General features: G+C 73.0%; 100 protein-coding genes and 1 pseudogene (2 of these 101 running past the window's edge). 43 read left to right on the top strand and 58 right to left on the bottom strand.

Translation table 11 applies throughout. From position 1 onward, the window contains the following. The 4 genes from FHX81_RS03195 to FHX81_RS03180 all read right to left on the bottom strand — a co-directional run. Positions 1-863 carry the 5' portion of a DJ-1/PfpI family protein gene (locus FHX81_RS03195; protein ID WP_246107601.1) on the bottom strand. Its footprint begins 322 nt before the window's first position, so 863 of the gene's 1,185 nt are visible here — the first part of the coding sequence; its start codon is at positions 861-863; the stop codon falls past the left edge of the window. A gap of 179 nt (positions 864-1,042) precedes the next feature. Then, a complete protein-coding gene (locus FHX81_RS03190) occupies positions 1,043-1,444 on the bottom strand; it encodes a hypothetical protein (protein WP_141975125.1) in 402 nt (133 codons plus the stop codon). Positions 1,445-1,544: 100 nt separating this feature from the next. Further along, positions 1,545-2,201 (bottom strand): response regulator, encoded by a 657-nt coding sequence (locus tag FHX81_RS03185; RefSeq protein ID WP_246107600.1) that lies wholly within the window; start codon positions 2,199-2,201, stop codon positions 1,545-1,547. After that, positions 2,198-3,295 (bottom strand): sensor histidine kinase, encoded by a 1,098-nt coding sequence (locus FHX81_RS03180; RefSeq protein ID WP_246107599.1) that lies wholly within the window; start codon positions 3,293-3,295, stop codon positions 2,198-2,200. Before FHX81_RS03180 ends, FHX81_RS03185 begins: the two co-directional genes overlap by 4 nt. A 212-nt stretch (positions 3,296-3,507) precedes the next feature. On the opposite strand from FHX81_RS03180, the gene FHX81_RS03175 reads away from it, so the two are divergent. From FHX81_RS03175 to FHX81_RS03160, 4 genes are all read left to right on the top strand, one after another. Next, entirely contained in the window at positions 3,508-3,939 is a 432-nt protein-coding gene (locus FHX81_RS03175; protein ID WP_141975123.1) for a DUF6292 family protein, read from the top strand. 50 nt (positions 3,940-3,989) lie between these two features. Beyond that, entirely contained in the window at positions 3,990-4,283 is a 294-nt protein-coding gene (locus FHX81_RS03170; RefSeq protein WP_141975122.1) for a hypothetical protein, read from the top strand. Positions 4,284-4,349: 66 nt separating this feature from the next. Next, the gene (locus tag FHX81_RS03165; RefSeq protein WP_246107598.1) at positions 4,350-4,892 is read left to right on the top strand and encodes a GNAT family N-acetyltransferase; all 543 of its coding nucleotides are present in this window, start codon (positions 4,350-4,352) and stop codon (positions 4,890-4,892) included. 48 nt (positions 4,893-4,940) lie between these two features. Further along, positions 4,941-7,334, top strand: coding sequence for an Orn/Lys/Arg family decarboxylase (locus tag FHX81_RS03160; protein WP_246107597.1), 2,394 nt, complete (start codon positions 4,941-4,943; stop codon positions 7,332-7,334). Between the two features lie 187 nt (positions 7,335-7,521). Here the strand turns inward: FHX81_RS03160 and FHX81_RS03155 are convergent, their stop codons facing one another. The 8 genes from FHX81_RS03155 to FHX81_RS03125 all read right to left on the bottom strand — a co-directional run bounded on the left by FHX81_RS03155 (position 7,522) and on the right by FHX81_RS03125 (position 14,033). Then, positions 7,522-8,457: a sensor histidine kinase gene (locus tag FHX81_RS03155; protein ID WP_170231910.1), complete on the bottom strand. Its 936-nt coding sequence runs from the start codon at positions 8,455-8,457 to the stop codon at positions 7,522-7,524. Further along, entirely contained in the window at positions 8,454-9,293 is an 840-nt protein-coding gene (locus tag FHX81_RS03150) for an MEDS domain-containing protein (protein ID WP_141975121.1), read from the bottom strand. The genes FHX81_RS03155 and FHX81_RS03150 overlap by 4 nt, the downstream gene beginning before the upstream one ends. Positions 9,294-9,474: 181 nt before the next feature. Beyond that, positions 9,475-9,963, bottom strand: coding sequence for a GreA/GreB family elongation factor (locus tag FHX81_RS03145; RefSeq protein ID WP_141975120.1), 489 nt, complete (start codon positions 9,961-9,963; stop codon positions 9,475-9,477). A gap of 135 nt (positions 9,964-10,098) precedes the next feature. Then, on the bottom strand, positions 10,099-10,263 hold the full coding sequence (locus tag FHX81_RS40275) for a hypothetical protein (protein ID WP_170231846.1): 165 nt from the start codon (positions 10,261-10,263) through the stop codon (positions 10,099-10,101). Between the two features lie 6 nt (positions 10,264-10,269). Then, the gene (locus FHX81_RS03140) at positions 10,270-11,529 is read right to left on the bottom strand and encodes an NAD(P)/FAD-dependent oxidoreductase (protein ID WP_141975119.1); all 1,260 of its coding nucleotides are present in this window, start codon (positions 11,527-11,529) and stop codon (positions 10,270-10,272) included. 115 nt (positions 11,530-11,644) lie between these two features. Then, positions 11,645-13,168, bottom strand: coding sequence for a PucR family transcriptional regulator (locus FHX81_RS03135; RefSeq protein ID WP_141975118.1), 1,524 nt, complete (start codon positions 13,166-13,168; stop codon positions 11,645-11,647). Beyond that, on the bottom strand, positions 13,165-13,593 hold the full coding sequence (locus tag FHX81_RS03130; RefSeq protein ID WP_141975117.1) for a group III truncated hemoglobin: 429 nt from the start codon (positions 13,591-13,593) through the stop codon (positions 13,165-13,167). Before FHX81_RS03130 ends, FHX81_RS03135 begins: the two co-directional genes overlap by 4 nt. Next, the gene (locus FHX81_RS03125) at positions 13,590-14,033 is read right to left on the bottom strand and encodes an RrF2 family transcriptional regulator (protein WP_141975116.1); all 444 of its coding nucleotides are present in this window, start codon (positions 14,031-14,033) and stop codon (positions 13,590-13,592) included. The genes FHX81_RS03130 and FHX81_RS03125 overlap by 4 nt, the downstream gene beginning before the upstream one ends. Positions 14,034-14,588: 555 nt before the next feature. Here FHX81_RS03125 and FHX81_RS03120 point away from each other — a divergent pair. From FHX81_RS03120 to FHX81_RS03110, 3 genes are all read left to right on the top strand, one after another. After that, on the top strand, positions 14,589-15,914 hold the full coding sequence (locus tag FHX81_RS03120) for a pectate lyase (protein ID WP_141975115.1): 1,326 nt from the start codon (positions 14,589-14,591) through the stop codon (positions 15,912-15,914). Between the two features lie 235 nt (positions 15,915-16,149). Further along, positions 16,150-20,418 carry a hypothetical protein gene (locus FHX81_RS03115; protein WP_141975114.1) on the top strand — a complete coding sequence of 1,423 codons (4,269 nt, stop codon included), beginning with the start codon at positions 16,150-16,152 and terminating at the stop codon, positions 20,416-20,418. Positions 20,419-20,504: 86 nt separating this feature from the next. Next, a complete protein-coding gene (locus tag FHX81_RS03110; RefSeq protein WP_141975113.1) occupies positions 20,505-20,897 on the top strand; it encodes a hypothetical protein in 393 nt (130 codons plus the stop codon). Between the two features lie 134 nt (positions 20,898-21,031). Here FHX81_RS03110 and FHX81_RS03105 read toward each other — a convergent pair whose 3' ends face one another. Then, positions 21,032-21,436, bottom strand: a complete 405-nt coding sequence (locus tag FHX81_RS03105) for an ATP-binding protein (RefSeq protein WP_141975112.1) — start codon at positions 21,434-21,436, stop codon at positions 21,032-21,034. Between the two features lie 157 nt (positions 21,437-21,593). Here FHX81_RS03105 and FHX81_RS03100 point away from each other — a divergent pair, with 157 nt between their 5' ends. Next, positions 21,594-21,941: a hypothetical protein gene (locus FHX81_RS03100; protein WP_141975111.1), complete on the top strand. Its 348-nt coding sequence runs from the start codon at positions 21,594-21,596 to the stop codon at positions 21,939-21,941. Here the strand turns inward: FHX81_RS03100 and FHX81_RS03095 are convergent, their stop codons facing one another. After that, a complete protein-coding gene (locus tag FHX81_RS03095; protein WP_141975110.1) occupies positions 21,942-23,084 on the bottom strand; it encodes a carboxylate-amine ligase in 1,143 nt (380 codons plus the stop codon). Between the two features lie 131 nt (positions 23,085-23,215). Between FHX81_RS03095 and FHX81_RS03090 the strand changes: the two genes are divergently transcribed. Then, positions 23,216-23,743, top strand: coding sequence for an endo-1,4-beta-xylanase (locus tag FHX81_RS03090; protein ID WP_246107596.1), 528 nt, complete (start codon positions 23,216-23,218; stop codon positions 23,741-23,743). An 86-nt stretch (positions 23,744-23,829) separates the two neighbouring features. Here FHX81_RS03090 and FHX81_RS03085 read toward each other — a convergent pair whose 3' ends face one another. After that, positions 23,830-24,093, bottom strand: coding sequence for a hypothetical protein (locus tag FHX81_RS03085; protein WP_141975109.1), 264 nt, complete (start codon positions 24,091-24,093; stop codon positions 23,830-23,832). Between the two features lie 38 nt (positions 24,094-24,131). Then, positions 24,132-25,184 (bottom strand): magnesium and cobalt transport protein CorA, encoded by a 1,053-nt coding sequence (locus tag FHX81_RS03080; RefSeq protein WP_141975108.1) that lies wholly within the window; start codon positions 25,182-25,184, stop codon positions 24,132-24,134. An 857-nt stretch (positions 25,185-26,041) separates the two neighbouring features. On the opposite strand from FHX81_RS03080, the gene FHX81_RS03075 reads away from it, so the two are divergent. Continuing rightward, positions 26,042-26,860 (top strand): hypothetical protein, encoded by an 819-nt coding sequence (locus tag FHX81_RS03075; protein ID WP_246108220.1) that lies wholly within the window; start codon positions 26,042-26,044, stop codon positions 26,858-26,860. Here FHX81_RS03075 and FHX81_RS03070 read toward each other — a convergent pair. The 4 genes from FHX81_RS03070 to FHX81_RS03060 all read right to left on the bottom strand — a co-directional run bounded on the left by FHX81_RS03070 (position 26,857) and on the right by FHX81_RS03060 (position 30,405). Continuing rightward, a complete protein-coding gene (locus FHX81_RS03070) occupies positions 26,857-27,204 on the bottom strand; it encodes an HIT family protein (protein ID WP_141975106.1) in 348 nt (115 codons plus the stop codon). The genes FHX81_RS03075 and FHX81_RS03070 overlap by 4 nt on opposite strands. 125 nt (positions 27,205-27,329) lie before the next feature. Then, complete coding sequence (locus FHX81_RS03065; protein WP_141975105.1) at positions 27,330-29,171, bottom strand: ABC transporter ATP-binding protein; 1,842 nt, start codon at positions 29,169-29,171, stop codon at positions 27,330-27,332. Positions 29,172-29,319: 148 nt separating this feature from the next. Next, on the bottom strand, positions 29,320-29,442 hold the full coding sequence (locus FHX81_RS42565) for a hypothetical protein (protein WP_281291713.1): 123 nt from the start codon (positions 29,440-29,442) through the stop codon (positions 29,320-29,322). A gap of 102 nt (positions 29,443-29,544) precedes the next feature. Then, positions 29,545-30,405, bottom strand: coding sequence for a LysR family transcriptional regulator (locus tag FHX81_RS03060; RefSeq protein WP_141975104.1), 861 nt, complete (start codon positions 30,403-30,405; stop codon positions 29,545-29,547). A gap of 70 nt (positions 30,406-30,475) precedes the next feature. Between FHX81_RS03060 and FHX81_RS03055 the strand changes: the two genes are divergently transcribed. From FHX81_RS03055 to FHX81_RS03045, 3 genes are all read left to right on the top strand, one after another. After that, positions 30,476-31,072: a short chain dehydrogenase gene (locus FHX81_RS03055; RefSeq protein ID WP_141975103.1), complete on the top strand. Its 597-nt coding sequence runs from the start codon at positions 30,476-30,478 to the stop codon at positions 31,070-31,072. 64 nt (positions 31,073-31,136) lie between these two features. After that, complete coding sequence (locus tag FHX81_RS03050) at positions 31,137-31,577, top strand: SRPBCC domain-containing protein (RefSeq protein ID WP_141975102.1); 441 nt, start codon at positions 31,137-31,139, stop codon at positions 31,575-31,577. Between the two features lie 21 nt (positions 31,578-31,598). After that, positions 31,599-31,952, top strand: a complete 354-nt coding sequence (locus FHX81_RS03045; protein WP_141975101.1) for an ArsR/SmtB family transcription factor — start codon at positions 31,599-31,601, stop codon at positions 31,950-31,952. Here the strand turns inward: FHX81_RS03045 and FHX81_RS40270 are convergent. From FHX81_RS40270 to FHX81_RS03030, 3 genes are all read right to left on the bottom strand, one after another. Next, complete coding sequence (locus FHX81_RS40270; RefSeq protein WP_170231909.1) at positions 31,949-32,098, bottom strand: hypothetical protein; 150 nt, start codon at positions 32,096-32,098, stop codon at positions 31,949-31,951. The genes FHX81_RS03045 and FHX81_RS40270 overlap by 4 nt on opposite strands. Before the next feature lie 339 nt (positions 32,099-32,437). Continuing rightward, on the bottom strand, positions 32,438-33,025 hold the full coding sequence (locus FHX81_RS03035; RefSeq protein WP_141975100.1) for an LURP-one-related family protein: 588 nt from the start codon (positions 33,023-33,025) through the stop codon (positions 32,438-32,440). Positions 33,026-33,131: 106 nt separating this feature from the next. Beyond that, positions 33,132-34,025, bottom strand: a complete 894-nt coding sequence (locus tag FHX81_RS03030) for a trypsin-like serine peptidase (RefSeq protein WP_141975099.1) — start codon at positions 34,023-34,025, stop codon at positions 33,132-33,134. Positions 34,026-34,263: 238 nt separating this feature from the next. On the opposite strand from FHX81_RS03030, the gene FHX81_RS03025 reads away from it, so the two are divergent. From FHX81_RS03025 to FHX81_RS03005, 5 genes are all read left to right on the top strand, one after another. Continuing rightward, positions 34,264-35,115: a DnaJ C-terminal domain-containing protein gene (locus tag FHX81_RS03025; protein WP_141975098.1), complete on the top strand. Its 852-nt coding sequence runs from the start codon at positions 34,264-34,266 to the stop codon at positions 35,113-35,115. 33 nt (positions 35,116-35,148) lie between these two features. Next, a complete protein-coding gene (locus FHX81_RS03020) occupies positions 35,149-35,589 on the top strand; it encodes a DUF5946 family protein (protein ID WP_141975097.1) in 441 nt (146 codons plus the stop codon). 181 nt (positions 35,590-35,770) lie between these two features. Further along, entirely contained in the window at positions 35,771-36,787 is a 1,017-nt protein-coding gene (locus FHX81_RS03015; protein ID WP_141975096.1) for a trypsin-like serine peptidase, read from the top strand. A 71-nt stretch (positions 36,788-36,858) separates the two neighbouring features. Beyond that, the gene (locus FHX81_RS03010; protein WP_246107595.1) at positions 36,859-37,986 is read left to right on the top strand and encodes a serine/threonine-protein kinase; all 1,128 of its coding nucleotides are present in this window, start codon (positions 36,859-36,861) and stop codon (positions 37,984-37,986) included. A gap of 90 nt (positions 37,987-38,076) precedes the next feature. After that, positions 38,077-39,810, top strand: a complete 1,734-nt coding sequence (locus FHX81_RS03005; RefSeq protein ID WP_141983691.1) for a serine/threonine-protein kinase — start codon at positions 38,077-38,079, stop codon at positions 39,808-39,810. Here the strand turns inward: FHX81_RS03005 and FHX81_RS03000 are convergent. Together FHX81_RS03000 and FHX81_RS02995 are read right to left on the bottom strand one after the other, a co-directional pair. Beyond that, the gene (locus tag FHX81_RS03000) at positions 39,794-41,092 is read right to left on the bottom strand and encodes an RNA polymerase sigma factor (protein ID WP_211363741.1); all 1,299 of its coding nucleotides are present in this window, start codon (positions 41,090-41,092) and stop codon (positions 39,794-39,796) included. The genes FHX81_RS03005 and FHX81_RS03000 overlap by 17 nt on opposite strands. Continuing rightward, complete coding sequence (locus tag FHX81_RS02995) at positions 41,089-41,508, bottom strand: YciI family protein (protein WP_141975094.1); 420 nt, start codon at positions 41,506-41,508, stop codon at positions 41,089-41,091. The genes FHX81_RS03000 and FHX81_RS02995 overlap by 4 nt, the downstream gene beginning before the upstream one ends. A 111-nt stretch (positions 41,509-41,619) precedes the next feature. Between FHX81_RS02995 and FHX81_RS02990 the strand changes: the two genes are divergently transcribed. Beyond that, entirely contained in the window at positions 41,620-42,195 is a 576-nt protein-coding gene (locus tag FHX81_RS02990) for a helix-turn-helix domain-containing protein (protein ID WP_141975093.1), read from the top strand. Between the two features lie 64 nt (positions 42,196-42,259). On the opposite strand, the gene FHX81_RS41760 is transcribed toward FHX81_RS02990, so the two are convergent. Both FHX81_RS41760 and FHX81_RS41130 read right to left on the bottom strand, forming a co-directional pair. After that, a complete protein-coding gene (locus FHX81_RS41760; RefSeq protein ID WP_342787257.1) occupies positions 42,260-42,871 on the bottom strand; it encodes a polysaccharide deacetylase family protein in 612 nt (203 codons plus the stop codon). 24 nt (positions 42,872-42,895) lie between these two features. Further along, a pseudogene (locus tag FHX81_RS41130) lies at positions 42,896-44,296 on the bottom strand (endo-1,4-beta-xylanase); the annotation flags it as partial. A gap of 362 nt (positions 44,297-44,658) precedes the next feature. Here FHX81_RS41130 and FHX81_RS02975 point away from each other — a divergent pair. Next, positions 44,659-45,846 (top strand): extracellular catalytic domain type 1 short-chain-length polyhydroxyalkanoate depolymerase, encoded by a 1,188-nt coding sequence (locus tag FHX81_RS02975; protein ID WP_141975092.1) that lies wholly within the window; start codon positions 44,659-44,661, stop codon positions 45,844-45,846. A gap of 85 nt (positions 45,847-45,931) precedes the next feature. After that, positions 45,932-49,387, top strand: a complete 3,456-nt coding sequence (locus FHX81_RS02970; RefSeq protein ID WP_141975091.1) for a S8 family serine peptidase — start codon at positions 45,932-45,934, stop codon at positions 49,385-49,387. A gap of 52 nt (positions 49,388-49,439) precedes the next feature. Here FHX81_RS02970 and FHX81_RS41755 read toward each other — a convergent pair whose 3' ends face one another. The 10 genes from FHX81_RS41755 to FHX81_RS02920 form a co-directional block, all read right to left on the bottom strand. Then, the gene (locus FHX81_RS41755) at positions 49,440-50,072 is read right to left on the bottom strand and encodes a glycosyltransferase family 2 protein (protein ID WP_170231907.1); all 633 of its coding nucleotides are present in this window, start codon (positions 50,070-50,072) and stop codon (positions 49,440-49,442) included. Continuing rightward, positions 50,015-50,476, bottom strand: a complete 462-nt coding sequence (locus FHX81_RS42560) for a glycosyltransferase (RefSeq protein WP_141975089.1) — start codon at positions 50,474-50,476, stop codon at positions 50,015-50,017. Before FHX81_RS42560 ends, FHX81_RS41755 begins: the two co-directional genes overlap by 58 nt. Positions 50,477-50,602: 126 nt before the next feature. After that, positions 50,603-50,809, bottom strand: a complete 207-nt coding sequence (locus FHX81_RS42555) for an IS3 family transposase (protein ID WP_141975088.1) — start codon at positions 50,807-50,809, stop codon at positions 50,603-50,605. Positions 50,810-50,887: 78 nt separating this feature from the next. After that, complete coding sequence (locus FHX81_RS02950; RefSeq protein ID WP_141975087.1) at positions 50,888-51,670, bottom strand: hypothetical protein; 783 nt, start codon at positions 51,668-51,670, stop codon at positions 50,888-50,890. After that, positions 51,667-52,161, bottom strand: coding sequence for a SigE family RNA polymerase sigma factor (locus FHX81_RS02945; RefSeq protein ID WP_141975086.1), 495 nt, complete (start codon positions 52,159-52,161; stop codon positions 51,667-51,669). Before FHX81_RS02945 ends, FHX81_RS02950 begins: the two co-directional genes overlap by 4 nt. A 618-nt stretch (positions 52,162-52,779) precedes the next feature. Further along, positions 52,780-54,480: a carbohydrate-binding protein gene (locus FHX81_RS02940; RefSeq protein ID WP_211363358.1), complete on the bottom strand. Its 1,701-nt coding sequence runs from the start codon at positions 54,478-54,480 to the stop codon at positions 52,780-52,782. A gap of 34 nt (positions 54,481-54,514) precedes the next feature. Beyond that, positions 54,515-56,407 (bottom strand): glycoside hydrolase family 127 protein, encoded by a 1,893-nt coding sequence (locus tag FHX81_RS02935; protein ID WP_141975085.1) that lies wholly within the window; start codon positions 56,405-56,407, stop codon positions 54,515-54,517. Between the two features lie 24 nt (positions 56,408-56,431). Beyond that, positions 56,432-57,247, bottom strand: a complete 816-nt coding sequence (locus tag FHX81_RS02930; protein WP_141975084.1) for a carbohydrate ABC transporter permease — start codon at positions 57,245-57,247, stop codon at positions 56,432-56,434. A 29-nt stretch (positions 57,248-57,276) separates the two neighbouring features. Further along, positions 57,277-58,203 (bottom strand): carbohydrate ABC transporter permease, encoded by a 927-nt coding sequence (locus FHX81_RS02925; RefSeq protein WP_141975083.1) that lies wholly within the window; start codon positions 58,201-58,203, stop codon positions 57,277-57,279. Between the two features lie 2 nt (positions 58,204-58,205). Continuing rightward, a complete protein-coding gene (locus FHX81_RS02920; RefSeq protein ID WP_141975082.1) occupies positions 58,206-59,504 on the bottom strand; it encodes an ABC transporter substrate-binding protein in 1,299 nt (432 codons plus the stop codon). 229 nt (positions 59,505-59,733) lie between these two features. Between FHX81_RS02920 and FHX81_RS02915 the strand changes: the two genes are divergently transcribed. The 3 genes from FHX81_RS02915 to FHX81_RS02905 all read left to right on the top strand — a co-directional run bounded on the left by FHX81_RS02915 (position 59,734) and on the right by FHX81_RS02905 (position 63,868). Continuing rightward, positions 59,734-60,804, top strand: a complete 1,071-nt coding sequence (locus FHX81_RS02915; RefSeq protein WP_141975081.1) for a LacI family DNA-binding transcriptional regulator — start codon at positions 59,734-59,736, stop codon at positions 60,802-60,804. 327 nt (positions 60,805-61,131) lie between these two features. Then, positions 61,132-62,406: an amidohydrolase gene (locus FHX81_RS02910; protein WP_141975080.1), complete on the top strand. Its 1,275-nt coding sequence runs from the start codon at positions 61,132-61,134 to the stop codon at positions 62,404-62,406. 121 nt (positions 62,407-62,527) lie between these two features. Then, entirely contained in the window at positions 62,528-63,868 is a 1,341-nt protein-coding gene (locus FHX81_RS02905; protein ID WP_141975079.1) for an ATP-binding protein, read from the top strand. A 31-nt stretch (positions 63,869-63,899) separates the two neighbouring features. On the opposite strand, the gene FHX81_RS02900 is transcribed toward FHX81_RS02905, so the two are convergent. The 6 genes from FHX81_RS02900 to FHX81_RS02875 form a co-directional block, all read right to left on the bottom strand. Continuing rightward, complete coding sequence (locus FHX81_RS02900; RefSeq protein ID WP_141975078.1) at positions 63,900-64,103, bottom strand: hypothetical protein; 204 nt, start codon at positions 64,101-64,103, stop codon at positions 63,900-63,902. Between the two features lie 206 nt (positions 64,104-64,309). Then, a complete protein-coding gene (locus FHX81_RS02895) occupies positions 64,310-65,626 on the bottom strand; it encodes an alpha/beta hydrolase (protein ID WP_141975077.1) in 1,317 nt (438 codons plus the stop codon). Next, positions 65,623-66,975 carry an alpha/beta hydrolase domain-containing protein gene (locus FHX81_RS02890; RefSeq protein ID WP_246107594.1) on the bottom strand — a complete coding sequence of 451 codons (1,353 nt, stop codon included), beginning with the start codon at positions 66,973-66,975 and terminating at the stop codon, positions 65,623-65,625. The genes FHX81_RS02895 and FHX81_RS02890 overlap by 4 nt, the downstream gene beginning before the upstream one ends. A 108-nt stretch (positions 66,976-67,083) precedes the next feature. Next, the gene (locus FHX81_RS02885) at positions 67,084-67,653 is read right to left on the bottom strand and encodes a QsdR family transcriptional regulator (protein WP_141975076.1); all 570 of its coding nucleotides are present in this window, start codon (positions 67,651-67,653) and stop codon (positions 67,084-67,086) included. A 144-nt stretch (positions 67,654-67,797) separates the two neighbouring features. Next, positions 67,798-68,211 (bottom strand): hypothetical protein, encoded by a 414-nt coding sequence (locus FHX81_RS02880; protein ID WP_141975075.1) that lies wholly within the window; start codon positions 68,209-68,211, stop codon positions 67,798-67,800. A gap of 97 nt (positions 68,212-68,308) precedes the next feature. After that, positions 68,309-69,592, bottom strand: coding sequence for an erythromycin esterase family protein (locus FHX81_RS02875; protein ID WP_141975074.1), 1,284 nt, complete (start codon positions 69,590-69,592; stop codon positions 68,309-68,311). Positions 69,593-69,700: 108 nt separating this feature from the next. Between FHX81_RS02875 and FHX81_RS02870 the strand changes: the two genes are divergently transcribed. The 3 genes from FHX81_RS02870 to FHX81_RS42785 all read left to right on the top strand — a co-directional run bounded on the left by FHX81_RS02870 (position 69,701) and on the right by FHX81_RS42785 (position 74,497). Then, positions 69,701-70,075, top strand: coding sequence for an ATP-binding protein (locus FHX81_RS02870; RefSeq protein WP_141975073.1), 375 nt, complete (start codon positions 69,701-69,703; stop codon positions 70,073-70,075). Positions 70,076-70,140: 65 nt separating this feature from the next. After that, positions 70,141-73,581 carry an HAD-IC family P-type ATPase gene (locus FHX81_RS02865; RefSeq protein ID WP_342787159.1) on the top strand — a complete coding sequence of 1,147 codons (3,441 nt, stop codon included), beginning with the start codon at positions 70,141-70,143 and terminating at the stop codon, positions 73,579-73,581. Further along, positions 73,463-74,497 (top strand): HAD-IC family P-type ATPase, encoded by a 1,035-nt coding sequence (locus tag FHX81_RS42785; RefSeq protein WP_342787256.1) that lies wholly within the window; start codon positions 73,463-73,465, stop codon positions 74,495-74,497. The genes FHX81_RS02865 and FHX81_RS42785 overlap by 119 nt, the downstream gene beginning before the upstream one ends. Here FHX81_RS42785 and FHX81_RS02860 read toward each other — a convergent pair. From FHX81_RS02860 to FHX81_RS02850, 3 genes are read right to left on the bottom strand one after another with little or no spacing between them, the layout of a single operon-like run. Beyond that, entirely contained in the window at positions 74,478-75,293 is an 816-nt protein-coding gene (locus tag FHX81_RS02860; protein WP_141975072.1) for a carbohydrate ABC transporter permease, read from the bottom strand. The two genes, FHX81_RS42785 and FHX81_RS02860, sit on opposite strands and share 20 nt — an antisense overlap. Next, positions 75,290-76,192 (bottom strand): carbohydrate ABC transporter permease, encoded by a 903-nt coding sequence (locus FHX81_RS02855; RefSeq protein ID WP_141975071.1) that lies wholly within the window; start codon positions 76,190-76,192, stop codon positions 75,290-75,292. Before FHX81_RS02855 ends, FHX81_RS02860 begins: the two co-directional genes overlap by 4 nt. 4 nt (positions 76,193-76,196) lie before the next feature. Continuing rightward, the gene (locus FHX81_RS02850) at positions 76,197-77,513 is read right to left on the bottom strand and encodes an ABC transporter substrate-binding protein (RefSeq protein ID WP_141975070.1); all 1,317 of its coding nucleotides are present in this window, start codon (positions 77,511-77,513) and stop codon (positions 76,197-76,199) included. Between the two features lie 144 nt (positions 77,514-77,657). On the opposite strand from FHX81_RS02850, the gene FHX81_RS02845 reads away from it, so the two are divergent. The 3 genes from FHX81_RS02845 (at position 77,658) to FHX81_RS02835 (ending at position 81,403) form a co-directional block, all read left to right on the top strand. Beyond that, complete coding sequence (locus FHX81_RS02845) at positions 77,658-77,840, top strand: hypothetical protein (protein WP_141975069.1); 183 nt, start codon at positions 77,658-77,660, stop codon at positions 77,838-77,840. A 223-nt stretch (positions 77,841-78,063) separates the two neighbouring features. After that, positions 78,064-79,275, top strand: coding sequence for an SGNH/GDSL hydrolase family protein (locus FHX81_RS02840; RefSeq protein WP_141975068.1), 1,212 nt, complete (start codon positions 78,064-78,066; stop codon positions 79,273-79,275). A 151-nt stretch (positions 79,276-79,426) separates the two neighbouring features. After that, on the top strand, positions 79,427-81,403 hold the full coding sequence (locus tag FHX81_RS02835) for an alpha-glucuronidase (RefSeq protein WP_141975067.1): 1,977 nt from the start codon (positions 79,427-79,429) through the stop codon (positions 81,401-81,403). Positions 81,404-81,454: 51 nt separating this feature from the next. Here FHX81_RS02835 and FHX81_RS02830 read toward each other — a convergent pair whose 3' ends face one another. From FHX81_RS02830 to FHX81_RS02800, 7 genes are read right to left on the bottom strand one after another with little or no spacing between them, the layout of a single operon-like run. Further along, on the bottom strand, positions 81,455-83,494 hold the full coding sequence (locus FHX81_RS02830; protein WP_246107593.1) for a beta-galactosidase: 2,040 nt from the start codon (positions 83,492-83,494) through the stop codon (positions 81,455-81,457). Then, positions 83,491-84,183, bottom strand: coding sequence for a DUF624 domain-containing protein (locus FHX81_RS02825; protein ID WP_246107592.1), 693 nt, complete (start codon positions 84,181-84,183; stop codon positions 83,491-83,493). Before FHX81_RS02825 ends, FHX81_RS02830 begins: the two co-directional genes overlap by 4 nt. Positions 84,184-84,185: 2 nt before the next feature. Beyond that, positions 84,186-85,718, bottom strand: a complete 1,533-nt coding sequence (locus tag FHX81_RS02820) for a GH39 family glycosyl hydrolase (protein WP_141975066.1) — start codon at positions 85,716-85,718, stop codon at positions 84,186-84,188. A gap of 60 nt (positions 85,719-85,778) precedes the next feature. Next, complete coding sequence (locus FHX81_RS02815; RefSeq protein WP_141975065.1) at positions 85,779-87,410, bottom strand: ABC transporter substrate-binding protein; 1,632 nt, start codon at positions 87,408-87,410, stop codon at positions 85,779-85,781. A gap of 51 nt (positions 87,411-87,461) precedes the next feature. Beyond that, positions 87,462-88,397, bottom strand: a complete 936-nt coding sequence (locus FHX81_RS02810; protein WP_246107591.1) for a carbohydrate ABC transporter permease — start codon at positions 88,395-88,397, stop codon at positions 87,462-87,464. Next, positions 88,394-89,383 carry an ABC transporter permease gene (locus FHX81_RS02805; protein WP_141975064.1) on the bottom strand — a complete coding sequence of 330 codons (990 nt, stop codon included), beginning with the start codon at positions 89,381-89,383 and terminating at the stop codon, positions 88,394-88,396. Before FHX81_RS02805 ends, FHX81_RS02810 begins: the two co-directional genes overlap by 4 nt. After that, positions 89,380-91,773, bottom strand: a complete 2,394-nt coding sequence (locus FHX81_RS02800) for a beta-xylosidase/alpha-l-arabinosidase (RefSeq protein ID WP_141975063.1) — start codon at positions 91,771-91,773, stop codon at positions 89,380-89,382. The genes FHX81_RS02805 and FHX81_RS02800 overlap by 4 nt, the downstream gene beginning before the upstream one ends. Before the next feature lie 303 nt (positions 91,774-92,076). On the opposite strand from FHX81_RS02800, the gene FHX81_RS02795 reads away from it, so the two are divergent. Further along, positions 92,077-93,153 carry a LacI family DNA-binding transcriptional regulator gene (locus FHX81_RS02795; protein ID WP_141975062.1) on the top strand — a complete coding sequence of 359 codons (1,077 nt, stop codon included), beginning with the start codon at positions 92,077-92,079 and terminating at the stop codon, positions 93,151-93,153. Between the two features lie 120 nt (positions 93,154-93,273). On the opposite strand, the gene FHX81_RS02790 is transcribed toward FHX81_RS02795, so the two are convergent. From FHX81_RS02790 to FHX81_RS02780, 3 genes are all read right to left on the bottom strand, one after another. Then, positions 93,274-94,233: a glutathione S-transferase family protein gene (locus FHX81_RS02790; RefSeq protein WP_246108219.1), complete on the bottom strand. Its 960-nt coding sequence runs from the start codon at positions 94,231-94,233 to the stop codon at positions 93,274-93,276. 115 nt (positions 94,234-94,348) lie between these two features. Next, positions 94,349-97,462: a discoidin domain-containing protein gene (locus FHX81_RS02785; RefSeq protein WP_141975060.1), complete on the bottom strand. Its 3,114-nt coding sequence runs from the start codon at positions 97,460-97,462 to the stop codon at positions 94,349-94,351. Beyond that, complete coding sequence (locus FHX81_RS02780) at positions 97,459-100,110, bottom strand: NPCBM/NEW2 domain-containing protein (RefSeq protein ID WP_141975059.1); 2,652 nt, start codon at positions 100,108-100,110, stop codon at positions 97,459-97,461. The genes FHX81_RS02785 and FHX81_RS02780 overlap by 4 nt, the downstream gene beginning before the upstream one ends. Before the next feature lie 210 nt (positions 100,111-100,320). Here FHX81_RS02780 and FHX81_RS02775 point away from each other — a divergent pair, with 210 nt between their 5' ends. From FHX81_RS02775 to FHX81_RS02725, 11 genes are all read left to right on the top strand, one after another. After that, positions 100,321-101,487, top strand: coding sequence for an AI-2E family transporter (locus FHX81_RS02775; RefSeq protein ID WP_141975058.1), 1,167 nt, complete (start codon positions 100,321-100,323; stop codon positions 101,485-101,487). Between the two features lie 167 nt (positions 101,488-101,654). Further along, positions 101,655-102,128, top strand: a complete 474-nt coding sequence (locus FHX81_RS02770; protein WP_141975057.1) for a winged helix-turn-helix transcriptional regulator — start codon at positions 101,655-101,657, stop codon at positions 102,126-102,128. A 193-nt stretch (positions 102,129-102,321) separates the two neighbouring features. Beyond that, complete coding sequence (locus tag FHX81_RS02765) at positions 102,322-104,601, top strand: helix-turn-helix domain-containing protein (protein WP_141975056.1); 2,280 nt, start codon at positions 102,322-102,324, stop codon at positions 104,599-104,601. Positions 104,602-104,714: 113 nt separating this feature from the next. After that, entirely contained in the window at positions 104,715-105,908 is a 1,194-nt protein-coding gene (locus tag FHX81_RS02760; protein WP_141975055.1) for a hypothetical protein, read from the top strand. Then, entirely contained in the window at positions 105,905-106,252 is a 348-nt protein-coding gene (locus tag FHX81_RS02755) for a hypothetical protein (protein WP_141975054.1), read from the top strand. The genes FHX81_RS02760 and FHX81_RS02755 overlap by 4 nt, the downstream gene beginning before the upstream one ends. Beyond that, on the top strand, positions 106,249-107,046 hold the full coding sequence (locus FHX81_RS02750; RefSeq protein ID WP_141975053.1) for an ESX secretion-associated protein EspG: 798 nt from the start codon (positions 106,249-106,251) through the stop codon (positions 107,044-107,046). Before FHX81_RS02755 ends, FHX81_RS02750 begins: the two co-directional genes overlap by 4 nt. A 33-nt stretch (positions 107,047-107,079) precedes the next feature. Continuing rightward, positions 107,080-108,276 carry a serine hydrolase domain-containing protein gene (locus tag FHX81_RS02745; RefSeq protein WP_141975052.1) on the top strand — a complete coding sequence of 399 codons (1,197 nt, stop codon included), beginning with the start codon at positions 107,080-107,082 and terminating at the stop codon, positions 108,274-108,276. After that, the gene (locus FHX81_RS02740) at positions 108,273-109,349 is read left to right on the top strand and encodes an alpha/beta hydrolase (protein ID WP_141975051.1); all 1,077 of its coding nucleotides are present in this window, start codon (positions 108,273-108,275) and stop codon (positions 109,347-109,349) included. Before FHX81_RS02745 ends, FHX81_RS02740 begins: the two co-directional genes overlap by 4 nt. Before the next feature lie 330 nt (positions 109,350-109,679). Beyond that, entirely contained in the window at positions 109,680-109,853 is a 174-nt protein-coding gene (locus tag FHX81_RS02735; protein WP_141975050.1) for a CsbD family protein, read from the top strand. Between the two features lie 463 nt (positions 109,854-110,316). Then, positions 110,317-110,631: a hypothetical protein gene (locus tag FHX81_RS02730; protein ID WP_141975049.1), complete on the top strand. Its 315-nt coding sequence runs from the start codon at positions 110,317-110,319 to the stop codon at positions 110,629-110,631. 187 nt (positions 110,632-110,818) lie between these two features. Beyond that, positions 110,819-113,605, top strand: coding sequence for a toll/interleukin-1 receptor domain-containing protein (locus tag FHX81_RS02725; RefSeq protein WP_170231905.1), 2,787 nt, complete (start codon positions 110,819-110,821; stop codon positions 113,603-113,605). 356 nt (positions 113,606-113,961) lie between these two features. Here FHX81_RS02725 and FHX81_RS02720 read toward each other — a convergent pair whose 3' ends face one another. Both FHX81_RS02720 and FHX81_RS40260 read right to left on the bottom strand, forming a co-directional pair. After that, on the bottom strand, positions 113,962-114,579 hold the full coding sequence (locus tag FHX81_RS02720) for an alpha-ketoglutarate-dependent dioxygenase AlkB (protein WP_141975047.1): 618 nt from the start codon (positions 114,577-114,579) through the stop codon (positions 113,962-113,964). 74 nt (positions 114,580-114,653) lie between these two features. After that, entirely contained in the window at positions 114,654-114,821 is a 168-nt protein-coding gene (locus tag FHX81_RS40260; RefSeq protein ID WP_170231904.1) for a hypothetical protein, read from the bottom strand. A gap of 216 nt (positions 114,822-115,037) precedes the next feature. Between FHX81_RS40260 and icmF the strand changes: the two genes are divergently transcribed. Continuing rightward, positions 115,038-115,343, top strand: partial view of a fused isobutyryl-CoA mutase/GTPase IcmF gene (gene icmF, locus FHX81_RS02715; protein WP_141975046.1) — the 5' end (the start) only. Its footprint extends 2,934 nt past the window's final position; only the first 306 of its 3,240 coding nucleotides appear in the window; the start codon lies at positions 115,038-115,040; its stop codon lies beyond the right edge, outside the window.

The following is a 115,343-nucleotide window of genomic DNA, read 5'->3' as shown; positions in this document are numbered from 1 at the left end:
CCGGCGTGCACGTCCGCCGCACCTCGACGCGCGGCTTCCGCGCCCGGCACGACCAGGCGGTCCAGGTCGGCGGACGGCTCGCCCCTCGGCGCGAACGTGAGCCCGTGCCGCGACCGCACCGGCGTCGCCCCCGACGCGACGGCCACCGTGCGGACGGCCAGCGACTGCCCGTAGGTGTCGAACACCGAGGCCAGCTCGATCTCGCCGACGCCGTCGGTGAGCAGCACCCCGATCGTGTCGCGGTTCCAGCCGAACGCCGTGTTGAGCCCGACGACGGCGTCGGCCGGCCGCACCCGTGCCTGCTCGATCGAGGCCGCCGTGCCCGGGCTGTGGTGCGGCCACCCGGTCCGTTCGGCCGCGCGGGCCGCGGCCTCCGGCCCGACCAACCGCTCGACCACGCGCAGGGTGCCGTCGACGCCGGACAGGATGCCCGCCGTGCTGATCACGTCCCCGTCGTCCACGTACCGCGTGCCGGGCACCCAGTCGACCCCCGGGTAGTCCTCCTCGAACGTGTCGAACCGCAACCAGTGCGCGGTCGCGCGACGCCCGTCGAGCAGGCCTGCCGACGCGAGCACGCCCGCCCCGTTGCACACGCTCAGCAGCAGCGACCCGCCCGCCGCCTGCCGGGCCAGCCAGCCCGTGACCGGCTCGGACGTGCTCTGCCCGACGTCGGGCATGGCGGGCACGACCACCACGTCCGGGGCCGCGCCGCCGAGCAGGTCGGCCAGCCCGGCGAACGTCAGGTCCGGCACCAGGTCCAGGCCGCCGGTCAACGGCGCGGGCCGGCCCGACGGTGCGACCGCGTAGACGTTGAACGCGCCGGTCGTGGCCAGGACCTCGAAAGGTGCGAGGGTGTCGGACACGACGGCGCCCCGGTCGCCCACCACGACGACGGCGGTCGGCTTGCCGGGGTCGCGCCGTCCGACCGCGGCGCGGTCAAGTCCTCGAACGCGGCGCGGACGGTGGGCGCGCCGAACGCGGTCGGCAGGGCCAGGGCGGCGAGCAGGTACACCAGGATCCGGGCGAACGCGCGCATGGCCGGTCAGCACCCGTACTCGTGGCGGCGACGCCACATCACGACCAGCATGGCCGGCACCATCAGCACGTGCCCGGCGGTCATCAGCGCCATCCCGGACAGCGCGCCCGCCCAGTGGAACGGCAGCAGCACGACGAACGGCGCGTACATCGCGGCCGACATCCCGGCGATGCCCACCCAGCCGTGCCGCCGGATCCTCATCCACAGCCCCATGCCCAGCGACATGTTCGTGGCCATCACCAGCACGTGCGCGGTGGCGTTGTCGGCCAGTCCCGGCCACGCGGACGACCAGACCGGTTCCAGGGCCACCATGCCCACCACCATGGACACGGCCATCTCCGCCGCGTGCCGCGCGAAGCGCCACCAGTGCTCGCGGCCCGTGCGGGCGATCGTCTGCTCCGAACTCATGACAGCTCCTCCGTCGCGATCCGTTGTGCGCAACGAAGATCCTGGGCCGCAGGGGGAGCGGGGTCAGGTGCCGAAGGTCATGCGTCAGGTCACATGACCCTCAGCAGAGCCCGAGTTCCCGCGCCCGCAGCGCGGCCTGCGTCCGGTCGCGGACCTGGAGCTTGGCCAGCACGCCGGTGACGAGGTTCTTCACCGTGCCCTCGGCCAGGTACAGCGTGCCGGCGATCTCGCGGTTGCTGCGGCCCTCGGCGAGCAGCCGCACCACGTCGAGCTCCCGTTCCGACAGCGGCACGGGCGGTCGGCGCGGTGGCGCGTCGTCGTGCGGCAGCCGCGCCACCCGCGCCACGAGCTTCGCCGCCACGGACGGCTGCAACACCGACTCGCCGCGCCGTGCCGCGACCAGCGCCTCGACCAGGCGGGCCGACGAGACGTCCTTGAGCAGGTAGCCGAGCGCGCCGGCGCGGACCGCCGCGAACACGTCGGCGTCGTCGTCGAACGTGGTCAGCGCCAGCACCCGCACCCCGGGCTGCTCGAGCCGCAACCGGTCGGTCGCCGCGATGCCGTCCAGCACCGGCATCCGCAGGTCCATCAGCACGACGTCCGGCCGCAGCTCGGCGCACAGCCGCACGGCCTGTTCGCCGTCACCCGCCTCGCCGACCACCTCGATCTCCGGCTGGACCTCCAGCAACGTCGCCAGCGCCTCGCGGAACAACGCCTGGTCGTCCACGATCAGCACGCGCACGGGCGAGTCGGTCACGCCGGCACCTCCACGGTCAGCGTCACGCCGCGCCCGGTCGCCGAGTCGACCGACACCCGTCCACCCAGCCCGGCGACCCGTTCCTCCAGCCCGACCAACCCGAACCCGTCACCCGACCGCTCGCCCATACCCCGGCCGTCGTCGCGGACCTGCAAGCGGACCGCGTCACCGCGCCCGTAGTCGAGCACGAGGGTCGCGGCGGTCGCCCCGGCGTGCTTGCGCACGTTGGTCAACGCCTCCTGAGCCGCCCGGAACAACGACTCCTCGACCTCCGCGCGCGTGTCGCGAGCCGCGCCGAGCACCTCGAACCCGGTCGGCACACCCGCCTCGGTGACCTCGGACGCCAACGCCCGCAACGCGTCCACCAACGGCTCGGGGCGGGGCTCGCGCAACGCGGCGACCGAGCGGCGGACCTCGGCCAGCGCCTGCTTGGCCTGGTCCTGCGCCTTGGCCAGCATCGCGTCGAGCCGGTCGCGCTCGGCCGTGTCGATCACCGCGCGGGCTGCCTGCACGAGCATCTGCACGACGGTCAGGTGGTGGCCGAGCCCGTCGTGGATGTCCCGGGCGACCCGGTTGCGCTCCTGGGTGGTCGCGAGCTGCTCGGCTTGGGCGGCGTACCCGCGCAGCCGTTCGTTGGCCACCGCGAGTTCCGCGCGGGCGCGTTGTTCGCGCACCAGCAGCTCGGTGATGACGACCGTGAACGCGGTGACGGCCAACGTGCCCAGCCCTTCGCGCAGCCCGTCGGGCCACGCCATCTCCACGTGGATGAGGGGGATGACGGCGGCCACCGCCGCGGCGGCGGGCAGCGGCAGCAGCAGAACGCCCTGCGCCACCAGCACGACCAGCAGCAGCACGGCGCCGACCGCCGCGCCGGACAGCGCGAACAGCAGGAACCCCAACGGCAACTGGACCAGGACGTAGGCGACGGCGAAGGCGCGTCCACGCCGTTGCGCGAACGGGAAGCCGAAGATCGCGAGCAGACCGTAGGCCAGCCCGACGAGCAGCGTCGGTACGAGGAGCTGTTCGAAGCTCTTCGACCCGAGCGGCAGCGTCACGTACGCCACCGCGGTCAGGATGCCCAGCGCCCTCTGCACGCCCCTACTGTGCGCGAACGCGAACACCATGGTCAACCGAGCCCGCCGAGGCAGCGGGGCGGCCGGGCGGCCGGCCGGGTGCTCCCTCACCTGAATCGAAACAGTGGTAGCCGGAGGGTTGGCCGCTCACCCGGTCGGGGTAACCGGGGAGGGCGTCAAGCAGTCGGCGCGTCGACACCCCGCCGCAGCGGGGGAAAAGGTGGCGATGCGCGGTGGAACTGGATTTCGACGACGCCCTCACCTGGGGCCTTCGCGGCTACGTGCGCCGGGTCACCGAGGAACTGGGGCTCACCGGCGAGTGCTCGTACGTGCAGGCGGAACGGCCCGCCGGCGCGTACCTGGCGCTGGAAGGCAGGTTGCCCGGGTTCCCCGACCGCGACGTGGCACTGCTGTGGGACGAGGAGCGCGGCTGGTCGGCCGCGGTCGAGACGCACAGCGGTGAGGACGTCCTGGTGCAGGCGCACTTCGGATCGGACGTCGTGCCGCCGCCGCAGGCGGTCGCCCGGTGGGCGCGGGCCCTGTTCCTGGGGCGAGTGACACCGGAACCGCGTTCCGGCGCGCCGCGCGACCGGCGCCAGGACCTGGTGAGCCGCCTCGCGCCGTACACGGCCGCCGCGCTCGTGCCGGTGCCGCGCGGCGCCTGACCGTCCACTGAGGACGAGTGCGGGACGCCCCGACGGGGTACACCTCGGCCATGGGTGCCCAGCCGCACGTCGCCGCGTCGAGCCAGTGGGTGGACGAGGACGGCGTCCGACAACCGTCCGGCGACGTGCACGCCTGGACCCCCGGCACGAACCAGACCCTGTGCGGGCGAGCCCTCAGCCGCAGCGGGCTCGGCCGGTTCCGGCACGTGCCGTGGGCGGACGCGGTGTGGCTCGCCCAGACCGCCGAGCAGAACCTGTGGCTGTGCCCCCGGTGCGTCGCCGCCACCACCCCACGCGCCGAACGCGACGGGCGCAAGTGGACCCGCCACCGCCCGCGCCCGTAGCGGGACCGCCCGCCCCGGTTGCGCCCGAGGCGGTGGGATGATCTCCCCGACAGCGGGGGAGGACCTGTGGACGTGGTGCCGGTGCAACGCCTGGCGGTCCGGTCGGACGTGCCGCGGATCGGCGCGCTCATGCGCCGGTCGGTGCTGGAGCTGTTCCCGCGCTTCCACGACGAGCGCGAGACCGCGAGCGCGGCCCGCTACCTCACCGAGTCCGACCTCGTGCTGATCGACGACGGCACGTACTTCGTCCACGAGGTGGGCGACGAGGTCGTGGCGTGCGGCGGGTGGAGCAAGCGGGACAAGCTCTACACCGGGTCGGGCGACCGGCCCACCGACGGTCGGCTGCTCGACCCGGCGACCGAGCCGGCCCGGGTGCGCGCGATGTTCGTCCACGACGGCTGGACGCGCCGGGGCCTGGGCCGCGCCACGCTCGCCGCGTGCGCCCACGACGCCCGGGCGGCCGGCTTCCGGTCCCTGGTGCTGATGGCCACGCTGCCCGGTGTGCCGCTGTACCGGTCGTTCGGGTTCCGCGAGGTGAGCCGCGCCCGCGTTCCGCTACCCGATGGGGTGACATTGGCCGGGGTGGAAATGGCCTACTCGCTCGACTGAGCGAAGCGCTTTTTCCACGGTCAGGTGACCGCATCGCACGATCCGGTGGTGGCGCTGCCGGTCGACGCGACCCCTCCTACTCTCGGCATGTTCCCCGCGTGCAGAGAGCTGATGATCCCCATGACCGGGTCCACCATCCTCATCGCCACCGAACGGGCGGCGGACGACAACACCGTGCCGGCCGCGAAGATCGACCAGGTCTGCGCCCACCTGCGCGAGTGCGGCCACGAGGTGATGGTCGTGCACTCCACCACCGACGCCGCCTCGGCGATCACCGCCCAGGCCGACCTCGCCGCCGCCGTCGTGAGCTGGGAACTCGTCGGTGGCGCGCTCCGGTCCTCCGACACCGGCACCGCCGTCGAGGGTGGGGTGCTGCGGATGCTGCTGGACCGGTTCTCGTCACGGCTGCCGGTGTTCCTGCTGACCGCGGGCGACTACAGCGACGAGACGCCGCTGTGGGTCTCCGAGGTCATCAACGGCTGGATCTGGCTGCTGGAGGACACCCCCGACTTCATCGCGGGCCGGGTCGACTTCGCCGCCAACCAGTACCTCGACCACATCCTGCCGCCGTTCTTCCGCGAGCTGCGCCGCTTCGACGACACGCACCCGTACTCGTGGCACACACCGGCCCACGCGGGCGGCATCGCGTTCCTCAAGTCGCCGGTCGGGCGGTCCTTCTTCGACTACTTCGGCGAACGGCTGTTCCGCACGGACATCTCGGTGTCGGTCGGCGAGCTGGGCTCGCTGTTCGAGCACACCGGCCCGGTCGGCGAGGCCGAGCGCAACGCCGCCCGGATCTTCGGCGCCGACGAGACCTACTTCGTCCTGCACGGCACGTCCACGTCGAACCGGATGATCATCCACAGCGCGGTGGCCAACGACGAGATCACCCTGCTGGACCGCAACTGCCACAAGGCGATCAACCACGGCGTCACGCTCGCCGGCGCGCGGCCGGTCTACCTGGTGCCCACCCGCAACGGCTACGGCATCACCGGGCCGATCCCGCCCGAGCGGCTGACCGCCGAGGCGGTGCGCGCCCAGGTCGAGCGCACGCCGATCGCCGCGGACGCGGTGAGCCCGGAGGCCGCCTACGCGGTGATCACCAACTCCACCTACGACGGCCTGTGCTACGACACCGTGCGGGTGACCGAGCTGCTGGGCGCGTCGACCCGGCTCCTGCACTTCGACGAGGCGTGGTTCGCCTACGGCCGGTTCAACCCGCTCTACGCGCGCCGCTACGGCATGGCGGTCGACGGCGACGGGCTGCCGGACGCCGAGCGGCCCACCGTGTTCGCCACCCACTCCTCGCACAAGCTGCTGGCCGCGCTGTCCCAGTCCGCGATGCTGCACGTGCGGTCGGGCGGCAAGGCGCCGTTCGACCGGTCCCGGTTCAACGAGACGTACATGATGCACGGCACCACGTCGCCGCTGTACCCGATGATCGCCTCCTGCGACGTCGCGGCGGGCATGATGGACGGCCCGGCGGGCCACTGGTTGACCACCGAGGCGATCACCGAGGCGGTCCGGTTCCGCCAGGCCATGATCCGCCTCGGTCGGCGGCTCGCCGACGCGGGCGACCGGCCGCCGTGGTTCTTCGGCGTGTGGCAGCCGACCGAGGTCGCCGTTCCCGCCACCGGCGCGCGGGTCCCGTTCCACGAGGCGCCGCTGGACCTGCTGCGCACCGAACCGGGCTGCTGGACGTTGGAGCCCGACGCCGCGTGGCACGGCTTCGGCGACCTGGAACCCGGCTTCTGCCTGCTCGACCCGGTCAAGGTGACGATCACCTGCCCCGGCGTGGACGCGTTGGGCGACGTGTCGGCGTTCGGCGTCCCGGCCCGCGTGGTCACCGCGTACCTGGAGACCCGCCGGATCGTGGTGGAGAAGACCGACGTCTACACGTTCCTCGTGCTGTTCTCGATGGGCATCACGAAGGGCAAGTGGGGCACGCTGCTCGACGCGCTCACCGACTTCAAGCAGTTCCACGACGAGAACGCCCCGCTGGCCGAGGTGCTGCCCGACCTGGTGAAGGCGCACCCGGAGCGGTACCGCGGGCTGACGCTGCCGCAGCTCTGCGAGCAGATGCACCACAGCCTGGCCGACAGCAAGGTCGTGCAGCTGCTCAACGAGGCGTTCACCAGCCCGACGCCGCCCACGGCCGTGATGACACCGGCCGAGGCCTACCAGCGGTTCATCCGCGGCCGGACCGAACTCGTCCGCCTGGACGACCTGGCCGACCGGGTGGTCGCGACCCAGGTCACCACCACACCGCCCGGCATCCCGGTGCTGGTACCCGGCGAGCGCGTGGGCTCGCCCGACGGGCCGCTGCTGAGGTACCTGCGCGTGCTGGAGGCGTTCGACCGGCGGTTCCCGGGGTTCGCCGCGGAGACGCACGGCGTGCACCACGAAGGCGGCGAGTACTGGATCTCCTGCGTGACCGGGTAGCGGAGGCGGGCATGCGGTTCGGTGGCACGCGGGTGGAGTTCCTGGGCGGTCGGACGGGCTGCCTGACCATGCTCGTGGTGTCCATCCTGCTGTCGGTCCTGCTGACCGTGCTGCTCAACGCCCTGCTGTGAGCGCAGCGGCCCCCGATCCGCGGCCTTGCCGGCCGCGCCGGAGGTGCGGGGTGTTCCTAGAGGCGCAGCAGGGCGCGCACGGTGGTGCCGTCGGCGGCGGTGTGCAGGCGCACGAGGTCGGCCAGGTCGTTGACGAGCAGCAACCCGAGGCCCGACGCCCCGTGGTCCTCCGGTGGTCGACGCCCGGCCAGCGGGTCGGTCAGCCGGCCGCCGTCGCGGACCTCGCACACCAGGTGGCCGTCCTCGGCCCAGACGCCGAGCCGGCACGGGCCGGCGGTGTGCACGAGGCTGTTGGTGACCAGCTCGCCGGCGATCAGCTCCACATCGGCCAGCCGCCGCTCGGTCAACCCGAGCAGCCGGCCGCGCTGCGCGGCGAACCGCCGGGCGGGCGAGAGGTCGGCGGGCCCGGCGACGGCGAACGCACCGTCGGCCGCGTCGGGCAGCGGTGCGTTGTAACGGGCCACGACCCGGTCCGGTGCGTAGCGGTCACTGGCGTAGCGCCGGTCGCCCTCCCAGACCACCGGGTGCGTCTCCCGCGCGTCCGCGATCACCTCGGCGTCCAGCGCGACGGTGTCGTAGGGGCACAGGATCGTCACGTCACGGCCGGTGAACGCGGCGTTGATCAGCGCTTCGTGCTGCGCGCACGCCGGGTACTCGACGCCGGACCGGCCGGCCCAGATCGGCTCGCCGACGATGCGAACGTGGCGGTCGGTGCGGGCGTCGGCGAACCGGCGCAGCACCCGCGCGATGATCCGGCCGGGGTTGCGGCCCTCCCGGGTCATGTCGAGCATCGTCACGTGCCGGGCGGTGCCGCCCAGGGCGTCGCGGAGCAGGTCCAGCCGGGGGCCGGGCACGGCCACCGCGACCGGGTGGTCGAGGTCCAGGCCGTCGGTCACGAACGGGACCAGGCCCGCCAGGTACTCGGCGTCGGAGGCGTAGAACAGGGCCGGGTGGGCGAACACGGGATCGGGTGCGGTGCTGATGGCGTTCACGCCACAGGCTCCACCCGGACGGCGTGCAGGTCGAGCAGGTTCGCGATGCGCGACGCGCCCGGGAAGGCGGTGCGCAGCACCAGCGTGGTGTCCCGGCCGCGAGCGTACCGGTCCAGGCCGATCAGGCCGCGGTGGTCGATGAAGGTCAGCCCGGCGGCGTCGAGCACGAGCTGCCCGCCGCGCGCCGGTGGCCGGATCCGGTCCAGCACCTGCACCAGCACATCCCGGTTGAACATGTCCACCTCCCCGCTGAGCGCGGCGCTGTGGCCCGGTCTGGCCGAGGCGTGCAGGCGGAAGCCGGCGCCCGGGAGGTTCGTGCTGGGGTGGACGCTGGCCAACTGCTCCAGCGCCCGCTCGCCGACCCGCGTCCGGTCGTAGGCGCACAGCGCGGAGAACGGGTGGTCGGCCATGTACTGGTCGACCAGGTGCTCGTAGTGCAGGAACGCGGTCAGCTGGTCCTGGCTGCGCACCAGCGCCGTGGCCTCCGCGGCGACCCGGAACCCGCGGTACCCGGCCGCCAAGGCCTGCTCGGTGGCCGTCGCGTAGGACCTGACCTGACCTTCCGGGTCGATGACCGGGCCACGGGCGTCGAGCGACGCGACCTCGGCCGCCCCGTCGGCCAGCGCCACCGCGATCCGGTCGACCGAGCGGACGGCATCGACCAGCGCCTGGGCGTCCCCGGAGCCCACGTAGCGGACCCGCTGCCCCCGTTCGAGCCCGTCGAGCAGGAACTCGGCGACGCGCAGCCCGACGTCGGCCGGGTCGTCGTAGGACCAGCAGACGTGATCGTGGCGACCCAGGTCCCGCGTGTGCTGCACGATCCCCGACCTGCGCATACGAACCAACTTAGCGGTGAGGGCCGAGCACGGCACCCGATGGTGCCGTCACCCGGCGTGCCGAAGCGGTGATCGTCGGTCGACCGACAACCGCACGGGATGCGCGGCGACGACGTCCCGGGTGCCGTGGTCGACTCCGAGCTTGCCGGCGGGTCGGGCGCGCCCCGCCGGAGAGGTGGCGTCAGCCGGTCGCCGCTGTGCGGTCGAAGATCGCGGGGTGGCGGCCGTAGGGGACGGCTTCGAGCAGCGTCACGCGGAGGGTGCCGCCCGCGGGGACGCGGTAGGCGCGTTGTTCACCCGGACGGGCACCGGTCAGCGCGGTGCCCAGGGGCGAGTCGGGCGAGTAGACCTCGATGTCGCCGTGCTCGGCGGCGCGGGTGCCCAGCAGGAACGTCTCCGTGTCACCGGTGTCGTCGTAACGGACGGTGAGCACCATGCCGGGTTCGGCGATGCCGTCGTCGGGCGGGTCCTCGCCCACCACCGCGTTGGCGAGCAGGTCCTGGATCTCGCGGAGGCGGTCCTGGCGCTGCCGGCGCAGCGCGGCGCGGTCGTCCTGGTCGGCGGGGTCGTCGGCGACGCCGGCGGTGCGGTTCAGCTCGGCCAGTTCGGCGCGCAGGCGCTGGTGGGCGTGCGGCGTCAGCCAGGTGCGCCGGGGTCGGGTGTCGGTCATGGTGGCCTTCGGGTGCTCGTGGGTGGGTGCCGTCAGGGCGGCCGGGGGAGGTGCGGGCCGCCCTGACGGCTCGGGTGTCCGCGGTGCCGGGCGTCCGGCTGCGCCGGCCCCTCGGACGGGATGGTTGGTTCGTGGTCAGCCCCGCGCGCGCAGCCGGAGGATCCGGTCGACGTCGCGGGCGTAGCCGGTGGCGATGTCGGTCAGCACGTCGAGCTGCACGCGCAGGAACGCGTTCTCCTTGCGCAGCCAGTGCAGCTCGGCGCGTTCGTCACCGTCGATCGGGTCGCGGGTGGCTTCCACGCGCGCTCACCGCAGCGGGTCGAACGCGCGCAACGCGTCGGGCTGCTTGCCGGTGGTGATCTGCTCGGCCAGCAGCCGCCCGGTGATCGGGCCGTGGGCCAGTCCCCACATGCCGTGGCCGCCCGCGACGTACACGCCCGGTGGTCGCACCTCGCCGATCAGCGGCCGGCCGTCGGGCGTGACCGGGCGCGGGCCGACCCACACGTCACGGCGCTCCTCCCAGCGCACGCCGTCCAGCAGCGGTCGCGCCGAGGCGATGATCGCCTCCAGCCGCGCCACCACGCCGGGCGCGTCCGGGTCGCGGAACTCCATCGTGCCCGCGACCCGGAGAGCGCCCTGGTACGGCGTGCACGCCACCCGTGCGGCGGGCAGGTAGACCGGACCGGGCACCGGGTGGTCCACCGGCACGGTGAACGAGTAGCCGCGGCCCGCGCGCACCGGGACGCGCACGCCCCACTTCGTCGCCAACCGGGACAGCCACGCACCGGTGGCCACCACGGCGACGTCGGCGGTGACGACCTCGCCCTGACGTGTGCGCACCGTGACGCCCCTGCCGTGCGAGTGGACGTCGACCGTCTCCAGCACGCGGATCATCGCGCCGCGGTCCTCCACGGACCGGGCCAGCGCCCGCACGAAAGCTCCGGGGTCGAGGTGGCGTTGGCCGTCGATCCGCACGCCCGCGGTGAGCGCCGGCGACGCGAGCGGGACGAGGTCGCGCAGCCGGTCCCGGTCGAGCTCGGCGTGCTCGACGGGCTGACCCGCGTCGGCCATCCGGCGCAGCTCGTGCAGCAGCCCCTGCGCCTGCCGGGCGTTCTCGAAGCCCGCGGTGATCGGCGCGTCGACCGTCGGCGCGTCCACACCGTTGGCGGTCAGCACGTCGAACGCCTCCACGCACTCGGCGTTCAGCGACCGGTTGGCGCGCACCGCCCGCGTCCACGACGACCACCGGCAGTGCGCGGCGAACCGCAGCAGGAACGACCACAGCCCCGGGTCGGCCGACAGCGGGATGTGCAGCGGCGCGGAGGGGTTGAGCAGCGACCGCAGGCCGAAGCGCAGCACGGACGGCTCGTTCAACGGGATGGTCAGGCCGGGCGAGAGCCACCCGGCGTTGCCCCAGGACGCGCCCGCGGCCACGCCCGTGCGGTCGAGCACGGTCACCTCGACGCCGCGCTCCTGCAGGAACCAGGCGGTCGACAAGCCCACGATGCCCGCGCCGACCACGACCGCCGACCGAGGCCCGCCGTCGCTGCGCCCGACGTCGACCATGACCACCTCCACACCAGCCCGAACTGCTCGTCGAAACCAGCATCGCGCGGTCGCACCACCAGGCTGTTGTCCGTCGCCGACAATCAGGGTGGGTGGTCTTGTCCGGAACCGACAGCTAGTCGGACGCGGCCAGGTCGATGATCATCGCCAGCCGCTTGCGCGGGTCGTCCAGGTCGAGCGCGGTCACCTCGACCATCTTGCGCAGCCGGTAGCGGATGGTGTTCGGGTGCACGCCCAGCCGTTCGCCCGCCCGGGCGAGGTCGCCCTGGGCCTCCAGCCAGGCGCGCAACGTCGGTACGTAGTGGGTGGCGTGGTCGCGGTCGTGCCGGCGCAGGTCGGCGACCGGGCCGCGGGCCGGGGCGCGACCGGCCCGCGCGGCGGCACGCAGGCGTTGCAGCAGGATGTCGTCCCACGACTCGTCGTAGGCGGGCGGCACGGCGCCCGGCGGGCGCGCCTCGTGCAGCGCCAGGCACTCGTCGGCCTCCTGCCGGCTCGCGGGCAGGTCGGCCGCCGCGGCGGTGCCGCCGATCCCGGCGGTCACCGTCACCTGCGCCGGCAGCGCGGTCCGCAGGGCGGCCACCCACTCCCGCGCCGCGGCCACCGGCTCGCCCGGCAGCACGGTGTAGAGCGTGGTGCCGGACAACGTGCTGCGGCCCGGCCGCGACCAGCCGAAACCGGTGGTGGCGCGGTCGAACGCGAGCAGGAGGGCGGCGTGCCGCTCGGCGGCGATGTGCGCCCGGACCGCGATGACCCGCGCCGCTCCCTGCGGCAACCCGAGCCGGCTGACCACGGTCGCGGCGTCCGCCGTGCCCTCCAGCAGTCGGATCACCAGGTCCGACTCAACCTGCCGCTCCAGGTCCGCGCTGGCGCGTGAGCGCAGCAGGTGCAGCGCTACGGTCCGGGCGCCGTCGGCCAGCGCCGTGCACCGCGCGCCGGTCAGCGGCACACCGCAGGTGACCCACACCGACCCCAGCAGCTCCCGGCCGGCGCGCACGGCGACGACCATGCGCCCGGTCAGCCCGTGCGCCGGGTCCTCCTCGACGAACAGCGGCTCGTCGTAGGAGGCCAGGTACGCGGACACGCCACGCCGGTCGAACAGGTCCCGCAGCCGTTGCGGCGCCTGCCGGCCCAGGATCGTCTCCAGCCGCGCCGGGTCGGCGCCCTGCTGCGAGCTGGAGTACGCCAGCACCCGCGCCCGCCGGTCCTCGATGGTGACCGAACCGCCGACCGCGCCCGCGAGGCTGTCGGCCAGCGCGAACAGGTCCGTCGGGCCGCGACCCGACTCGGTCTCCCGGCCCTCCAGCACCAGCCCGTAGACCACGCCGGCCAGTTGGCTCCACGACACGGCCGGGTCGACCAGCATCACGGCGACGCCCTCCGCCTCGCCGACCGCGGCCGCCTCCCGCTCGGCCTCGCCGTGCAGCAGGACGACCGCCGCCTTCGCCGTCGCCGCCCACCCCACGGCCTGCGCCACCGACTCGGCCCCGACGGCGAGGAACACGTCACCGCCCACCGCCCGCGCGTCGTCGGTCTCGCGCATCACCACGCTGCGCAGCTCCGTCGACCGCGGCACGGGGCAGCACGCCAGCTGCACGCCGTAGCCGCCCAGCACGTTCACCAGGCGGTCCAACCTGATCACGGCTGCTCCTCGACCTCGTCCCGCCGGCGGATGGTGACCAGTTCGCTCGCGTCCCCACGGCGCAGCCTGCGGATCATCGACCACGCGATCCGCTCCGCCTGCGACTTCGCCAGGTCCGCCTTCTCGCCCGCGAACAGGTCGTCCACGGTATCGGCCCAGAGCCCGAGCCACCGCGTGAAGTGCGCCGACGTCAGCGGGAAGCGCTCGTGCAGGTCGAGGTGGACGCGCAGCAGGTTGCGGCGGTACGTGCCGGCGCGGAACAGCACGGTGGCCCAGAAGTCCGCGATCACCGGCAGGTGCGTGGCGAGGTCGAGCCGGGCCACGTCCCGGAAGACCGGACCGAGCAGCGCGTCCTCGAACGCCCGCCGGTAGAACTCGGTCACCACCGCCAGCGCGTCCTCCCGGCCGGTCAGGTCGCGGCTCACGGGAGGGGCCCGGTCCGGCGCGGCACGAGGTCGAGCAGCACGGGACCGGCGGGTTCGGCGACCAGCGCCCGGACCGTGACGTCGTCCAGCACGGCGAGGAACGCGAGCTGAGCCGTGCGCAGCGCGCTGCGCAGGTGGCAGCCGCCCCGCAACGGGCACGGCGGCCCGTCGCAGTCCACCACCTCGCGGTCGCCCTCCAACGCCCGCACGACGGCGCCGACGGAGGTGTCCAGCGTCGTGGGCGGCACCCCGACGCCCCCGGTCCGGCCGCGCGCGGTGGCCACGAATCCGTGCCGCTGGAGGCGCTGCACGACCTTGGCCATGTGGTGGCGCGGCACGTCGAGCGCGTCGGACAGCTGGTCGACGGTGAGCCGACCGCCGTCGGTGGCCAGGAGCATCACCACGCGCAGCGCGATGTCCGTGGACCGGATCAGGTGCATGGTGGCGACCGTAGCAAAAGCGGTATTCTGCATTCCTGTTCAGGGTCGGACCAGGCTGGGGGCGACGTGGAGTCCGAGGAGAGCGGTCGCCCGGAGCCGGTCGGGGACCCGGTGTGCTGGTTGTCGCGGGTGTGCCCGGAGTGCGGTGCCCTGGACGAGGGGCCGGCGCGGGCGGTGTGCCCCCGGTGCGGCGCGGAGATGCCCGAGCGGGAAGGCCGGGGTTGAACCCGCAATCGTTCATTGCCTGACCTTTTGTTCACGAGTGTGACCCGGGCGGGCCGATTCTGTTCACGAATATGACCGGCCGCATTTGCCCCGCACTTGGTGGTGATCACCTCGACCGGCGATTACCTCGGCGTTCGACAGAATTCGACACCGGTGTCGGACGGTGTCGAAAAAACCGTCGTTGACCTGGTGGTTCCGCAGCCTCTAACATCCGCTGGGAAAGCGGTTTCCCTGATTTCCCGCTCTCGCCATTCGAGCTTCGGGAAACGTGCTGTCGGAATCCGGGACGGCTGACCTCGGCGGTCTTGGGAAGTGAGAAGTGGAGTGTTGATGAGCACAGCGGATCACCGTCGATCCACGCGACCCGCACCATCGCGTGGCACACGATGGCGCCTGAGCCTGGCCGCGGCGGCGGGCGCCACGGCGTTGGCCGCCGGCCTGCTCGCCTGGCCCGGCGCGACGCCGGCGGACGCGGCGGTCGGCGCGGGCACGTACACGATCAAGAACGCGGGCAGCGGCCTGTGCCTGACGGTGCCCAACGCGAGCGCGGCGAGCGGCGTGCAGCTCCAGCAGGCCTCGTGCGGCGGCGGCGGCCAGGCGTGGACGCTGACCTCCGTCAGCGGCGGGTTCAAGATCACGTCCGCGGCCGGTCTCTGCCTCGGCGTGCGGGACGCGTCCACGTCGGCGGGCAAGGCGATCGAGCAGCAGTCGTGCGCGGGCACCGCCACTCAGACCTGGTCGCCGACCGCCGGCGGCAGCAACTACCGGGTGGTCAACAACAACGGTGGCAAGTGCATGAACACCCAGGACAACTCCACTTCCGCCGGCGCGCTGGTGCAGCAGAACTCCTGCGACAGCGTCGCCACCAAGCAGTGGACGTTCACGCCCACCAGCGGCGGCCCGACGTCGACCACCACGTCGACCTCGACCACGTCGCGCACCACCACCACGACCACCACCACGGGCAACCCCGGTGGCGGTGACGGCAGCGGTCCGTGGCCGTCCGACACGGGCAGCGTGCACCAGACCACGACGCGCAACGTGGGCACGTACTTCAACGGCGGGATGAAGAAGTACTACGGCATCGGCGACGGTGGTCAGGGCGAGAGCCAGGACCCGATGTTCGTGGTGTCCAACGGCGGCACGATCGAGAACGTGATCATCGACGCGCCCGCGGGTGACGGCATCCACTGCGAGGGTTCCTGCACCATCCGCAACGTGTGGTGGAACGACGTGGGCGAGGACGCGGCGACGTTCAAGTCCTCCAGCTCCTCGGCCCAGTACCTGGTCGACGGCGGCGGCGCGAAGTCGGCGTCGGACAAGGTGTTCCAGCACAACGGCGCGGGCACGCTGACCATCCGCAACTTCCAGGTCAACGGCGCGGGCAAGCTGTACCGGGCGTGCGGCAACTGCGCCACGTCCTACCAGCGGCACGTGGTGATGGACGGTGTCACGGCGCGGTCGACCAAGGCGCTGGCGGGCATCAACACCAACTGGGGCGACACCGCTCGCTTCTCCCGCATCACGGTCTACGGCAGTGCGGTGATCTGCGAGAAGTACCAGGGCGTCCCGAAGGGCTCCGAGCCCAAGAAGATCGGTGAGGGCGCGGACGGCAGGAACTGCTTCTACTCCCCGTCCGACATCACCTGGCGCTAGGCACGACGGTTCGTGGGCGGGGCCGCGACCACCGGTCGCGGCCCCGCCGCCGTGCGCGCGTCGTCCCCGCCCGGCCCGATCCCGACGTGGTCGATCCCGCGAACCGGTCACCGGCGCGTCACCGGGTGACTACACTGCGACGCGGCCCACCCGGGGCGAGCCGCGAAGCGAGGTGTGATGCCCGAGCCGTTACCCGGCCACGTCACCGCTGTCCGAGCCGGGAGCTAGCCGCCGGATGGACGCCGAGACCCGGCCGTTCGAGGATGTGGTGCGCGACCGCACCGGCGCTGACTTCGTCCGGCGCGACTGGCTGCACGAGCGGGTCGAACGGGCCCTGGCCGACGACGAGAGCCGCTACGCGCTGGTCACCGGAGAGCCCGGCGCGGGCAAGACCAGCCTGCTGGCCGGGTTGGCCGACGCGCACCCGGACTGGCTGCGCTACTTCGTCCGGCGGGACAGCCGGACCGCGCTCGCCGGCGGGGACGTCGCGTCGTTCCTGCTGTCGATCGGCCACCAACTCGCCCGCCGACGGCCGGAGATCTTCGCGCGGGACCGCCTGGAGATCGTGGTCCGCCAGCACGTGGACGCCGTCGGGGCCGGCGGCCGCGCGGTCGGCATCCGGATCGGGGACCTGACCGCCTCGCCGTTCCACCGCACCGCGACGCTCACCCTGGAACAGCGCGTCACCGGCACGGTCTCGGGCAGCGTCAGCGGCGTCGAGATCGGCACCGCGAACCTGGAACCGAGGCTGCTGGAACCGGACAACCTGGCCCACCTCGCGCTGATCGGCCCGGCCGAGGTGCTGGCGGCCGAGGACCCGGACGCCCGGATCGTGGTGCTGGTCGACGCGCTGGACGAGCTCGCCGTCGAACGGGCGGGCCTGCTGGACTGGCTCGCCCGGGGCCCGCGACTGCCCCGCAACGTGCGCTTCGTGCTCAGCTCCCGGCCGCACGCCGTGCTCGAACCGCTCCGGTCGGCGCGGGCGGGCCGGCTGCACGAGATCGCCATCGACCCCGCGTCCCGCGAGGTGGTCGAAGACCTGGCCGGCTACGCCGAGCGGGCGTTGGGCACGCCGGCCGTCACCCGCGCCGCGGTGGCCGCCGGCCGCGACCCGGAGCAGGTGCGCCGGGACGCGGTCGGCAAGGCCGCCGGGAACTTCCTTTACCTGGCGACCTACGCACGGGCGCTGGACGACGCCGCGGCCGCGGGCGACGACCCGGATCTGGTGGCCGCGCTGCTCGCCTCGGCCGACCTCCCGCCCGGCCTCGGCGGGCTGTACGCGTTCTTCGTCGCGACCCTGCACGCCGACCTGGACCGGCTCAGGATGCTGGAGATCCGTGACCCGACCGGTCCCGCCGACACGCTGACGCCCGCGTGGGAAGGCGTCGGCCAGCCGATCCTCGGCCTGCTCACCGTGGCGCGCGAGCCCCTGGCGGTCGAGGAGCTGACCGCGCTCGCCGGCATCCGGGTGTGGCCGCGCGCGGTGCGCAACGTGCTGGCCCGGCTGCGCTGGCTGCTGGACGAGCGGGACGGTCGGGTGGCGTTCTACCACGCCTCGATCGGCGAGTTCCTGGCCGGGACGCGGCACCCGGACCACGCCGTGGACGCCCTGGAGTGGCACGAGCGGATCGTGCGGCACTACCGCGGCACGGCGGCGTCCTGGGCCGACGTCGACTGGTCCGCCGTGGACCGCTACGGGTTGGTCCAGCTCGCCGAGCACGCCGTCCGCTGCCGCGACGCGGTGGCCGACGACGCGGTCGGGCTGGTCTGCGGCGGGCTGCGCCGCGCGGTCCGCGCCAGGCTCGGCTCCGACCGCCACTTCCTGCGGCTGCTCGACCTCGTCACGGACCGGGTCGTGACGCGGTCCCCGGTGGCCACCGGCCTCCCGACCACCCTGTACCTCGGCGTGGTGCGCCGCCAGGTGCTGCGCGGCGGGCGGACCCTCGCGCCGGCCGTGCTCGGGCTGATGGCACGGCTCGGCCGCACCGACGAAGCGCTGGAGCACTTGGCCGCGCTGCCGCCGTCGTTGGAGCAGTTCGAGGCGGCGGCCGCGATGGCCGAGCACCGCCCGGAACTGCTGGAGCTGGTCGTGGAGACGGCGTTGACCGTGCCGCCGCACGAGGCCGGGGACGGCGGCGCCGAGGGGGAGAGCCGGCACCCGCTGAAGCGGGCCGCCCGGTTGCTCGCGCCGCACGACCTGCGCCGCGCGCTGCGGCTGTGGGAACGTGCCGACGGCCGGCCCGAGGAGCCGGACCCGCTCTACCTCGCGGCCGCGGCCGCCGCCGACCCGGCCCGTGCCCGTGAGCTGGTCACGTCGATCCGCGCCGACCGCGCCGGCGCGTGGCTGGACCTCGCCGCGCGGACCGAGCCGGCCGACGTGCCGGAGTTGCTGCGGGCGGCGGAGGAGAGCCTGCCCGACGCGCCGATCGTCGACCGGTTGCGCGCCCGCGCGCGGCTGGCCGTGGCATCGGACGACCGCGCACGGCACTTCGCCGCGCTGCGGGCCGAAGTCGACCACTCCGCCGACGACCCGAACGAGGTGACCAAGGGCTTGGTCCGGGCCGCCGCCGAACTGGTCGGGCACGACGACGCGACCGTCCGGGCGCTGCTGGGCCGGGTGGACACCGCCGAGCTGAACGGCATCGTCGAGGACGCGTTCCTGCGCGCGGCGGCGCTGTGGGTGGAGCTGGGCGACCTCGGCCGGGCCGTCGCCGTGCTCGACCGGGTGCTCGCCTGGAGCACCACGGTGTGGACGGTGGTGCGGGTCAGCACGGTGGTCGCCCGGTTCGACCCGGACCAAGCGCGGCGGATGGTCGACCGCGCGTACGCCATGATCGGTCCCGCGGGTGCGGGCGACGGCGGGATCAGCCGGATCTTCCGCGAGTCGCACCTGGACACCGTCGCGGTGGAACTGGCCGGTCACGACCCGGACCGGGCGGTCGCGGTCGCCGGTGAGCTGGCCGGCGTCGGGTGGTCCGAGTCCGGCCACGACCGGTACACGACCCTGGCCCGCGTGGCGCACCGCCGGCTCGACGTGGGCGACGCCGACACCGCGCGCTCGATCCTGGACGGCGTGCTGCGGTCGGCGGAACTCCCGCCGCCGCTCGTGGACGGGCCCCGGCTCGGCCCGTACTTCCCGGTCGACGGCCCGCACGCCGACCGGCCGCGGGCGCCCCAGGACGCGTTCGAACACCTGCCGTACCTGATGAACCACACGCGCGACTGGCAGTTCCTCAGCGAGCGGCGCTTCCACCGCGACCCGGCCGACGTCATCCGCGCCATGACCCCCGGCTCGTGGTCGACGGGCAACCCGTACGGACTGGCCCGCACCGTCCGCGTGTTCGCCGAGGTCGTCGGAGAGCGGGACCTGTCGCTCGCCGCGGCGCTGGTCAACGCGCTGACCGACGGCGGCGAACGGGCGGTCGCGATCGCCTCGCTGTTCCGGTCGGCCGTCCACGCCGGTCTGGACGAGGCCGCCGGGCGCCTCTGGGACTCGTTCAACGAGTCCTTGGCCTTCATCCCGCGCTACGAGTGGGCGGCCGAGGACCAGGACCCCTACGCGTTCGCCTACGTCCGCCCGGACCACCGAGCCCGGTTCGAAGCCGCGCTGCGCCTGATCCCGTACGAGGCCGATCCCGGCATGGCGTTGCTCACGGCCGCCGGCACCGGGTTCCTCCGGTACGCCTTCCAGTTGTCGTTCGGCGCCTTCGCGTCGGCCGCGTACGTGGACAGCGTGCGGCACGGCGTCGAGCCGTTCCCGGTGTTCCGGGACATGCACGAGAAGGCGCTCACCGTGGCACCGCCGCCGGCCGGCGAGGACCCCCTGCTGGAGGTAGCGCGCGCTGCGGTGGCGCTGCACGAGTTCCGCCGATCGCCGGAACGGCACCGCGCCGGCGCGATCAGGATCGAACACCCGGTGTACGCGGCAGTGGTCGACCTCGTCTCGGCGACCGACGGGCCGGCCGGTGCGGCGTTCACCGAACGGGTGCGCGGCCTGCTGCCCGGCGAGCGCCTGCCGGCGGCGGCCGGGCTGGTCGCGCTCGCCGCCGAGCTGTGGCCGGGGCACGAGCGGGTCGAACGGCTCGCCGCCGAGGTCGTCGCCGCGACCGAGGGCCGCGGCGCCCAGCGCGTCGTGGCGCTGCTGCCGTTCGCCGCCTCGCTGGCGCTCGGCCACCTGGTCGACCCGGTCGGGTTGCTGGCCGAGGCGCGGCGGCTGCCCGCCGACCCGTTCAGCCGGGTGGAGCAGGACGAGGTGCTGCTGAACCTGTTCCCGGTGCTGCTCCGGCAGCACCCGGCGGTCGCGCTGCGCCTGCTCGCCGAGACCGTGCCGGAGAACTGGGAACGGGCCATGGCGCTGCTGGAGCACGCCGCCCGTCCGCTGGTGGCCGCGTTCGGCCCGGAGGTGGCCGACCGGGTGGTCGACGCGGTCCGCCGAGGGCTGGCCTGCGTGTCACCGGACGGCACCGCGCCCGCCGAGGTCGACGGCGTGCTGATCGGCTCCTGAGCGATCTCCCCGGCGGCGCGGACGAGTTCCGATACCGTGTGCAGCGACCGGGCGGCGTGGCGTGAGCAGGGCGAGGGGCAACGACGGTGACCAGCTGGATCGACGTGATCAACTATGTCCGGACGCGGTACGAGGTGTTGGAGGAGACCGACAGCTGGCTGCGCTTCCGGCTCGACCTGGGCCAGGACCGGACCCAGCAGGTCTCGGTGCACCACGTGCCGGAGTCCGACGGCGTGGCGTGGGTCGAGATCTCCTCGCCCGTCGGTCGGGCCGACGCGATCGACCTGAAGCGGCTGCTCCAGCTCGCGGGCACGTCGGCGGTCGGCGGTGCCGCCGTGGTGGACGACGTCGCGCTGCTCAAGCACACCGTGCCGCTGGAGGACCTGAGCGTGCGCGAGGAGTTCGAACGGCCGCTGATGTTGCTGGTCGCGGCCGCCGACCGGTTCGAGCACGAGCTGACCGAGGGCGACAGCTTCTGAGACCGCCGCGTCGTGCAACGTTGTTGCACGGTGGGACGCCATGACGGCCGAAAGGCTCGGAGGTCATCCCGTCCGCCGTGTCCGACGCCTCACGGCGGCTCGCCGACCGGGCCGACTTCCCCCAGGCCCGGTGGTCAGGACAGCGGCAGCTCGGCCCACACCGTCTTGCCGCCGTCGCTCAGGTGGGTGCCCCACTGCCTGCGCGACAGGGTGTCCACCATGATCAGGCCGCGGCCGCGGAACGAGCCCAGGCGTGACGCCCCGGCCACCGGCAGGCGGTCCGGGCTGCCGTCGTCCACCTCGATCCGCAGCGAGTCGCGGTCGCGCGCCCGGTGCACGCGCAACCGGCGCGGCGCGCCGGCGTGGTCGTAGGCGTTGGACACCAGCTCGGTGCACACGAGCATCAGGTCTTGCAGCACGTCCTCGGCCAGGTCGGCCAGGATGGTCGCCAGCCACTGCCGGATCTGCGCCAACGGCGGCACCGACGTGTTGAGGTCGACGCTGATCCTGGCCGCGAGTGCGTGGTCCGACTGAGTCATGGGCCGTTCCCCCAGTGCGAGCGGTCCAGCCGCCCTGTCTGTTCAAAACGGCCCTTGGCGCCACCGGGTACCCCGGACGTGGCAAGTGCACACATCCCGTCCTCCGGACGCGGTGAGCGCATGCCGTGTCACGGATCGTGATTTACCCTGGCTCTTCGTGAGCGAGCACAAGGTCCAGGTGGAGGGCGATCCGGTCGCCGTGCTGCGGGTCGCCGTCGACTGCGCGGTGCAGGCGGTGCTGCGCCTCGATCCCCGGCACGCCGACGCCCGGCAGGAGATCAACCGGGTGCTCACCGGCTACGCGGCGACCGTCGCCCCGGTGCTGGACCGCTTGCGGGACCTCGCGGACCGCACGCCGAACGGTCCGGTGTCGGCCGCGCTGGGCTTCCTGCGCGACGCGGACGACCAAGCCGCCTCCGGCGACGTCCAGGCCGCCCGGGTCTTCCTGCTCGCCGGTCGGGCCGCGTTGTTCCGCCTCGCCCGCGCCGGGCCGGACGGCGGCTGATCAGGCGCTGCGGCGGAACGGCCCGCCGGTCCACGTCTCCGAGCCGGACAACGTGTCGCGGGCCAGCCGGTCCAGCACGTCGGACATCCGGCCCGCGCGGGCGAACGCGCGCCGTTGCCGATCCGCGCCACCGCCTTCGGCGTCCAGGGTGGACAGCAGCCCGCGCACGAGGTCGACGTCGTCGAGCTGGTCGTGGACGCGGTGCAGCAGCCGGTCGAGCAACATGCGGGTGGGCACCAGGCGTCCGGACAGGACGTCCAGGGACTGCCCGGCCATGCCGTCCCGCGCGGCACGCCACGTGGCGGCGCGCAACACCTCCACCGGCACGGGCGACGCACGCAGACCGCGCCGGAGGTCGGCCAGCGCGGTCGTGACGAGCGCGCGCACCAACGCGGCCAGCAGCACCGCTTCGTCCACAGTGGCGGCGACGTCGGCGACCCGGACCTCCACGGTCGGCAGGTGCGCGGACGGCCGGACGTCCCAGTAGATCATCCGCCGGTCCCGGGCCGCGCCGCAGTCGAGCAGCATGTCGCAAGTGGACTCGTAGTGCGCCGCCGACTCGAAGTGCGGCGGCGGGCCCGCGCTCGGCCACCGCGACCACACCACCGACCGCCAGCTCGCGTAACCGGTGTCCAGGCCGTGGGCGAAGGGGGAGTTCGCGGTGACCGCCGCGAGCACCGGCAGCCACAGCCGCACGTGGTTGCACACCTGCACCGCCGTCTCCAGGTCCGGCACGGCGACGTGCACGTGGCAGCCGCAGATGGACTGCTCGGCGGCGAGCAGCCGGTAGTCCTCGGCGAGCGCGCGGTAGCGGTCCTCGGCGTCGGTCGGCAGGTCCGGCCCGCCGACGGGCGGCGCGCCCACGGCCAGCAGGCGGAGGCCGAGCGCGTGCGCGGCCTCGGCGGCGACCAGGCGCAGGCCGAGGAGCTGTCGACGCACGTCGGCGAGGTCGTGGCAGATCGGGGTGCGGGTCTCCACCTGCGCCTGGACCAGCTCGACGTCGAGGTCCACGCCGAACCGCGCGTTGGCCGCCTCGACCACCTCCCGGCCGCGCGGCACGGGTGCCCCGGTCCGGGCGTCCACCAGCAGGAACTCTTCCTCGACTCCGAGCGTCGGAGCCTGCGCGCCTGCCAGACTGCCCATCGCCGCCTCCGGGGGCTGTTCGACCAGGGCGGTGGGATACCCCTGATCGGATGTACCAACCCCTCCCCGCGGCCGTGCCTCCCGGCCGGATGCGCTAGTCCGATCAGGTGAAGCCGTCTGGGATTGCTCAAGTGCTCGGCCAGTACTGCCGAACGGCCAACTACGAACGTGTCGTCAAGGCCTGCCTCGCCGTCGCCCGCTGCACCGGCATCACCGTCTGGGGCATCCGCGACACCGACTCGTGGCGTGCCTCGGGCACCCCGCTGCTGTTCGACGGTTCGGGCAACAAGAAGGCCGCCTACACCTCGACCCTGAACGCCCTCAACGGCGGTGTCGTGCCGACGTCCACCACAACGACCAGCACTACGACGACCACCAACCCGCCCGGCGGCAGTTGTACCGCGACGTACTCGGAGGGCACGAACTGGAGTGACCGCTTCAACGGCCAGGTGACCGTCACGGGCACCGACAACTGGGTCGTCACGGTGACGGTGAGCTCGCCGCAGAAGATCATCGCCACGTGGAACACCAGCGCCACCTGGGACAGCTCGGGCAACGTGATGACCGCCCGTCCCAACGGCAGCGGCAACGTGTTCGGCTTCACCATCCAGCACGGGGGCAACTGGAACTGGCCCAGCCTGGCGTGCCGCGTCGGCTGACGCCGTGACGGTGCGGGAGGTCCGGCGCTGCTCGCCGGACCTCCCGCACGGTTCAGCCGACGGTCGGGTCGCGGCCCGGGGTCCGCCTAATGACCTCCGGCGGACATGGCGAACAGCATGAGCGACAGCAGGAGTTGCAGGGCGGCGACGCACGTGCCCGCGACCGCCGTCCAGTCCAGGCGGTACTCGGTCCTGGTGGTCATCGAGCGCACGCCGCAGGCCACCGCGCCCAGCGCGAGCACCGGGCCGCCCGCCGGGATCGGCCAGCTCAGCAGGGCGAGGCACAGCGAGATCGGTCCGAGCCAGGCGTCCCTGCCCGGCCGGTCCTTGGCGGGGAACTGCCGCATCATGCCGTCCATACTGCCGTGCCCCCGACCCGCCGCGTCCGTCACAGCCACCGGTTGCGCTTGAACAGCCGGTACAGCCCCACGCACACGGCCAGGGTCACCGCCACCACCAGCGGGTAGCCGTACCTCCAGCGCAGCTCGGGCATGTGGTCGAAGTTCATGCCGTAGGTGCCCGCCACCATGGTGGGCACGGCGATGATCGCCACCCACGCGGACATCTTGCGCATGTCGTTGTTCTGCTGCAACGACACCTTGGCCAGGGTCGCGTCGACCAGCGTCGTCAGCACCTCGTCGAACGCGGCGACCCGTTCGGCGGCGGCGGTGAGGTGGTCGTCGACGTTGCGGAAGTAGGAGCGCACCACGTCGGGCACCAGCGGGCCGCAGGAGCCGTCGCTCAGCTTGCGCAGCGGCCCCGCGAGCGGCACGACGGCCCGGCGCAGCTCCATGATCTCCCGCTTGACCAGGTACATCTGCTCGACGCTCAGCTCGCTGCGCGGCGCGAACACCGCGGTCTCGACCAGGTCGATGTCGCCCTGGAAGGCCTCGATCACCTCGCCGTAGCCGTCCACCACGCGGTCGGCGATCTCGTGCAGCACCATCGCGGGTCCGGCGGCCAGCAGTTGCGGGTCGGCCTCCAGCTGACGGCGCACGTCGCCCAGCTCCGAGTGGTGCCCGTGGCGGACCGTGACGACGTAGTCGCGGCCGAGGAACACCATGATCTCGCCGGACTCCACGATCTCGTGCGCCGTGGTCGGCGAGTCGTGCTCGATGAACCGCAGGGTCTTGAGCACCATGAACAGGTTGCCGTCGTAGCGGTCGAGCTTGGGGCGCTGGTGTGCGTGCACCGCGTCCTCGACGGCCAGCTCGTGCAGCCCGAACGCCTCGGCCACGTCGCGGATGCGTTCCTCGTCCGGCTCGAACAGGCCGACCCACACGAAACCCGTGCCCCGGGTGCGGACCTCGGCGGCGGCGGCGGCGGGGGACCGGTCGCCGGGCAGCCGCACACCGTCCACGTAGACGGCGCACGCCACCACCGCGTCCTGCTTCCGGTCGTCGACCGGATCGGGGACGCCATCGGCGGCAGCGCTCACCATGCCGGTGATCCTGCCGCACCCGAGCCCCTGACGGGTGGTGGGAGCGAATGCGCGTTCGAATCGCCGGTTCGGGGCCGCGAGGGTGCCCGGGTCGGGGTGCACGTCCCGCGCGGCCGGACGTGCTCGGTGGTTGTGCGGCGGCCTTGGCCTGGGCTTCCCCGGTTCCGGGCGCGCTCACGCCCGGCTTGTCGACCGCGGTGTTGGGGAGCGTTGCCGGCCGTCGGCGACACGTCGGAACCGAACCGGGGAAGTGCCCAGGACCTCGACCCCGCGGCCAGGCCTGAGCCGGTCGCGAACCACCCTGGCGCTGACCGCGCTGTTCTTCGGCTCGTTCGTGATCAGCAGCGCCGAGCTCCCCGGGACCGCCCTCACCACCAAGTGCGCTGCGAGGCCCGTTCATCGGCACGGCCTTCGCGGTGGACGCGGGCATGATGCCGCCGGAGCGGACGGGCAGGGCGATCTCGTCCGTCCTTCGGCGGCACGGCCGTCGCCACCGCGCTCGGCGTGCCGATCGGCACCCTGATGGGCCGGGCCCTCGGCCGGGAGGCGTCGTTCCCGGCCATCGTCCCGGCGGACGTGCTGACGGGAGTGGTCATCCCGGACGTGCCCCACTCCGGTCCCGGCGGCTTCGGGGCGCGGACCCGGCACGCGTTCGTGCCGAAGGCGCCGGCCCTGCTCGGTTGGGCGGTCGACGGCGTGCGGACGGTCCGATGCTCGTCGCGCTCGCCGTCTGCGCGGCCGGTGCCGTGGCGGTTTGGGCGACCGGCTTCCTCCGGCCGGCCCCCGAAGCGTCACGGACCTGAACGGGTGGTTTTCCGGGACCGGAGCCGCACGGTCGGGTTAAGTTGCCCGGTGTGATGCGATCCGCGTGGGTTGTGGTGCTGGCGCTGGTGGCGGGGTTGGTGGCGCCCGTCCCGGCGATGGCGGTGGTCCGGTCGCCGGGGGAGTGCGCGACGTCGCTGGAGTGCACGGCCGCCGAGATCGACCGGATGACGGTGGCCCAGCGGCTGGAGTTCCTGCGCCTGGTGCAGAGCGGTCCCGCCGCCGGGTTGGGTGCGCCGGACCGCTGGCGCAACATCGAGGGCGTCCTCGCGTTCTTCCACGACCACGGGCTCGGCACGCCGGGCACCTGGATCTCGCACGTCGACGCGGCGATCCTGGAGGGGATCGAACGCGGCGTCGCGCTCGCGCTGGGCCGGTCGACGGACGGCTACGGCAACCCGGGCTCGGCCCGGTGGGCCGCCTACCTGTCACGGCTGCACCGGGGTGAGCTGACCGTCCGCAACGAGCACGACCGGGCGTGGAGCGAAGCCGAGCAGGCCTCGACCGAGCACGGTGTCGCGATGGCCGAGCAGCTGCACGGGCTGCGACCGACCGCCGTGGAACGCCGGTTCTTCCTGTTCTCCGAGTTCTACCGCTGGTCCCTGCGCAACCGCCCGGTCGTGCTGGACCTGCTCCTGATCTACGGCGCGCTGCTCAACCCGGTGCTGATCCTGCGCCGCGTGCCGTTCGTCGACTGGCTGACCGACGTCCGCGAGTCCACACCGTCCCGCAAGGGCTCGGAGATGGCTTACGCCTACGCGCAACTGGATCCGGTCAACGGCGCGTTCAGCACGGTCGACCTGCTGTTCGCCTACATCCCCGAGCTGTTCGAGGAGTTCCAGGCCACCCGCTAGCGCCGCCGCTGCCGCGGTGTCCACGGCAGCGGCAGGTCGTCACCCTCCGCGCGCGGCACGACGTGCACGTGCAGGTGCCGGACGCTCTGGGTGGCGTGCACGCCCTTCGAGGTGATCACGTTCGCGTCGGGCAGCTCGGCCGCCAGCTCTGCCGCGCGGGCCATCACCGCCGCCGTCACCACCGAGTCGGTGCCGACGTCGGGCACGTGCACGCGCGGCAGGACCAGCAGGTGACCGGGGTGGACGCCGCCGGTGTCCGGCCGGATCGCCACCGCGTCGGGCCAGGAACGGCGCACGTCAGCCGGCGCGTCACCGGCCACGATGAGACAGAAGACGCAGGTCATGGTGTCAACCCTGGCCGGGTCGGCAGGCCGTGACCAGGTGTTGCCCGTTTCCCGGGGCGGTGGGAAACGGGCGACACGGCCCGCTTCGGCTCGCTGGTCCACGCGGACCCGGCCGGCGCGGTCGGTCAGGCCCGGGACGGTTCCGCGCCCACCGGAGCCGGGTGGTCGTCGGACGCCGTCTCGTCCAGGAAGCCGCCCGACTGGTGGTGCCACAGCCTGGCGTAGGCGCCGTCCGCGTCGAGCAGTTCGGCGTGCGTGCCCTGTTCGACGATCCGGCCGCGGTCGAGGACGATCAACCGGTCCATGCCCACCACGGTGCTCAGGCGGTGGGCCACGACGAGCGCCGTGCGGCCCTCCATCAGTCGCCACAGCGCGTCCTGGACCAGCACCTCGCTCTCCGAGTCCAACGCGCTGGTCGCCTCGTCCAGCAGCAGCACCGGCGCGTCGCGCAGGATGGCCCGGGCCAGCGCGACCCGTTGCCGCTGCCCACCGGACAGCTTGATGCCCCGTTCGCCGACCATCGTGTCGAACCCGTCGGGCAGCCCGTCCGCGAACTCCGTCACGTGCGCCGCACGGGCCGCGCGCAGGATGTCCGCGTCGGAGGCGTCCGGCCGGGCGAAGGCGATGTTCTCGCGCAACGTCCGGTGGAACATGGCCGGGTCCTGCGGCACGTACGCGATCAGGCTGCGCAGGTCGGCCTGGCGCATCCGGGCGATGTCCTGGCCGCCGATGAGGATGCGGCCCCCGTCCACGTCCATCAGCCGCAGCAGCAACCGGGTGAGCGTGGTCTTGCCGCCGCCGGAGCGGCCGACCAACCCGACCCGCGCGCCCGCCGGGATGTCGAGATCCAGCCCGGCGAACAGCGGATCGCCGCCGCCGTGCGCGAACACCACGCCGTCGAACCGGACCCCGGAATCCTCGGGCCGCAACGGCTCCGGATCCTCCGGGTCGAGCACGGTCGGCTCTTCCAGCAGCAGCTCGGTGAACTGCGCGGCCTCGGTGAGCGCGCTCTCGAACCGCCGGTAGATCTGGTTGAACTCGAACATGATCCGCGTGGCGTTGTTGAAGTAGGTGAACGTCACCACGATCGCCTCCACGCCGAGACCCCCGCTGACCCCGACCGCGACCGCGAGGCCGAGCACGCTGGTCAGCACGGACAGCGGCGCGACCACGGTGTCGATGCGCAGGTTGCCGTAGTCCCAGGACCGCAGCGCCAGCACCCTGGTCTCGGCGGTGCGGGTGCGGTGCTCGGCGCTCTCGCGGTCCTCGGCGGCGAACGCCCGCACGGTCTCCATGTTCGCCAGCGTGTCGGCGACGTGGCCGGACACCCGCGCGTAGGCGGCCTCGCGCTCGTCGACCAGGCGCTGGCGACGGCGGATGAGCGGCGCGACCACGAGAGCCGTGACGGCGATCAGGCCGAGCAGGACCACGACGAGCAGCGGGTGGTAGGTCCACAGCACGACGCACGCGAAGCCGAGCGGTACCAGGTTGGCGACGATCCGGAACGCCACCGTGTCCACGAACTCCTCGAAGCGCGACGCGAAGCTCAGCACCCGCTTGGTGAGCGACCCGGCGAAGTTGTCGTGGAAGAACGCGGCGTCCTTGCCCAGCAGCGCGTCGACCCCGAACACCGACAGGTGCTCGATGCCGCGCCCGTCGGTGCGGTTGAGGCAGTGGACGCCGATGCGCCACAGCAGTTCGGCGAACAGCGCGAGACCGGCGAACGCGAGCAGGTACGGCAGCACGGTGGCGAAATCGGCGTTGTCGCTGTCGGCGAGGCGGCCCGCGAGCGCGCCGATCGCCAGCGGCGCCAGGTAGAGCAGACAGGTGTTGCCCAGCGCGGGCAGCACGAGCGCGCCCACGCCGAGGAAGCGGTGCCGCCTCAATTCCCGGCCGTAGAGGCGCAGGACGAGCAACACCGCCTTTTTGCGGTTGTTGACGGGTTTTCCGGACCTTGGCGCAGCCATCCGACTCCTTCCGGGGGCACCTTGGCGTCGCCGATGGTGCCGCACCGGACCGGGTGACGGCGATCGAATAAACACCGCCGCGCCGGTTCCGGCGGGCGAATGTGCTTATGTGCCGCCAAATTCCGGCGGAGATCACCGTGCATCGGGATCAGCCGCGGGCGCGGCGGTAGTCGGACGCCACGGCGAGCAGGGTCGCCGGCGCCGTGCCGTGCTCGGCCCAGTCCACCAGCGCGCCTTGCCGGCCCCGCGCCGCCACCGCAGTGCGCCCCACCGGGGCGGGGAAAGCCGGTAGGCGACCGCCGGTCGAGCAGCCGTTCCGGGACGAGGGCGTCACCGGTCTGCCGTGGCAGGCCCGGACCACGGCCTCGCGGCGTCAGCCCAGGTCCGCGAGCAGGGCACGGGCGTGCTCGCGGAACGCGTCGGTGGCCGGGTGCGTCGCGGCGCGCGGCCACACGATCCGCACCGCCACGGACCCGCCGTCGGTGATCGGCACGTAGCGGACGGCGGGGTGCGGGTGGCTGTGCGCGGTCGCCGAGGCGGTGACGCCGACCGCGTCACCGGTGGCGATGGCGGTCAGCCACTCGTCGGTGTTGGCGACGTCGATGGTCGCGGGACGCTGCCCGACCGGCCACAGCGCGGCGCTGGAGCTGCACGCGGCGGCGCAGAACACGACGGGTCGGTCGGCGAGCTCGACCAGCCGCACACCCGGTGCTGACGCGAACGGGTGATCTTCGGGCACGGCGGCCACCCGCGGTTCGCGGTAGAGGTCCACCGAGGCGAGGTCGGGGTCCGGCTTGTGCGGCGAGCGCACGAACGCCACGTCGATCCCGCCGTGCCGCAGCGCGGTCTCCGGGTCGTCCAGGCGGAGCATCCGCGCCTCGGTGTCGGGCCGCGCGTCGCGCCAGCCCCGCAGCAACGGCACCGTGTGCCGGCCGAGCGCGGCCCACGCGAACCCCACGCGCAGTTCCCGCGGACCGGCCGTGACCTCGGCCAACGCGTCGTCCACCTGGGCCAGGACGCGGCGGGTGCGGGCGAGCAGGCGGGTGCCGGCCTCGGTCAGCGCCAGGCTGCGGGTCGTGCGCTCGACCAACCGGGCACCCAGCCTGCGCTCCAACTGGTCCAGGGTGCGGGAGAGCGCGGGTTGGCTGATGCGCAACGCGGCGGCCGCGCCGGTGATCGTGCCCTGGTCGCCGATCGCCGCGAACGCCCGCAGGTGCCGCAACTCCACGTTCATAACCGCAGAGCATAAGTGCTGCGCAATCGGCATTTCGCGGGCGGTGCGGATCGGCTCTAGCGTGATCGCCATGAAGATTGTTCTGATCGGTGCCGGTGGCACCCTCGGCACCGCGGTCCACAGCGCACTCACCGCCCGCGGCCACGACGTCGTCACGGTCGGGCGGTCGGCCGGCGACCTGCGACTGGACTTCACCGAACCGGAACAGGTCACCGAGCTGTACGAGCGGGTCGGCCGGGTGGACGCGGTGGCGTGCGCGGCCGGCAGCGTGCCGTGGCGGAAGATCACCGAGATGACCCCGCAGCAGTACCTGGACGCGTTCCGGGGCAAGGTCGCGAGCCAGGTCGAGCTCGTCCGGCAGGGCGTCGGCCGGATCGCCGAACGGGGCTCGTTCACCCTGATCACGGGCGTGCTGACGCGCGAACCGGTGGTGACCGGCACCGCCGCGTCGCTGGCCAACGGCGCGGTGGAGGCGTTCGTCCGGGCCGCGGCGATCGAGATCGCGCCGCAGCGCGTCAACGCCGTGAGCCCGACCGTGTTCACCGAGAGCCTGGCGGCCTACGGCAACCTGTTCACCGGCATGGAGGCGGTCGACGTGGCGAAGGCGGCCCAGGCCTACGTCCGGTCGGTCGAAGGCGCGCAGACCGGTCAGGTGTACGCGCTGTAGGACCGGTTTGGAGGAGGTCTCCGCGCGGCCATAGGCTGGTGTTCCACGGCTGTAGGGGGTCTTGGTGGATGCAGACCGGATCGAACGGGACACGCTGATCGACGCCGCGTTGGAGCGCGTGTGGGCGCTGGTCGTCGTGCCCGGGTTCTGGGTGGCCGACGAGGCGGGCGCGCCCGGGACCGTGGCGGAGGAGGGCGAGTCCGTGCTCACCAGGAGCCCTCACCTCGGCGACGTCTGGGTGCGCGTGGAGAAGGTCTCGCCGCAGACGTACGTGGCCTACCGCTGGGCGAGCGCGTTCCCGGGGGAGGAGCTGCGCGACGACAACAGCACCCTCGTGGAGTTCACGTTGAGCACCGAGGGGGACCGGACCCGGCTGCGCGTGGTGGAGAGCGGGTTCGCGGGACTGGGCGCGCCGCAGGAGGTGCGCGACAACGCCGTGCAGCACAACACCGGCGGCTGGTCCTACGTGTTCGACGTGGTCAAGAAGCGCGCCGAAGGGGCATGACGGGATGCGGGCACGGGAAGCGTGACAGACGAACGCCGTGATGTCGCCGACGAGGTCGACAGCGTGCTCGCCGCGCTGGTCGACCCGACGCGCCGCCAGTTGCTCGACCTGCTGGCGGCGCACGGGGAGACCACTGCCACGAAGCTCGCCGAGCAGTTGCCCGTCTCCCGCCAGGCGGTGGTGAAGCACCTCGCGGTCCTCGACGCCGCCGGCCTCGTCTCCGGTGGCCGGGTCGGCCGCGAGGTCCGCTACTCGGTGCGGCCCGCCGGGCTGAACGTGACGGCCCGGTGGATGGCCAAGCTGGCGGCGGACTGGGACCGGCGGCTGGCGGCGATCAAGCGCATCGCCGAGGCGGCGGAGCGTGACGCGCGCTAGTGCACGACGTGCTCGCCGCCGTCCACGATGACGGCCTCACCGGTGACCCGGTCCATCGCCGGCAGTCCGGGCACGGCCTGCGCCACGTGCCCGGGGTCGGCGGTGCGGTGCAGCGGCACGGTCCGCCGCTCGGCTTCCGCCCGCACGGCGAGACCCGCCTCGCCGTGCGGCGACGTCCGCCGGCGGTGGCCACGGTGCCGGGGGCGACGGCGTTGACCCGCACGTCCGGCGCGGGGGCCACGGCGGGGTGGCGGGTCAGTTGCCGCGGCCCGGCGGTCGCGGATCGGTCACGGCGGCATCCGGCCGGCTGTCAGCGGTCGGGCAGCCGGGTGCCGCGCAGGCCGAGCGGCACCCGGACCGGCAGGTGGACGCGGGCGAAGGGCCCTTCGATCTCCCTCATGCCGCCAACGCATGGGGGAGATCGCCGGAACCCCTCGCCGTGACGGAGATCGCCCGCCCGCGCACCGGTGCAGCGGGCCGCGGCGTCAGCGCGACTGCAGGGCGTCCACGGCGACGGCCTGGGCGATCACCACGCGGCGGTCCACGTACGGGTCGTCGATCCGGATCAGGTAGTGGTCGCGGATCCAGGTCTTCTTGTCCACGCTGAACACCGGCTGACCGTCGCGGGTGAAGTCGAAGTGGTAGCGGAACGGGAACGGCAGGTCGTTGACCAGGGGCAGGAAGCCCCACAGCCGGCGCAGGACCGCGATGCCGTGGTTGCGCTCGCGGCCGGTGGCGGTCGGCGCGCCCGGCTGGTCGAGGTGCCAGGTGGAGTTGGTCAGCGACTTGCCGAAGTCCTTGCGGAACAGGCCGATGGGCCGCCCCGCGCCGTCGGTCACGTCGTAGCCGCTGCCGAGGTCGATCACCTTGCGCGCGCGGAACCCGGCGAGCACCTGGTTGCGGCTCGCGTCGGTGTAGATGGTGACCTGCTCCTTGAAGGCCATCCGCTTCTGCTCGACGAACGCCACGAGCGGGCCGGGCTCGCCGCCCTGGTCGGCGAAGATCTCGTAGCGGTTCACCATCAAGGTGACCTTCTGGTGCATGTGCAGCAGGTTCATCGACGGCGAGAGCATGGTGGTCCCCCTGGACTCCGGTGGGTCCGAAGTTTCTCACTCGACCGGATGAAGATCACCACAGGGACCGGGGTGGTGGGCCGGTCGCCCGGCCCACCGACCGGGGTCAGGCGGCCTGCGCCTGGTTGTAGAGGTTCTGGGCGTCCGCGCCGAAGTACGGGCCGAACATCCAGTTCGGGAACAGGTTGATCTTGTAGCTGTTCACCGAGTTGACCGTGCCGGTGCCGGTCGCCTCGGAGAACGCGCGGAACCACGGGCCGCCGCTCGCGCCACCGGTCATGTTGCACGTCATGCCGATGCCGTCGCTGAGGAAGGCGTTGAACGTCCGCCCGCTGCAGTAGATGAGCTTCGTGCCGTCGTAGGGCGCGGCGGCGGGGTAGCCGAACGCGTAGGTGTTGTCGGCCTTCGGCAGGTTGAACGCGATGCCCTGCGCGCCGACGACGTCGGTCAGGGACTGGCCGTTGAGCTGCCCGACGACGATCGCGCCGATGTCGTAGTTGATGTCCTCGCTCGCGTGCCACTGCGGCGTGGCGAACGTGGCGCGCGCGGCCCACGTGCCGTACGGGGCGTTCCCGCTGTCGTAGGCCGGGACGAAGGCGACGTTGGTGTGGTAGGCGCCGTCGAGCTTCACGCAGTGCCCGGCCGTGACGACCGTGCTCTTGTTGGCGCTGGTGACGGCGTTGCCGCTGCACGAGGCGTTGCGGCCCTGGTAGGTGAAGAACACGCGGCCCGCGGTCTTCACGACCGCGCCGCCACCCGTCCACGCGCTGCCCCCGTTGGGGAAGGCCAGCGGTGCCACGGTGGTGGGCTCGCCGGCGCGGACGGTCGGGCGCACGGCGGACAGCGGTGCGGTGCGGATGTCGAGCGGGACGGCGGCGCGCATCCGTTCCGGTGTCCAGTAGGCGTCGGACGAGGGAGCGGACTGCGCGGGAGGGACGGCGATCAGCGACAGGGTCAGCGCGCTCGCCAGGGTGAGCAGTCGTGTCACGGCACGGTTCATGATCTTCCACCTTTCGTGGGTCGATCAACGGCAGGGACCGTGCACTGGAAATTACTCAGCGCAACGCCCGCGCGTTTCCGGCGAATGGGTGAGAAATTTTCGTATTCACCGGGGACAACCGCCATTCTTCCCCTGGAAAGCCTGGCAATACTCCGGTCAGGTGAAATGTCCGCGAGGGGAAACACCGTGCCCGAGCGGTTCGTTCGGCAAGTGTCAGTCACCCGGGAGGTGAAGGACCGTGGCCGACCACTACGCGACGCTCGGGGTGTCCCGGAACGCGAGCCAGGACGAGATCCAGCGCGCCTACCGCGCCCTGGCCCGGCGCCACCACCCCGACCTGGATCCCGAACCCGGCGCGGACGAGCGGTTCCGGGTGATCTCCGAGGCCTACCGGGTGCTGTCGGACCCGGAGCGCCGCCGCCGTTACGACGCGTCGAGGCGGGGCCCCGTGCAGGCACGTCCCGGGCGGGTGCCGGTCGGCGACCAGGTGTGGGTGAGCGCGGGGGCGGGTTTCGGCACGGGGTTCGGATTCGGCCCGGGCGACGTCCTCGGGGGTGGGGGGCCGATCCGGGGCGTGGACCACGAGGCCGAGCTGGAGCTGACCGTCGAGGAGGTCTACCGGGGCGGGCGGCGTTCCATCACCCTGCCCGGGGCGCGCGCACTGCGGGTCGAGATCCCACCCGGCGTCACCGACGGGCAGCGGATCGCACTGCCCGGTCACGGCGGGGCGGGCGTCGGCCGGGGTGCGGCGGGCGACCTGTACCTGGTGGTCCGGATCGCACCGCACGACCGCTACCGGGTCGAAGGCCGGGACGTGGTGGTGGAGCTGCCGCTCACGCCCTGGGAAGCGGCGCTGGGCGCCACCGTCGGGATCGACGCGCCGGGCGGGCCGACTAGGGTCGAGGTGCCTCCGGGCACGTCGAGCGGACGACGGCTGCGGCTGCCCGGACAGGGCCTGCCCGATCACCGCGGCCCGGCCGGCGACCTGTGCGTCGAGGTCCGGATCGAGGTGCCCGCCGCGCTCGACGAGACCGAGCGGCGCCTGTTCGCCGAACTGGCCGCCGCCTCGACGTTCAACCCGCGCGCTTGACGTTCCAGCCGGTGGAATCCCTAAGTTGGTACCGTGACCGCCTGTCCTGAGTGCGGGACGCGCTCGTGCGAGGAGCTGTTCCACGTCGTGCTCGCGCTCGACCACGCCCGCCGCCCGCCGTGGGGGCCGCTGCACGGCGTCATCGTCTCGTGCTTCCTGCTCCAGCACCCCGGCCGGTTGCGCGACGGCGACCGCGCCCGCCCGTGGGCGACCCTGCACGCCTACCTCGACGGCGGTCCGGCGGCCGCGACCCGCCTCGCCGGAGCCCTGCGCCGCGCGAACTCCCACCGCGCCGGCGACGGCGTGATCGCGGACGTCGTGGCCGCCGTGCCGGTCGCGCCCCTCGGGCCGACGCCCGGGGCCTTCGCCGTGACCATCGGCGACGTCGCCGTGGACGGCACGTTCCCGGCGGCGGGCTTCGCGGACCGCGTCGCCGCCTGGGCCGCCGCCACCGTCGCCGCCTGGCGCGCGTGATCGCCCCCGTCCCGCGGTCGGTCGAACGGCTATTCGGTCGAGCCCGCTGTACGGCGAACGGCCCGCGTCGTAGCTTGGGTCGACGTTGCCCGAACCGCATCCGCAGGTCGGGCCGCAACACGATTCCGCCCACGGGGAAGTGGTCGACATGGTTGACGCACAAAGGGAGTCGCATGGCTTCATGACGCTGGACGACCTGGCCGAAGCAGCGCCGGTCCCGGCGACCGAGGACATGCCCGGGGAACTCGGAGAAATGCTGCACGCGCATTCCGGGCCGTTCGTCCGCTCGGCGGCACGGCCGAAAGCGGAGTTCGACACCGTCGAGGTGCCCGGCGTGCCCGGGACGTGGCGGATCGTCGGCGACGACCGCGAACGCCTGCACACCACCATTCCGGGACGCGAGCAGACCGAGCTCACCGCGGCCGACGTGACGCGGGCCGAAGCGACGTCGGAGACCGAGGGGTACCGGCCGCCGTGGGTGCCGCTGGAGCACATGCCCCGGCTCACGCCGTTCCGCGCGGACGGCCGGCTGTTCTTCGAGCCGCGGGCCGTCGAGGAGTCCAACCGGCTGGCCTACCCCCAGCGGACCGTCGGCATCGTCCTGAGCAGCCACGGGTTCCGGGGCAGCGGCGTGCTCGTCGGCCCGAACCTGGTGCTCACCGCCGGGCACGTCGCGCCGTGGGGGCACAGCTCGTGGAGCATGGAGTTCATCCCGGCGTTCCGGGAGGGGGACCGGCCGTTCGGCAGCTCCTTCGTCGAGGCCTACCGGGGTTTCCACACCGGCAGCGAGGTCAGCGGCAAGGACTACGTGATCTGCAAGCTCTACAACCCGCTCGGCACCGCGCTGGGCTGGATGGGCACCAAGTCGTTCGGCAACGAGGACGAGTACCACCGACGCCGCTACGTCACGTCGGGCTACCCCGGTTCGTTCGGCACCCGACCGGCCGTCGAGTTCGACCTGGGCGTGCGGGACATCGACAACGACAGCCCCGGCCTCGAGCTGGAGTTCGCGCTGCGCGCCGACGTCGGTCCCGGCTGGTCCGGCGGTCCGCTCTGGCTGCCCGCCGAAGGACCGGCCGTCGCCGGCGTCTACAGCGGCCGGGAGACCGACGAGCTGGACCCGAGGCGGCACGTCTTCGGCGGCGGTGGGGGCATGGTGGACCTGGTGAAGTTCGGTTTGGCGAACTGGCGACCGTAGCGCCGGGGTTTGCGCGCGGCGGAGACGGGGCACCTGGGAAGGTCCCGTGTCCCCGGCCGGAAGGTGCCGCCGTGTCGCTTCCTGTCAGTGGCGAGCTGTTGGCCGGGCGGTACGAGCTGGCCGGGACGCTCGGCTTCGGTGGGATGTCCGAGGTGCGCCGGGGGTGGGACACGGTGCTGCGGCGCGCCGTCGCGGTCAAGGTGTTCCGGCCCGAGGCCGACGACGACACCGCCCGTCGGTTCCACAACGAGGCGCGCACGCTCGCCCGGCTGTCCCACCCCGGGCTGGTGGCCGTGCACGACGCGGGCGTCAGCGACGGCACGGTGTTCGTGGTGCTCCGGCTGGTCGAGGGGGGCACCCTGCGCGACCGGATCGCCGACGGGCCGCTGCCGGTGGCCGAGGTGCGCGAGCTGGGCGCGCGGCTGGCCGACGCGCTGGCCTACGTGCACGAGCAGGGCGTCGTGCACCGGGACGTGAAGCCGTCCAACATCCTGCTCGACGCCGACGGCACGCCCCACCTGGCCGACTTCGGGCTGGCGCACCTGGCCGACACCACCCGATTCACCCGCACGAACCAGATGGTCGGCACGGCCGCCTACCTGGCGCCGGAGCAGGTGCGCGGTGACGCGTTCGGCCCGGCCGCCGACATCTACTCGTTCGGCTTGGTGCTGCTGGAGTGCCTGACCGGTCGCCGCGAGTACCCGGGCGGTGACGTCGAGTCCGCCGTCGCCCGCCTGCACCGCCCGCCGGCCGTGCCCGAGGACCTGCCCGCCGACCTGGTGCGCCTGCTGTCGTTGATGACCTCCCTGTCGGCCCGCCGCCGACCGTCGGCGCCCGACTGCGCCCACGTGCTGCGCACCGGCGAGACGGTGGCACGCGCGGCCGGGTCGGCGCCGCGGCCGCGCCGGCACGTGAAGGCGGTCGCCGCGTCGGCCGCCGCGCTGGTGGGCGCGTTCGGCCTCGCCTGGGTGCTGACGCCCGACCAGGCCCCGGCGACGTCCGCGCCCGTGGAGACCACGTCGCGGACGGCCGTCCAGAGCACGACGCCACCGCCGAACGTCCCGGTGGCCGCCACGGTCACGACCGAGGTCGTCGTGGAACAGCCGGCCGCCGGCCCGCAGGAGAAACCCGTACCGCCCGGCCACGCCAAGGGGGAGAAGGGGAAGGGTCCGGCCAAGCCAGGGAAGGGCAAGCCCTGAGCCGGAGCACCCGCGCTCACCTCGGTGGAACCCCTCGGCGTCCGGCCGCGTCGGTCCTGCAGTGACGGCGTGGTGGAACCCGGGGGAGTGATGGCGGAGGCGTTCGGGCCTTATCGTGTCGGCGAGCTGCTGGGCCGCGGTGGCATGGGCGACGTGCACCGCGCCTACGACACGGTCCACGACCGCGTGGTGGCGTTGAAGCGGCTGTCCGCCGTGCACAACGACGACGAGGAGTTCCGCGCCCGGTTCCGGCGCGAGTCGCGGATCGCGGCACGGCTGCGCGAGCCGCACGTGATCCCGATCCACGCCTACGGCGCGATCGACGGCCAGCTGTACCTGGACATGCGACTGGTCGAGGGACGTGACCTGGCGGCGGTCGTCGAGGGCGGTCCGCTGGACCCGGCGCGGGCCGTGCGGCTCATCGCCCAGGTCGCGGGCGCGCTGGACGCCGCGCACGCGGACGGTCTGGTGCACCGGGACGTGAAGCCGTCGAACATCCTCGTCACGCCGGACGACTTCGTGTACCTGGTGGACTTCGGCATCGCCCGCAGCGCGCTGCCCGCCGGCACCCACCTGACCGCGTCCGGTGCGGTGATCGGGACGCTGGACTACCTGGCCCCGGAGCGGTTCGGCAACGGCGCGGTGGACGGCCGTGCGGACGTCTACGCCCTGGCCTGCGTGCTGCACGCGTGTGTCACCGGCCGCCGCCCGTTCGAGGCGGACAGCGCCGCCGCCCTGCTCTGGGCCCACCTGCAACAGCCGCCACCGGCCGCGTCCGCCACCGACCCGACCCTGCCGCGCGCGTTGGACGACGTGATCCGCCAGGGCATGGCCAAGGACCCGACCGACCGCTACCCGACGGCGGGCGCCCTGGCCACCGCCGCCGCCCGAGCGCTCACCACGGTCCCACCGCCCACCCCTCGACCGGCTCCTGCTCCGTCCTCCCCTCCAGTCGCGACTCCGGCCTCGGCCGTGATCCCGGCTCGGGCTCCGGGTTCCGCTCCCGGTCCGGCCCGACGTCCCGGTTCCGGCCCGGTTCCACCCGTCGCCACCCCGTCCGGCCCGCTCCGGGTTCCGCCGCCGCCGTCCGGCACGGCCCCGGCTCGGGGTCCGGTCACGATCCCCGGGCCTCCCACCGCTCCGCGCAGCCGGAAGGTCGCGCCGATCGCCGCCGGGGCGGTCGGGCTGCTGCTCGTGGCGGTGGTGCTGGTCTGGTCCGTGGACTGGAAGGGCGGCGGCAACCTGGCGAGCCCGACCACCACGACCGAAGCGCCGACCACGGAAGCCACCTCCACGACAACCGCCACGGCGGCGACCTTTACGACCACCACCAAGGCCGACCAGCAGGTCACGGTGCTGCTGAGCCGACTCCCCGCGGTCTACCGCGACAACCCCGGCTGCGTGCCCACGCCGTCGGGCACGGGTGTCGCGGCGACCGTCACGTGCGCCGCGGCGAACTCGGCGCACTTCCGCTTCCCGCCCCCCGACGAGGCGGTGTTCCACCTGTTCACCGACCGCACCTCGCAGGACGCCCACTTCAAAGCCCTGGTCGACGCCCACGGCATCCCGCGCGACGACAGCCAGGGCGGCTGCCGTCCCCTGACCAGGTCGGCGCACTACGCCCTGTACCACCGGCCCGAACGCGACCCCGCACCCGGCGAGTACACGACCTGCTTCGTCGCCGACGGCGTCGGCCAGGTGTGGTGGGTCGACACGCGGACCACGACCACCGGCGTGCTGCGGTCGTCGACGGCGCTCGACCCGGACGCGCTCGACCAGCTCGGCTACTGGTGGAACGGCATGATCCTCAGCTCGACGTCGTGAGGTCGGTGACCTTGCCGGCCAGCACCGCCCGTTCCCGCTCGTTGCCGCACAACCGCACGGCCCGCTCCAGCTCGACCCGCGCCTCCTCCACCCGGCCGAGGCGGCTCAACAGCTCGCCGCGCACGCTGGGCAGCAGGTGCGAGTTCGCCAACGCCTCGGACCCGACCAGCCCGTCCACGATCGACAGCGCGTCCGCGGGCCCCCGCGCCATGGACACCGCCACCGCCCGGTTCAGGTCGACCACCGGCGACGGCACGAGCCGGCCCAGCGCCTCGTACAGCAGCACGATCCGGTCCCAGTTCGTCTCCTCGACCGACGGCGCGACGGCGTGGCACTCGGCGATGGCCGCCTGCAACCCGTATGCGCCCCAACCCCGACCCGCCTGCTCGGCCCGGGCCAGCGCGGCGCGCCCGCGGCGGATCGCGGCGTGGTCCCACCGGCGGCGGTCCTGGTGCTCCAGCAGCACGGGCTCGCCGTCCGGACCCGTGCGGGCGGGGAAGCGCGCCGCGGTCAGCTCCAGCAGCGCCAGCAGGCCGTGCACCTCGGGCTGGTCGGGCACCAGCCGGGCCAGCACCCGGGCCAGGCGCTGGGCCTCACCCGCCAGGTCGAACCGGATCAGGTCGTCGCCCGAGCTGGCCGTCGAACCCTCGGTGAAGATCAGGTAGATCACGTTGAGCACCGAGCCGAGCCGGGCGGTGCGCTCCTCGGCCGTCGGCACCGCGAACGGCACCCCGGCCGCGCCGAGCGCCTTCTTGGCCCGGGTGATCCTGGCCTGCGCGGTCGCCGTCGGCACCAGGCACGCCTTGGCGATCTCGTCGCTGGTCAGCCCGCCGACCACGCGCAACGTCAACGCCACCCGTGCCTCCCGCGACAGCACCGGGTGGCACGAGATGAACATGAGCGCCAGCACGTCGTCGTCGATCTGGTCGGGGTCCCACGGCACGTCGTCGACCCGGGTGGCCTCCCCTCCCGTGACCGCGCCGCCCTCGTCGAGGTCGCGGGCGAGGACGGCGTACTTCTCGTCCAGGGTGGACCGCCGGCGGAACGCGTCGATCGCCCGCCTCTTGCCGACGGTGAGCAACCAGCCCGCCGGGTTGCGCGGCACGCCGTCGCGCGGCCAGGTCACCAGCGCCTCGGCCAGCGCCTCCTGGGCCAGGTCCTCGGCCAGCGCGAAGTCACCGGTGTAGCGGGCGAGCGCGCCGACGATCCGCGCCGACTCGATGCGCCAGACGGCGGCGACCGCACCGCGGCCGGTGGGGTCGCTCGCCGTCGCACCGCTCAGAGCTGACCGGTGGCTTCCCGCCACGCCCGCTCCTTCTTGATCCACTCGTTGTCCTGCGGGAACTCGTCGATGGTGGTGACGCGGCGGATCTCGGTCTTGAAGCCGGGACCGGTGATCGGCTGGCGCTTGGCCCACTCGACGGCCTCCTCCTTCGACGCCACGTTGAGGATGTAGAAGCCGTTGAACAGCTCCTTGGTCTCGCCGTACGGGCCGTCGGTCACCACCGGCGGCTCGGACGAGTAGTCGACCACCACGCCCTCGGAGGCGTCGGCGAGCCCCTCGGCGGCGACCAGCACGCCCGCCCGGATCAGCTCGTCGTTGAACCTGCCGATGGTCGCCAGCATCTCGTCGAAGTCGATCTCGCCCATGCCCGCGAAGGCCTCGTCGGTCGCGCGCATGATCAGCATGTACTTCATGGTCGGAAGCCTCCTCGGCCGTCGTCCGGGCAGCCTACTTCGGTGGGTGGTCCACACCGCCGCACGGCACGCCCGCGGCACGGGGGGTTGCCGATTTGGCAAGCTGTGCGGGTGGACGACGACCTGGATCGCGTGCTGATCGCCGTGGGCCCGCGGCTGCGGGCGGTGCGCCGGGCGCGCGGGGTCACGCTGGCCGAGTTGGCCGCGGCCACCGGAATCTCGGAGAGCACGCTGTCGCGGTTGGAGAGCGGTCGGCGGCGGCCGAACCTGGAGCTGCTGCTGCCGCTGGCGCGGGCGCACGGCGTGCCGCTCGACGAGCTGGTCGGCGCGCCGCCCACGGGCGACCCGCGCGTCCACCTCCGGCCGGTCCGCCGACACGGCATGACGTTTATGGCGTTGAGCCGCCGTCCCGGCGGCACGCAGGCGTTCAAGATGGTCATCCCGGGCGCACCGCACGACGCGGTGCCCGAGCCGAAGACCCACGAGGGGCACGAGTGGCTCTACGTCCTGAACGGACGGCTGCGCCTGGTGGTCGGCGAACGGGACATCGTGCTCGCGCCCGGCGAGGTGGCCGAGTTCGACACCCGCGTCCCGCACTGGCTGGGCGCGGCCGACGCCGCGCCCGTCGAGCTGCTGATCCTGTTCGGCCCGCAAGGCGAACGCGTCCACCTGCGCACCCGGACCTGATCCGGGGAGGGCGAAGCGCGCCGGTGTGCCCCCCACGTCGCTGTGAGGGGCACACCGGCGTGCGTCACGGGGTCCGGCAGCTCACGGTCGGCGCGGCCCACTGGCCGTTCGCCATCACGGTGAAGCCGAACGTCGTGCCGGCGCCCGCGGCGAGGTTGCCGTTGCCGTTGGGCTTCATCGTCATCACGTTGCCGCTGGAGTCCCAGCTCGGCGTGCCGTTCCAGGTCGCCGAGACCTTCTGCGGCGACGTGACGGTGACGGTGGCGGTCCAGCTCGTGATCGCCGAGGAACCGGCGCGGATCGTCACCTCGCCGTTGAACCGGTCACCCCACTGCTGGCTCGTGCGGTAGGTCGCGGTGCAGGAGCCGGTGCCCGGCTGCGGCGTCGTGGTGGTGGTCGTCGGACCGGTGGTCGGCGGGGTGTCCGTCGGCGCGACGGCCCGGCCGGTCGACGGCGAGATCATGCCCGCGCACAGGCCGCGGCTCGCCAGGTTCGCGGCGATCTGCGGCACGGCGTTGATCGTGGTCTGGTAGCCGTCGTGCATCAGGATGACGCCGCCGTTCTGCAACGTGGACGCCGCCTGCACGATCTGGGCGGTGCTCGCGCCGTTCCAGTCCTGCGAGTCGACGTTCCACAGCACCTCGGTCAGGCCGAACTGCGCCTCGACCGACTTCAGCGTGGCGTTGGTCTCGCCGTACGGCGGGCGGAACAGCTTGGGCGCGACGCCCGTCGCCGACTGGATGGCCTGCTGGGTCTGGGAGATCTCCGACTGCATCTGGGACTGGCTCAGCTGCGTCATGTGCGGGTGCGACCAGCTGTGGTTCTCCACCCACATCCCGGCGTCGCGCTGGCTGCGCGCGAGGGCCTGGTTGGCCGTCACCTTGTTGCCCTGGTTGAAGAACGTGGCCCGCAGGCCGGCCGAGCGCAGCGCGTTGAGCAGCGTGGTGGTGGTGCCGGCGATCGGGCCGTCGTCGTAGGTGAGGGCCACGTAACCGTTGGTGCAGTTGGCGTTGTTCGGCGGCGTGGTCGTCGTCGTGGTCGGCCCCGGCGTGCCTGCGGCGTTGAGCGCGTTGAGGACCGAGTTGTAGGCGGCTTTCTTGTTGCCGGAGCCGTCGAAGAGCAGGGGGGTGCCGGAGGCGCGCCAGGAGTCGGTGTCGCGGATGCCCCAGACGGTGATGCCGGTGCAGCGGGTGACGGCGAGGCAGGCTTGGACGACGCCTTGGTACTGCTGGGCCTGTGTGGAGCCGGAGCCTTCGATGTCGAGTTCGGTGATCTGGACGTCGACGCCGAGGTTGGCGAAGTTCTGCAGGGTGGTGTGGTAGTTGCTGGGGACGGGGTTGCCGCTGTTGAAGTGGGCTTGGAAGCCGACGCAGTCGATGGGGACGCCGCGGGACTTGAAGTCCTGGACCATGCGGTAGACGCCCTGGGTCTTGGCGTGGGACCAGTTGTCGGTGTTGTAGTCGTTGTAGCAGAGCTTGGCGTTGGGGTCGGCGGCGCGGGCGGCGCGGAAGGCGGCTTCGATCCAGTCGTTGCCGGTGCGTTGGAGGTTGGAGTCGCGGCGTCCGCCGCTGCTGCCGTCGGCGTAGGCCTCGTTGACGACGTCCCAGGCGTAGATCTTGCCGCGGTAGTAGGTGGCGACCTGGGTGACGTGGTTGAGCATGGCGTTGCGCAGCGCGGTGCCGGACATGTTCTGCATCCAGCCGGGTTGCTGGGAGTGCCAGGCCAGGGCGTGGCCGCGGACGCGCTTGCCCTGGTTGCGGGCCTGGTTGACGATCCGGTCGGCGTTGCCGTAGCTGAACTGGCCCTGGTTCGGCTCGGTCGCGTCCATCTTCATCTCGTTCTCGGCCGTGACCATGTCGAACTCACGGTTGAGAATCCCGACGTAGGTGGAGTCGCCCAGCTTGTTCGCGGCCACGGCCGTGCCGAAGTACCGCCCGCTCTCGGCGGCCGACGCGGCCAACGTCGTGCCGGCGCTCGCCACGCTCGGCAGCACGACGGCCAACGCGCCGAGCAACCCGACCGCGCCGGCCAGCGCCGCGACGCGTCGCGGCCCGCCTCGTGCCACCGGCCTGCCGGCAGCGGTGACAGCAGTTCTGGACATCACTTCCTCCAAGGGGTCGAACCGGACCGGCACTGCCTCGGGTGCCTGCCTAGCGCCGACGGCGTTCCGAAAGTTGCGATACGACCGGCTGGCGCTTTCGAAAACTAAAGCGGATGATCGTCGGAGTCAAGGATTGAGATTCACCTATAGAGACGCAAGAGTGCAGGTAGAGGCGCATGCAGGGCCGATCGCACTACCTTCTGCGGCTTACGAAAGTATCGGTGGCCCGGTCTGGTGTGGCGACGTCACACACCGGCGCGTTGCGAAGAGTGGCGTGATTAACCAGCGACGAGCGGCCATGACGACTCCTAGCGTCGCCGTATCGAACGTGACCGCCATCACTCAACGCGGAGGATGCGCCCATGTCGGATCGTCACCCCGCCCCGGCCGTCCGGGGTCCCGTCGCGACACTGGCCGCCGTGCTGGTCGTGCTGTCGGCCGCCGCGGTCGTCGTGGTCTCCCCGCCGCGACCGGCCGCCGCCGCGACCTGGCAGGAGGTCACGGGTTTCGGCTCGAACCCCGGCAACCTGCAGATGTTCCGCTACGTGCCCGCCGGCCTGCCCGCGGGACGGCCGGTCGTCGTCGCGCTGCACGGCTGCACGCAGAACGCCACCGGCTACGGCACGGCCACCGGCTGGCCGCAGCTCGCCGACCGCGGGAAGTTCACCGTCGTCGCGCCGCAGCAGCGGTCGCAGAACAACGCCAACTCGTGCTTCAACTGGTTCGAGCCGGGCGACACCCGCCGCGGCTCCGGCGAGGCGCTGTCGATCAAGCAGATGGTGGACAGGGCCAAGCAGGACAACGGGGCCACGTCGGCGTACGCCAGCGGCCTGTCCGCGGGCGGCGCGATGACCGCGGTCCTGCTCGCCACCTACCCGGACGTGTTCTCCGGCGGCGGCATCGTGGCCGGGCTGCCCTACCAGTGCGCCACCTCGGTGGGCGCGGCGTTCGGCTGCATGAACCCCGGCATGGACCTCACGCCCGCGCAGTGGGGTGACAAGGTGCGGGCCGCGTACGTCCACTCCGGACCGCGGCCGAAGGTGTCCATCTGGCACGGCACCGCCGACACCACCGTGCGGCCGCTCAACGGCACCGAGCTGGTCGAGCAGTGGACCGACGTCAACGGCACGGACCAGACGCCGGACGTCAGCGACACCGTGGCGGGCTACCCGCACCGCGTCTACGGCGGCACGGTTGAGCACTACTCGATCACCGGAATGAACCACGGCCAGCCCGTCGACCCCGGCACCGGGGCCGCCCAGTGCGGTGCCACGGCCGCGTACGTGCTCGACGTCAACGTCTGCGCCGCCCACCACCTGGCCCGGTTCTGGGGACTGGACGGCGGCACGACCCCGACCTCCACCACGACGACGACACGCCCGCCCTACACCGAGACGGTCACCGCCACCGCCACCGACCACTACGTGGCCCGGCGGATCGACGTCGGCGAGTACAACACCCTGGGCGCCCGCTACGGCTACACCACACCGTTCCCGCTGTACCGGTGCGGGGCGGACTGGACCGACAAGGCCGACTGCTCCGCGATCTGACCAGCCGTTCCACCCGGCGGTGCAACCTCGGCGCATCCCCACGAGTCTCCTTCGCCGAAAGCGCTTCCACTTCTGGGGAGGACACGTGCGTCGAGCACGATGGTCGGCGGTCGCCGTGCTGGCCGCCGGGCTGGTGAGCCCGGTGGCCGCACAGGCCGAGCCGGTGACCGGGGGAGATGCCCGGACCATCACGTTGATCACCGGTGACAAGGTGGTCGTGGACGGCCGAGGGGCGGTCGTCCGCGTCGAGGGGCGGCCGGGAACGCGGTTCGTCCGGTACGTCGACCAGGACCACCAGTTCGTGGTGCCCGAGGACGCGCTCGACGAGCTGGCGCAGGACCGGGTCGACAAGCGGTTCTTCGACGTCACGGCCCTGCTGGGGTTCGGCTACGACGACGCCGCGACCGACCGGATCCCGCTGCTCGGCCAAGGGCTGCGGGCGTCGGCCGCGATCGTGAAGTCCGAGGCCGCGCGGCGGTGGGCGGACCGCCGGGTCGAAGCGCGGGCCGGGGACAAGCTCTGGCTCGACGGCAAGGCCAGGATCACGCTCGACCAGAGCGTGCCGATGGTCGGCGCGCCGGACGCGTGGCAGGCCGGGTTCGACGGCAGCGGGGTCACCGTGGCCGTCCTGGACACCGGCTACGACCAGGCCCACCCGGAGTTGGAGGACGTCGTCGTGGCGGCCCGGGACTTCACCGGCGAGGGCATCCAGGACAACGTCGGCCACGGCACGCACGTCGCGGCCACCGTCGCCGGGCGGGGTGGCCGGTACGCGGGCGTCGCCAAGGGCGCGAAGCTCGCCGTCGGCCGGGTCTGCGGCACGTACGGCTGCCCGGAGAGCGCGGTCATCGCGGGCATGGAGTGGGCGGCGCGGGAGGTCGGGGCGAAGGTCGTCAACCTCAGCCTCGGTGGCGACCAGAGCGACGGCACCGACCCGCTGTCGCTGACCGTGGACCGGCTCACGGCCGAGACCGGTGCGCTGTTCGTGGTGGCGGCGGGCAACGACTACACCTACCGCAAGGTCTCGACCCCCGCAGCGGCGACCGAGGCGCTGGCCGTCGCCAACCTCACCAAGCAGGGGCAGCTCAACGAGTCGTCCTCGCGCGGGCCCCGGTTCGGCGACCACGCCGTCAAGCCCGACCTCGCCGCGCCCGGCACGGACATCGTGGCGGCACGGGCGAGCGGCACGCTGCCGGACCAGGCGGTCGGGGACCTGCACGCGCGGCTGACCGGCACGTCGATGGCCGCGCCGCACGTGGCGGGTGCCGCCGCGATCCTGGCGCAGCGCCACCCCACCTGGACCGGGCCGCAGCTCAAGGCGCGGCTGATGACGTCGGTCGAGCCGGTCGCCGACACACCCGACCACGTCGGCACGGGCTTGCTGGACGTGCGTCGCGCGATCGGGCAGCCGGTGCGCGCGGACGTCGGCAGCCTCTCGTTCGGCCTGGTGGCGTGGCCGCACACGGAGGTGCACGAGAAGACCGTCACCTACCACAACGACGGCGACCGGCCCGTGACGCTCGACCTGCGGCACGACCTCGGCGCCGACTTCGCCGTGCCGTCGAGCGTCACGGTGCCCGCGCACGGCAGCGCGCCGGTGGTCGTGCGGCTCGACCCGCGCAAGGGCCTCGGCACGTTCTTCGGTCACGTCACGGCGACCGCCGACGGCGTCGTCCTGACCACGTCGGTCGGCGCGTACGTGCAGGAAGAACGCCACCCGCTCACGGTGGAGATCACCGGCCGGGACGGCAAGGCGCCGTTCAACGAGGTCCTGCTGCTGGTCGACCTGGAGACCGGGCAGTCCAGCACGCTCCCGCTCGACGCCGAGGGCCGCGGCACGGTCCGGCTGCCGGTCTCCGACTACGCCGTCCTCGGCCGGATCGAGCAGCACTCAGCCCTGGCGAGCTGGTTCACGCCGGTCTCGGTCACCGAGATCGCGGGCCGGGTGTCGATGACCGCCGCGGTGACCGTCGAGCTGAACGCCGCGGCCGGCGAGCCGATCACGATCGACCTGAACGACGACCGCGTGCGGCCGCTGGAGCGCGAGGTCGACCTGAGCGTACCCATGGCGCCGGGCAAGACCTCGGGTGTCACCGGGCCGGTCGAGGGTGCCACGCCGGTGTACGGGCTGTCGTTCGGCGACCCGCTGCCGCAGCTGTCCTACTCGACCTCGCTGAAGGCCGCGCAGCCGCGCGTGGCGCTGGGCGGGTTCGGCCTGCCGGTGCGCTACGCCGACGCGAGCCCGTACTTCGAGCCGGGCACGCACGAGTTCCGCACGGCGAGGCCCGATGGTGACGTCAAGGGCGCGCTCGTGGTGCTGGAAGGCACGGACGAGGACCTGTACGCGGTGGCGCAGCGGCTGAAGGACGCGGGCGCGGCGGCCGTGCTGCTGCTCGGGCCGCTGCCGTTCCCGGGAGCCGACCAGACCGCGTTGCCGGTGCTGTCGGCGTCCGACCACGGCGCGGAACAGTTGGTGGCGCAGGTCGGACGCGAGGTCGCGGTCCACGCGATCGGCTCCTCGCCGGTCAGCTACAACCTGTACTTCCCGGAACGGGGTGCGCTCCCGTCGGGCAGGACCTACGAGGTCCGGCGCGGTGACCTGGCCGAGGTCAAGGCGCGCTACCGGTCCTCCGGCGACGACGGGCTGGTCCGCCAGCGCCTGTACCCGGTGCTCCGCGGCACGGCGAACCTCGGCATCGTGATGGACGAACCGCTGGTCGCACCGGTCGCCCGCACCGAGTACTACAGCGCGGGCAACGGCATCGGCTGGTACCAGGAGGGTTTCATCGGCCGCATGTTCGGCGTGGACGCGCGTGATCCGATGGTCGGCATCTGGTCGGACCTCGGACCGGTGGCGTTCGAGCCGGGCCGGGAGTACCGGCGTGACTGGAACGCCGCGGTCGCCGCGCCGAGGCTCGGCGGCACCTCGGTCGTGCAGTGGGCGGCCGGCGGTGGCGTGACGCGGACCGGCAACGGCATCGAGGCGAAGGTCTCGCCGTTCGCGACCGCCACCGCCGTCGAGTCCTGGACGGCCACCGGGTACGGCAGCATGGAGCTCAAGAGGGACGGTGTCTCGCTCGGCTTCACCGGCGACCCGCGCCTCGGCCGGTGGCAGGTGCCCGCCGAGGCCGGCCGCTACGAGCTGTCGCTCGACGCGGCACGCGGCGCGCCGCAGGTGGAGCTGTCGACGAACGTGCACACCACGTGGGGCTTCACCAGTGCGGGCACGGCGCAAGGCGGCCTGCCGCTGTTGCAGGTGGGCTACGAGGTCCCACTCGACCTGCGCAACAGCGCGCGGGCCGGGGTGCCGCTGCCGGTGCGGTTCACCGCGACGCGGCAGGCGGGCGCGGGCAAGGCGGCGGTGCGGGAGATCAAGGCGTTCGCGTCGTTCGACGACGGCGTGACCTGGACGCCGGTGACCAGGATCGTCCCGGCCGGCGGCAAGCCGGGCGGGCACGTCTCGCTGCGGGTCGTCGCCTCCGACACCGAGGGCAACACGGTCGACCAGACCGTGCTGCGGGCCTACCGGCTCAGGGGCTGACGACACCCGGTGGGGACCGCGGCCCGCGCCGGGTCGCGATCCCCACCGGCGCTCACCCCCGCCGCGCCCGGCGGTGGACCAGGGCGGCGACACCCGCCGCGGCGGCGCAGCCGGACAGCAGGGACTTGCGCTGTGCGGTCATGGGCGTGATGTCCGCCTTGAGCCCGTGCCGGCCGGTCCGGCTCAGCAGGTGCCTGCCCAGCACCCACTCCCGCACCGACCACCACGCCGTCAGCGGCCCGATGAGGGTCCGCGGCACGAACCCGACTGGGCAGGCACCCCAGCGTGGTCCGCCACCCGACCTGGTGGACCACGACACCCGGCGACGCCACCACCCACAGGACGCTCCACCAGCGCCACAGGGCTTCGACGCCGTGGCGCGCGATGAACGGCACGGACGAAAAGGTGGCCGGCCCGCCCACCACCCGGTGACCACCTGGGTCGCCACGACCACGAACGACGACGCGCCGTGCGGCGGTGCCCGGTGCTTCACCGTGCTCTGGGCGTAGCCGGAGGTCCACCGGTGGACCTGGGACAGCAGCTCCCGCAACGACGTCGGCTCGCGCGGGTGGACGAACGCGCCTGCCGTGAGCGCCACCCGGTGGCCGCGGCGGTGCAGCAGCCAGGTCAGGGTGAAGTCCTCGGTGATGTCGTCCTCGGGGAACACGCCGCACTGCCGCAGCACGTCCTCCGGGGGCAGTTCGCCATCCCGCTGAGCACCATCCGGCGGCCGAGCACGTCCCGCAGCTTGCGCACCCAGCCGTTGGAGATGGCGTGGGAGAGCGTGCGGTACCGGCTGTGGGTGGAGTCGGTGTCGCCGGGCAACGCGGCGGGACAGGTGCCCACCGCCCCCGCGCCGATCGTGCCGACCACGAGCGAGACGGCGTCCACGCTCAGGGTGGCGTCACCGTCCAGGGCCACCACCAGGTCGCCGGCCACCAGCGGGAGCGCCATGTTCCGCGCGGCGGCCTTCGACCCGCCCCTGCCCTCGATGACGATCGCGCCTGCCGCGCGGGCGCACTGGACGGTCGAGTCGGTGCAGTTGTCGACGACCACGACGACCTGGTCCAGCGGGAAGGTCTGGGCCAGGCCAGGAAGCCACCGTCTCCCGGATGGTCGCCTCCTCGTTGTGCGCGGGGATGACGACGGACACCGTCATCGGCTGTTCGCCGGCGGCCGTCCGCTCGCGCGCCTCGGACGCCTTCGTGCACGCGTTCACGAGGTGCCCTGACCGGTCGCGCGGACGGAGCCGGCGCACGGGCCCAGCACGCTGCCGAGGTCGCCCTTGATCCCGTCCTGCCGCATCAGCCGCTCGACCGTACAACGGGCCACGGTGAAGCCCTCGCGCCGCGTCTGCTGCCGGATCCGCCGCGCGCCGTGCCCTGGGTTCGCCTGGTGGATCCGGCGGATGTGGGCCGGCAGCGGGTCGTCGCGCTGCCGGCGGGCGGACGGCTGGTGCGCCTCGCGGACCGGCCGTCGCGACCTCCCGGCGACGCGTCGTCACCAGCGGTCGGAGGTGGCGACCGCGACCAGTTGCTCGACCGTCAGCGGGGGGTGGGGGCCGAGGAGGGGGCCCATGCCCTTCGGTGACCGGCGGTTGCTGACGTGCATGATGAACACCACGCCGTCCGGGCGGACGAGCTTGACCTCGTTCGTCGTGCCCGACCCCTCCAAGGCCACCTGGCCGGTGGCCAGCTTGGAGCCGTCGGGCAGGTCGCGCACGGTGCAGCCCGGCTCGTCCGGCGCGGGGCACCACGCCCGGTCGCCTCCCGTGCCGGGGTACATGAGCAGGTCGAAGCCGCCGGTGACCCCGGCCGACGTCAGCGTGCCGCCGATCGACGCGCCCACCTGCGTCCCCTGCTGGTCCCCGCCGTCCGGCGACGCGCTGTCCGGGGACTCGGGCAACGTCATCATCGTGGCGCCCGGACCGCGTTCGGTGACGACGAACGTCGCCAGGTCGCCGAGCACGGCCTGGAACCGCTCGGCCAGCACCTCGGGGCTGTCGTGCGCGAGCGGTGGCGTGGTCGTGACGACGGGCTCCGGCGCGGAGGTCGACGCGCCGGGCTGGGCGGTGGACGTGCCGGGGTCGGCGTTCGGCACCAGCAGCACCGCGCCGGTCGCGACCCCGGCCACCACGGCGGCGGCGAGGGCGATCGGCACCAGCCTGGCGGCCGGGCGCGACGCGGGGGCGCGGGGCAGCTCGAACGGCCTGGCCGCGGTCACCGCGTCGGCCCGCCGCTCCAGTTCCGCGAAGGCGTCGTCGAGCGCGCGCAAGTCGGTCATCTCGTCTCCTGGTAGGTGTGGGGGTTGGCGGCCAGGTCGAGGCGGAGGGTGGCGAGCGCCCGCGAGATCTGGCTGCGCACCGTCGTCACGCGGCAGCCGAGCTCGACGGCGATCTCGGCGTCGGTCAGCCCGGCGTAGTAGCGCAGCACGACCGCCGCCCGCTGCCGCCGCGGCAGCCGCGCCAGGCGGTCGATCAGCGCGTCCCGCCGCGCACGCTCGTCGGCGCCGTCGCCGATCGACGTGTCCGGCCCGATCTCGGCCCTGGGCGTCGTGCGGGCCAGCCGCCTGCGCCAGGACAGGTACTCGTTGACGACCATCCGCCGCACGTAGGCGTGCGGCTCGGCCATCGCGGAGATCCGGTCCCACCGCTCGAAGGCGCGGCCGAGCACGTCGCTGACAATGTCCTCGGCCAGCCAGGCCTGGCAGGTCAGCACCGTGGCGAACCGCATCAGCGCCGGACGCCGCCCGACCACGTACTCACCGAACTCCATCGACTCTCTCCCGATCGGCCAACCGGCTTTTGATCACGCTCCTCAACGGGGAACCCGGCCGATCCGTTGCACGCGGTGCGGAAGAACTTCCGCGCTGCCGCCGGAGACGTCGCCGCACCCTCTCACGGCGCGCAGGTTGCGTCCTGCGCCGCGGCCACCACCTTCCGCGCGTCGGCGCTTCGGCGAGCAGACCCGCCGACACCCACGTGGCCGCAGTCGCGTTGACCTGCCGGAACAGGTGGCTTCCGGCCCGGAACGGGGTCGCCACCCCGGAGTCGCGCCCGCCGGACGCGGTGACCGGCTCACGGCGGTGGGAGTACCCGTGGTTGGGGTCCACGGCGCCTTCGCGGAACGACGCGAACCCGACCCCTCCAGGGTGGGGTGCAGCGGCTCGCCGGGCACGGGCACGGGCGCGGTGCTGGGCCGCAGGTCGCCGGACAGGCCCGCGTCGCGGTGGAGCCCGAACCCGGGGAACGTCCGGCGGACGTCGCGCGCGCCGGGGTCACGGGGCGGAGGTCGTGGGCTCGGCCGCCGCTGCCGTTGTGTGACGGTGAACCGAAAGGAACGGGCTGTCGGCGGCACGCCGGGCGTGCCGCCGACAGCCGGACGGGCACGGGGTCAGGTCAGCTGGATGTAGTCCAGCTCCGCGTACCCGGTGCCGCCCGCGAAGTGGGGGGAGCCCTTCGCCAGGCGGATCACGTTGTAACCGGCCTTAAGGTTGACCGCGGTGTTCACCGTGCCGAACTGGGCCCACCCGGACGTCGCCGGGTAGCTCACCGTCGACCAGGCGCTGCCGTTGTAGGCCAGGCCCTGCGTCGCGGTCGCACCCGTGCCGTTGGCGTACCCGATGGTCATCGTGTAGCTGCGGGCCGTGGGCACGTTGACGACGAAGTCCACGTAGCTGGCGCTGCGCGGGTCACCGGTGTTGTCGATCCGGCCGACGTAGCCGCCGTTGGACGCGTTGCCCGCGGACAGCCGCTCCGCGCGGAACACCGACGCGTTCTCCGCCTCGTACCGCTGCTGGTAGGACGGGGCGCCGCTGGTCGGCTCGACCACGAGGTGGTACGACGCCGTGGCCGACATGTTGGCCACCGGCACGGTGATCTCGCCGTTGGTGACCGGGTAAGTCGTGTTGGCGATGGTGGTCGGCGCCGACACGGTGGTGAAGCGGCCGGAGCCCGGCGTGGACTCCAGCCGGACGCGGACGCTGCCGCCGAGCCCGCCCAACCCCGTCACGCGGACGTTGTTCGTGCCCGACTCGTCGCCGAACACGACGTCGACGCGACGACGGGTGCTGTCGTAGGAGGCGAAGCCGTCCAGGCCGGTCTGGGCGCGCGGGGTGGTGCGCACCATGTTGCCCGCCATGTCGCCGTACCACTTGTACAGCCACCAGGAGGCGGTCGGCTGGCTGTTGTGGGTGAGGCCGTTGACGGTCCCGTACTCGTACCAGAACGCCCGGTCGGCCGCCCAGACACCGGCGCGTTCCAGCTTGGCGATGTAGTTGGTGACGCGGCCGGGCACGTCGATCTCGGCCGTGGTGGCGTACTCGTTGATGAAGACGCGTCGCGGGCTGATCCCCAGCGACGACTCCATCGACCGGTACTCGGCGACGTGCGCGGCGATACCGGAACTGCCGGACAGCTCGTGCCAGACCACCAGGTCGGGCAGGGTGTTGGTGTTCTTGGCGTTGGTCAGGAACGCCCTCATCCGGGTGGGGTTCCAGTGGGAGTCACCGGGGCCCGCGACGGGCGTGACGGTGTCGCGGGTGCGGATGCGCTGGACGGTGCGCGTCCAGCCCGCGTTGAAGTCGCCCGCGGCGGCGGTGTTCCAGGTCCAGTCGGCCTCGTTCCAGATCTCGTACGCGGTGACGTTGCTGACCGTGGTGGCGGCCAGGCGGTCGTTGACGATCTGGTCGACCTTGGCGAGCCAGTCGTTCCAGCTCACCCAGCGGTAGGGGAAGTCGCGGTAGATGTCCGGCATCCGGATCACCTGGGCGGCGCCCACCCGGTCCGCCTGCGGCGCGACCAGGAGGGCGTCACCACCGGGCGGCTGGCCGTTGGGCGCCTGGCCGACGCGTGGCGGCGGCTGGGTCAGGGTGTGCATCTTGATGGGCAGCAGCATCGGGTCCGGTGGCCGGTTGTTCTCGGCCAGCGCGTACAGGCCGCCGGCGGCCACCCGGGTGACCGGCCGGAACGGCACGCCGGCGTCCACGACGAGCGTGCTGCCCGCCGCCTGGGCGGAGTGCGGGGGTAGGGCCACCAGGGTGGTGGCGGCGAGGGCGGAGACCGCTATCGCGGTTCGCAGTGTCGGCTTTGGCACCGTGCACCTCGTTCGGGGGTTGGGGGAGGGTGTGTCATCCCGTGGTGGTGGTCGGGATCCAGACGCGCATCGGACCGGGTGACCGGTTGCCCCACAGGAAGTAGGGGACGGCGGTGAGGCGGAACGGGGTGGCGGCGGGTTCGGGGACGTCGGTCCGGTACAGGGCGTCGTCACCGGGCGGCACGGTGGCGGCGGGCGCGGTCAGCGCCACCGGGACGCCGGGCAGCCCGGTCGGCTCGAAGGCGGCGGTCGGGTCGACCCGCACGTCCTCCAGCACGACGCCGGCGGGCAGGTCGACCTGCTCGACGCAGTAGACGAGCGGTCCGCGGGCCAGCGCCACGCAGCCGCGCACGGCGTCCACGTGCGGGTGCGCGGTGACCACGCGGACCGGCATGGCCAGGTCGAGCGTGACCGTGGCGCCGTCCGACCAGTCCCGGTGCAACCGCAGGTAGCCGTCCTCGGCCCGCACGTCGACCGGCACGCCGTCCACCCGCACGGACGCCTCGGCGCACCAGCCGGGGACGCGCAGCGCGAGCGTGAACGGGACCGGTCCGGTCACGTCCAGCTCCACGCGGCCGTCCCACGGGTACCGCGTGCGCGTGACGACCTCACCGGCCGCCGTGCGCACCGCGCCCGCCGAGTACAGGTGCACCTGGACACCGGTGTCGTCGGTCGTCGCCGCGTAGCCGTGCAGCGAGGCGACGAGCCGCGCGAGGTTCGGCGGGCAGCACGCGCACGAGTACCACGGCAGCCGCTGCGACGGCGCGTCCTCGTGCGAGCCGTCGTGCCCGGTGCGCAGGTGCAGCGGGTTGGAGTAGAAGAAGTTCGTGCCGTCCTCGGACGTCGAGCCCGCGACCGCGTTGTAGAGCGCGCGTTCCAGCTCGTCGCCGTACCGGGACTCGCCGGTGGCCAGCAGCATCCGCCAGTTCCAGTGCACGCTCGCGATGGCCGCGCACGTCTCGCCGTACGCGCGGTCGGCGGGCAGCTCGTACGGGTCGCCGAACGCCTCGTCGCGGTGCCGGGAACCCTGCGCGCCGGTGATGTAGGTCTTGCGGCCGAACGCGTCGTCCCACAGCCGGCGGGCGGCGTCGAACAGCTCCTCGTCACCGGTCTCCACGGCGACGTCGACCACGCCCGCGAGCAGGTAGAGCTGCCGCACGACGTGGCCCGCCACCTCCTCGGCCTGCCGCACGGGCACGTGGTCCTGCAGGTAGGCCGAGCCGAAGCGCTCGCCGTCGAGCACGCCGTGGCCGCGCCGGTCGACCATGCGGCGCGCCAGGTCCAGGTACGGCCGGTGGCCCGTGACGCGGAACAGCTCGACCAGGGCGGTCTCGACGCCGGGGTGCCCGTCGATCCCCGGTGGCGCGTCCGCGCCGCCGAACCGGTCGACCAGCAGGTCGGCGCACCGCCGCGCGACCGCGACCAGGTCGTCACCGACACCGGCCCGCGCGGCGGCCACGGCGGCTTGGATCAGGTGCCCGGCGACGTACAGCTCGTGGCTGTAGTGCAGCTCCTGCCACCGCAGCTCCGGTTTCACGACGGTGTAGTGGGAGTTGAGGTAGCCGTCGTCGCCCTGCGCCTTGACCAACAACGCGGCGGTCGCGTCGACGAACGCCCGCAGCCGCTCGTCGTCCGGGTTCGAGGTGAGCTGCCAGGCGGCGGCCTCCAGCGTCTTGTGCACGTCGGAGTCCGCGAACCACATGTCGCGGAACTCGCCGGTGGCCTCGCCGGTGACCAGCCGCAGGTTGTCCAGCGCACCGGAGACCTGAAGTTGTGCGATGCAGTGCGGCAGCGTGCCGGTGGCGTTGCGGCGCTGCCACCGGCCGAAGAAGCCGTCGGCGGCGAAGGTGACGTCGTCGAGCGCGACCGGGCACAACGCGGAGGTGGCGCCGGAGGTCGGCTGGACGGGACCCGGGTGTGCGGTCATGGGTGTTCCTTCCAAGCCCGTGAGTCAGCCCTTGAGTGCGCCCGAGGTGAAACCTCGGACGTAATGCCGTTGCAGCAGCAGGAAGACGACCACGCACGGCAACGCCGACGTGACCACCCCCGCTTGCAGCGCCTCGAAGTCGACCGACCCGAGGCTGCCGGACTGGAGGTTGAACAACGCGACCGGCAGCGTGAACTTCGCGCCGTCGGTGAGGAAGATCAGCGGCGCGACGAACTCGTTCCAGGCGGCGAGGAACGAGAACAGGCCGACCGTGACGATGCCCGGCAGCACACCGCGCAGCAGCACCCGCCACAACGCGCTGCCCGGCGTGCACCCGTCGATCAGCGCGGCCTCCTCCAGCTCGCGCGGCAGCGCCTCGAACGAGCTGCGCATCATGAACAGGCCGAACGGCAGCTGGAACACCGCCAGCACCAGCCCGAGGCCGACCAGCGAGTTCTGCAGGCCGATCCAGCCGAGCAGGATGTAGAGCGGGACCAGGATGGTGGTGTAGGGCACCATCAGGATCGCCAGCGTGACGACGAACAGCAGGTTGTGGCCGGGAAACCGCAGCCGCGCCAGCGCGTACCCGCCCAGCGTGGTGGCGAGCACGGTGACCACGGCCGCGACCACCGCCACCACCAGCGTGTTGACCAGGTACGCGCCCAGCCCGCCGCCGTGGTCGGCCAGCCGCTCGTAGTTGTCCAGGCCCCAGCCCGGCTCGCCGTCGGCGGCACGCCTGCCGTTGACCGACGAGTACAGCGTCCACAGCACCGGCAGCAGGAACAGCACGGCCAGGGCCGAGCCCGTGACGTGGAACCCGGCGGTGCGCGCGCGTGACATGGCGCCCGACCTCCTTGCGGTGGGAACGGTCACCGGCCGCGGCGCAGCAGCCGCAGCTGCGCGCCGTTGACGACGATGAGGACGGCGAGGATCGCCACGGAGACCGCCGCGGCCCGGCCGAGGTCCTGGGACAGGAACGCCTCGCGGTAGACGCTGATGACCACGGTGGCCGTCTCGTGCCTGCCACCGGTGAGGATGAAGAACTGGTCGAACGCCAGCAGCGACCCGGTCAGCGACAGCACCATGGTCAGCGCGAGCGTCGGCCGCAGCAGCGGCAGCGTCACGCGCCACAGGACCTGCCACCGGTTCGCGCCGTCGGCCCGCGCCGCCTCGTAGAGCAGCGGGTCGATGCTCTGCAGACCGGTCATCAGGATCAGCATGTAGAAGCCCGCGAACCGCCAGGTGATCATCCCGACCGTGGACGCCAGCGCGTTGTCGGTCGAGCCGAGCCAGTCGACCGCGCCGAGCCCGAGGAACCGGACCAGCTCGTTCAACGGCGACGCCTCGGTGTTGAACAACCCGTAGAACAGCAGGCTGGTCGACGCGAGCCCGACCACGCTGGGCAGGAACAACGCGGTCCGGTAGACGCCCACGCCCGGCCGCGACTCCTGCACCAGCAGCGCCAGGCCGAACGCGACGAGGCCGAGCACGACGGTCGTGACCGCGGTGTACTTCAGCGTGAACCCGATCGCCCGCAGGAACAACGGGTCCTGCAGCGCGCTGTAGTTCTCGACCCCGTTCGGGGCCGACGCGCCCAGCAGCGGCCAGTGGTTGAACGACATCCACACCATCAGCACCAGCGGGATGACGAACAGGACCACCACCAGCAGCGCCATGGGACTGGCGTAGAGGAGGCCGAGCCTGCGCCGCGCGCTCCCGATGGTCTTGCGGCGACGGCCCGGTGGCGTCGTCGGCCGGCTCGGCGCGTGCGGTCGGGTCCGCGTGGCGGTGGCCATCGTCACCTGCCGGCCAGCGACTCGGTGATGGTCCCGTTGTGCTGCTTCAACGTCGCGCCGACGTCCTGCGAGCCGAACAGCGCGTCGGTGACCGCGGCCGTCCACGGACCGTTGGTGTCGTTGAACGTCTTGCCGAAGTTCACCGAGATCGGCGTCCGGCCCTCGCCCGCGAGCAGGTTGAACACCCGCAGCCGGTTGTCCTGCTTGGCGTAGGTGTTGTCGGCGAGGTCGCTGCGCACGGTGATGTTCTTGTTCTTCGCCAGCACCTCGACCTGCGCCTGTTCGGACAGCGTCCAGGAGATGAAGTCCCACGCCGCCGCGGCCTTGGTGGAGTTGGCGCTGATGCCCAGCACGTCACCGCCGACGAACGACGACCGGCCGCCCTTCGGGCCGGGGATCGGCGCGACGCCGATCTGCAGCTCCGGGCCTTCCCGCATGCCCTGCAACGCGGTCGCACCCATGGGCTGGATGCCGATCTTGCCCTCGGCGAACAGCTGCGTCCACGTGGGACCGGACTCGTTCTTCGCCGACGCGGGCACGATGCCCTCGGCGTACATGCGGCGCATGGTGCCGTAGACGTCGGCCGCCGCGGCGCCGTCCAGCGTCGCGGCCGTGCCCTGCTCGTCCAGGACGGTGCCGCCCGCGGCCCAGATCATCGGCCAGGTGGTGAACAGCATGCAGCCCGGGCACGCGCCGCCGTAGAAGTAGCCGTCCACGTCGCCCAGCGCGTCGACCTTCTTCGCCGCCTCGTACAGGCCGTCCAGGGTGGCAGGCGGGTTCTCCGGGTCGAGCCCGGCCCGCTTGAACAGCACCTTGTTGTAGAACACCGCGGACAGGTCGATGTCGTGCGGCACGGCGTAGACCTTGCCCTGGTGGGTCGCGGCCTCCACGTGCGCGGGCGCGAGCCTGCCCTTGAAGTCCAGCGTGTCGACCCGGGCGGTGAGGTCGAGGTAGACGCCCTTGGCCGCGTAGTTCGGTGCGTAGACCACGTCGGCGGCGAGGACGTCCGGCAGCTGCTTCGCGCCCGCGGCCGTGCCGACCTTCTGCTGGAAGGAGTCGGCCGGGAAGACGGTCAGCTCGACCTTGTTGCGGTGGCTCGCGTTGTAGGCGTCCACCAGGGTTTGGCTGAACGTGGCCGTGGGCGACCGGGTCCACATGGTGATCGTGGTGCCGTCGTCCACGGCGGTGGTGCCACCCGCGTCGGCGGCGGACGGTCCGCTCTGGCACGCGGCGAGGAGCAGCAGTGCCGCCGCGGCGGTGGCGAGCAGCCCGCGTGCGCGCAGCGGTGGGGGTGAGCTCATCTGGGTGTCTCCTCGTGCGACCACGCGCCCGGCTCGGGCAGGACGGCGTGGGAGGGAAGGCGTGGGACGGACAGCGTGGAAGGAGAGCGTCGAGGGGAAAATTAGGAAACCGGTTGCCTTGAGAACGTAGGGACGGCGCCGGACCGTGTCAAGAGCGAGTTGAGCGGCTGTGACGTGCTGATTCGTCGTTCTGCTCAGCAGTGCGGGCCGCGCGCGGTAACCTTCGCCCATGCCGCCGAGGAAAATGAAGGACAACGCCGGGTCGTCGGCCCGCCCGGCCACGATCAGCGACGTGGCCCGGCTGGCGGGCGTCTCGGTCGGCACCGCCTCCAAGGCGCTCAACGGGCGCGGGTCGCTGCGCGACGAGACCCGGCGGCGGGTCCGGGCCGCCGCCGACGAACTGGGCTTCCAGCCGAACACGGCCGCGCTCACGTTGAACTCCGGGCGCACCTACACCGTCGGCATGATCACCACCGACACCATCGGCCGGTTCAGCATCCCGCTCATGACCGGCGCGGAGGACTCGCTGGGCGCGGGCCGCATGTCGGTGTTCCTCTGCGACGCGCGCGACGACCCGATCCGCGAGCAGTACTACCTGCGCACGCTGCTCAGCCGCCGGGTCGACGGCATCATCGTCACCGGCCGCCGCACGCAGGCCCGCGCGCCCGTCGGCGTCGACCTGCCCGTGCCGGTGGTCTACGCGTTCATCAGCTCCACCGACCCGGACGACTGCTCCGTGGTGCCCGACGAGGTGGGCGGCGCGCGGAAGGCGGTCGACCACCTGCTGGCCGTCGGCCGTCGGCGGATCGCCCACGTCACCGGCCCTGAGCACCACCACTCGGCGGCCGTGCGCGCGTCCGCCGCGGTGGAGCGGCTGGCGGCGTCCGGGCTGGACCTGGTCGGCCCGCCGCTGTTCGGCGAGTGGAGCGAGGCGTGGGGCAGGCAGGCGACCGGCATCCTGCTCGGCGCGGCCGAGGGGTTCGACGCGGTGTTCTGCGGCAGCGACCAGATCGCGCGGGGGGTGGCCGACGCGTTGCGCGCGGCGGGTCGACGGGTGCCCGACGACGTCGCCCTGGTCGGCTTCGACAACTGGGACGTCATGGCCCTGGCCTGCCAGCCGCCGTTGACCAGCATCGACATGGAGCTGGAGGGGTTGGGTCGGACCGCCGCGGACCTGCTGCTCGCCGCCATCAACGGCGAGCCGGCGCCGGGGCGGCACGTCAGCCCGTGCCGGCTGGTGCTCCGCGAGTCCACCGCCGTGTCGGTCCGGCCGGGCGCGACCAGGGTCGGGCGGGTCTAGGGCCACGGCGCGGTCGGCTGGGCATCGCCGTCGCTCCTCGGACGCCCGCACGCTCGTCGCGGTGGTGGCGCAGGCCTTTGCGTGGCGCTGTCGGAAAGCCGATCATCGGCTCGACCCCGGGCCGATCCCGGTGCCACGCGGAGTGCGCTGGTCGGCGTTGGCGATAACACCGCGCGATCGGGGCGGCGTGGGGACCGTCCACCCGAACGGGCGATTACGACGCTGCGCAGTGGATCTTGCACGCGTGGTGCGCCAGGATGTGGCCGACACGAGTGACGTGTCGCTCCCCGAGGCGGCCCGACGCCCTGGCACGAACGGCAGGCCAGCATGACCTCTGTCGCGAGCAACCTCCGGCCGCCGTCGACCGACGGCGCCGCCGCGCTCCCGTTCGGCGTCCTGACCGACGACCTGGTGCCGGTGGCCGACCTCGGCGCGGGCCGCGGACCGCGGTGGCTGGACGAGTGGCTCGACGCGAACCTGGCGCTGGTGATGTCGTGGCGGCGCACCCTGCACGCGAACCCCGAGCTGCGGCGCGCGGAGTTCCGCACCACGGCGACGATCGTCGGGATCCTGCGCTCACTCGGCCTGCGACCCCGCGTGCTGCCCGCCGGCACCGGCGTGATCTGCGAGGTCGGCAGCGGGCCCCGGTGCGTCGCCCTGCGCGCGGACATCGACGCGCTGGCCGTGCCGGAGGCCACCGGCGAGCCGTGGGCGTCCCGCGTACCGGGTGTCTCGCACGCGTGCGGCCACGACGTGCACACCGCGATCCTGCTCGGCGCGGCGGCGGCGCTGGCGTCCGCGCCGTCGTTGCCCTGTCGCGTGCGGCTGCTGTTCCAGCCGGCGGAGGAGGAGCCGGGCGGCGCGCACGACGTGATCGCGGCCGGCGGGGTCGAGGGCGTCGAGCGGATCTTCGGCCTGCACTGCGACCCGAAGGTGCCGGTGGGGCGGATCGGGACCAAGGTCGGACCGGTCACGTCCGCGTGCGACATGCTCGACCTGCGGGTGGTCGCGTGCGGCACGGGCAGGCGCAACGAGCTCAGCTCCGACGTGGTGCACGCGCTCGGCGTGGTGGCGACCGGGCTGCCCGCGATGCTGGCGCGCCGGGTCGACCCCCGGTCCGGCACGGTGCTGGCGTGGGGCCTGATGGACGCGCCGGACACGACCGGCGGCACACCGCGCGCCGGCGTCCTGCGCGGCACCCTGCGCACCGGCGACCCGGTGGTGAACGGCCAACTGCCCGCGCTGGTGGAGGAGATCGTCGGCTCGTTGCTGCGCCCGACGGGCGTGCGGTTCGAGCTCGAGCACGTCCGGGCCGTGCCGGTGGTCGACAACGACCCGGAGAGCACCGCCCTGTTGCGGCGGGCGATCGCCGAGGCGCTTGGACCGCGGGCGGTCGCCTCGGCGACCCAGTCCACCGGCGGCGAGGACTTCGGCTGGTACCTGGAGCACGTGCCGGGCTCCTACGCGCGGCTGGGCACCTGGTCGGGCGAGGGCCCGCAGGGCGATCTGCACCAGCCGACGTTCCACGCGGACGAACGGGCCCTGCCGATCGGTGTGCGCGCGATGGTGCACGCCGCACTCGCCGTGCCGGCCGCCGGCTGAACGAGGGCTCCGGGCGTTCAGCCGGCGTTCAGCGGCTTGTCTGGCCGCGGTCTTCTGCTGTGCCGCGTCGGCCGGGATCCGGGGGTTCCCGGCGGGTGGCGCGAACCGGGGGGAAGCGGTCATGACGGCAGTGGATCCGAGCAGTGCCCGCGGCAGCACCGAGTACTTGCTGCTGCTCAGACGTCGCCGGGAGGTCGCCGGGCTGTCCTACCGCCAGTTGGACCGGCGGGCGCGGCAGTGCGGTGAGGTGCTGCCGCCGAGCACGGTGGCGACCATGCTGCGCCGCACCACCCTCCCGGCCGTCGACCTGCTGACCACGTTCGTGCGGGCGTGCGGCGGTGACGACGCCGAGGTGGCCGCGTGGTTGGCCGCACGGGCCCGGATCACCGCGCCCGACCCGGACCCCGGTGCGCGCGCGGCGACCGGGCCGTGCCTGCCCGTGCCACCCCGCCAACTCCCGCCGGGGCCGGCCGAGCTGGTCGGGCGCGACCGTGAGCTGGCGGAGCTGGACGAGGCGACCGGCGGTCGGGAACGCGGGCTCGTCCTGGTGACCGGTGGGCCCGGTACGGGCAAGACCGCGTTGGCGGTGCACTGGGCGCACGGGTCCGCCGGCCGGTTCCCGGACGGGCAGCTGTACGTGGACCTGCGCGGGCACGGCCCGGGTGAGCCGGTGAGCGTGGGTGTGGCGCTGGCGCACCTGCTGGTCGGGCTCGGCGTGCCGGCGAGCGCGGTGCCGTCGCGTGACGAGCAGGCCGCCGCCCTGTTCCGGTCGGTGGTCGCGGACCGCCGGATCGTGCTGGTGCTGGACGGTGCCGCGTCGGCCGACCAGGTGCGGCTGCTCAGACCGGGCGGACGTGCCTCGTGCACCGTGGTGACGAGCCGGGACCGACTGGTGGGGCTGACCGTGCACGACGGCGGCCGGTCGGTCGGTGTGGGCGCCTTGGAGCGCGGGCACGCGGTGCGGGTGCTGGCGCGGTCGGCGGGGGAGCGGCTGGTGGCGCAGGAGTCGGGTGCGGCCGGGACGTTGGCCGACCTGTGCGACGGCCTGCCGCTGGCGTTGCGGATCGCCGCCGGCGCGCTGGACCGCGACGCGCGCACCCCGATCGCCGACCTGGTCGCGGAGATGCGGGTGGACGGCCGGCTGGCCGCGCTGGGCGTGCTCGACGACCCGCGGGCCCGGCTGGACGTGTCGTTCGGGTACTCGTACGACGCGCTGGGCGATGTCGAGCGGCGGGTGTTCCACCTGCTGGCGTTCTCCGGCGACCTGTCCGCGTCGGTGGTGGCGGTGACGGCGGACCTGGCGCCGGGTGCGGCACGGTCGGCGTTGCGCCGGTTGTCCGACGCGCACCTGGTCGCCAGGCGGGCGGGCGACCGCTATGCGGTGCCCGGCCTGCTCCGCGAGTACGCGCGCACCCTCGCGACTCCGGACCGCATCAGCCGGACCGCCACCGACGCCGCCTGAGCGGCGCGATCACCAGTCCAACGTGAACTCGTCAGGGACCGTCGAGCGGCACGTACTCGTACCCGTCGACCTTGGCGCTCACCGGCACCCGGTCCGGGCAGTGGGCCCAGCCGGTCGGGCCGAGCAGCCCCGCGTCGGCCACCGTGAGCACCGTGCACCCGTTCGGCCGGTCGACGTCCACGTCGACCTCGAACAACCCGACCCGCTGGTCGCCGAGCCGCCGGTCCGGCTCCACGACCGGCGCGACACCGGCCGTGAGCCGGCCGGGTCGGACCGACCGCGAGCCGGCAAGCGAAGGCGACCGCCGCCGTGGTGAAGCAACCGCCGGGCGGGGGGCGCCGCCCAGCCGTGAGCGTCACGGGCACCGACGCCGCGGTGGCGGTCCACCAAGGGGACCGCCACCGCGCCACACGTCCAGCCGTGAATCGCCCTCCTCGTCGATCAGGGGGACGTCGCGCGCAGGCCTCCGGTTCCGCTGTCGAGGTAGTCCTTGAACTGCACGGTCACCGAGTGCGTGTCCGACGGCCAGTTCGGCACGGCGATCGTGCGGGTCCGCCCGTCGCTGCCGCGCGAGGTCTGGGTGATGCGGATCGTGCCGCCGCCGGCGGCCTGGGCGGGCAGGTAGGCGTCGACCGCGGTCAGGAACGGCAGCGTGGTGAACGGCGGCAGCACGACACCCGGCGTGGACGCCCGGTCGCAGTTGTCGTCGAACGCGAACGCGGCGATGACCTGGCGCAGCTTCGGCGAGACGGCCGGTTCGAGCACGTTGACGCCGTCGAGCTCCAACCGGTCGCTGTCGGGCTGGTCGGACCACCACTCGCGGTTGCGGACGACGGTGAGCGCACTGTGCCCCGGGCACCGGTCGATGTTGTCGGTGATGCCACCGGGCCGTGACACCTGGAGCCGCACGAACCGGTCGCTGCGCTCGAACGGCTCGAAGTAGAAGTGGTGCGGCACCTGGCCTTCGCGCAGCACGACCAGCTCGTAGTGCTCGCGGCCGTTGACCGGCAACGGGCCGAACGAGCCGTCCGCGCCGGTGCGGACGCTGTGCCTCGGCGTGCCGACCCGCGCGCCGGTGCGGCTGTCGAGCTGCCAGACCTGCACCACGCCCTCGACGCCCGCGTTCTGCGGGTAGTACGTCGCCCGGCCCGCGATCCGGACCAGCGAGGGCAGCTCGGGCACCACGCGGGTGGTCCACGCGGACCGGCCGCGCAGGAACCGGTGCACGTGCGCGAAGCCGTCGGCCGAGGTGGTGGTCTCGGTGTGGCCCAGGGTGGTGAGGTGCACGTTCGTCGCGCCGCCGATGGAGCCGTTGGGCTGGAGGCTGCCCCACAGCGCCAACGTCGGCACGCCGCCGGGTGGCGTGGCGCTGGACCGCCCGTCGACGTTGACGTACTTCCGCACCGCCGCGGCCCGTTCGGGCACGGACAGGTAGGTGTGCATGACCGTCGTGCCGCGCGAGTGCGCGATGACATCCACTGTGGACGAACCGGTCCTCGCCCTGACGCCCGCGATGAACGCCTCCAGGCCCGCGATGGCGTGGTCGTTGGTCGGGATGCTCGTGTCGTACTCGAAGGCGTGCAGCAGCGCGTCGGGGTAACCGTTGACCGAGAACCGCTTGGCGTTGGACTGCCACTGCTGGGCCGAGCCCTGCTGGCCGTGGACGAAGACGATCGGGGTGAGCGCGTCGGCCCGGGCGGGCGCGGCCGCGACGGTCGAGACGAGTGCGACGATCAGCGCCGCGAGCGGGATCCTCATCGCGTTTCTCCGATCGCGTCCGCCAGGTTCCGCCGCGCGTCGGCGGGCAGCAGGTAACCCGCGCGGACGCCTGCGACGTCCGCGGCGACGACCCGCTGCACGTAGGCGGCGCGGTCGGGGTAGAGCCGGGTCAGCGTCGCCTCGTCGAACGGCACGTGCGTGCCGAACAGGCGGCAGAACGTCTCGCCGGAGTTGTCGCCGGTGTTCAGCGCGCGCGGCGCGGCCAGCTGCGACAACCGGATGCCGCCCAGGGCGAGCCCCAGCGCGTCGCGCTTCTTGGTGACGCCGTCCGCTTCGAACTCCAGCGGCCGGGCGGTCGGCGGCGGCGTGCCGCGTTCGACCCAGCGGCGCAGGTGGTCGTAGGAGGCGGCGGTGACGTGGTGCAGCGGGATCCGGCTGAACGGCGGCCGGTCGCAGTCGTACTGCGGCGCGCCGCCGAGGTCGCGTTCGGAGAGGGGGGCGCGGTAGGTCTGGCCCTCGTAGCCGGAGTGGGCCGCGCCGGCGACCTCCCAGCGGCGGAAGCGGTCGGTGTCGGCCGGGCGTTGCGTGGTCCGCACGTCGGTCTCGGACAGCACCTGGAAGACGGGTTCCGCGCCGACCCGGGTCGGCGCCGGGCCGACGATGAAGCCGTACCCGTCGAACACCGGTCGCCGCTGCGGCAGGACCCGGTCGTACAGCACGGTCATCCGCCCCGCGGACTGGGACGCGCCGACGGCCAGCAGCGTCCTGGTCCGCAGCCCGCCCATGACCGCGCCCGAGTCGATCGCGCGACCGGCTTGGGTGAACACGTCGTAGGACAGCTCGTCGGCGGTGAACCGGCCCGCGCCGGTCACGTCCAGGGCGCCGTACCGGGCCGGGCTCCAGGTCTTGAGCTGGTCGACCCCGACCCGCTGCGCGGACACGCCGACCCAGGCGTGGCCGGCGCGGGTGACCGATTCGGCGTTCCACAGGGCGTCCAGGTCGTACCCGGCGGTGACGTTCTGCCACTCGACCAGCGTGGTGCCGGTGAAGTCCCGGGCGTGCGCGGGGCGGCGCACGATGACGCGGGTCGCGTACGGCACGGCGGTGGCGACCTCCGTGCCGTCCGGCGCGAAGCCGTCGGCCGTGCCGAAGAGGTGGAACTCCTGCTCGACGTAGCCGGCGGCGGCCAGGTCGTCGGGGGTGGAGAAGAACGGGTGGGTGTCCTCGATGCGGTCGGCGAGCCGGTCGCCCGGCACGGTGCCGGGCAGCGGGCCGACGACGCGGGGCACGGGCGCGGCGGGTGAGGCGGAGGCGGGGACGGACGTCGGGAGGACCAGACCGAGCACGGCCGCGGCGAGGCCGAGGCGGCGCCAGGGTGAACGGGGCATACCGGCTCCCACAGCGATGGGGGATGGGATCATCGCCGACCGTAGCCGGCCGCGCACGGGGCGCACCAGCACGCGGGCCCATCGTGAGACCGCCGTCGCAGCAAGGGATCAGGGGCGCTGGAGGAGCACCGTGCGGGCGGCCGTTTCGGCCAGGGCGGGGTCCAGCGGGGCGCCGGTGAGCAGTTCGGCGTACAGGGCGGACTCGACGATCCGCACGTACAGGAACGCCACCTGGTCCAGCGCCGCCGTCGACCACGGCCCGCCGTCGACTTCGAGCAGGATCTCCTTCTGCGCCGACACGGCTCGCCGGTGCACGCCCCCGGAGTGGTTGAACAGCACCCGCGCCGCCGTCTCCGGCTCACCGCGCAGGAACGCCCGGAACGGCCCGGCCGCGCGCAACTCCGCCACGAACCGGCGCGTCACCTCCAGCACGCCCTCCACGCCGCCGTTGGTGCGCTCCCGCCGGGCCCGTGCCAGCAGCCGGTCGGCCAACACCCACAGCACGTCGGCCAGCAGCACGTCCCGGCTGTGCACGACCCGGTACAGCGTGGCCCGGCTGATGGCGAGGCTGGCCGCCAACGCGTCCATCTCGACCCGACCGTGCCGCAGGAAGAACCGGCAGGCGCCGCGCAGCACCTGGTCCTGGCTCACCACCCGCCGGGTGCCGGTCGCCCCCACGGCTCGCCCTCGCTTCCGCCGGCGCGCCCGTCCGGCCCACCGGCATCATCGCGCTCCGCCCAGCCGGCCGCGAGGTCCGTCCCGGTGTGTGCGCCACGTCACGATCGCCGGTGGCCGGTCGCGGCCCGGCGTGCGGGTGACGCCCTACTTCGCGGTGGAGGCCGGTTCCTGGAACAGCACGGGCGGTGCGTCGCCGGCCGGGCGCGGCGTGGTCGGTTCCCGGCGGGGCGCCCACTCCTCGACGACCGGCTCCAGCTCGGGCACCTCGTCGACCCGGCTCTCCAGCACCGGCGCGGCGGTCTGCTGCACGGCGAGCTGCTGCTGGACCTGGCCGATCCACATCAACCACATGGCCTCGTCGCGGTGACCGCGGTACTCGGCCTTCAACCCCGCCAACGCCCCGCGCACGCGGGCGGCGATCACGGGGTCCTCCCGCACGGCGGACCAGACGGCGCGCGCGGCGGCGTCACGGGCCTTGACCAGGAGGCGGACCTGGTCGGTCAACTCGGGTGCGGGCAGGCTCGCCCACGCCGCTGCGATTCTCTGTGCCTTGGTCACGGTGCCATCCTTGTCGAGCGGACGGCGCGCGGTGGCCGTGACACGATGTTATCAAGCTCTCGTTTTTCCTGGTCAGCCTCCGGGCAACCGATGACGTTCAGACACCGCTCGGATACGTCTCGGGTTCGAACGCGTCCACCCGGCGCACGGGCAGGGGCCGGACGGCCCGGCTCTCGTCGAACCACAGGAACGCGTCGTAGCGCTCACCGAGCACGGTCGACACGTAGTTGCCCCAGCGCTCCCGATCCGGGTGGTAGACGACGCCGATCGCCCGGTGGGGCAGCACGGCGGTGAGCAGGTCGGGCCGGTCGTCGCGCGGGAACACGAACAGGGCCGCCGCGGGCGCGGTCCGGTGCAGCGCGTCCTCCAGCGAACCCGGCCGGGCCGGCGGCACCGCCACCTCCCTGGTGCCCGCACCCCACGCCTCGCCCGCGATGACGGTCCCGCGATGGGTGCCGAAGCCGACCAGGACGACCTGGTCCCTGCCGTGGCGCTCGCGGGCGAGCTGCCCCAGGTTGACCAACCCCGAGCCGGCCATGTCGGTGGCACGGGCGTCGCCGACATGGGTGTTGTGCGCCCACACGACCGCCTTCGACCGGGGCCCGTGGTGGTCGAGCAGCCGGGCCAGGGTCTCGTCCATGTGCCGGTCGCGGACGTTCCACGACGACTGCCCGCCGACCATGGCCCGGTAGTACCGCTCCGCGCCGGCCACGACCTCGGCGTTCTGCCACGCGCCGAACCGGCCCGTGCCGTCGGCCGCCGCGTGCCGCCGCAGCCGCACGAGCAGGTCCACCACCTCGTTCTCGCAACCCCGCGGCACGAACCGGGTGGAGATCGCGTACTCCCGCGGGTCCTCGCCGTGCGGCTCGAAGCACCGGTACGCGGCCAGCGCGGCGGGCACCTCATCCGGGTCGTGCTCGCGCAGGTGGGTCAGCACCTCGCGCAGCGACTCCCACAACGAGTAGACGTCGAGCCCGTGGAACGCCACCCGCTCCTCGGCCGCCGGCACGGCGTTGTGGGCACGCAGCCACCGGCAGAAGTCGACGACCTCCTCGTTCGCCCACATCCACGTCGGCCACCGGTCGAACGCGGCCAGCGCGGCACGCGGGTCGCCTGGTGCGCCCGGCAGCCCGCGCACGGCCCGGTCGACCCGGTCGCACGCGGGCCAGTCGCCCTCCACGGCCACGAACGAGAAGCCGCGCTCGGCGATCAACCGCTTCGTCAGCTCGGCCCGCCACCGGTAGAACTCGTGCGTGCCGTGGCTGGCCTCGCCCAGCATCACGACCCGGGCGTCACCCACCCGGTCGAGCAGCACGTCGATGTCGCCCGCGTCGCGCAACGGCGCGGCCATCGCCGCGACCTCGTCCCCGTAACGGCTCATGGCTCCCTCCGCGCCCTCGGCCTACCCGAACCCCGGCGCGGCAAACCGCTCGGCGATCGCAAGGCAGTCGTCAGGCGCGCAGGGGCGCGGTGGTGGGAGGCTCGGGGCGTGACGGCCGGCCACGACACGGTTGTCCTGGTCGTCCAGGACGAGGACTCGACCCCGCCCGACGAGGTGGGGCGGTGGTTGCACGACCACCTGGAGGGCTGGCCCGCGTTCGACGTGCTGCTGGTCGGGCTGGTGGTCGGCGAGCTGTACGACAACGCCCGACGGCACGGTTCGCCGCCGTACGTGCTCGAACTCGTGCTGGACCGGTGGCGGCAGGCACTGGTCGTCAGCGTGCGCGACCGGGCCGTCCGCCCCGCCGCCCCGTGGTCGTCGTCGGCCGGGTTGTCGCTGGTCGCCGGGCTGTCCGAGCGCTGGGGCGTGCTGACGCAGGCGAGCTTCACCACGGTGTGGGCGGAGCTGGTCTTCGTGGACTGAGCCCGCGCGGTGCCCACCGCCCGATCGTGGCGCATAGGTCCCGGCCGATCGGGAAGACAGGCACGGTGAACCTCCTCGGCATCGACCCGGTGCGCGCGGCAGGCGGCATCGCCAAGGGGCTGGTCGGGCTCGTCCTGGCCCCGCTGGAGCAGACCGCGGTGCTGAGCCGCGAGCGGCGGAGGGTGTGGTCGTGCCCGGGACGCCTGCACATCGAGGCGCACGGCGTGCACGGCCCGCGCGGCAAGCAGGTGGCCGGCCGCGTCGAACGCGCCCTGGAGGACCACCCCGGAGTGCTCTGGGCCCGCGTCAACGCACCGTCCGCGCGCGTGATCGTCGCCGTCGAAGACCCCGCGCCCGCCACGAAGGACCTGGTCGAGCTGGTGCGCCGGGCCGAGGCCGAGCCCGCGACGGAGGACGAGCGGCTGGTCGAGGACGAGCTGCACCACCCGGCGGACGGCCTCAAAGGCACCCGGCTGCTGCCCACGCTCGCCGCCGACGCCGCGGGCCTGGCGTTGGCCGCGATCACGCGGATCGCGCCGTGGGCCCCGGTCCCGGGCGAGCTGGGCGCGCTGATCGCCGCCGTCGACCTGCACCCCAAGCTGCGCGAGCTGGTCGCCGGACGGTTCCAGGGTCGGGAACGGGCGGACACCGCGACGTCGGTCGTGGCCGCCCTCGTGCACGGCCTCGCGTCACGCAGCGAGGGCACGGTGCTCGACATCGCCCAACGCGTGCAGCAGTGGCGTGAGGTGAAGGCGCACGAGCGGGCGTGGTGCGCCGCCGAAGCCGACCTGATCGGCGGCCCCGACGACGCCGAGGCCGAGCCGATCGTGGTCGAACGGCCTCGCCCCTTCCCCGAGAGCCCGGCCGACCGCTACGCGCGCCGGGCGTTGGCGGCGGGTGCGGCGGCGACGGCGGCGGCGATCCCGTTCACCGGGCTGCGCCGAGCCGCCGCGCTGGGTGTGGCGAGCCTGCCGAAGGCGCCGGCGGTCGGCGAGGCCGCGTTCGCCGCGCAACTGGGCCGCGTACTGGCCACCAGGAACGCACTGGTGATGGAACGCTCGGTGCTGCGCCGCCTGGACGCGGTGGACGTGCTGGTGCTCGACGAGGCCGCGCTCGGCTCGGGCCGGTCGGTGCTCAGCGACCTCGTGCCGCTGCCGGGCACCGCACCGGCGGATGCGGCCGAGCGGGCGTTCGCCCTGTTCGACCCCGAGGACGTGACGGCGGTGCGCCGCGACGACGAGTGGGAGCTGGGCCCGATCGACCGCCTCGACCCTCGGGGGCGCCGGGGCGTGCGTGAACAACGGAAGCTCGCCGGCCACGCGGGCGTGCTGGGCCTGACCAAGGACCGCAGGCTGCAAGCCGTGCTGGCGGTGGACGTGGAGACGCCGCCCGCGGTGGACGCGCTCGCCTCGGCCGCGCGGGAGGCGGGGTTGCGGGTGGTCGTGGCCACGGACCGCGACCGCCCGCCGATCCGGTGCGCCGACCAGGTCGTGCCGTCCGGCACCGGCCTGGTCGGCGCGGTGCGGGAACTCCAGGGCAACGACCACGTGGTGCTGGTCGTGTCCGACAACCGCCGGGCGCTCGGCGCGGCGGACTGCGGCGTCGGCGTGCACCGGGACGGCGTGCCGCCGCCTTGGGGCGCGCACGTCGTGGCCCGCGACCTGGACGCGGCCGTGCTGCTGGTGGAGGCGGTGCCCGCCGCGCGCCGGGTGAGCCGGGACGCGATCACGCTCGCGCAAGCGGCGAGCGGTATCGGTGCGGTGAGCGCGTTGAGCACCCGCGGTCCGGCACCCGCCCGGAACGCGGCGCGCGCGGTCGACGGCGCGTCGGCCATCGCGTTCGTGGACGGCGTGTGGCGGGCAAGGCGGCTGTCCGGCGGACGCGGTGTCGTCACGCCCGCGTCGTCCCAGCCGTGGCACCTGATGCCCGCGGCGACCGTGCTGGACCGGCTCGGCTCGGGCCGCGACGGGCTGACCGGGGAGGAGGCGCGGCGCAGGCAGCGCACGTCCGCCGGGCGGCAGGCCGTCGGCACGAGCCTGGGCAGCGCGTTCCTGGCGGAGCTGGCCAACCCGCTCACACCGGTGCTGGCGGGCGGCGCGGCCGTGTCGGCGGCCGTCGGGTCTCCGGTGGACGCCGCGCTGGTGGCCGGGGTGGTCGGCGTGTCGGCGTTGATCGGCAGCGTGCAGCAGGTCGTCACGGACCGGGCACTGGCCACGCTGCTCGGCCGTTCCGCGGTCCGCGCCACCGCGGTCCGGGACGGCCGGGACCGCGAGGTGACGGCGGACGAGCTGGTGACCGGCGACGTGGTGCGCCTGGCCGCCGGAGACGTGGTGCCCGCGGACTGCCGCCTGCTCGACGGCGACGGGCTGGAGGTGGACGAGTCGTCGGTCACCGGCGAGTCCTTGCCCGTGACCAAGGACCCGGCCCCGGTGGTGGCCGCGGAGCCGGCCGACCGGGCGTCCATGCTCTACGAGGGCACGACGATCGCCGCGGGTGACGCGCTGGCCGTGGTCGTCGCCACCGGTGACGCCACGGAGGTCGGCCGCGGCATGGCCGCGGCCCGCCGCAACACGCCGACCACGGGCGTCGAGGCGCGGCTGGCCGACCTGACCCGCAAGACGCTGCCCGTGGCGCTCGGCTCGGCGGCGGCGGTCACCGGCGCGGGGCTGCTGCGCGGCGTGCCGCTGCGGCAGAGCATGGGCGCGGCGGTGAACCTCGCCGTCGCCTCGGTGCCCGAGGGGCTGCCGTTCCTGGTCAACGCCGCCCAGCTGGCCGCCGCGCGACGGCTGGCCGAGCACGGCGCGCTCGTCCGCAACCCGCGCACGATCGAGGCGCTGGGCCGCGTCGACGTGCTGTGCTTCGACAAGACCGGCACGCTGACCGAGGGGAGGTTGACCGTGAGCCGCGTCGACAACGGCCGCCGCGGCGCGGACCCGGACGAGCTGAACGACGAGCTGCGCCGGGTGATGGCCGCCGCCGTCCGCGCCACGCCGGCCGCGGACGACCCGGACGAGCTGGCCCACCAGACCGACCGGGCCGTCCTGGAGGGCGCGCGGCGGGCACGCGTGGGCCCGACGACCGGCGCGCGCGGGTGGGCGCTGGTCGAGGCGCTGCCGTTCGAGCCGTCCCGCGGCTACCACGCGACCGTCGGCCGGGTCGGTCGGAAGCGGGTGCTCAGCGTGAAGGGCGCACCGGAGACGGTGCTGCCGCGCTGCGACGCCGACCCCGGTGAGCTGCGCCGGCTGGGGGAGCGGGTGGCACGGCTGGCCGGTCGCGGCCACCGGCGTGCTGGCCGTCGCCGAACGCACCGGCCCCGAAGGCGACTCGATCACCGACGACGACGTGCGCGGCCTGACCCTGCTGGGTTTCGTCGCGCTGGCCGACCCCGTGCGCGACGGCGCGCCCCCGGCCGCGGCGAAGCTGCGCGAGGCCGGTGTGCGGATCGTGATGATCACCGGCGACCACCCGGCCACCGGGGAGGCGATCGCCGGCGAGGTCAGCGGTGACGACGACCTAACCGTGGTGACCGGCTCGCGGCTCGACGAGCTGGCCGACGACGAGCTGGACGCCCTGCTGCCCTCGGTGGACGTGGTCGCCCGCTGCACCCCGGCGCAGAAGGTGCGCATCATCGAGGCCTACCAGCGGCTCGGTCGGGTGGTCGCGATGACCGGCGACGGCGCGAACGACGCGCCCGCCATCCGGCTCGCCGACGTCGGCATCGCGCTGGGCAGGCGCGGCACGCCGGCCGCCCGGGCCGCCGCCGACCTGGTCGTCACCGACGACCGCCTGGAGACGATCATCTCCGCGCTGGTGGAGGGCCGCGCCATGTGGGCGTCGGTGCGGGAGGCGTTGGCGATCCTGCTCGGCGGCAACCTCGGCGAGATCGCGTTCAGCGTGCTCGGCTCGGCCCTCACCGGCCGGTCGCCGCTGACCGCGCGGCAGTTGCTGCTGGTGAACCTGCTGACCGACCTCGCGCCCGCGCTCGCCATCGCGTTGAGCCTGCCCGCCCGCGAGTCCGTGCCCGACCTGCTGCGCGAGGGACCGTCCTCGTCGCTGGGCAGCGCGTTGACCAAGGACATCACCGCCCGCGCGATCACCACCACGCTCGGCGCCACGGCGGCGTGGACGGCGGCCCGCCTCACCGGCCGGTCCCGTCGGGCGAGCACGGTCGCGCTGGCCGCGCTGGTCGGCACCCAGCTCGGGCAGACCCTCGTCACCGGCGGGCTGGACCGGTCGGTGCTGGCCGCGAGCCTCGGGTCGGCCGCCGCGCTCGGCGCCGTGATCCAGACGCCCGGCGTCAGCCGGTTCTTCGGCTGCACGCCGCTGGGCCCGGTCGGCTGGGGCATCGCGCTGTCCAGCGCCACCGCCGCGAACGTCCTCGGCCTGGTGCTGAACCCGCTCGTCACTCGACGTGCTGAGTGACCGTGCCGCGCACGAAGTGCCGTTGCGCCACCAGGAACAGCAGGACCATCGGCACGGTCGCGATGGCGCTCGCGGCCAGGACCAGCTCCCACTGCTCCTCGCCGCCCTCGCCGAACCGGTCCAGCACCGCCTTCAGCCCGCGCGGCAACGTGTAGAGCTCCGGCTCGCGCAGGTAGATCAACGGCTTGACCAGGTCCGTCCACGCCGCCTTGAGCTCGAACACGAAGACCACGACCAGGCCCGGCTTCGCCAGCGGCAGCGCCATCGACGTGAACAACCGCCACGGGCTCGCACCGTCGACCTTCGCCGCGTCGAACACCTCGCCCGGCAGGCCGAGGAAGAACTGGCGCAGCAGGAAGATGTAGAACGCCGAGCCGAACAGGTTCTGCGCCCACAGGGGGATCTGCGTGGTCGCCAGGCCCAGCGCGTGCCACTCCAGGTAGACCGGCACCATGGTCACCGCCGCGGGCAGCATCATGGTCGCCAGCACGACGCCGAACAGCGCGTTGCGGCCGGGGAACCGGAACAGGGCGAACCCGAACGCCACCAGTGCGCTGGTCACCGTGGCCGCGACCGCCGCCGCCAGCCCCACGGCGACGCTGTTGCCGATCCACGTCAGCAGCGGCACCGCCTGCCACACCTCGACGTAGTTGCCCGGCGTGAACGGACGGGGCAGCAGCGCGTTGTCGAACACGTGCGCCCGGTCCTTCAACGACGCGCTGACCAGCCACCAGAACGGGTAGCCGAACGCCACCGTGACGACCAGCAGCGCCACCCACACCCCGACGCGCTTCACGACCGATCACCCTCGTAGTGCACGTACCGGCGCGACAACCGCACCTGCACGGCCGTGATGACGGCGATCACCGCGAACAAACCCCACGCCAACGCCGACGCGTACCCCATCCGCAGCGACCCGAACGCCTCCTGGAACAGGTGGATCACGTAGAACAACGCGGCGTCGCCCTCCGCGGAGGCCTTCGCCCGCGCCCCGAAGAACATCGCGTACGCCTCGGTGAACACCTGCAGGGACGCGATCGTGTTGACCACCGCGGTGAAGTACACCGTGCCGCTGATGCCGGGCAGCGTCACGTGCCAGAACTGGCGCCACGGGCTCGCGCCGTCCAGCCGCGCCGCCTCGTACCGCTCCACGGGGACGCGGGTCAGCGCCGCCAGGTACAGCACCGCCGTGCTGCCGACCGTCCACAGGCTCATCACCACCAGCCCGGGCTTGATCCACGCGGGGTCGGTGGTCCAGTTCGGGCCCTGGAACCCGAACCAGCCCAGGAATCCGTTGATCGCGCCGTGCTGACCGTTGAGCAGCAACAGGAACATCGCCGCGAGCGCCACCGGCGGCGTCATCACGGGCAGGTACAGGACGGTGCGGAAGAACCCGCCGCCGCGACCGGCGCGGCGCAGCAGGCTCGCCAGGGCCAGCGCCAGCACGATCTGCGCGGGCACGTGCAGCGCGGTGTAGAAGACCGTGTTCCACAACGCGGTGCCGACCCGCTGGTCCGTCATGGCCTCGCGGTAGTTCTCGAGGCCGACGAACGTCGGCGGCTTGAGCATGTCGTAGTGCGTCAGGGACAGCCAGAGGCTGAACAGCATCGGTCCGGCGGTGAACGCCAGGAACCCGACCACCCACGGCAGCAGGAACAACCACCCCGCCCGCGCCTCACGTCGGCTGACCGTCACGGCACTACCTCCCGCCCACCCGCTTGAGCGCCCGTTCCGCCTCCCGCTGCGCCTGGGCCATGGCCTCCTCCGGGCTCTGCTGCCCGACCAGCACCCGGTTCACCGCGCCCTCCCAGGCGCGCACCAGCTCGCTCGCGGCCGGGCTCGGTGGCAGGGCGAAGGCCTCGTCCTGCAGGGACAGCACCACCGGCACGCCCCGCTCCAGGATCGGGTTGCCCTTCGGGTCGAACACCTCGCGGAAGATCCGCTCGTCGGCGACCCGGTCGGCGGTGAACGTGCCGCCGTACGGCCGCCCGGCCTCGGCCAGCGCGTCCCGCCGCGCCTTCGCGGCGGTCACCCAGGTCTCCGTGTCGGTCATCGTGACCAGGAAGCGGCAGGCCTGCTCCGGGTGCCTGGCACCCTTGGGGATCGCCCAGGCCTGCCCGCCGGACTCGGTCAGCACCCGTCCGTCCCGGTCGGTGAACGGCGTGATCGTCACGTCGGCGTCGGGCGAGTTGGTCGCCAGCGTGTTGACGTACCAGGAGTCCATCGGCATCGCCGCCAGTTGGCCGGTCGCGTACTGGTTGTTCGCGCCGAACTGGTCGAACGTGTCGCGGAACGCCTTGAACGACGCCCAGCCACCCTGCCGCGCCACCAGGTCGGTCGTGTGGCGGACCGCCTCGACCACGCGCGGGTCGTCCAGCCGCGCGTCGGGCCCGATCAGCTCCGCGCCGTTCGCCTTGGCCCACAGCGGCAGGAACTCGGGGACCTTCGGGTCGAACCCGATGCGCTCCACCCGACCGCCGTCGACCCGGGCCAGCCGGTCGGCGAGTGCGCCCATCGCGGCCCAGTCGGCCGTGGTGAGCGCCGCCGGGTCCAGGCCCGCGGCCCGCACCACCGGGTTGTTGACGATCATCAGCCGGACGCTGGAGAACTCCGGCAGCCCGTACACCTCGTCCTCGTAGGTGACCTGGCGCAGGGCCGCCTCCCGGAACCGGCCGAGGTCGACGCCGTGCGCGCGCAGGCAGCCGTCCAGGCTCTGCACCGCGCCGCGCGCCGCGTAGCCGCCCAGCTTGCGCCGTTCCGCGTACACCAGGTCGGGCGGGTCGCCCGCGGCCACCGCGGACAGGAACTGCTGCTCGTCGAACGCGCCCTCGCTGATCCGCAGGTCGACGTCCGGGTTGCCCTCGCGGAACACGGCCACGCGTGCCGTGGCGTGCTCGTCGGGGAGCCCGAAGCCCATGGTGACCAGCGCGTCGGCGGAGCGCGAACCCAGCCCGCCGCACCCGGCGAGCACCAGCGCGGCCGTGACCAGCACCGACGTGCCCGAGAGCCCCCGCATGCCGCCTCCCCGCGCCCGACGACGTCACCGGGACGGTTCCCACCCCGGCGTCGCCTCACACCAGGGTCGCCCGGTTGGCGCAAGGCGGCCCCGCTCCGCGCTCGGCACGAGGCCGGTCAGGGGGCGTCGAGGTGCCGGCTGGTCGTGCTCCCGGTCGAGGTCGAACTCGCCGCCGCTGTGACCGAGTGCCTTCTTCCACGTCTGGAGCGGCTGGATGCTGAACAGGTAGCCGCGGTCGTCCACGCCTTCGGGATCAGCAGCCAGGGGTGCGCGCCGCTCGTGGAGTGGGTGGTGGCCTCCACCTTCCCGCTGCGGTGCTTGACGTAGCGGGTGACCGAGGTGGGCCAGGCGGGCGGCGGTGGGCAGCTTTCCCGCCTGTCGACCGGAGATCGCCGGACTGCGGCGTGGCAGCGGAGGTGACAGGACCACACGATCGTGCGGCACGGGTCGGTGGGCAGCACTTCACGGGCGTCGGCGCGGTGCCGGCGCGGGCAGGTAGCGTCCCACCGAATCCGTGTTCGCCCGCAAGAGTTGCGGAGGTCCCCCGATCATGAGTTCCAGCGCATCACCCGTCGGCCGTTGGGTCCACACGTGGGTGTCCGCACCGCAGGTGACCGAGCCGGACAACCTGCCGCCCGCGCCGTTCACCCGCGAGGGCCTGGTGCTCGCCGACGCCACGCTGCGGCAGACCGCGCGCGTCACGGTCGGTGGCGACCGGCTGCGGCTGCGCTTCTCCAACGCGTTCGGCGGCGCGGTCCTGCCCATCACGGCGGTGACCGTGGCGCGGCCGGTCGACGGCCGGGCCGGGGTGGCGGCGATCGAGCCGGGGTCGGCCCGCCCGGTCACGTTCCACGGCCGCGCCGGCGTCGTCGTTCCGGTCGGGGCGCAGGTGGTGTCGGACCCGCTGGACTTCCCGGTCGGGGCCGAGGCGAACCTGACCGTGACGGTGCACCTGGCCGACGGGCAGGCGTCCGACCTGGTCACCTCGCACCCCGGCTCGCGCACGACGTCCCACGTCGCGGCGGGCGACCGGGTGGCGGCCGACGACCTGCCGGGCGCGACGACCACCGACCACTGGTACTTCCTCAGCGGCATCGAGGTGTGGTCGGAACGGGGCGGTGCCGCCGTGGTCACCTTGGGCGATTCCCTCACCGATGGGCGGGGTTCCACCACGAACGGCAACGACCGGTGGCCGGACCGGCTGTCGGCCCGGCTGCGGGCGCACCCCACCACCTCGGGCGTCGCCGTGCTCAACCAGGGCACCGGCGGCAACCGGGTGCTCGCCGACGGGATCGGCCCCAGCGCCCTGGCCCGCCTCGACCGCGACGTGCTGGCGCAGACCGGCGTGGCCTGGCTGGCGGTGTTCGAGGGCATCAACGACATCGCCACCGCGCACGCCACCGCCGTCACGCAGAAGCAGGTGGCGGACGACCTCTGCGCGGCCTACGAGCAGATCGTGGTCCGCGCCCACGCGCACGGCATCAAGGTGTACGGGGCCACGTTGGCACCGCTGGGCGGCAACGAGGCGTACGACGACCCGGACGGCCACCGTGAAGCGGCACGTCAGGCGGTCAACGAGTGGATCCGCGCGGGCGGGGTGTTCGACGCCGTGCTCGACTTCGACGCGGCGGTCCGCGACCCGGACGACCCGCGCCGCCTGCGTGCCGCCTACGACGAGGGCGACCACCTCCACCTGACACCGGCCGGCTACCAGGCGCTCGCCGACGCGGTTCCACTGCACTTGTTCGAAGAGTCCATTTGACACGTCTGTCACGGACCTGTTGGCACGCAAATGTTTCGTAGCGGTTCAGCAGTGTGAACGTCGACAGTGGACGACTGTTTTCCTTGCCCGGACAGGGAGAGCGACATAGGTTTGACGATGTCACCGATCCCGCACCGGGAGGAACCTGTCCATGATCGGCGTGCACCCCGCCTGGCTCCCCGCCTCCGCGTTCCGGGCGATCGGCTCGCGGCGGACCCGCGTCCTCGGGGAGGGGCCGGTCGTCGCCACGGTGCGCGGCGAGATCGGAGCGGCGGCGGCCGAGCACGGCGGTGCGCTGGTCGACGACGGTCCGGTGGACCTGGAGCTGGTCTGCGCGCCCGACGCCGGGGAGACCGACCCCGAGGCGTTCGTGGTGGGGCGCGCGGGCACGACCACGGTGGTCCGCGCGGTCGACGGCCCGGGGTTGCTCTACGGCTTCCACCACGTGGTGCGGCTGGGCGAGTCGGCGTTCGCGGGTGAGGCACCGCCGAAGCGGCACGCGCCGCGCCAGCCGGTGCGGATGCTGGACCACTGGGACAACGTCGACGTGCACCCGGTGATGGGGCAGGTCGAACGCGGGTACGCGGGCGGCTCGATCTTCTACGCCGACGGCGCGGTCCGGGCCGACCTGTCCCGGACCCGCGCCTACGCGCGGCTGCTCGGCTCGATCGGCGTCAACCGGGTGGGGTTGAACAACGTCAACGTGCACCGCACCGAGGCCAGGCTGCTGACCGACCTGCTGCCCGAAGTGGTGCGACTGGCCGAGGTGTTCCGACCGCACGGGATCAGGGTGCACCTGTCGGTGAGCTTCGCCGCGCCGATCACGCTGGGCGGCCTGCCCACCGCGGACCCGCTCGACCCGGCCGTGCGGGACTGGTGGGCGCGCACGACGGCGCGGGTGTACGCGGCGGTCCCGGACTTCGGCGGGTACGTCGTCAAGGCCGACTCGGAGGGCCAGCCCGGACCGTTCGCCTACGGCCGTGACCACGCGGACGGCGCGAACGTGCTGGCCCGCGCGCTCGCCCCGTTCGGCGGGACGGTGTTCTGGCGCGCGTTCGTCTACGACCACCACCAGGACTGGCGTGACCGCTCGACGGACCGGGCGCGGGCGGCGTACGACCACTTCGCCCCGCTGGACGGCGCGTTCGACCCGAACGTGGTGCTGCAGGTGAAGGCCGGTCCGGTGGACTTCCAGGTCCGCGAGCCGTTGTCGCCGGTGATCGCGGCGATGCCGCGGACCCGGCTCGCGGTCGAGTTGCAGGTGACGCAGGAGTACACCGGGCAGCAGAAGCACGTGTGCCACCTCGTGCCGCAGTGGCGGGAGATGCTCGGCTTCCGGCCGTGGGGCGACGATCGGCCGACGGTCGCCGACATCGCCGCGGGGCGGGCCGCCGCGCCCGGGGGTGGTGTGGTGGCCGTGTCGAACGTCGGCGACGACCCGTTCTGGACCGGGCACCCGCTGGCGCAGGCCAACCTGTTCGGGTTCGGCCGGCTCGCGTGGGACGACCGGGTCGCGTCGGAGGCCGTGCTGGACGAGTGGATCGGCCTCACCTTCGGCGAGACCACCGCGGTGCGGGAGGCGTTGCACGAGGTCATGGGCGGCTCGTGGCTGACGTACGAGCGGTACACCGCGCCGTTGGGGGTCGGGTTCATGGTGAACCCCGGTGACCACTACGGTCCGAGCGTCGACGGCTACGAGTACTCGCGGTGGGGCACCTACCACTTCGCCGACCGCGACGGGGTGGGCGTCGACCGGACGCGGGCCACGGGCACGGGTTTCGCCGGCCAGTTCCCGCAGCCGTGGCGGGAGGTGTACGAGTCGGTGGAGACGTGCCCGGACGAACTGCTGCTGTTCTTCCACCACGTGCCGTACGGGCATGTCCTGCACTCCGGGACGACGGTGATCCAGCACATCTACGACACCCACTTCGCGGGCCGGGACGAGGTGGCGCGGATGGCGGACACGTGGGCGAAGGTCGAGGGGCACGTGCCGTCCGAGGTGTACGAGCGGGTGGCCGCGTTGTTGGCGGAGCAGCTGCGGTGCGCGACGGAGTGGCGGGACCAGGTGAACACCTACTTCTGGCGCAAGTCGGGCGTGCCGGACGCCCGCGCCCGCACCATCCACTAGCGTGTGTCGAACGCTCAGACCGCGTGTGTCCTACGTTCAGGACCCCTGAGTTCAACGTTCAGGATCGCAGCGGACGACCAGGACGGCGGTCGGGGGCAGCTCCAAGGGCTCGCCCGAACTCAGCGGCCGGTCGGTCAGGAGGTCCGTGCCGGGCACGGGGATCGGGACCGTGCGGGCGGGGCCGTGGTTCAGGATGAACAGGTAGCGGGTGCCGTCTGCGGTGATGCGGTCGGTCACCTCGACGTCCGGGCTGTCCGCGAGCGGTCCGAGCAGGTCGTGGTGGGCCAGGGCCGAGCGCACGACGGCGTCCACGCCCGAGTCGTCCAGCAGCGTCGCGACGTACCAGGCGTGCCCACGACCCCGCGCGGACCGCGTCACGGCGGGCGTGCCGGCGTAGAAGTCGGCACCGTAGGTGCCCAGCACCTCGGCGTCGTCCGGCACGACGACCTCGAACACGTGCCGGGCGTCGTGCTCCGCGCCGAACAGCGTCACGGGGTTCACCACGTCGGGCTGCTGCGCGTCGGTCTCCTCGACCCGCAGGCCGAGCAGCGCCCCGAACGGCCCCGGCACATCGGTCAGGAACGCGTTGTCGTCCTCGTCCACGCGGCCGGACAGGGCGGTGGTGACGAACGTGCCGCCACGCTCCACCAGCGCGGTCACCCGGTCGGCCAGGTCGCCTTTCACCATGTGCAGCAGCGGCGCGACGACGACCTCGTAGCCGGACAGGTCGGCGGTCACGGGCACCACGTCGAGCGGCACGTTGGCCTGCCACAGCGCGCGGTGGTAGGTGGTGAGGACGTCCAGGTAGCGCACGTTGCGGTTGGGTCCGTCGGACATCTCGACGGCCCACCAGCTGTCCCAGTCGACCAGCAGCGCGGCACGCGCGGGGGTGCGGCCGCCCAGCACCGCGTCACCGACGCGGGCGAACTCGGCGCCCACCTCGGCGACCTCCCGGAACACGCGGGTGTCCGTGCGGCCCGCGTGGTCGAGCACGGCGCCGTGGTACTTCTCGCACGCGCCGCGGGACTGCCGGAGCTGGAAGTACAGCACCGCGTCCGCGCCGTGCGCGACCGACTGCCACGACCACAGCCGCAGCACGCCGGGGCGCTTGACCGGGTTCACGTCACGCGACGCGGTGACCGAGGGGGTCTGCTCCATCACCCAGAACGGGTCGCCGTCGCGCAGGCCGCGCATCAGCCCGTGCGTCAACGCCATGCGCGCGGCCGTGCGGGTGGACGAGCGGTCCGCCGGCGGGTAGTTGTCCCACGACGCGAAGTCCAGGTGCGGCGCCCAGCGGTGGTAGTCGATCGGCTGGTAGAGGCCCATCATGTTCGTCGTCACGGGCGTGTCCGGCGCGTGCTCGCGGATGGCCGCCTTCTCCGCCAGGAACCCTTCGAGCAGCTGGTCGGACATGAACCGCTTGTAGTCCAGCGTGATGCCCTGGAACGCGGTGTGGTCGGGCCCGCGCCAGTGCTCGGACAACGCGTTCGGCGGCTCGATCTGCGACCACTTGGTGAACGTGTGGGACCAGAACGTGGTGTTCCACGCGTCGTTGAGCCGGTCGAGCGAGCCGTAGCGCCCGCGCAGCCACTTGCGGAACGCGTCGCCGCACTCCGGGCACCAGCACGCGCCGCCGTACTCGTTGCCGATGTGCCAGGCCACGACCGCCGGGTTGGTCCCGTACCGCCGTGCCAGCCGCCCTGCCAGCGCCACGGCCGCACGGCGGAAGTCGCGCGAGGAGGGGCAGGCGTTGTGCCGCTGCCCGTAGACGTGCCGCCGCCCCTCGAAGTCGACCCGGCAGGCGTCCGGGTACTTGCGTGCCAGCCACGGCGGCATCGCGCCGCTCGGGGTCGCCAGCACGACCCGCATGCCCTCGGCCGTCGCCCGTTCCACGATCGCGTCCAGCGTCGAGAAGTCGTAGCGGAACTCGGCGGGTTCCAGGTGCGCCCAGGCGAACACACCCACCGTGACCGTGTTGATGCCGGCGAGCTTGAACGCGGCGTAGTCGTCGTCCCAGACCTCCCGGGGCCATTGCTCCGGGTTGTAGTCGCCGCCGTAACCGATGCTCGGGGGCATGATCTGCGAGGTCACGCGGTGAACCTTTCCGTGGCGTCACGCAGTACCGGTTCGGCGTTGCGCAGCAGGAGGAGGGTGAACGGTGCGGCCAGCAGCGCGAGCACCCAGTCCGAGGTGAGCACGACGAGCCCTCCGGCCGCGACGAGCAACGACAACGCGCCGAGCGCGCTCGCGGGCCGTGCGGCCAGGTAGTAGGACGCGAGGCGTGCCGTGTCACGGGTGCGCAGGGAGAGCGTGGACGACAGCACCAGCGCCTGCGTCGACCAGACCAGGACGGCCACGGCGACGACGACCAGCACGAGGCCGTACCCGGCGGGCACGGCGGCGAGCTCCAGGTTGGCCAGGCTGAAACCGATCACGGTGAGCACCGCCAGGGCGGGCAGCCACCAGCGCAGCACGTCGAGCCAGTTGAGCCGGTAGCCGCGGCGGAAGTGCCGGGCGGGGGAGAGGTCCCGGTCGGCCAGGAACACCCGCCAGGCGTAGACGGCGGCCGACAGCGCCGGGCCGACGGGGGCGAAGCACAGCCCGACCAGCGGCGCGTTGCCCGCGCCGCGATCCAGGAACAGCAGCGCGAGGAACCCGGGGGCCGTCGTCAGCACGATCATGGCCTCGATGACGACGAACCAGTACACGACCGAGGCGATGCGCGACAGGATGCCAGTCCCGATCTCGGCGGCGGGATCACCCCGTCGTGGCGCGGACACCGTCACCGCCTCTCGTGCGGCGCCACGAGCCGGTCGTCGGACGCGCCGAGCAGCCGCCGGTCGTCCAGACCCTCGTGCTCTTCGGCGTGCACCGGGACCACTTCGACGAACGTGACCTCGTGCCGGGCCAGCGCGAGGTCCAGCGCGACCCGCCCGGCCACGACCTCGGCCGACCGGTGCTCCACGGCGGGACGGGCGCAGTCGCGCAGCACGTCGAGCGTGCGCGGGCCGGGTGAGCGGGGACGGCCCAGTTCGCGCCACGCGCCGAACGCGTTGCCGTCGTGCTCGTTGACCCGTTCCCGGCGGACGAACGCGCGCGGACCCGTCATCGGCACCGACAGCCGCACGTCGTGCCGCTCGGGCGCGTCCGGTCCGTCCGTCCCGCCGACGGGCTGCCAGGCCAGTGCGGTGACCCGGCCGTCGTCGGTCGCGCACACCAGGTGGTCCGCGCCGCGGGCGAGGACGTGCGTGCCCATCCGGGCCATGAACGCGTACAGGTGGTAGGTCGGCTTGGGCACCTGCCGGTGCGTGAGCAGGCCGAAACCGCCGTGGAACAGCGAGGTCGGCACGTTCTCCTCCTCGAAGACGTCGCAGAACGTCCAGTAGGAGTAGGAGTCCACCAGGTCCGTGCCGCCGGTGAGCACGGGGGCCAGGTAGGCGGCGTGGTAGGCGGTGTCGTGGATCGGGTTGTCCGGCCGGTAGGAGCTGTTGAACTCGGTGATGTGCACGGGCAGCCCGGCCAGCGCGGTGCCCGCCAGGTGCTTGCGGGGCGCGTCGAACTGGTCCAGCAGGTGGCGCGGTGCGGTCAGCGTCTGGTACGTGCCGAACGGCACGTGCTGCGCGGGGCCGGACGTGTAGGCGTGCCTGCTGACGAAGTCGACCGGAACGTCACGGCGGGTGACGAACTCGGCGAACGGCTCCCACCACTCGTCCGAGCCGGGTGAGATCGCCGGGCCGCCCACCTGGAGTCCGGCGTCGACGTCCTTGATGGTCCGCGCGGTGATCTCGTACAGGCGGAAGTAGGCCTCCTGGTCGGCGTCCTTCCAGAAGTTGACCAGGTTCGGCTCGTTCCACACCTCGATCGGCCAGGTGCGCACCTCGTCCGCGCCGTAGCGGTCGACCAGGTGGCGGACGACGGCGCGCACCAGCGCGGCCCACTCGTCCCAGTCGTTCGGCGGGGTGATGTTGCCCTTCCACCAGAACACGGTGTCGTCGCCGGAGGCGAGCGCGGTGGGCATGAACCCCAGCTCGACGAACGGCCGGACACCCAGCTCCAGGAACCGGTCGAAGACCTGGTCGACGTAGGTGAACGAGTACCGGGTCACCCCGTCGTTCGAGCGGCGGTGCACGCCCATGTCGTCGGACAGCAGGCCGTGGCCGCGGATGTGGCGGAAGCCGATGTCGCGCTGCACGAGGGCCAGGGACTCCTGGTAGTCGGCGCGCAGCGCGACGTTGAGCCGGCCGGTGCCCACGCAGTGGCGCCACGACTCGGACAGGCGGCCGATCGGCTCGCCGGGGACGGTGACGCGGTTCAAGTGCCCTCCAAGACGATCGGGTCCGGCCGCGGCGTGGACACCGCGGCCGGACCCGCCCGATCAGCCGTTCTTCTCCTTGTAGCGCTTGTGCGCGCCGTTGACGATCTCGACGAGGTCGTTCGAGCCCTTCGCCTCCAGCTCCTTGACGTAGGCGTCCCACGTGGACAGGTCGCGCTGGCCGAGGATGAACTGCAGCGTCGACTGCGTGACGAAGTCCTTGAGCGGGCTCTCCAGCAGTGCGGCGCGCTCGCGCTCGTCCTCGTTCAGCGGCGCGGGCGGCGGCAGCGGCTGGACCTTCTTGTCGGCCATCGTCTTCTGGAAGGCCACTTCTTCCTCGGTGAACATCGACTGCAGCAGCTCGTTGGCGCCGCCGTAGTAGAAGACACCGCCCTGGAAGCCGAAGTCGCGCTGGAGGTTCTTCGGCGCGCCGACGTTCATGCCGCCGAACGCGATCTCGGGCTTGAGCGTCCGCTTGCCCGACGCGTCCTTGTCGTAGGTCGTGCCCAGCACGCCCCACTTGGTGAACTCCTGGGCCTCGTCGGAGTACCAGAGCCAGTCGATGAACTGCATCGTCGCGACGAACTTGTCGCTCTCGGCCGCCTTGGCCGACACCATCAGGCCGCTCTCCAGGCGCGTGCCGCGGATGACGTCACCCTTGGGCCCGGCGGGCAGCGGGATCTTCGCCACGGTCGCGCCGGGGATCTTGGAGACGTTCGGCCGGTAGTCGTTGACGATGTTCTGCGCGTTGCTGCTGATCGCGAACGACTTGCCGCTGGCGAACTTCTGGATCGCCGCGTCGTCCTTCTGCGTGAAGCTCTCGGGGTCCATCAGGCCCTCGGAGACGAGCTTGTGGAAGAACTCGACCAGCTGCTTGTACTCCTGGGTCGCGCCGGTGAGCTCGTACTTCTGCGCCGACTCGTTCCAGATCGTGTTCTTGACGTAACCCCACCCGGCCTGCGTGCCGAAGGTCTGCCCGGCGTAGTTGAGGATCGACTTGCCCTCGAAGCGGTCCGACAGCGGGTAGCTGTCCGGGTTCGCCGCCTTGATCGCCTTGAGGACGGTGTAGACCTCGTCCCAGTTCTTCGGGGTCTGCAGGTTCAGCCGCGTCAGCTCGTCGGTGCGGAACGCGAGCGTGTAGTCCTGCCAGAGCTTCTCGTGCATGCCGGGCAGCACGTAGAACTTGCCGTCCTCCTGGCGCAGCGTGTTCAGCTCCGGCTGGAGCTTCCACCTCTCGACCTTGTCCTTAAAGTGCGGCATCAGGTCGATGTAGTCGCTCACCGGGAGGATCGCGCCGGAGGAGACGAACTGCTCCTCCTGGCCCGGGTAGGTCTTGGAGATGATCGTCGGCGCGTCACCCGAGCTGATCAGCAGGCCGCGCTTCTGGTCGTAGTCGCTGTAGGGCACGACCGTCGGTTTGATCGTGACGTTGGTCCGCTGCGTGATCTCCTTCCACAGCAGCCAGTCGTCCTTGATCGGGTAGTGTGACTGGTCGAGGTAGAGCAGGCTGACGTCGACCGGCTCGGTGGCCTTGAACTGCGCGCCCGCCTTGTAGTCGGCCATCGACGCGGTCTTCTTGCCGTCGAGGTCGACCCCGCCTCCGGCGTCCGCGCCTTCCTCGCTGCACGCGGCCAGGCTGACCACGAGGCTGCCGGCGACGGCAGTCAGAAGCGTTCGCTTCCATTTGGTTCGCATCGTGCTGTCTCCTCAGGTGATTGACGCCGTCGTCAACTCGGAGCGGACGCGCTACTGCTTGACCGCGCCGAGCATCACGCCCGACACGAAGTAGCGCTGGATGAAGGGATAAACGGCGATGATGGGCAGGACGGTCAGCACCATCGTCACGGCCTTGATGTTGGCGGAGATGGCCACGGCGTTGGTCTCGACGGCGCCGACCGACGTCGCCGAGGTGGCGCCGGCGATCATGTTCCGCAGGTACACGGTGACCGGGAACAGGTCGGCCCGGTCGAGGTAGAGGAACGCCTGGAACCAGGAGTTCCAGTTCGCCACCGCGTAGAACAGGACCATGGTGGCGAGCACCGCCTTGGACAGCGGCAGCACGATGCGCAGCAGGATGCCGTAGGTGTTCAGGCCGTCGATCGCGGCGGCCTCCTCCAGCTCCGTCGGCAGGCTCTCGAAGAACGCCTTCATCACGAGCAGGTTGAACACGCTGATCGCGTTCGGCAGCACGATCGCCCAGATCGTGTTGGTCATCCCGAGGCCGTTCACCAGCACGTAGTTCGGGATCAGGCCGCCGTTGAAGAACATGGTGAACACCGCGATGCCGACGAGCAGGCCGCGGCCCTTGAGCCGGTGCTTGGACAGCACGTACGCGTAGATCGTGGTGAGCACGATCGAGATCGCGGTGGCCGTCACGGTGTAGATGACGGTGTTGAGGTAGCTGTTCCAGAACGCGGGGTCGGAGGCGACCAGCTTGTAGGTGTCGAGGTTGAACCCGCGCGGCACCAGGTTGACCTGGCCGGTGCGGATGTAGACCTCGCTGCTGAACGACTGCGCCACGATGTTGACGAACGGGTACAGCGTCACCGCGACCACGCCGAGCAGCACGATCGTGTTGACCACGCGGAAGGCCCGGTAGCCGGGGGAGTCGTCCAGCGACGTGCGGCGCCCGCCCGCGGGCTTGTCCAGCCGCTCCATGACGCGCGAAGGGTCGGTGGTCACCACAGGCTCGTCCCCACTGTTCGGCGCGAGATCGCGTTGGCGGACAGGATCAGCGTCAGGCCGATGACCGACTCGAACAGGCCGATCGCGGCGGCGTAGCTGAAGTTGTTGGACACCAGGCCGACCCGGTAGAGGTAGGTCGAGATGACGTCCGCGGTGGGGTAGGTCAGCGGGTTGTACAGCAGCAGGACCTTCTCGAACCCGACCGCCATGAACGTGCCGATGTTGAGGATCAGCAGCGTGATCATCGTGGGCCGGATGCCGGGCAGCGTCACGTGCCAGGTCTGCTGCCAGCGGTTCGCGCCGTCGATCCGGGCCGCTTCGTAGAGCTGGGAGTCGATCGTGGTCAGCGCGGCCAGGTAGAGGATCGTGCCCCAGCCGACGGTCTGCCAGACCTCGGAGGAGACGTAGATCGTGCGGAACCAGCTCGGGTCCTGGATGAACGAGACCGCCTCGCCGCCGAGGGCGCGCACGACCTGGTTGACCGTGCCCTCCAGCGACACGAGCTGCATCACCATGCCGGCCACGATCACGATCGACAGGAAGTGCGGCAGGTAGGACACCGTCTGCACGAACCGCTTGAAGTAGCGCGAGCGGACCTCGTTGAGCAGCAACGCGAGCACGATCGGCAACGGGAAGGTGAACACCAGCGACAGCGCGCCGAGCGCCATCGTGTTGCCGAAGACCTCCCAGAAGTTCGGGTCGTTGATGAACATCTTGACGTAGCGCAGGCCGACCCACGTCTCGCCGTAGATGCTGCCGCCCGGCACGAACTTGCGGAACGCGATGACGTTGCCGAGCATCGGCGCGTACCGGAAGACGAGGAAGAACAGCAGCGGGACGATGACCAGCGTGTAGAGCTGCCAGTCGCGCTTGAACGCCTTGCGCCACGTGGTCCTGTACCGCGGTGACCTGGCCGTTCCCGGTGGTCTCCCGGGCTTGTCCGGTGCGGTGTCGGCCGCCGGTTCGCTGATCTGGGTGGTCATGCTCGCTCCACCTCCTCGTGGATGACCGACACGGCGGTGAGCCAACGCCGCGTGTGGTCGACTTCGCGCAGCGGGCCGACGAGGTCGAGGTCCACCGCTTCGTGCACGTCGGCGCTCGACCGGGACACGCGCAGCTGCACCGCGCCCGGCTCGACCACGCGCCGCCCGCCGAGGCCGGTGAACGACGTGGCGTCGGACGGCACCCGGAACGTGACGCGCGCCGACGCGCCGCCGGCCAGCTCCACCCGCGCGTAGCCGATGAGCCGCACGACCGGGCGGGTGACCTGCGCGACGGGGTCGTGCAGGTAGAGCTGCACCACGTCCGCGCCGGCGCGCGTACCGGGGTTGCGGACGTCCAGTTCCAGCTCCACGTCGCCGTCGGTGGCCCACGGCCGGTCGCCCGGGGTCACGCGCACGGGCGACCACGTGAACGTGTCGTAGCCCAGGCCGTGGCCGAACGGGAAGGCGTGCGTCGGGTCCACGTTGGACACTTCGGTGCGCCGACCCAGCGGTGCGGACAGGTAGGTGCCCGGCTGGCCGGAGGGGTCGCCCGGGATGCCGAGCGGCAGCCGGCCCGACGGCGACACCGCGCCGGTCAGCACGTCGGCGATGGCCCGGCCGCCGAGCTGGCCGGGGAAGAAGGCCTGCACGACCGCCGCCGAGCCGTCGGCCAGGTCGCCGATCGCGTACGGGCGGCCGGTGACGAGCAGCAGCACGACGGGCGTGCCGGTGGCCTGGACCGCGCGGACCAGGTCGGCCTGCGCGCCGGGCAGGTTCAGGTCGGTCGCGTCGCACCCCTCGCCCGACGTGCCCCGCCCGAACAGCCCCGCCAGGTCGCCCACGGCGACCACGCACACGTCAGCGTCCCGTGCGGCGGCCACGGCGGCCGCGATGTCGTCGGCGTCGGGTTCGGCGGCGACCTCGCAGCCCTTGGCGTGGGCGATGTCGCCGCCCACGGCGTCGCGCAGCGAGGACAGCACGGTCGGGATGTCCAGGCCGAGCCCGCTGTCCGGGTGGTGCACGCCGATGTGCGCGGGGAACGAGTAGCAGCCGAGCATCGCCATCGGGTCGTCCGCGAGCGGCCCGACCACGGCCAGCCGCACGTCCGGCCGCAGCGGCAGGACGCCGTCGTTGGCGAGCAGGACCAGGGACTCGCGCGCGAGCCGCAGCGTGACGTCCCGGGCTTCGGGCGAGTCCAGCCGCAGCTCGTCGACGCCCGCGGGGAGCGGCGTCCAGTCCGGGTCGAGCAGGCCGAGTTCGACCTTCTGGCGCAGCACCCGGCGCAACGCCCGGTCGACCAGCGCTTCGTCCACGTCGTCGCGCTCGACCGCATCGCGCAGCGGGTTGCCGTAGCAGCGCACGGTCGGCAGCTCCACGTCCACACCGGCGGCCAGGGCCAGTCCGGCGGCGTGCGCCTCGTCCTCGGCGACCCCGTGCAGCGTCTGCAGGAACTTGACCGCGAAGTAGTCGGCGACCACCGTGCCGTCGAAGCCCCACGTGTCGCGCAGGAGCGTGGTGAGCAGGCCGGCGTCGGCGGCGGACGGCACGCCGTCGATCTCGGTGTAGGACTGCATGACCGAGCGCACGCCGCCATCGCGCACGGCCATCTCGAACGGCGGCAGGATCACGTCGGCGAACTCGCGCGGCCCGATGGCCACCGGCGCGAGGTTGCGCCCGGCGCGGGAGGCGGAGTACCCGGCGAAGTGCTTGAGCGTGGCCACGATCCCGGCCTGCTCCAGGCCGCGCACGTAGGCGGTGGCGACCGTGCCGACGAGGTACGGGTCTTCGCCGATGGTCTCTTCGGTGCGGCCCCAGCGGTAGTCGCGGGTGACGTCCAGGACCGGCGCCAACCCCTGGTGCACGCCCGCCGCGCGCATCGAGCGGCCGATCAGGCCGGACATCTCGGCCACCAGCTCGGGGTGGAACGACGCGCCCCAGGCCGGCGGCGAGGGGTAGGCGGTGGCCTGCCACGCGGCGAAGCCGGTGAGGCATTCCTCGTGCACCAGGGCCGGGATGCCGAACCGGTTGGCTTCGGCCACCTCCCGCTGCGACGCGGCCAGGGACCGGGCGCCGGCGACCGGGTCGACCGGCCGGGTGCCGAACGGTCGGGTGAGCTGGCCGAGGCCGGAGGAGATGACGTCCGCCCAGACCACGGGTTCGCTCGTCATGTCGTGCTGGTGCGGGGCCACCCCGGCGCCGGACGGGTCCGCGCCGACCCAGACGCCGACGAGCTGCGCGAGCTTCTCCTCGAGCGTCATCGCGGCGACGAGCGCGTCGGCCCGTTCGGCGGCGGGCAGCGAGACGTCCCGCCACGTCGCGTTCGGCTGGTCGGCGGCAGTCGGGACGGCGTCGCCCACCGGCGTCGTCGCGACCTCCGTCGTCCTGTTCATCATCGACCAGGTACCCCCGCTCACATCCGCGTGAAGACCGAAACTATCGAAGTACTTTCCGACATGCCGATCCGGTGGGGAGACCGTAGGAGGATCTCCGCAAGACGTCAACAGTCCGTGTCCTTCCTGTGTCTTCGCAGTTCACAGGTATGAACAGGCCTGGAAGAGGCGCCCCTTTTGCGTTAATGGAGTAATGCTCCAAGCCGTCATGCTGGTGGTCGAAAGGTCGAACCTTTACGCTCGGCCGTCGAAACTTTAGAACCGGTGTGCGGGGCGCGGACCGTGACGCGGACAGGGGGCAGCATGAGTTCGTCGACCGATCGGGACGCCGCCGGCGCGGTGCCGGAGAAGACGGTGAAGGGCGCGGCGTCGATCTCCTCGATCGCCGCCGAGGCGGGCGTGTCCATCCCGACCGTCTCGAAGGTCCTCAACGGACGACCGGACGTGGCACCGGACACGCGAGCCCGCGTCGAGAGCATCATCGAGCAGCACCGGTACCGCCGACGACGAGCGCGGCAGTCGTCCCGGCCCGCGCTGATCGACCTGGTGTTCCACGAGATGCACTCGGCGTGGTCGACCGAGATCATCCGCGGGGTGGAGCTGGCCGCGGCGAACGAGCGCGCCGCCGTGGTGCTGTCCGAGCTGGGCGGCGAGCACCGACCGCGCCGCGAGTGGTTCGACGACCTGCTGGCCCGCCGTCCGCTCGGCGTGATCCTGGTGCTGGCGGGGCTGGACGCCGAGCAGCGCCGTCAGCTCACCACGCGCAACATCCCGTTCGTGTTCGTGGACACCGCCGGCGAGCCGCCACCCGGCGTGCCGACCGTGGGCTCGGCGAACTGGGCGGGCGGCCTGGCCGCGACCCGGCACCTGCTCGCGCTCGGCCACCGCCGGATCGCGGTGATCTCCGGTCCCACCACCATGCTGTGCAGCCGTGCGCGGGTCGACGGGTACCGCAGCGCGCTGGAGGACGCGGACGTGGTCGTGGACCCGGATTTCGTGCGGTACGGCGACTTCTACGTGCAGGGCGGGTACAACCACGGGATGGCGCTGCTGAGCCGTCCGGACCGGCCGACGGCGATCTTCGCGGGGTCGGACTTCCAGGCGCTCGGCGTCATGCGGGCGGCGCGCGAGCTGGGTCTGTCCATTCCGGACGACCTGTCGATCGTGGGCTACGACGACCTGTCGGTCACCGAGTGGATAGGGCCCCAGCTGACCACGGTGCGGCAGCCGTTGCGCGAGATGGCGACCACGGCGGCGCAGATGGTGTTCAGCCTGGCGCGCGGCGAACGCCCGCCGAACGAGCGCATAGACCTCGCCACGGAGCTGGTCGTCCGCGAGAGCACCTGCCCACCCCGCGAACCGAACGCTCGCGTCCCGTGAGTCGAACGCTCAAGTCCCGTGAGTCGAACGTTCAGGTCCCGTGAGTCGAACGCTCAGGTCCCGTGAGTTCCACGTTCAGGTCGCGGGAGGAGCCGGGGGAGCGGGTTCCCCCGGCCCGCCTCACCGCAACGGCGTGTGCGCCGGGTCCACCCGTTCACCGTCGCGCACCGGACCGGGCGGCGTGCCGTCGCCGAACGGCCGCCCGCCGAGGGCTTCCCGCCCGTGCGGCGTGACCCAGCCGGACAGGTCCGGCCCCGCGGGCACGATCCCGTTCGGGTTGATGTCCTTGTGCACCAGGTAGTAGTGCTGCTTGATCTGCGTGAAGTCGACCGTGTCGCCGAACCCGGGCGTCTGGAACAGGTCACGGGCGTACGCCCACAGCGCCGGCATCTCGGCCAGCTTGTTCCGGTTGCACTTGAAGTGCCCGTGGTAGACCGGGTCGAAGCGCACCAGCGTGGTGAACAGCCGCACGTCGGCCTCGGTGATCGTGTCGCCGACGAGGTACCGCTGCCCGCTCAGTCGTTCCTCCAACCAGTCCAGCGCGGTCCACAGCCGGGCGTACGCGTCGTCGTACGCCTGCTGCGTGCCCGCGAACCCGCACCGGTACACGCCGTTGTTGACCTCGGTGAAGACCCGCTGGTTGACCGCTTCGACCTCGTCGAGGTGCCGCACCGGCAGCAGGTCCGGCGCGCCGTCGCGGTGGTGCTCGCGCCACTCGGTGGACAGGTCCAGCGTGATCTGCGCGAAGTCGTTGGTCACCACCGCGCCGGTCGTCGTGTCGACGATCGCCGGCACCGTGATGCCGCGCGGGTACCCGGGGTCGAGCTTGAAGTAGGCCTCCTGCAACCGCTCGATGCCCAGCACGGGGTCCCGCCCGCCCGGGTCGAGGTCGAACGTCCACGACCGCTCGTCGTGCGTGGGTCCGGGCAGCCCGAGCGAGAGGACGTCCTCCAGCCCGAGCAACCGGCGGACGATGATCGACCGGTTGGCCCAGGGGCACGCCCGCGCCGCCACCAGCCGGTACCGCCCGGCCTCGACCGGGTAGCCGTCCCGCCCGTCCGCCGTGACGCGGGTCGTGATGTACCGCGTGTCGCGGGTGTACTCCTTCCCCTTGACCGAGTACGTGCCGCCCCGCTCGTGCTCGGGATTGCCCTGGTCCGCCGCGGATGTCGAAGTATCACTCACGTTCGTGAGCCTACGTCCCCGCACGGCCCGCGGCCTCCCGGCGAGCGGACCGGACCGCGAGCGCGGTGAGCGCGGCCTGGCCCGGACGCCAACCGGGTGTCGTCACGGCGACGTAGCGGGCCGTGACGTCCAGGTCCAGCCCGGCCTGACGACGCCGGGGCGCGGTGGTCGGCGGCCCGTAGGTCCGGCCGTCCGCGCTGGTGCTGATCGCGCACTCGGGGACCGGGCCGGCGGTCCACGTCAGGTCGACGCGTCCGATCCGCCGGTCCGCGCCGAGGTCGACCACCATCCGGCCCGCCGGTCCGGGCGTCCACGCGGTGCCCGGGTCGCCGTCCACGGCGGCGGACGGGGACGTCATGCCGGGCGGCAGGGGAGAGGTCGGGAACGTCGTGCGGCCCAGGGCCAGGTCGTCGAGCGGGTACGGGCGGGTGTGCGGCAGCGTCACGTCCCGCCGCACGCCGGGCGGCAGGGTGACCGGCACGCGGCGGCCGTCGGCGGCCACGAGGGTCAACCGGGCGACCCGCCCCGCACCGGTCAGGGTGACCTCCGCGCCGTGGCGCACGACTGCCGTCACGCCGACCGGCACGTCCCCTTCCAGCGTGAACCGGGGCGGTTCGACGCGCGCCGTCGCGGGTTCCATCCGCAGCTCGTGGTCCGTGCCGGTCGCCGTCACGACCTGGTGACCGGGGTAGAGCCGCAGCGCGCCACCGCCCTGGTGGACGGAGACGGTGCCGCTCACCGACGCGTCGGAGAGGTTGAACAGGCTGAGGAACCCGTCGGCGGCACTGGCGCGGACGGCGGGCGAGGTGCACGTCGGGGGCGTCGACGCGGCCGACCCCGGCAGGTCGGCCACACCGACGTACCCCTCGACCACCATGGCGGCGGCCGGCCCGTCGGACAGCACCACGGTGTCGCCGGACACCGTGATCGGGTTGGGCGAACCGTGCACGACGAACCCCGCGCGGCCGTCCACGTCGAGCCAACCGCCGGTGCTGCGCAGGTCCGGCCTGGGGTACTCGGCGGCGGTCGTCCACGTGACGCCGTCCGGTGACGTCTCGACCCGGTACGCCCGCCCGGCCGCCGCCTCCCAGTGCAGCTGGACCCGGTCGAACGTCCCCGGTCCGCCGAGGTCCACCGCCAACCAGCTGTCGGCCCGTCCCCGGTCCGCCCGCGACACCGCCCACCGGGTGGTGTGGCTGCCGTCGGTGGCCGACCCGGGCTCGCGGCCGGTGTCCCAGGACGACGCCGTCGTGGCCCGGCCTCGCGCCAGGTCCGGCCCGTCCGAGGCCCGCACCTCCAGCGTGAACAGCGAGTACCCGTAGGTCGGGTGGGGTGACACGCCGACCACGCGCACGTGCCGCGCCGTCACCGGACCGAACACCAGGTCGTCCACCCGCGCGACACCGGGAGGCAGCACGCGCGCGTCGGCGGACGCCACCGTGACCGCGCCTTCAGCCGCCGTGTACGTGCGCGAACCGTCGAGACCGGGCACGCCGGGCATGGTCAGGTTGTGCACGTCCACCCGACCCTCGCCCGCCGCCAACCCCGAGGTCGCGTACACGACGGTCCCGGTGGGCAGGGTGGCCGTGCCGACGTGACCGCCCGCGAACGACAGCAGGTTCGCCGTGCCGTCGAACCCGTCCCGAACCCCCTCGTACACCACGACCGAACGCCCCCGCACGGCCAGTGACGTCGACGGCACGAGCATCGGCGTGCCGCCGCTGACCACGAACAACCAGTCGTCGTGCCCCGGCTGCCAGGCGAACTTCGTGAACCCCGGCTTGGTCACCGTGCCCGCCCACGCGCGCGCCGACTGGTGCGCCACCAGGCCGGGCTCGCCGCCGTAGTCCGTGACGGTGGCGGCCGACGAGAAGAACTCCTCCTCCGACACCGGCTCCACCGCCGGCCCCGTGCGGCCGCGCCACTCGTGCAGCAGGTAGCTGATCGCGAGTTCGGCCCGCGCCTCCGGCTCGTACTTCGCCTCGCCGGAGAACTTCGCCAGCCGGTGCACCGGCGGGTAGGCCTGGTACGCGGCCAGGCGGGCGGCCAGCGCCGCCTCCGCACGCGCCGCCAGCCGATCGCCCAGCACCTGCGACCGGAACGCCAGCGGGATCACGTCCCGGCCGTAGAGGTGCTCCCGGTCGTCCACCATCGGCATCAGCGGCTCGCCGGCGTCGCTCATCGTGGCCAGGATCGTGCGCCACAGCCGGTCACCGTTGGGCTGCGCGGTCAGCACCTCCGGCAGCGGCACGCCGGCCAGCAGGAAGTGCACCGCGTTGCGGCCGGACGTGCGCCACAGCTCCTCCTGGTAGTGCGGCCCGTAGGAGCCGTGGTTCTCCACGATGAACGTGTCGTGGAGGTTCCTGGCGGTGTTCGCCGAGACCGGCACGCCGTCCACCAGCGCCGGGTTGGCCAGGTCGGCGGCGGGCAACCCGGCCTCGTTGCGGCTCCACCGGCCGAACGCCGCCCGCCACGCGTCCGCGTCCGGGTCGTCGGCCGCCCAGGCGAGCCCCGGCGCGAGCGCCTGCGCGTAGACCCCCATCTCCTCCAGCTTCGTGTCACCCCGGTGCCCGCCGGCCAGGCCGTTGGGCGTCCACCCGCCCGAACGCGGGTCGTTCGCCGTGCCGAGCGCGGCGGTGTAGGCGGCCTGGCCGCGGGCGATCGCGTCCACGGCGGTCCGCGTCGCCGCGTCGAGGTCGGCCCAGAGCAGGCGCGCGGCCAGCACGAAGTACGACTGGAACGTGGTGTCCCAGAACAGCGTCCGACCCCACTCCGCGCCGCCCGCCAGCACGTTGCTCGCGGCGAAGTGCCGGATCGTGTCGACGGTGTGCGCGTGCAGCACCGCCTTCGCCACGCCGGTGCCGGCCGCGTCGTAGTCGCCCCTGGTCAGCAGGACCGCGTTGCCGAGCACGACGGCGAACCCGAAGTCCGTCCGCCGGTACCGGCCCGCCGCCGGGTCGTACTGCTGCTCGGCCCACCGCGTGTGGCGCGACAGCACCTCGTAGTAGACGCGCGCCACCGGGTCCACCGCGGCCGAGGGTTCGGCGATGGCGAACCGGGGTGCGAGCGCCAGCGCGCCGCCGACACCCACGGCCCTCAGCAACTGGCGACGGTTGATCCTCATCCCCGATGCCCTTCCCACGCGCAGGCCAACCGGGCGTCGGCCCAGTCGGCGTGGTCGAAGTCGCGGCCGTCGCCGCCGTCGGTCACGCGGAGGCTGAGCATCCGCACGCCGGTGGTGTCCACCGCGACCGGCCGCGCCGGGTCGCCGCCGCGGACCACCCCGCTGTCGAACAGCGGCCGGTCGTCGCCGAAGACCTGGAACACCACCGACCCCGGTTCCGTCGTCTCGTCGTCCAGCCCGACCACTGCCGTGAACGCCCGGCAGCCGCCGCCGAGGTACACCGACAGCTCGGACGGCGCGTGCGCGCCCATGCCCTTCTCGTGCACGACACCGCCAACGGTCAGCGGGCCGCCGTCGCCACCGGCGTTCTCGCCGTTGGACCGGTCCCGCTCGACCGGCCCCCACCCGTTGCTCTCGCTCATGAACGGCAGGTCGCTCACGTGCGGGTCCCCGGTGGGCACGGGTGGCGGCACGAACGCCCGCACCGCCTGCTCCACGTGCACCCGGGCGTGCCCCGGCGCGCGGAACTCCGCGAACACCGGCACGTCCACCGCACCGACCGGGCTGTCGCCGCCCACCCGCGCCGTCCACCGGCCGGTGATCACCTCACCCGCCCGCACCGCGCGCCGCTCGACCGGCGCGCCGGTGATCGTCCAACCCCCCGGCGCGGTCGCGGTCAGCACGACGTCCTCCACGTCGGCCTCGGCCGTGAAGCTGCCGGTCACCTCGAACTCCGTGCCCGGCGCCGCGTCCACGACCCCCGGCGGCGTGACGGCGAGCGTCGTGGCGGGCACCGGCACCACCGGCCGGTCGCACGTCAGCACCCCGGGCAGGTACGGGCAGATCACCGCCGCGAACCCGCCGTCGCGCGGCACCGGGACCTCCAGCGTCGTCGACGACCGCGCGATCCGGCCGTCCCGCCGCACGTCAGCGCGCCCGACGCCGTCCCTGACCACCTCCACCAGCCACTGGCCACCGCCCAGGAACCCCAGCGACGCCCGCAGCGTGCGCGCGTCACCGGCCGCCACCGCGCCGACGAACCAGCGGTCACCGGACCGCCGCGCCACCACCGCGTGCTCGGACGGCTCGCCGCCCAGCACCCGGGTCTCGTCCCACACCGTCGGCACCTGGTTCAGGTAGCGCAACGCCTCCGGGAACCGCTCGTAGGCCTCCGGCTTGTCGGCGAAGTGCGTCCACCCCGACTCGTACAGCACCGGCAGCGCCACCTCGTGCGCGACCGACGCCTCCTTCGGCCCGACCTCCAGCGACACCGGCGTGTAGTCCATCGACCCGACCGCGTTGCGGGTGAAGAACTGCACCGGGTTGTTCGCCGCCGGCGGCGAGTTCTCGGCGCCGCGCACGGCCTCCATCGTCATCACGTGCGGCCACGTGCGAGCCAGGCCGTGCGGGATGGTCGAGCCGTGGAAGTTCACCATCAGGCGCAGCTCGGCGGTCTTCGCCAGCACCGCGTCGTACCACTGGTAGCGGGCCCGGGAGTCGGACTCCATGAAGTCCAGCTTCACGCCCCGCACACCCCACTGCCGCACCCCGGGCAGCACGGTGTCGCGTTCGGCCTGCGTGTCCAGCGCGGACCAGTGGAACCACAGCAGCACCTCGACACCCCGCGCGCGGGCGTACCGGACCAGCTCCGGCACCCAGGTGTCGCGCCACCCCTCGTCCACCAGCACGTACTCCCAGCCGTTGCGGGCGGCGAAGTCCACGTACTGCTTCTGGCGGGCCAAGTCGCCGGGGCTGGCGTGCTCGCTCAACCACGACCAGGCGACCTTGCCCGGCCGCACCCACGAGGGGTCGGCGACCTTCGACGGTGACGCGAGGTCGTCCACCAGGGTGGACTGGCCGACGGTCGCCAGGGAGCCGACGATCGCCGTGCGCCAGGGCGTGCGCACGACGTCGGTGACCTGCTCGTCGGCGAGCACGACCCGGTAGTCGGCCGACCCGGCGGCGTGCCGCAACCGGCTGCCCGCGTACCGGCCGTCCAATTCGGACTCCGTCAGCAGCGCGTAGTCCCCGCCCACCCGGAACAGCGAGGGGTGGCCGAAGTCTCCGTCCGCCGCACCGGCCGTCGTGCGCACCCGGTTCGCCTCGTACCAGGCGTTGTAGGGCAGCAACCAGGCCGGGGCGTCCGCGGGCAGCCGGTACGACGACGCCTCGCCGGTCACCGTGACGGGGTCCGGCACGACGTACCGGTAGGCCACGCCGTCGGGCGCGGCCCGCACGACGAGGTCCAGCCGCACGCCGCCCGCGCCCGCGAACGCGAGCGTGGTCTCGGTCATCCGGTTCTGCCGCACGAGCCGCTTGCCGGTGGTCGTCGCGTACCGCTCGGTCACCGGCCGGTCCGTGCGGCCGAGCGCACGCAGGCCCCGGGTCAGGTCGGCGCCGGTGGTGCGCAACCCGATCGGCGACGGCGCGAGGACCGTGCGGCCCTGCCGGGAGACGGCGAACGTCAAGCCGCCCGTGCCGGGGTCGAGCGCCACGTGCGCGGCCACGGCCGCCGTGCCCGGCGCGGTGATCACCCAGTCGCCGGGAGCCGCCGCGGCCCGCGGCACGGGCACGGGCACGAGGACGGAACCAAGGACGGCGAACACGGCCGCGAACCGGGCCGCAGTGCCGCCGCGAAGCGATGACATCGTTGTCAACTCCCACTGCCGGTCGCACCGGATGATGTTGTTCCGTCATCGTGGGCGGACGTCGGACGAGAGGTCAAGGTCGCGGACCGGACAGGTTCTGTCCTGGTGCGGGCCTTGACAACGGGCGGGGCGGCACGCCCGGCGCGCCCGGCTCTGGCAGGCTGCCGCACAGGCGCCGCGAGGCGCGACGCGGTGGAGGGGACGGAAGACGTGAGCGCTGAAGACCGCCGCCGGCCCGATCGCGGTCAGGCGATCGGGCACGGGGTGACCTGGCTGGCGCGGTGGAGCGCCCGGCTGGCGCTGGTCGCCATCGGCTTCTGGCTGCTGTGGACGCTGATCGGCAGGCTGTGGGTGGTGGTGATGCCCGTCCTGCTGGGCCTGCTGATCACCACCGTGCTGTGGCCGCCCGCCCGGTGGCTGCGCTCGCGCGGCGTGCCGGCCGCGCTGGCCTCGACGATCGTGCTGCTCGGCGGCCTGGTCGTGCTCGGCGGCGTGGTGGCGCTGATCTCGACGTCGATCGCGTCCGGTGTGCCCGAGATCGCCGACAGCGCGACCCGTGCCCTGCAACAGGCGCTGGACTGGGCGGCGGGCCCGCCGCTGAACATCCGCGAGGGGCAGCTCGACCAGTTGTTGCAGCAGGGCATCGACCAGTTGCGGTCCAGCGTCGGGTCGATCGCGAACAGCCTGCTCACCGGTGTGGGCACGGTGACCTCCGGTCTCGTCACCGGCATCGTCGCGCTGTTGCTGGCGTTCCTGTTCGTCAAGGACGGGCCGCGGTTCACGCCGTGGCTGCGTGGCGTGATCGGCGAGCGCGCCGGCGGGCACGTGACCGTCGTGCTGGAGCGGGTCTGGACGACGTTGGGCGACTTCATCCGCACGCAGGCGATCGTGAGCCTGGTGGACGCGGTGCTGATCGGCCTCGGCCTGGTGGTGCTGGGCGTGCCGCTGGCCGTGCCGCTGGCGGCGTTGACGTTCCTCGGCGGTTTCGTGCCGATCGTCGGCGCGTTCATCGCCGGCGCGCTGGCCGTGCTCGTGGCGCTGGTCAGCAACGGTCCGACGACAGCGCTGATCATGCTCGTGGTCGTGGTGGTGGTGCAGCAGGTGGAGGGCAACGTGCTCCAGCCGGTGCTCCAGTCGCGGAGCCTGCGCCTGCACGCCGCCGTCGTGCTGCTCGCCGTGACGGCGGGCAGCACGCTCTACGGCATCGCGGGCGCGTTCCTCGCCGTGCCGGTCGTCGCCGCGGTCGCGGTCGTGCTGCGGTACCTGGGCGAGGTCATCGACCGGCGCACCACGCCCGAGGGCGAGGTCCCGGACCGGCCGGACGACCCGGATCCCGTGCCGGACGCGCGACCGCCGGGCTCGGCGGACGGCGCCTGAGCGCCCGGCCGGCCGCGGCATCGGTAAGCCGCAGCCGGCACCGCGGCACGGGTGGAAGCGGCCCCGGCGCGGTGACGTCCCGGTTCCCGCCGCTCGGTGCGCCGGCGCGCCGGAATCCGCCCGTCACGGGGAACTTCCTTGCCGAAATGCCTGGTTATCATGCGCGGATGCTCCGACGCACGTACGACGGCCAGGTCTGCTCGATCGCGCGGGCGCTCGAGGTCGTCGGCGAGCGCTGGACGTTGTTGATCGTGCGGGACGCGTTGTCGGGCGTCACCCGGTTCGACGGGTTCCTGCACCGCATGCCCATCGCGCGCAACGTCCTCAGCGACCGCCTCAACGGCTTGGTCGAGCACGGCGTGCTGGAACGGGTGCGCTACCAGGACCGGCCGCCGCGCCACGAGTACCGGCTCACCGCCAGGGGACGTGAGCTCGCCCCGGTGGTGCTGGCGCTCATGGCGTGGGGTGACCGCCACCTGCCCGCGCCGACCGGTCCGCCGAGCGTGGCCGAGCACGAGGGCTGCGGCGGGACCGTCCACACGCGCCTGGTCTGCGACTGCTGCGAGCGGCCGGTCCCGCCCAACGCGGTGGTCAGGCGGTCGGGCGGCGTCGCCACACCGCCGGGACCGGCAGCAGGGTGAACCCGGCACCCGGTACCCGCTGGACACCTTGCCGCGGAAGGGATCCGCGCGATGGCGATCTCGCTCCGCGGCCGTCCGGTACCACCGGGTAACTTGAGGGGCCGGTCGTGGTGATCAGTGACGGCCGGCGTCGCCCGCGGGTGGGGTCGGTGTCCGGGAGCGCGCGTTCGACGCGCGACGCTGGGGGTTGGGTGTGACGAGCCGGTTCGGCGCTCTGCTGCGACGATGGCGGCAGCGGGCCGGGTTGAGCCAGGACGACCTGGCCGATCGCGCGGGGCTCGGTGTCCGCACCGTCCGCGGCCTGGAGACCGGCCGGCGCGGCAACCCGCAGGTGCGCACGGTGCGGCTGCTGGCCGACGCGCTGCGCCTGGACGGTGCCGAGCGCGCCGAGCTGTTCACCGCCGCGGGGCACGGGGAACCCGCCGGCCCGGACGAGGGTGAGCCGGTGCGGGTGGTCGGGCACGGCGGCGGCCACCGGCAGGCCTCACCCGGACCGGTGCTGGCCGCCGACCCGCTGGTCGAGGCCACCGACGCGCTCGCGTCCGCGGTGTACGCCCGCTGGCTGCGGGAGGAGGAGCAGCAGCAGGTGCACGACCCGGTGCCGCTGCCGGTGGGCTGGCGGCCCGCGCCCGAACCGCTGCGGGACAGCTGGGCCGACATCCGGCAGGCGCAGCCGGGCCAGACCGTGCGCCCGCTCGACCTGACCGGGCGGCTCGACCACATCGTGGAGGTCTACCGGCGGGTGCCGTCGTCGCGGCTGATCGTGCTCGGCCGGGCCGGGTCCGGCAAGACGATCCTGACCACCCGGTTCGTGCTCGACCTGCTGGCCACCCGCACACCCGCCGACCCGGTGCCGGTCATCTTCGGCCTCGGCTCGTGGAACCCGGTCCGCACCGAGCTGCGGGACTGGCTGGCCGACCAGCTCGTGCGCGACCACCCCGGCCTCGCCGCACCGGGCCCCGGCGGGTCGACCCTGGCCGCCGCGCTGGTCGACGCCCACCGCGTGCTGCCCGTGCTCGACGGGTTCGACGAGGTGGCGGGCGGCCTGCACCGGGCGGCGCTGGCCGCGTTGAACGCGACCACCCTGCCGCTGCTGCTGACCAGCCGGGTGGACGAGTACCGGGCGGCGGTCGCGGCCACCGGCGTGCTGCGGGCGGCCGGCGCGGTCGAACTGGTCGACCTGACCCCGGCCGACGTCGCCGACTACCTGCCCCGCACCACCGGCCACGCGAGCAACGCGTGGCAGCCGGTCCTGGACCACGCCCGGGAACACCCCGACGGCGCGCTCGCGGCCGTGCTCACCACCCCGCTGATGGTGGCCCTGGCACGCCGGATCTACAGCGACACACCCGGCCACGACCCGGCCGAGCTGGTCGACACCGAGCGGTTCCCGGACCGGGAATCCGTCGAACGGCATCTGCTCGGCGGTTTCGTGCCCGCGGTCTACCAGCATCGACCCGGCGTCCGGACCTACGACATCGACCACGTCCGGCGCTGGCTCGGCCACCTCGCCGACCACCTGAGCCGGCTCGGCACGCACGACCTGGCGTGGTGGCAGCTCGGTACCTCGATGCGCCGCCGCACCAGGGCGCTCGCGGTCACGCTCGTCGTCTTCACCGGCGTCTGGCTGGGTGACGTGGTGCTGGAGAGCGTGGTGCTGGGCGGGATGACCTGGTCGGTGGTCGGGCTCGGCGCCGTCATCGGCGCGCTCATCGGGGTGGCGTTCGGGCTGGTGCACGGGCACCTCGCCCGGGTCCAGCCGCTCGAACCGGTCCGGTTCCGGCTGCGGCTGCGGGCGGGAGCGGGATCGAAGTGGCCGCGGGTGCGGGTCAGGGCCCGCATGGGACTGCTGTTCGGCGCGCTGGTCGGCTGCTCCTACGGCGTGCTCATGATCCTGGCGAAATGGCTGGTGGGGGACATCCCCATCGGGCCGGCGATGATCGTCGTGGACGCGGGCGTGTTCGCCGTGGTGTTCGGGTCCGGCGCGGCGCTCGCCTTCGGGCTGATCGCCGCGGGGGAGTCACCGCAGGACATCCGGACCGCGGCGAGCCCGGCCGGCCTGCTAGCCGCCAACCGGAGGACCGTGCTCGCCCAGATGGGGCTGTTCGCGCCGTTGTTCGCGGTGTTCTTCTTCGTCATCACCTGGCTCATCGTCACCGCGCTGATGACGCTGCCCGGCGGTGGCCCGTTCGGCGTCGTGATCGCGTGGCCCGGCCTGGCGGGGGTGGTGCTGGGTCTCGTCGGCGGCTTCGGCGGCGGGTTCGGCTACCTGATCAGCATGACCGCGTGGGGTCAGTGGGTCGTGTTCGCCCGCTTCTGGCTCCCGTTGACCGGACGCGTGCCGTGGGCCGTCCACGCGTTCCTCGACGACGCCTACCGGCGGGGTGTGCTGCGCCGCGCGGGCGCGGTCTACCAGTTCCGCCACGCCCGCCTGCAAGATCACCTGTCCGAGGGGCACCGCGCTCGCCGCTGACCCGTTTTCGCAGGTCAACGGCACCGGCCATACATGGCCTCCGCACGGCCTGTCGATGGCCGCCTCCCTCCCGCGAGCATGGGCGACGTCGGCCGTGGGAGGGGGAACACCGGGTGTCTGGAGAGGAACCGGCGTCGACGGGCGCGGTCAACTGGGAGGCGTACAGCCACGAGGAGCTGTACCGCATGCTGTGGGAGGACGCGGACGTCGCGGACGTCGGCACCGTCGCCGCCGAATGGGCCGAGCACCGCGCCGCGCTGGACGCCCACGCGCGGGCGCTGAGGGACGAACGGGCCGCGCTGCTCGACGGGTGGCACGGCGCGGCGGCGCAGGAGGCGGCCGACCGGCTGGCGGCGCTGGCCGCGCGGGTGGACGGGCTCGCCGAGGTGGCGCACGCCGGCCAGGTGGCCGCCCAGGACGCCGCCGACGCGCTGGCCAGGGCCAGGGCCGTGATGCCGCCACCGCCGGGTCGACCCGCGGGTGATCAGGGGACCGCGGCGCAGTCCGCGTTCGGCTTCGCACCACCGCCCGTGACCCTGCCGAGCGCACCGCCCGCCCTGGCACCTCCGGCCGCCCCTCCGGTGACCGTGCCCGCGATGACGGCGTTCCCGATCGGGCAGGCCCTTCCGACGATGTCACCGTCGTCGTTCTCGTCCTCCTCCTCGATCCAGAACCACGGCTCGATGTCCACCCCGACCGGCACGTCCGGCATGGGCGCGGCGTTCGGCGCGGTCGGCGGCGCGGCGTTCAGCTTCTACTTCGGCGCGGCCGGCGTGGGCCAGCGGAAGGCGGAGGCCGTCCGCGCCATGCAGACCTACGAGTCGAGCCTGGCCGGCGGCGGCAAGCTGCTCGACGAGGCGAGGGACGCGGTCCCACCGTCCTCCCGGACGACGCCGCGCGCGGACGGACCGGCGGCCGGAGGGGTGCCGGCCGGCCCGTCCGCGGGAGGACGCGGCGGGGTGCCGTGGACCCGGCTCCTCGCCGGTGGCGGCTCGGGCGTCGGACCGGTCCCCGGTGGTTCCGCGCCGGCCACCGGGCACGGCGTGCCGCTCGCACCCGGACCACGAGCGGGCGTGCTGCCCGGCCCGGCCGGTGTGCTCGGCGTGCCGAATCCGGTGACTGCCGACGCACCCGTGCCCAAGGGGGCGGCGCAGGCCGCGATGGCGGCACCGGTCGGCGGCCGGGCCGACGGCCGGGACGACGAGCCGCACGAGAACCGCATGCCGACCGCCGACCACGGGGTGTTCGAGGTGGACGACTCCGGCAGCCCGGCGGTCATCGGCCTGGTGACGGGAGCGCAGCCGTGAACGCGAACCAGGGCTACCGCGTCGAACTCGACCTGATCGCGAACCGGATCACCGCGCTGACCAGGTTGGGCGACCTGACCGGCGACCTGGCGACGGCGGTGGGCCGGCTCGCCGAACGACAGCCGAAGCTGGGCACCGCGCCACCCGCCGTGGAGCTCGCGACGCGGCTGCGTGCCGCGGCGGGGGAGTCCGGCCTGGCCGGCGAGGTGAGCGCGGCGCGACGCGAGGTGGAGGAGTTCCGGCAGTGGGTGTCCGCCGCCGGGTCGTCCTACACCGAGGCGGACGCCGACGTCGGGACGTCCGTCCGCGCGGCGGGCGAGCGGCCGGACGGGTCGACGACGTGACCGCCGCGATCGAGCACGAAGCCGTCCTCGACCCCGTCGAACTGGACCTGCTCGCGACCCACGCCGGCGTCGCGTTCCCGTTCCCGATCCGGGTGCCGTCGTTCGGCCGGGTCACCCGCGAGCGGGACGACCTGCTCGCCGGCGCCGGGCACGCGCTGCGCGCCCGTGGCCTCGCCACCGCGACCGGGCCGGTGGGCGTCACGGCCGAGCTGGTCACCGCGCTGCGGGAGCACCGCGGCGCGGTCGACCTCGTGGTGATCGGCACGACCGGGGCCACCGGCGCCGTCGCCGTGGTCCACCAGGACCGGGCGGTGGTGTGCCGCCAGCCGCTGCACGGGGACCGGGGCGGCCAGGTGACGGTGACCGCGGTCCCGGCCACCCGGCTGGCCGGCGAGCTCGCGGCCCTGATCCCCGCGGTGCGTGCGGCGGCGACCCTGCCGATCACGTTGCCGCCCGGCGTGGTCGAGGGCGCGTTGCGGATCCTCGGCGACCCGGAGTGCGCGCCCGCCACCCCGGACCACTTGCGCGAGCTGGTCCGCGCGTGCGGCGGCGACGGGACCGCGGTCGACCGGCTCGTCGACCTGTTCCCGGCCGTGTCGGGCCGGGGGCAGCTCGGTGTCGTCCGCCGCGCCGACGGCCCCGCCACCCGGCCGCACGAGGTGTCGTGGCTGGACAGCGCGCGCGGCCGCGTCCGGGTGGACCGCGGTGACGGTGGCTGGACGAGCGTCAACCCGCTGCGGCACGACCACCTCGTCCGCCTGCTCCGCGAGAGCGCGGCGCTCGCCCGCGCCTGAAGACCACGAGTGGAACCAGGGAAGGGGAAGACCATGGATCCAACGCAGTCGCCGGACCACCGGGAACGCGCGGCGAGCGCGAGTCGGAGAGGTGCCCGCAGGGGTCGCACGACCGGCCGGACCCGTCGTCTGGTCACCGGTGTCGCCGGCGGAGTCGTCCTCGCCGTCGCGGTCGCGGTGACGACACCGGTCAGCGCCGTCGCCGCGGTCGACGACCACGCCGCCACCAAAGCGGTGCTCGACCGCTACCAGGCCCAGGCAGGACCCGGCGCGGCCGTCCACGCCGGTGACGACACCGGGTCGTGGACGCTGAGCAGCGGCACGGCGCAGATCAACCGGATCCGCCCGATCACCCCGACCCAGCACTTCCGCATCGGCAGCCAGACCAAGACGTTCACCGCCGCCGTGGTGCTCCAACTCGTCGACGAAGGCCGCGTCGCGCTCGACACGCCGATCGGCCGGTACCTGCCAGGGGTGTTCACCGGCAACTACGACGGCAACGTCATCACCGTTCGCCAACTCCTGCAACACACCAGCGGCATGGTCCGCGACGTCCGCGACGCCGCCGCCAACCCGGACGGCGGCTACTCGCTCGCCGAACTGGTCCGGTCCGCCATGGACGAACCCGCCCAGTTCGCCCCCGGCGCCGGCATGGCGTACTCCAACGTCGCCTTCCTGGTGCTCGGCCTGCTCGTCGAACGGCTCACCGGCGGCACCATCCGCGACCAGATCACCAGCCGGGTCATCACCCCGCTCGGGTTGACGAGCACCACGTTCCCCGCACCGGGGACGCGCGCCCTGGCCGACCCGTACCTGCCCGGTTACGTGGGCGGCAGGCTCGGCCCGTTCTTCTTCTGGACCGAGGGCACCACCAACACCGAGCTGACCTTCTGGAGCTCCGCCGGCGCGATGGCCTCCACGATGGTCGACATGGCGAAGTTCTACCGGGCCGTCCTCGACGGCCGGGTCATGTCACCGGCGGCGCTCGCCGAGATGCGCCGGACCATCGCGCCGGACCACTCGTACGGGCTCGGGCTGTCGCGGGTGGCGCTGCCGTGCGGCGGCGAGGCGTGGGGCCACAACGGCGCGCTGTCCAACGGGCACTACTCGATCACCCTGGTCACCGACGACGGCCGGTTCGCGGCGCTGGTGACCAACGGGAACGTCGTCGAGTCCCGGCTGTTGTCCATCGAGGTCCTGACCACGGCGTTGTGCGAGGAGGCGGCATGATCCGGCGACTGACCACCCTGACCCTCGCGGCCGCCCTCGGCGTGTCCGGCGCCGGCTTCGCCGCGTCAGCCGCTCCACCTTCGTCCGCCGCGCCGCCGGTGTTCGTCGACGGGCACGGGTTGACCGTGGTGAGCCAACCGGCATGGGTGGGCGCCAACGAGCGGACGTTCGTGTTCACCGTCCGCACCCCCCACGTGCCGGCGTATTCGGTGATGGAGGGCCAGGTTTCCGGCGACCACGTGATCATGGTGACCCTGCCGGAGGGCTACGCCGAGTCCACCGCCCGCTACCCCGTCCAGTACCACCTGCACGGCCACCCGGACCGGCCGAACACCGTCGCGAACCTGCGACTGTTCGAGGAGACCACGGCCGGCGTCCCGCTGATCACCGTCGCCCCCAACGGTTCGGGCCGCGGCTGGTACACCAACTGGGTCGACCCACCCGCCGCGCTGGGGCCGCAGAACTGGGAGACGTTCCACCTCGACCAGGTGATCCCGTTCGTCGACGCGAACCTGCGCACCGTTCCGCGACGGGACGGGCGGGCGATCTCCGGTCACTCGATGGGCGGATTCGGCGCGTTCCACTACGCCGAACACCGACCGGACCTCTTCGCCTACGTCGGAAGTTTCTCGGGCGGCCTCGACCTGCTCAGCCAGGAACAGCGGGCGGCGGTCGTCGCGACCACCCAGTTGGCGGGCAGCGGTACCCCGACGGTGCCGGTGGACGCCATCTTCGGCGTCCCGATCTGGCCGCTGGACGGGGTGTGGAACCGGGAGAGCCCGGCTCAGCACGTCGCGTCGCTGCGCGGGATGGGCGTGGCGATGTACACGGGGAACGGGGGTGATATGACCGTGAACCCGGTGCAGGCCATCGTCGAGAACCGGGCGTGGGCGACGAACGTCGTGACGCGGGATCACCTGATCGCGTCGGGCATCCCGCACACGTTCATCGACTATGGTGACGGCAGCGGGTGGGCCGAGGGGTGCACGGGCAAGCACGCCGAACTCCCGTGTCTGCTGGCCGACATGAACCACTTCGTCGACCTGCTGATGGCCACCCTGACCCACTCCTGAGCTGCGGTTCGGCTGGTCACTGCTTTCACCGTCGAGTGAACCTGCCGAACCACTCGAACAAAACACCGTTTCCGGAACCCTGAAACGTCGGAAGGGACAACAACGCCGCCACCGCCCACCCCCACTGCCGAGATCACCCCGGCCCGAACCTCGCTGGACCCGAACCGGACAGGGACCGCCCGCGACCGCGGAACCGGCCCGAACCGCGGGAGCCGGCCGGACCTTGGGAGCCGGCCGGAGCGGGACCGGGGGCGCGGGAGCACCGGAGCACCGGAGCACGGGACTTCGCGGAGGAGTTCAACGGCCGCCCCGAACGGGTACCCGGAGGACATGGGTATCGACGACAAGTTCGACGCCAAGGCCGACGAACTCAAGGGCAAGGCGAAGGAAGCGGCCGGTCGGGCGACCGACGACCCGGACCTGGAAGCCGAGGGCCGGGGCGAGCAGGTCAAGGGCAACCTGAAGCAGGCTGCCGAGAAGGTCAAGGACGCGTTCAAGCGCTGATCTACCTCGCACGTCGGCGGGTGTCGCGGACCGGAACCCCGGCCCGCGACACCCGCCGTCGTGCTGCGGTGGTCGGCCCCGGCCACCAGGGCGGACTGCCCCTCGACGGTTCCACCGCGTCCCGCAGGGAGTTCGTGGGATCTCGACCACCGTGATCGGCTCCGTGCCGCGTACCACGGCCATGCGCAGGACCACTGCGAAAACCAGGAGACGTCGTCGCGCTGAGCGGTCCCGTCGGTGGATGGAACGGTGCTCTGGCCGTCTACAACAGTGGCCGCATAACCGAACTGGACGCTGCCTCACGCGTCGAGTTGCCCCACGCGTCGAGTTGACGACCATTTTCACCGCGTATCAACCGACCTGGCGACAGGCTCGGCGCTCGTGACCTCCGGCCTGGTCACCGCCTGCATGGACGGCAACACTTCCTGGTCAAGGCCGCCGCGGATCTCGCCGTGCCTCCCAGGTGCGGCTGGAGGTCGACTTGGCGCGCATTCCACTGGCACCGACGGCGAAGATCGCAGGACGCACCCTTGGCATTGACGCGACCGCTCTGGCCGTGGGAGGGGTGGCCGGGGACGACCGCCTCCGGTTCGCAGATCGCGCGCGGCGCAGCCAGCGGCGAGCTACCCCCTGGAACCGACCCGACCGTGAGCACGGTCCGGTGGCGCTGCTCGGCTTCGTGCCGGTGCAGCGTGGCGACCCGGCGTCGATGAGCGACGGCATGAGTCGGGCAGCGGTGCCGGTGCTCAGCGAACCCGCTGGGCCCATGCGCGGTTGATCCGTTCAAGTCACCTCGGGATGGTTCCAGCCACCGCACGATGTCCGGTGTGAGCGCCTCGTGGGTGACTCCACCCCGGATGACGCGACCGGATGGGTCGTGATGCTGATGAACCGCTGCGGTGGTCGGAAGCGCTCTCCTACACTCGGCGGCTCGGTCAACCCCTCGACGCGGAGACGGGTACTCGGTGAGCGGGACGGACTTCGACAGCTTCATCTCTTACAGCCACAGCGGTGACCGCCCGGTCGCCAAGGCGCTCCAGCGGACACTGCAACGGCTGGGGCGGCGGTGGTACCGGCCATCGGCACTGCGCGTGTTCCGCGACGACACGACGCTCGCCGCCGCGCCGGACCTGTGGACCTCGATCGAACGCGCCCTGCGCCGGTCGCGGACCTTCGTGCTGCTCGCCTCACCCGAGGCGTCCGCGTCCCCCTGGGTGGGCAAGGAGGTGGCCCTGTGGCGCGAGGAACGTTCACGCGAGGACTTCTTCCTCGTCCTGACCGCCGGCGAACTCGTGTGGGACGACGAGGCGGGGGACTTCGACCACGAGCGGACCACCGCGCTGCCGGAGGCGGCGCGAGGGTGGTTCGACGCCGAACCGCTGTGGATCGACCTGCGCGGACATCGGGAGCGAGTGCAGCGCGCGCGGTTCCGCGACGCGGCGGCGGCGGTGGCGGCGGCGATCCACGGCGTGGCCAAGGACCGGTTGCTCAACGAGGACGTGCGGCAGCAGCGGCGGTTGGTCGGCGTGCTGTCCGCGCTGCTGGTCGTCGCGCTGATCGCGGGTGTCGTGGCCTTCTCGCAGCGTGATGCCGCGATCGGGCAGCGCGACCGCGCGGACGAGCAGGCGCGGATCGCGTTATCGCGCGCGTTGGCCGCCGAGTCCGATGTGCGAACGGCCACCGACCCCCAGCTCGCCGCGCAATTGGCCCTCGCGTCCCGTGCGGTCGCGGAAACGGCCGAGTCCGGTGGCGCGCTGCTGCGAAGGCTCGACGAGAACCGCCACGTCCTGGCCTACCCGCGGCGCGGCGGCGACCAGCCGAGCACCTTCATGCACGCATCCTCCGGCACGGCGTCCCGAGTCGCGATCACCGGTGACGGGTCGGTCGTGGCGTTCGCCCACGAGGGCGACCCGGAGGTGACGTTGTGGCACGTGCGGGAGCATCGGGAGGTGGGACGGCTGAGCACCGGCAAGCCGGCGCCCGAGCTCGGCCAGACCTGGAACGGCGTCTCGTTCGACCGCACCGGGTCGGTGCTCGTCGCCTCCGCCGGCACCGACCTCGTCGTCTGGGACACCGCCGACCGCGGGGTCGTGCGCACCATCCCGGGCGTCGGGGCGGTCGACGACTTCGAGCTCTCCCCTGATGGGAGGTGGATGGCGCACGTCGACTCGGAGTCGGACGTGGGGTTGCGGTTGCGGCGCGTCGACACGGGGGAGGAGGTGTCCGTGCCCAGGAGACCTGTGCCGCCGTCGATGCCGATGCTGGAGTTCGACCGCGACAGCACGCACTTGTACGTGTCGTTCCCCGACGGCATCCACGCTCTGCACCTGGGAACGGGCTCGTGGTCCAGTGCTCCGGTCGTGGTGTCGGAGCAGGGGCGCATGCATGCCGTGGCGCACGACGCGCGGCAGTTCTTCTTGGTCGCGGACGGCGTCGTGCAACGGTGGCACGAGACCGGGGCGAGGCTCGCTGACGTGCCGGTGGCCGGCATGACCCTGGGCACCGCGGTGGACGTGTCGGCTGACGGCCGGACCGTCGTGGCGACCGCGGGGAGGCGGCTCGTCGCGGTCGACACGGCGACCGGCCGCAGCACCGACCTCGTCACCCACCGCTCGGGCGCGGTGGACTTCGCGCTGTCCGGCACGGGTGACGTGGCCGTGTCGATCAGCATGGACGGCGACGTCGTGGTGTCCACACCGACCGTCGACCACCGGTCGCCGGCGAGCACCTCGAGCACGCGGAGGATCCTGTCGGCGGCCGTCGCGGCACGGGCACCGGTGGCGGCGTTCGGCGGGAAGGACGGGATCGACGTCGTGGAGCTGCCGAGCCTGAAGACGCGTCGGCAGTTGCAGACCGGTGTGTGGTGGAAAGAGCCACGGATGGCGCTCAGCCCGGACGGTCGGCGGCTCGCCGTCCTGGAGGAAGAATCCGTGCACGTCTTCGACGCCGACACCGGCGCCACCATCGCCCGGTGGCCAAGGGCCTGGCCGGGAGCGGTGCTGGACGGTGGAGTGGGTGTCGCGTTCGTGGGTGATGGCACGCGGTTGCTCTTCGACTCCGAAGGCGGTCCCGGCCTGCTGGACGTCGCGACCGGCGAGGTGGTGCAGGTCTTCCCGGTTCGGGAGTCCACCGGCGGCGGGTTCGTCACCACCCCCGACGGCCGCTTCCTCGCGCTTTCCCTCAGATCCGTCTCCCCGGAGGTTCGCGATGGCGGCTCGGTCGTCGAGATCTGGCGGTGGGACGGCAACCGCTACGTCGATCCGGTGCGCGTCTCCGAACCCGCCGTGGCTCGAGCTCTCGCGATCACCGAGGACGGGACCACTCTGGGGATCGCCGACATCGACGGGCGGGTCGTCCTGGTGGACCTGGCTCATCCGGAGCAACGCCGGTACCTCCAAGGCGAGGCCGCGTACAGCTCGATGACCTTCACCTCCGACGGCGAGACGGTGGTTCAGGCGGATTGCGGGTCCGGCGGCGTGATCTCCTGGAACGTCTCCGACGGTGTCAAGGGAGCGGCGTGGCACCGGGGACCTGCACCCGACCAGGCGACGTGCTCGGACATCACGCTGCTGCGACCGGTACCCGTCATCAACGGGATCCTGGGAACGGACGCAGAGGGCGGGATGACGCTCTGGCGGCTGGATGTCGCTGCTGCCGCGGACGTGCTGTGCTCCACCAACGGCGTTCTCGACGAGGTGAACAGGGCCCGCTACCTGCGCGATGTGATCGGTTCGGTGCCCTCCGACTGCTGAACGACGCACTGTCCGTGCCGGGCCGCCGCGCCACCGTCGACCGCCGGACGCCGCCTTCCTCGGTCACCTCGATCTCGGCGCCCGTGCCCGTCCGATGCGGTTCGCAGGCCAGGCGTGCCACGCTCCCGGCGCGTACCGGATGCACCTGCCGATCCCCCTGGCCGGCCCTGTCGGGGTTGCCGGTGCCGTGCGCGATCATGACCCTGTTCCGATCATCCGCGTGGCCGGCGTCTTCCGGCATCCGGTGACTCCGGCGACCGGCCCGGAACGCTCGGCACGGCGGCGCACCGTCCCGGAACGCCGTCGTCGTGTTCGGTTGCGGCGGTCAGGCGGCACAAGCACGAGGTTCCCGGTGGTCAGCGCACTCCGCGCGGGCGGAACTGGATGCTGATGCGCGGTCCGACCGCTTTGCCCGCTTTCGGCACGGCGTGCTCCCACGTCCGCTGGCACGACCCGCCCATGACGATCAGGTCGCCGTGCCCGAGCGCGTACCGGACGGTCGCCCCGCCGCCACGCGGGCGCAACGCCAAGGCGCGTGGCGTGCCCACCGAGACGATCGCCACCATCGTGTCCTCGGTCGAACCTCGCCCGATCGTGTCACCGTGCCAGGCCACGGAATCGCGGCCGTCGCGGTAGTAGCACAGCCCGGCGGTGCGGAACGGCTCGCCCAGTTCCTCGCCGTACCGGGCGCTCAGCTCGTCACGCGCCCGCGTCAGCACCGGATCGGGGAGCGGTGCGCGCTCGTCGTAGAAGCAGAGCAGGCGCGGTACGTCCACCACGCGCTCGTACATCTGCCTGCGCTCGGCGCGCCACGGCACCTCGTCGGCCAATCGGCGGAACAATGCGTCGGCACCGGTCAGCCAGCCGGGGAGCACGTCGATCCACGCGCCGTCACCCAGCACCGTCCGCCGCACGCCGGTCAGCGGGCGCAGCGCGGGCGCTTCGGCGCCGTCGTCGAACAGCGACACCTGCATGCGGTCAGCATAACCCGCGGGTCGAACACGCGTTCGACCCAAATGCCTCTATGGCTTCAGTGTTGACTAAAAAATCATGCGTCCGGCTCGGGCTTGCGCCGTCGGCCACCTGTCCTGACCTGCTTGGACGGCTCCTCGACAGGCTCGGCCTGCTGCTTGCCGGCACCCGCCGCCTCGGCGGTGCCAGGGTGGTCGGCGAGCAGGATGGCGGCCAGCTCGTCGTAGATAGGTGTGCTGCTCATGGAAGATCCTCTACCCCGTTTGGACGGAAACTACACGCGTGTTCTTCGAGGGGTACGGCCAGGGTTGCGAAAACGATCGACGTCCGCGAGTTTAGATCCGATTTGTCCGGTTATTGGCGCATCCGGGTGACCCGTCGCACAACACGCTCCTACTTCCGATAGACGGATGTCCTAGTAATCTGGAGGGCAGTTCCGCGCCTGCCGAAGGAGCCAGTCGTGACCGCTGCCCCGCTGCACACCCCGCTGCACCCGGTCCGCTTCGTGACCGCGGCCAGCCTGTTCGACGGGCACGACGCCGCGATCAACATCATGCGGCGCATCCTGCAGTCCCAGGGCGCCGAGGTGGTGCACCTCGGCCACAACCGCTCGGTGCGCGAGGTCGTCGCCGCGGCCGTGCAGGAGGACGTGCAGGGCATCGCGATCAGCGCCTACCAGGGTGGGCACGTCGAGTACTTCAGCTACCTGGTCGAACTGCTGGCCGAACGCGGCGCGGAGCACATCAAGGTCTACGGCGGCGGTGGT

This window comes from Saccharothrix saharensis, from assembly GCF_006716745.1.
In the GTDB taxonomy this organism is placed as follows: Bacteria; Actinomycetota; Actinomycetes; order Mycobacteriales; family Pseudonocardiaceae; genus Actinosynnema; species Actinosynnema saharense.
The sequence above is the reverse complement of the archived record's forward strand: the minus strand, read 5'-3'. Positions and strand labels throughout refer to the sequence as shown.

What these genes read in the sequence shown, in the direction of transcription:
- FHX81_RS03190 (WP_141975125.1), bottom strand. Translation starts at nt 1,444, where the DNA reads ATGAGTTCGGAGCAGACGATCGCCCGCACGGGCCGCGAGCACTGGTGG.
- FHX81_RS03170 (WP_141975122.1), top strand. Translation starts at nt 3,990, where the DNA reads ATGGGTGCCCAGCCGCACGTCGCCGCGTCGAGCCAGTGGGTGGACGAG.
- FHX81_RS03150 (WP_141975121.1), bottom strand. Translation starts at nt 9,293, where the DNA reads ATGCGCAGGTCGGGGATCGTGCAGCACACGCGGGACCTGGGTCGCCAC.
- FHX81_RS03145 (WP_141975120.1), bottom strand. Translation starts at nt 9,963, where the DNA reads ATGACCGACACCCGACCCCGGCGCACCTGGCTGACGCCGCACGCCCAC.
- FHX81_RS03140 (WP_141975119.1), bottom strand. Translation starts at nt 11,529, where the DNA reads ATGGTCGACGTCGGGCGCAGCGACGGCGGGCCTCGGTCGGCGGTCGTG.
- FHX81_RS03125 (WP_141975116.1), bottom strand. Translation starts at nt 14,033, where the DNA reads ATGCACCTGATCCGGTCCACGGACATCGCGCTGCGCGTGGTGATGCTC.
- FHX81_RS03120 (WP_141975115.1), top strand. Translation starts at nt 14,589, where the DNA reads ATGAGCACAGCGGATCACCGTCGATCCACGCGACCCGCACCATCGCGT.
- FHX81_RS03115 (WP_141975114.1), top strand. Translation starts at nt 16,150, where the DNA reads ATGGACGCCGAGACCCGGCCGTTCGAGGATGTGGTGCGCGACCGCACC.
- FHX81_RS03105 (WP_141975112.1), bottom strand. Translation starts at nt 21,436, where the DNA reads ATGACTCAGTCGGACCACGCACTCGCGGCCAGGATCAGCGTCGACCTC.
- FHX81_RS03095 (WP_141975110.1), bottom strand. Translation starts at nt 23,084, where the DNA reads ATGGGCAGTCTGGCAGGCGCGCAGGCTCCGACGCTCGGAGTCGAGGAA.
- FHX81_RS03085 (WP_141975109.1), bottom strand. Translation starts at nt 24,093, where the DNA reads ATGATGCGGCAGTTCCCCGCCAAGGACCGGCCGGGCAGGGACGCCTGG.
- FHX81_RS03080 (WP_141975108.1), bottom strand. Translation starts at nt 25,184, where the DNA reads ATGGTGAGCGCTGCCGCCGATGGCGTCCCCGATCCGGTCGACGACCGG.
- FHX81_RS03075 (WP_246108220.1), top strand. Translation starts at nt 26,042, where the DNA reads ATGCGATCCGCGTGGGTTGTGGTGCTGGCGCTGGTGGCGGGGTTGGTG.
- FHX81_RS03070 (WP_141975106.1), bottom strand. Translation starts at nt 27,204, where the DNA reads ATGACCTGCGTCTTCTGTCTCATCGTGGCCGGTGACGCGCCGGCTGAC.
- FHX81_RS03065 (WP_141975105.1), bottom strand. Translation starts at nt 29,171, where the DNA reads ATGGCTGCGCCAAGGTCCGGAAAACCCGTCAACAACCGCAAAAAGGCG.
- FHX81_RS03060 (WP_141975104.1), bottom strand. Translation starts at nt 30,405, where the DNA reads ATGAACGTGGAGTTGCGGCACCTGCGGGCGTTCGCGGCGATCGGCGAC.
- FHX81_RS03055 (WP_141975103.1), top strand. Translation starts at nt 30,476, where the DNA reads ATGAAGATTGTTCTGATCGGTGCCGGTGGCACCCTCGGCACCGCGGTC.
- FHX81_RS03035 (WP_141975100.1), bottom strand. Translation starts at nt 33,025, where the DNA reads ATGCTCTCGCCGTCGATGAACCTGCTGCACATGCACCAGAAGGTCACC.
- FHX81_RS03030 (WP_141975099.1), bottom strand. Translation starts at nt 34,025, where the DNA reads ATGAACCGTGCCGTGACACGACTGCTCACCCTGGCGAGCGCGCTGACC.
- FHX81_RS03015 (WP_141975096.1), top strand. Translation starts at nt 35,771, where the DNA reads ATGACGCTGGACGACCTGGCCGAAGCAGCGCCGGTCCCGGCGACCGAG.
- FHX81_RS03005 (WP_141983691.1), top strand. Translation starts at nt 38,077, where the DNA reads ATGGCGGAGGCGTTCGGGCCTTATCGTGTCGGCGAGCTGCTGGGCCGC.
- FHX81_RS02995 (WP_141975094.1), bottom strand. Translation starts at nt 41,508, where the DNA reads ATGAAGTACATGCTGATCATGCGCGCGACCGACGAGGCCTTCGCGGGC.
- FHX81_RS02975 (WP_141975092.1), top strand. Translation starts at nt 44,659, where the DNA reads ATGTCGGATCGTCACCCCGCCCCGGCCGTCCGGGGTCCCGTCGCGACA.
- FHX81_RS02950 (WP_141975087.1), bottom strand. Translation starts at nt 51,670, where the DNA reads ATGACCGACTTGCGCGCGCTCGACGACGCCTTCGCGGAACTGGAGCGG.
- FHX81_RS02945 (WP_141975086.1), bottom strand. Translation starts at nt 52,161, where the DNA reads ATGGAGTTCGGTGAGTACGTGGTCGGGCGGCGTCCGGCGCTGATGCGG.
- FHX81_RS02935 (WP_141975085.1), bottom strand. Translation starts at nt 56,407, where the DNA reads ATGACCGCACACCCGGGTCCCGTCCAGCCGACCTCCGGCGCCACCTCC.
- FHX81_RS02930 (WP_141975084.1), bottom strand. Translation starts at nt 57,247, where the DNA reads ATGTCACGCGCGCGCACCGCCGGGTTCCACGTCACGGGCTCGGCCCTG.
- FHX81_RS02925 (WP_141975083.1), bottom strand. Translation starts at nt 58,203, where the DNA reads ATGGCCACCGCCACGCGGACCCGACCGCACGCGCCGAGCCGGCCGACG.
- FHX81_RS02920 (WP_141975082.1), bottom strand. Translation starts at nt 59,504, where the DNA reads ATGAGCTCACCCCCACCGCTGCGCGCACGCGGGCTGCTCGCCACCGCC.
- FHX81_RS02915 (WP_141975081.1), top strand. Translation starts at nt 59,734, where the DNA reads ATGCCGCCGAGGAAAATGAAGGACAACGCCGGGTCGTCGGCCCGCCCG.
- FHX81_RS02910 (WP_141975080.1), top strand. Translation starts at nt 61,132, where the DNA reads ATGACCTCTGTCGCGAGCAACCTCCGGCCGCCGTCGACCGACGGCGCC.
- FHX81_RS02905 (WP_141975079.1), top strand. Translation starts at nt 62,528, where the DNA reads ATGACGGCAGTGGATCCGAGCAGTGCCCGCGGCAGCACCGAGTACTTG.
- FHX81_RS02895 (WP_141975077.1), bottom strand. Translation starts at nt 65,626, where the DNA reads ATGAGGATCCCGCTCGCGGCGCTGATCGTCGCACTCGTCTCGACCGTC.
- FHX81_RS02890 (WP_246107594.1), bottom strand. Translation starts at nt 66,975, where the DNA reads ATGCCCCGTTCACCCTGGCGCCGCCTCGGCCTCGCCGCGGCCGTGCTC.
- FHX81_RS02875 (WP_141975074.1), bottom strand. Translation starts at nt 69,592, where the DNA reads ATGAGCCGTTACGGGGACGAGGTCGCGGCGATGGCCGCGCCGTTGCGC.
- FHX81_RS02850 (WP_141975070.1), bottom strand. Translation starts at nt 77,513, where the DNA reads ATGCGGGGGCTCTCGGGCACGTCGGTGCTGGTCACGGCCGCGCTGGTG.
- FHX81_RS02840 (WP_141975068.1), top strand. Translation starts at nt 78,064, where the DNA reads ATGAGTTCCAGCGCATCACCCGTCGGCCGTTGGGTCCACACGTGGGTG.
- FHX81_RS02835 (WP_141975067.1), top strand. Translation starts at nt 79,427, where the DNA reads ATGATCGGCGTGCACCCCGCCTGGCTCCCCGCCTCCGCGTTCCGGGCG.
- FHX81_RS02815 (WP_141975065.1), bottom strand. Translation starts at nt 87,410, where the DNA reads ATGCGAACCAAATGGAAGCGAACGCTTCTGACTGCCGTCGCCGGCAGC.
- FHX81_RS02805 (WP_141975064.1), bottom strand. Translation starts at nt 89,383, where the DNA reads ATGACCACCCAGATCAGCGAACCGGCGGCCGACACCGCACCGGACAAG.
- FHX81_RS02800 (WP_141975063.1), bottom strand. Translation starts at nt 91,773, where the DNA reads ATGAACAGGACGACGGAGGTCGCGACGACGCCGGTGGGCGACGCCGTC.
- FHX81_RS02795 (WP_141975062.1), top strand. Translation starts at nt 92,077, where the DNA reads ATGAGTTCGTCGACCGATCGGGACGCCGCCGGCGCGGTGCCGGAGAAG.
- FHX81_RS02785 (WP_141975060.1), bottom strand. Translation starts at nt 97,462, where the DNA reads ATGAGGATCAACCGTCGCCAGTTGCTGAGGGCCGTGGGTGTCGGCGGC.
- FHX81_RS02780 (WP_141975059.1), bottom strand. Translation starts at nt 100,110, where the DNA reads ATGTCATCGCTTCGCGGCGGCACTGCGGCCCGGTTCGCGGCCGTGTTC.
- FHX81_RS02770 (WP_141975057.1), top strand. Translation starts at nt 101,655, where the DNA reads ATGCTCCGACGCACGTACGACGGCCAGGTCTGCTCGATCGCGCGGGCG.
- FHX81_RS02745 (WP_141975052.1), top strand. Translation starts at nt 107,080, where the DNA reads ATGGATCCAACGCAGTCGCCGGACCACCGGGAACGCGCGGCGAGCGCG.
- FHX81_RS02740 (WP_141975051.1), top strand. Translation starts at nt 108,273, where the DNA reads ATGATCCGGCGACTGACCACCCTGACCCTCGCGGCCGCCCTCGGCGTG.
- FHX81_RS02735 (WP_141975050.1), top strand. Translation starts at nt 109,680, where the DNA reads ATGGGTATCGACGACAAGTTCGACGCCAAGGCCGACGAACTCAAGGGC.
- FHX81_RS02720 (WP_141975047.1), bottom strand. Translation starts at nt 114,579, where the DNA reads ATGCAGGTGTCGCTGTTCGACGACGGCGCCGAAGCGCCCGCGCTGCGC.
- FHX81_RS40260 (WP_170231904.1), bottom strand. Translation starts at nt 114,821, where the DNA reads ATGAGCAGCACACCTATCTACGACGAGCTGGCCGCCATCCTGCTCGCC.